91 protein-coding genes and 2 pseudogenes (1 of these 93 cut by a window edge) are annotated in these 100,588 nt (G+C 70.5%); 46 read left to right on the plus strand and 47 right to left on the minus strand.

Annotated features, from left to right (window positions below; translation table 11 throughout):
* Positions 1–493, minus strand: partial view of a S8 family serine peptidase gene (locus tag FHR82_RS05810; RefSeq protein WP_184809133.1) — the 5' end (the start) only. 2,663 nt of this gene lie to the left of the window's left edge; 493 of the gene's 3,156 nt are visible here — the first part of the coding sequence; it begins with the start codon at positions 491–493; its stop codon lies beyond the left edge, outside the window.
* Positions 494–666: 173 nt separating this feature from the next.
* On the opposite strand from FHR82_RS05810, the gene FHR82_RS05815 reads away from it, so the two are divergent.
* Entirely contained in the window at positions 667–4,647 is a 3,981-nt protein-coding gene (locus FHR82_RS05815; protein WP_184809134.1) for a galactose-binding domain-containing protein, read from the plus strand.
* Between the two features lie 24 nt (positions 4,648–4,671).
* Here the strand turns inward: FHR82_RS05815 and FHR82_RS05820 are convergent, their stop codons facing one another.
* Together FHR82_RS05820 and FHR82_RS05825 are read right to left on the minus strand one after the other, a co-directional pair.
* Positions 4,672–5,376: an arginase family protein gene (locus FHR82_RS05820; protein WP_184809135.1), complete on the minus strand. Its 705-nt coding sequence runs from the start codon at positions 5,374–5,376 to the stop codon at positions 4,672–4,674.
* 27 nt (positions 5,377–5,403) lie between these two features.
* The gene (locus tag FHR82_RS05825; protein ID WP_184809136.1) at positions 5,404–7,707 is read right to left on the minus strand and encodes an RCC1 domain-containing protein; all 2,304 of its coding nucleotides are present in this window, start codon (positions 7,705–7,707) and stop codon (positions 5,404–5,406) included.
* Between the two features lie 234 nt (positions 7,708–7,941).
* Here FHR82_RS05825 and FHR82_RS05830 point away from each other — a divergent pair, with 234 nt between their 5' ends.
* Together FHR82_RS05830 and FHR82_RS05835 are read left to right on the plus strand one after the other, a co-directional pair.
* Positions 7,942–9,777, plus strand: coding sequence for an elongation factor G (locus FHR82_RS05830; RefSeq protein ID WP_184809137.1), 1,836 nt, complete (start codon positions 7,942–7,944; stop codon positions 9,775–9,777).
* 183 nt (positions 9,778–9,960) lie between these two features.
* Positions 9,961–10,968 carry a TerC/Alx family metal homeostasis membrane protein gene (locus FHR82_RS05835; RefSeq protein WP_184809138.1) on the plus strand — a complete coding sequence of 336 codons (1,008 nt, stop codon included), beginning with the start codon at positions 9,961–9,963 and terminating at the stop codon, positions 10,966–10,968.
* A gap of 106 nt (positions 10,969–11,074) precedes the next feature.
* On the opposite strand, the gene FHR82_RS05840 is transcribed toward FHR82_RS05835, so the two are convergent.
* Positions 11,075–11,236 carry a hypothetical protein gene (locus tag FHR82_RS05840; RefSeq protein WP_184809139.1) on the minus strand — a complete coding sequence of 54 codons (162 nt, stop codon included), beginning with the start codon at positions 11,234–11,236 and terminating at the stop codon, positions 11,075–11,077.
* A gap of 535 nt (positions 11,237–11,771) precedes the next feature.
* Between FHR82_RS05840 and FHR82_RS05845 the strand changes: the two genes are divergently transcribed.
* Together FHR82_RS05845 and bla are read left to right on the plus strand one after the other, a co-directional pair.
* The gene (locus tag FHR82_RS05845) at positions 11,772–12,932 is read left to right on the plus strand and encodes a pyridoxal phosphate-dependent aminotransferase (protein WP_311770896.1); all 1,161 of its coding nucleotides are present in this window, start codon (positions 11,772–11,774) and stop codon (positions 12,930–12,932) included.
* Positions 12,933–12,941: 9 nt separating this feature from the next.
* Positions 12,942–13,871, plus strand: coding sequence for a class A beta-lactamase (bla, locus tag FHR82_RS05850; protein ID WP_221463517.1), 930 nt, complete (start codon positions 12,942–12,944; stop codon positions 13,869–13,871).
* A 102-nt stretch (positions 13,872–13,973) separates the two neighbouring features.
* Here the strand turns inward: bla and FHR82_RS05855 are convergent, their stop codons facing one another.
* Positions 13,974–15,188 (minus strand): threonine synthase, encoded by a 1,215-nt coding sequence (locus FHR82_RS05855; protein ID WP_225943937.1) that lies wholly within the window; start codon positions 15,186–15,188, stop codon positions 13,974–13,976.
* A gap of 319 nt (positions 15,189–15,507) precedes the next feature.
* Here FHR82_RS05855 and FHR82_RS05860 point away from each other — a divergent pair, with 319 nt between their 5' ends.
* From FHR82_RS05860 to FHR82_RS45140, 6 genes are all read left to right on the plus strand, one after another.
* Positions 15,508–16,143 (plus strand): GntR family transcriptional regulator, encoded by a 636-nt coding sequence (locus tag FHR82_RS05860; RefSeq protein WP_184809142.1) that lies wholly within the window; start codon positions 15,508–15,510, stop codon positions 16,141–16,143.
* A gap of 699 nt (positions 16,144–16,842) precedes the next feature.
* Entirely contained in the window at positions 16,843–20,070 is a 3,228-nt protein-coding gene (locus FHR82_RS05865; protein ID WP_184809143.1) for a DUF2961 domain-containing protein, read from the plus strand.
* A 19-nt stretch (positions 20,071–20,089) separates the two neighbouring features.
* On the plus strand, positions 20,090–21,628 hold the full coding sequence (locus FHR82_RS05870) for a VCBS repeat domain-containing M23 family metallopeptidase (protein ID WP_184809144.1): 1,539 nt from the start codon (positions 20,090–20,092) through the stop codon (positions 21,626–21,628).
* 31 nt (positions 21,629–21,659) lie between these two features.
* Positions 21,660–23,150, plus strand: a complete 1,491-nt coding sequence (locus FHR82_RS05875; RefSeq protein ID WP_221463298.1) for an FG-GAP repeat domain-containing protein — start codon at positions 21,660–21,662, stop codon at positions 23,148–23,150.
* An 11-nt stretch (positions 23,151–23,161) separates the two neighbouring features.
* Positions 23,162–25,198: an N-acetylmuramoyl-L-alanine amidase gene (locus tag FHR82_RS05880; RefSeq protein ID WP_184809145.1), complete on the plus strand. Its 2,037-nt coding sequence runs from the start codon at positions 23,162–23,164 to the stop codon at positions 25,196–25,198.
* 12 nt (positions 25,199–25,210) lie between these two features.
* Positions 25,211–27,085 (plus strand): FG-GAP-like repeat-containing protein, encoded by a 1,875-nt coding sequence (locus FHR82_RS45140; protein ID WP_221463299.1) that lies wholly within the window; start codon positions 25,211–25,213, stop codon positions 27,083–27,085.
* Positions 27,086–27,138: 53 nt separating this feature from the next.
* Here FHR82_RS45140 and FHR82_RS05890 read toward each other — a convergent pair whose 3' ends face one another.
* From FHR82_RS05890 to pcaH, 8 genes are all read right to left on the minus strand, one after another.
* Positions 27,139–27,429, minus strand: a complete 291-nt coding sequence (locus tag FHR82_RS05890; RefSeq protein ID WP_184809146.1) for a hypothetical protein — start codon at positions 27,427–27,429, stop codon at positions 27,139–27,141.
* Positions 27,430–27,529: 100 nt separating this feature from the next.
* Positions 27,530–27,724, minus strand: a complete 195-nt coding sequence (locus FHR82_RS05895) for a helix-hairpin-helix domain-containing protein (protein WP_184809353.1) — start codon at positions 27,722–27,724, stop codon at positions 27,530–27,532.
* A 10-nt stretch (positions 27,725–27,734) separates the two neighbouring features.
* On the minus strand, positions 27,735–28,967 hold the full coding sequence (locus FHR82_RS05900; protein WP_184809147.1) for an NYN domain-containing protein: 1,233 nt from the start codon (positions 28,965–28,967) through the stop codon (positions 27,735–27,737).
* Between the two features lie 56 nt (positions 28,968–29,023).
* Positions 29,024–29,668: a 3-oxoacid CoA-transferase subunit B gene (locus FHR82_RS05905; protein WP_184809148.1), complete on the minus strand. Its 645-nt coding sequence runs from the start codon at positions 29,666–29,668 to the stop codon at positions 29,024–29,026.
* Entirely contained in the window at positions 29,665–30,360 is a 696-nt protein-coding gene (locus tag FHR82_RS05910; RefSeq protein ID WP_184809149.1) for a 3-oxoacid CoA-transferase subunit A, read from the minus strand. Before FHR82_RS05910 ends, FHR82_RS05905 begins: the two co-directional genes overlap by 4 nt.
* The gene (locus tag FHR82_RS05915; RefSeq protein WP_184809150.1) at positions 30,357–31,526 is read right to left on the minus strand and encodes a thiolase family protein; all 1,170 of its coding nucleotides are present in this window, start codon (positions 31,524–31,526) and stop codon (positions 30,357–30,359) included. Before FHR82_RS05915 ends, FHR82_RS05910 begins: the two co-directional genes overlap by 4 nt.
* Positions 31,523–32,074 (minus strand): protocatechuate 3,4-dioxygenase subunit alpha, encoded by a 552-nt coding sequence (gene pcaG / locus FHR82_RS05920; RefSeq protein ID WP_184809151.1) that lies wholly within the window; start codon positions 32,072–32,074, stop codon positions 31,523–31,525. The genes FHR82_RS05915 and pcaG overlap by 4 nt, the downstream gene beginning before the upstream one ends.
* The gene (gene pcaH / locus FHR82_RS05925; protein ID WP_184809152.1) at positions 32,071–32,841 is read right to left on the minus strand and encodes a protocatechuate 3,4-dioxygenase subunit beta; all 771 of its coding nucleotides are present in this window, start codon (positions 32,839–32,841) and stop codon (positions 32,071–32,073) included. Before pcaH ends, pcaG begins: the two co-directional genes overlap by 4 nt.
* A gap of 71 nt (positions 32,842–32,912) precedes the next feature.
* On the opposite strand from pcaH, the gene FHR82_RS05930 reads away from it, so the two are divergent.
* Positions 32,913–33,689, plus strand: coding sequence for an IclR family transcriptional regulator (locus FHR82_RS05930; protein ID WP_184809153.1), 777 nt, complete (start codon positions 32,913–32,915; stop codon positions 33,687–33,689).
* Between the two features lie 52 nt (positions 33,690–33,741).
* A complete protein-coding gene (locus tag FHR82_RS05935; RefSeq protein ID WP_184809154.1) occupies positions 33,742–34,899 on the plus strand; it encodes a 4-hydroxybenzoate 3-monooxygenase in 1,158 nt (385 codons plus the stop codon).
* An 87-nt stretch (positions 34,900–34,986) separates the two neighbouring features.
* Here FHR82_RS05935 and FHR82_RS05940 read toward each other — a convergent pair whose 3' ends face one another.
* The gene (locus FHR82_RS05940) at positions 34,987–35,814 is read right to left on the minus strand and encodes an ATP-grasp domain-containing protein (protein ID WP_311770898.1); all 828 of its coding nucleotides are present in this window, start codon (positions 35,812–35,814) and stop codon (positions 34,987–34,989) included.
* 64 nt (positions 35,815–35,878) lie between these two features.
* On the opposite strand from FHR82_RS05940, the gene FHR82_RS05945 reads away from it, so the two are divergent.
* Entirely contained in the window at positions 35,879–36,937 is a 1,059-nt protein-coding gene (locus FHR82_RS05945) for an FUSC family protein (protein WP_184809156.1), read from the plus strand.
* 324 nt (positions 36,938–37,261) lie between these two features.
* On the opposite strand, the gene FHR82_RS05950 is transcribed toward FHR82_RS05945, so the two are convergent.
* Entirely contained in the window at positions 37,262–37,699 is a 438-nt protein-coding gene (locus FHR82_RS05950; protein ID WP_184809157.1) for a MarR family winged helix-turn-helix transcriptional regulator, read from the minus strand.
* Between the two features lie 77 nt (positions 37,700–37,776).
* On the opposite strand from FHR82_RS05950, the gene FHR82_RS05955 reads away from it, so the two are divergent.
* Complete coding sequence (locus tag FHR82_RS05955) at positions 37,777–38,433, plus strand: maleylpyruvate isomerase family mycothiol-dependent enzyme (protein ID WP_184809158.1); 657 nt, start codon at positions 37,777–37,779, stop codon at positions 38,431–38,433.
* A gap of 225 nt (positions 38,434–38,658) precedes the next feature.
* A complete protein-coding gene (locus FHR82_RS05960) occupies positions 38,659–39,288 on the plus strand; it encodes a tetratricopeptide repeat protein (protein ID WP_221463300.1) in 630 nt (209 codons plus the stop codon).
* On the opposite strand, the gene FHR82_RS45680 is transcribed toward FHR82_RS05960, so the two are convergent.
* Positions 39,285–39,422: an alpha/beta fold hydrolase gene (locus FHR82_RS45680; protein WP_225945322.1), complete on the minus strand. Its 138-nt coding sequence runs from the start codon at positions 39,420–39,422 to the stop codon at positions 39,285–39,287. The genes FHR82_RS05960 and FHR82_RS45680 overlap by 4 nt on opposite strands.
* Before the next feature lie 108 nt (positions 39,423–39,530).
* Here FHR82_RS45680 and FHR82_RS47930 point away from each other — a divergent pair, with 108 nt between their 5' ends.
* Positions 39,531–39,797 (plus strand): hypothetical protein, encoded by a 267-nt coding sequence (locus FHR82_RS47930; RefSeq protein WP_376706387.1) that lies wholly within the window; start codon positions 39,531–39,533, stop codon positions 39,795–39,797.
* Here FHR82_RS47930 and FHR82_RS47935 read toward each other — a convergent pair.
* Positions 39,734–40,075, minus strand: a pseudogene (locus FHR82_RS47935) (alpha/beta fold hydrolase); the annotation flags it as partial. The gene FHR82_RS47930 and the pseudogene FHR82_RS47935 overlap by 64 nt on opposite strands.
* A gap of 33 nt (positions 40,076–40,108) precedes the next feature.
* Here FHR82_RS47935 and FHR82_RS05970 point away from each other — a divergent pair.
* The 12 genes from FHR82_RS05970 to FHR82_RS06030 all read left to right on the plus strand — a co-directional run bounded on the left by FHR82_RS05970 (position 40,109) and on the right by FHR82_RS06030 (position 51,502).
* Complete coding sequence (locus tag FHR82_RS05970; protein ID WP_184809160.1) at positions 40,109–40,540, plus strand: MmcQ/YjbR family DNA-binding protein; 432 nt, start codon at positions 40,109–40,111, stop codon at positions 40,538–40,540.
* A gap of 102 nt (positions 40,541–40,642) precedes the next feature.
* Positions 40,643–41,098 (plus strand): nitroreductase family deazaflavin-dependent oxidoreductase, encoded by a 456-nt coding sequence (locus tag FHR82_RS05975; protein WP_184809161.1) that lies wholly within the window; start codon positions 40,643–40,645, stop codon positions 41,096–41,098.
* A gap of 222 nt (positions 41,099–41,320) precedes the next feature.
* Positions 41,321–42,043, plus strand: a complete 723-nt coding sequence (locus tag FHR82_RS05980; protein WP_184809162.1) for a hypothetical protein — start codon at positions 41,321–41,323, stop codon at positions 42,041–42,043.
* Positions 42,044–42,128: 85 nt separating this feature from the next.
* Positions 42,129–42,815: a DUF6529 family protein gene (locus tag FHR82_RS05985; protein WP_221463301.1), complete on the plus strand. Its 687-nt coding sequence runs from the start codon at positions 42,129–42,131 to the stop codon at positions 42,813–42,815.
* The gene (locus FHR82_RS45690) at positions 42,815–43,603 is read left to right on the plus strand and encodes a Rieske (2Fe-2S) protein (protein WP_225943935.1); all 789 of its coding nucleotides are present in this window, start codon (positions 42,815–42,817) and stop codon (positions 43,601–43,603) included. The genes FHR82_RS05985 and FHR82_RS45690 overlap by 1 nt, the downstream gene beginning before the upstream one ends.
* A 100-nt stretch (positions 43,604–43,703) precedes the next feature.
* Entirely contained in the window at positions 43,704–44,246 is a 543-nt protein-coding gene (locus FHR82_RS06000; RefSeq protein WP_221463522.1) for a sigma-70 family RNA polymerase sigma factor, read from the plus strand.
* Positions 44,243–44,941, plus strand: a complete 699-nt coding sequence (locus FHR82_RS06005) for an anti-sigma factor family protein (RefSeq protein ID WP_184809163.1) — start codon at positions 44,243–44,245, stop codon at positions 44,939–44,941. Before FHR82_RS06000 ends, FHR82_RS06005 begins: the two co-directional genes overlap by 4 nt.
* Before the next feature lie 20 nt (positions 44,942–44,961).
* Complete coding sequence (locus FHR82_RS06010) at positions 44,962–45,123, plus strand: hypothetical protein (protein ID WP_184809164.1); 162 nt, start codon at positions 44,962–44,964, stop codon at positions 45,121–45,123.
* A gap of 378 nt (positions 45,124–45,501) precedes the next feature.
* Entirely contained in the window at positions 45,502–46,227 is a 726-nt protein-coding gene (locus FHR82_RS06015; RefSeq protein ID WP_184809165.1) for a DUF4142 domain-containing protein, read from the plus strand.
* Positions 46,224–47,063 (plus strand): ferric reductase-like transmembrane domain-containing protein, encoded by an 840-nt coding sequence (locus tag FHR82_RS06020; RefSeq protein WP_184809166.1) that lies wholly within the window; start codon positions 46,224–46,226, stop codon positions 47,061–47,063. Before FHR82_RS06015 ends, FHR82_RS06020 begins: the two co-directional genes overlap by 4 nt.
* Complete coding sequence (locus FHR82_RS45695) at positions 47,060–49,975, plus strand: FAD-dependent oxidoreductase (RefSeq protein ID WP_225943934.1); 2,916 nt, start codon at positions 47,060–47,062, stop codon at positions 49,973–49,975. Before FHR82_RS06020 ends, FHR82_RS45695 begins: the two co-directional genes overlap by 4 nt.
* 225 nt (positions 49,976–50,200) lie before the next feature.
* Positions 50,201–51,502: an acyl-CoA dehydrogenase family protein gene (locus tag FHR82_RS06030; protein WP_311770899.1), complete on the plus strand. Its 1,302-nt coding sequence runs from the start codon at positions 50,201–50,203 to the stop codon at positions 51,500–51,502.
* 60 nt (positions 51,503–51,562) lie between these two features.
* On the opposite strand, the gene FHR82_RS06035 is transcribed toward FHR82_RS06030, so the two are convergent.
* From FHR82_RS06035 to FHR82_RS06060, 6 genes are all read right to left on the minus strand, one after another.
* A complete protein-coding gene (locus FHR82_RS06035; RefSeq protein ID WP_184809167.1) occupies positions 51,563–52,138 on the minus strand; it encodes a GAF domain-containing protein in 576 nt (191 codons plus the stop codon).
* The gene (locus FHR82_RS06040) at positions 52,135–52,743 is read right to left on the minus strand and encodes a GTP-binding protein (protein ID WP_184809168.1); all 609 of its coding nucleotides are present in this window, start codon (positions 52,741–52,743) and stop codon (positions 52,135–52,137) included. The genes FHR82_RS06035 and FHR82_RS06040 overlap by 4 nt, the downstream gene beginning before the upstream one ends.
* Positions 52,721–53,095: a DUF742 domain-containing protein gene (locus FHR82_RS06045; RefSeq protein WP_184809169.1), complete on the minus strand. Its 375-nt coding sequence runs from the start codon at positions 53,093–53,095 to the stop codon at positions 52,721–52,723. Before FHR82_RS06045 ends, FHR82_RS06040 begins: the two co-directional genes overlap by 23 nt.
* Before the next feature lie 2 nt (positions 53,096–53,097).
* Positions 53,098–53,532: a roadblock/LC7 domain-containing protein gene (locus FHR82_RS06050; RefSeq protein ID WP_184809170.1), complete on the minus strand. Its 435-nt coding sequence runs from the start codon at positions 53,530–53,532 to the stop codon at positions 53,098–53,100.
* Positions 53,517–55,310 (minus strand): sensor histidine kinase, encoded by a 1,794-nt coding sequence (locus FHR82_RS06055; protein WP_184809171.1) that lies wholly within the window; start codon positions 55,308–55,310, stop codon positions 53,517–53,519. The genes FHR82_RS06050 and FHR82_RS06055 overlap by 16 nt, the downstream gene beginning before the upstream one ends.
* A gap of 151 nt (positions 55,311–55,461) precedes the next feature.
* Entirely contained in the window at positions 55,462–56,622 is a 1,161-nt protein-coding gene (locus FHR82_RS06060; RefSeq protein ID WP_184809172.1) for a J domain-containing protein, read from the minus strand.
* A 234-nt stretch (positions 56,623–56,856) separates the two neighbouring features.
* Here FHR82_RS06060 and FHR82_RS06065 point away from each other — a divergent pair, with 234 nt between their 5' ends.
* Together FHR82_RS06065 and FHR82_RS06070 are read left to right on the plus strand one after the other, a co-directional pair.
* On the plus strand, positions 56,857–57,225 hold the full coding sequence (locus FHR82_RS06065; RefSeq protein ID WP_184809173.1) for a DUF427 domain-containing protein: 369 nt from the start codon (positions 56,857–56,859) through the stop codon (positions 57,223–57,225).
* A gap of 372 nt (positions 57,226–57,597) precedes the next feature.
* Positions 57,598–58,230, plus strand: a complete 633-nt coding sequence (locus tag FHR82_RS06070) for a DUF4230 domain-containing protein (RefSeq protein ID WP_311770900.1) — start codon at positions 57,598–57,600, stop codon at positions 58,228–58,230.
* On the opposite strand, the gene FHR82_RS06075 is transcribed toward FHR82_RS06070, so the two are convergent.
* Positions 58,227–59,447 carry a YncE family protein gene (locus tag FHR82_RS06075; RefSeq protein ID WP_184809174.1) on the minus strand — a complete coding sequence of 407 codons (1,221 nt, stop codon included), beginning with the start codon at positions 59,445–59,447 and terminating at the stop codon, positions 58,227–58,229. The genes FHR82_RS06070 and FHR82_RS06075 overlap by 4 nt on opposite strands.
* Positions 59,448–59,534: 87 nt before the next feature.
* Here FHR82_RS06075 and FHR82_RS06080 point away from each other — a divergent pair, with 87 nt between their 5' ends.
* On the plus strand, positions 59,535–60,674 hold the full coding sequence (locus FHR82_RS06080; protein WP_311770901.1) for an RsbRD N-terminal domain-containing protein: 1,140 nt from the start codon (positions 59,535–59,537) through the stop codon (positions 60,672–60,674).
* On the opposite strand, the gene FHR82_RS06085 is transcribed toward FHR82_RS06080, so the two are convergent.
* Positions 60,654–63,335 (minus strand): tetratricopeptide repeat protein, encoded by a 2,682-nt coding sequence (locus FHR82_RS06085; protein WP_184809175.1) that lies wholly within the window; start codon positions 63,333–63,335, stop codon positions 60,654–60,656. The two genes, FHR82_RS06080 and FHR82_RS06085, sit on opposite strands and share 21 nt — an antisense overlap.
* 187 nt (positions 63,336–63,522) lie before the next feature.
* Here FHR82_RS06085 and FHR82_RS06090 point away from each other — a divergent pair, with 187 nt between their 5' ends.
* Entirely contained in the window at positions 63,523–66,045 is a 2,523-nt protein-coding gene (locus FHR82_RS06090; protein WP_184809176.1) for an FAD-dependent oxidoreductase, read from the plus strand.
* On the opposite strand, the gene FHR82_RS06095 is transcribed toward FHR82_RS06090, so the two are convergent.
* Positions 66,008–66,727: an SDR family oxidoreductase gene (locus FHR82_RS06095; protein ID WP_184809177.1), complete on the minus strand. Its 720-nt coding sequence runs from the start codon at positions 66,725–66,727 to the stop codon at positions 66,008–66,010. The two genes, FHR82_RS06090 and FHR82_RS06095, sit on opposite strands and share 38 nt — an antisense overlap.
* 116 nt (positions 66,728–66,843) lie before the next feature.
* Positions 66,844–67,650, minus strand: a complete 807-nt coding sequence (locus FHR82_RS06100; RefSeq protein WP_184809178.1) for a helix-turn-helix transcriptional regulator — start codon at positions 67,648–67,650, stop codon at positions 66,844–66,846.
* A 163-nt stretch (positions 67,651–67,813) separates the two neighbouring features.
* Between FHR82_RS06100 and FHR82_RS45705 the strand changes: the two genes are divergently transcribed.
* Entirely contained in the window at positions 67,814–67,942 is a 129-nt protein-coding gene (locus FHR82_RS45705; RefSeq protein ID WP_260417904.1) for a hypothetical protein, read from the plus strand.
* 4 nt (positions 67,943–67,946) lie between these two features.
* Here FHR82_RS45705 and FHR82_RS06105 read toward each other — a convergent pair whose 3' ends face one another.
* The 10 genes from FHR82_RS06105 to FHR82_RS06150 are packed head-to-tail and all read right to left on the minus strand — an operon-like array spanning position 67,947 to position 77,474.
* A complete protein-coding gene (locus FHR82_RS06105; RefSeq protein ID WP_184809179.1) occupies positions 67,947–68,414 on the minus strand; it encodes a MaoC family dehydratase in 468 nt (155 codons plus the stop codon).
* On the minus strand, positions 68,411–69,886 hold the full coding sequence (locus FHR82_RS06110) for an acyl-CoA synthetase (protein ID WP_184809180.1): 1,476 nt from the start codon (positions 69,884–69,886) through the stop codon (positions 68,411–68,413). The genes FHR82_RS06105 and FHR82_RS06110 overlap by 4 nt, the downstream gene beginning before the upstream one ends.
* Positions 69,879–70,748 carry an amidohydrolase family protein gene (locus tag FHR82_RS06115; protein ID WP_184809181.1) on the minus strand — a complete coding sequence of 290 codons (870 nt, stop codon included), beginning with the start codon at positions 70,746–70,748 and terminating at the stop codon, positions 69,879–69,881. The genes FHR82_RS06110 and FHR82_RS06115 overlap by 8 nt, the downstream gene beginning before the upstream one ends.
* Positions 70,745–71,617 (minus strand): SDR family NAD(P)-dependent oxidoreductase, encoded by an 873-nt coding sequence (locus tag FHR82_RS06120; RefSeq protein WP_184809182.1) that lies wholly within the window; start codon positions 71,615–71,617, stop codon positions 70,745–70,747. The genes FHR82_RS06115 and FHR82_RS06120 overlap by 4 nt, the downstream gene beginning before the upstream one ends.
* Positions 71,608–73,071 (minus strand): alpha/beta hydrolase family protein, encoded by a 1,464-nt coding sequence (locus FHR82_RS06125; RefSeq protein WP_184809183.1) that lies wholly within the window; start codon positions 73,069–73,071, stop codon positions 71,608–71,610. The genes FHR82_RS06120 and FHR82_RS06125 overlap by 10 nt, the downstream gene beginning before the upstream one ends.
* Positions 73,068–74,006: a branched-chain amino acid ABC transporter permease gene (locus FHR82_RS06130; RefSeq protein WP_184809184.1), complete on the minus strand. Its 939-nt coding sequence runs from the start codon at positions 74,004–74,006 to the stop codon at positions 73,068–73,070. The genes FHR82_RS06125 and FHR82_RS06130 overlap by 4 nt, the downstream gene beginning before the upstream one ends.
* Positions 74,003–74,857 carry a branched-chain amino acid ABC transporter permease gene (locus tag FHR82_RS06135; protein WP_184809185.1) on the minus strand — a complete coding sequence of 285 codons (855 nt, stop codon included), beginning with the start codon at positions 74,855–74,857 and terminating at the stop codon, positions 74,003–74,005. Before FHR82_RS06135 ends, FHR82_RS06130 begins: the two co-directional genes overlap by 4 nt.
* Positions 74,850–75,539 (minus strand): ABC transporter ATP-binding protein, encoded by a 690-nt coding sequence (locus FHR82_RS06140; protein WP_184809186.1) that lies wholly within the window; start codon positions 75,537–75,539, stop codon positions 74,850–74,852. The genes FHR82_RS06135 and FHR82_RS06140 overlap by 8 nt, the downstream gene beginning before the upstream one ends.
* Positions 75,536–76,294, minus strand: a complete 759-nt coding sequence (locus FHR82_RS06145) for an ABC transporter ATP-binding protein (protein WP_311770902.1) — start codon at positions 76,292–76,294, stop codon at positions 75,536–75,538. Before FHR82_RS06145 ends, FHR82_RS06140 begins: the two co-directional genes overlap by 4 nt.
* Positions 76,295–76,298: 4 nt before the next feature.
* Entirely contained in the window at positions 76,299–77,474 is a 1,176-nt protein-coding gene (locus FHR82_RS06150; protein WP_184809187.1) for an ABC transporter substrate-binding protein, read from the minus strand.
* A gap of 85 nt (positions 77,475–77,559) precedes the next feature.
* On the opposite strand from FHR82_RS06150, the gene FHR82_RS06155 reads away from it, so the two are divergent.
* Together FHR82_RS06155 and FHR82_RS06160 are read left to right on the plus strand one after the other, a co-directional pair.
* Positions 77,560–78,351, plus strand: coding sequence for a PaaX family transcriptional regulator (locus FHR82_RS06155; protein WP_311770903.1), 792 nt, complete (start codon positions 77,560–77,562; stop codon positions 78,349–78,351).
* Between the two features lie 265 nt (positions 78,352–78,616).
* Positions 78,617–79,702, plus strand: a complete 1,086-nt coding sequence (locus tag FHR82_RS06160) for a Cmx/CmrA family chloramphenicol efflux MFS transporter (RefSeq protein WP_184809349.1) — start codon at positions 78,617–78,619, stop codon at positions 79,700–79,702.
* Here FHR82_RS06160 and FHR82_RS06165 read toward each other — a convergent pair.
* The 6 genes from FHR82_RS06165 to FHR82_RS06190 form a co-directional block, all read right to left on the minus strand.
* Positions 79,674–80,522: an SAM-dependent methyltransferase gene (locus FHR82_RS06165; RefSeq protein ID WP_184809188.1), complete on the minus strand. Its 849-nt coding sequence runs from the start codon at positions 80,520–80,522 to the stop codon at positions 79,674–79,676. The two genes, FHR82_RS06160 and FHR82_RS06165, sit on opposite strands and share 29 nt — an antisense overlap.
* 33 nt (positions 80,523–80,555) lie before the next feature.
* Positions 80,556–81,962 carry a protein kinase family protein gene (locus FHR82_RS06170; protein WP_184809189.1) on the minus strand — a complete coding sequence of 469 codons (1,407 nt, stop codon included), beginning with the start codon at positions 81,960–81,962 and terminating at the stop codon, positions 80,556–80,558.
* Between the two features lie 2 nt (positions 81,963–81,964).
* Positions 81,965–83,554: a serine/threonine-protein kinase gene (locus FHR82_RS06175; protein ID WP_184809190.1), complete on the minus strand. Its 1,590-nt coding sequence runs from the start codon at positions 83,552–83,554 to the stop codon at positions 81,965–81,967.
* Positions 83,555–83,614: 60 nt separating this feature from the next.
* Positions 83,615–83,800 (minus strand): hypothetical protein, encoded by a 186-nt coding sequence (locus tag FHR82_RS06180; RefSeq protein WP_184809191.1) that lies wholly within the window; start codon positions 83,798–83,800, stop codon positions 83,615–83,617.
* Between the two features lie 187 nt (positions 83,801–83,987).
* Positions 83,988–86,282 carry a M20/M25/M40 family metallo-hydrolase gene (locus FHR82_RS06185; protein WP_311770904.1) on the minus strand — a complete coding sequence of 765 codons (2,295 nt, stop codon included), beginning with the start codon at positions 86,280–86,282 and terminating at the stop codon, positions 83,988–83,990.
* Between the two features lie 112 nt (positions 86,283–86,394).
* On the minus strand, positions 86,395–86,904 hold the full coding sequence (locus FHR82_RS06190) for a TetR family transcriptional regulator C-terminal domain-containing protein (protein WP_184809193.1): 510 nt from the start codon (positions 86,902–86,904) through the stop codon (positions 86,395–86,397).
* A 395-nt stretch (positions 86,905–87,299) separates the two neighbouring features.
* Here FHR82_RS06190 and FHR82_RS06195 point away from each other — a divergent pair, with 395 nt between their 5' ends.
* From FHR82_RS06195 to mdlC, 7 genes are all read left to right on the plus strand, one after another.
* Positions 87,300–87,653 (plus strand): hypothetical protein, encoded by a 354-nt coding sequence (locus FHR82_RS06195; RefSeq protein ID WP_184809194.1) that lies wholly within the window; start codon positions 87,300–87,302, stop codon positions 87,651–87,653.
* Positions 87,654–87,874: 221 nt separating this feature from the next.
* A complete protein-coding gene (locus FHR82_RS06200; RefSeq protein WP_184809195.1) occupies positions 87,875–88,228 on the plus strand; it encodes a hypothetical protein in 354 nt (117 codons plus the stop codon).
* A 181-nt stretch (positions 88,229–88,409) separates the two neighbouring features.
* Positions 88,410–88,691, plus strand: a complete 282-nt coding sequence (locus FHR82_RS06205) for a hypothetical protein (RefSeq protein ID WP_184809196.1) — start codon at positions 88,410–88,412, stop codon at positions 88,689–88,691.
* Positions 88,692–88,763: 72 nt separating this feature from the next.
* A complete protein-coding gene (locus FHR82_RS06210) occupies positions 88,764–88,979 on the plus strand; it encodes a hypothetical protein (RefSeq protein WP_184809197.1) in 216 nt (71 codons plus the stop codon).
* Between the two features lie 181 nt (positions 88,980–89,160).
* Positions 89,161–89,883 (plus strand): class I SAM-dependent methyltransferase, encoded by a 723-nt coding sequence (locus FHR82_RS06215; RefSeq protein ID WP_184809198.1) that lies wholly within the window; start codon positions 89,161–89,163, stop codon positions 89,881–89,883.
* A gap of 141 nt (positions 89,884–90,024) precedes the next feature.
* Positions 90,025–91,242, plus strand: a complete 1,218-nt coding sequence (locus tag FHR82_RS06220; protein ID WP_184809199.1) for an acyl-CoA dehydrogenase family protein — start codon at positions 90,025–90,027, stop codon at positions 91,240–91,242.
* A 32-nt stretch (positions 91,243–91,274) separates the two neighbouring features.
* Positions 91,275–92,864 (plus strand): benzoylformate decarboxylase, encoded by a 1,590-nt coding sequence (gene mdlC / locus FHR82_RS06225; protein ID WP_184809200.1) that lies wholly within the window; start codon positions 91,275–91,277, stop codon positions 92,862–92,864.
* Here mdlC and FHR82_RS06230 read toward each other — a convergent pair.
* From FHR82_RS06230 to FHR82_RS06245, 4 genes are all read right to left on the minus strand, one after another.
* Entirely contained in the window at positions 92,858–93,724 is an 867-nt protein-coding gene (locus FHR82_RS06230; protein WP_184809201.1) for an ABC transporter ATP-binding protein, read from the minus strand. The two genes, mdlC and FHR82_RS06230, sit on opposite strands and share 7 nt — an antisense overlap.
* 5 nt (positions 93,725–93,729) lie before the next feature.
* Positions 93,730–94,551, minus strand: a complete 822-nt coding sequence (locus FHR82_RS06235; RefSeq protein WP_184809202.1) for an ABC transporter permease — start codon at positions 94,549–94,551, stop codon at positions 93,730–93,732.
* A 73-nt stretch (positions 94,552–94,624) separates the two neighbouring features.
* Positions 94,625–95,398, minus strand: a complete 774-nt coding sequence (locus FHR82_RS06240; protein WP_184809203.1) for an ABC transporter permease — start codon at positions 95,396–95,398, stop codon at positions 94,625–94,627.
* A gap of 16 nt (positions 95,399–95,414) precedes the next feature.
* Positions 95,415–96,407, minus strand: a complete 993-nt coding sequence (locus FHR82_RS06245; RefSeq protein WP_225943931.1) for an ABC transporter substrate-binding protein — start codon at positions 96,405–96,407, stop codon at positions 95,415–95,417.
* A 769-nt stretch (positions 96,408–97,176) separates the two neighbouring features.
* On the opposite strand from FHR82_RS06245, the gene FHR82_RS06250 reads away from it, so the two are divergent.
* The 3 genes and pseudogenes from FHR82_RS06250 to FHR82_RS06260 all read left to right on the plus strand — a co-directional run.
* Positions 97,177–100,050 carry a sensor histidine kinase gene (locus FHR82_RS06250; RefSeq protein WP_184809205.1) on the plus strand — a complete coding sequence of 958 codons (2,874 nt, stop codon included), beginning with the start codon at positions 97,177–97,179 and terminating at the stop codon, positions 100,048–100,050.
* A complete protein-coding gene (locus FHR82_RS06255; RefSeq protein WP_184809206.1) occupies positions 100,047–100,472 on the plus strand; it encodes a roadblock/LC7 domain-containing protein in 426 nt (141 codons plus the stop codon). Before FHR82_RS06250 ends, FHR82_RS06255 begins: the two co-directional genes overlap by 4 nt.
* Before the next feature lie 23 nt (positions 100,473–100,495).
* Positions 100,496–100,564 (plus strand): annotated as a pseudogene (locus FHR82_RS06260) (DUF742 domain-containing protein); the annotation flags it as partial.
* Positions 100,565–100,588: the final 24 nt, after the last annotated feature.

The raw sequence follows: 100,588 nt of genomic DNA on the forward strand, positions 1-100,588 counted from the left end.
CGAGCCAGATCTTGCTGACGCCGCGGGCACGCGAGAGGTTCTGCCAGGCCGCGCCCTTGGTGGCGGTGTAGGCGTAGCCGCCGACGCTGGGCAGCGCGCGGCCCGCGGTGGCGACCCGGCTCGCGCCCTGGCCGGTGACGATCAGCGGAACGGTGGTGCCGCGGTCGTAGCCGAACTCCTCGAGCGTGGTCACGTCGAACAGCCGCCGGTCGATCCGGCCCGCGTTCACCGCGGCCTGCGCGTCGGCGGGGACGACCGTGAGCTGGTCGCGGTCGCGGTGGACGGCGAACGTCATGCCCTCGCGGCCGGGACCCGGCTTGACCTGGTACGGCTTGCCGTCACGCAGGACGACCTGGTCGCCGGTGACGAGGGTGACGGTGCTGGTCGGTTGCTCCTCCTCGGGTAAGGGATCCGCGTGCGCCGCGGGCGTGGTGGCGAGCACCATCCCGGCCGCGACGAGTCCGATGGCGAGTCTTCGCGAATGCGGTCTCATGCCCTCTTACACACCGGGGGAGACGTACAGGTTGCGTCCGAGTCTTGACTTCACGTAGCGCGTGGGCAACTCTGTGACTTGATCGATGAAAAAATTGAGCAAAGATGCGCAAATATCGATCAACCGCTGCTGTCAGTACTCAGCCACTGGCCCTCAAAGATGAGAGCGACGCAATGAGAGCGAAGCCCCTGCTGTCGTGGCTCACCGCCACGGCCCTCGTCTTCGGCCTGGTCACCGTGACCGGGCCGGCCGTCTCCGCCGAGAAGTCCCCCGACCTCGCACTCGGCAAGCCCGTCACCACCTCCTCCAACCCAGCCGCCTCGGCCGACGTCACCGACGGGGACCAGGACACCTACTGGGAGAGCGCCGGGTCCGGCGACCAGTGGGTCCAGGTCGACCTCGGCAAGGCCGCCCGCCTCGACCACGCCACCCTCAAGCTCCCCGCGGGCTGGTCGTCCAGCACCCAGCTGCTGTCAGTCCAGACCAGCGTCGACGGCGCCGCCTTCGACACCGCGTCCGGCGCGACCACCAGGTCCTTCTCCGCCAAGAGCGACAACACGGTCACCGTCCCGCTCGGCGAGACCCAGGCCCGGTACGTCCGGGTCGGGTTCCCGCAGCGCGGACAGCTCGCGGCGCTCGAGGTGTACGCGGCCGCGCTGTCCACGACGAACCTCGTCGCGGCCGTCCAGTCGGTCTCCGCGAGCACCGGCAACTCGCCGTACGTCGCGTCGAACGCGGCCGACGGCAACCAGGCCAGCTACTGGGAGAGCCAGAACAACGCGTTCCCGCAGTGGATCCAGGCCGATCTCGGCTCCTCGATCGCCACGAACCGGATCGTGCTGAAGCTGCCCGCGAACTGGGAGGCCCGCACGCAGACCCTGGTCGTGCGGCAGAGCACCGACGGGCAGAACTTCTCCGACCTCGTCGCCTCCACCGGGTACCGGTTCGACCCGGCGACCGGCAACACCGTGACGATCAACGTCAACACGGTGACCACGCGGTACGTGCGCCTGCACATCACCGCGAACACCGGCTGGGCCGCCGGTCAGCTGTCGGAGTTCGAGGTCTACGGCCCATCGGGCGGGGACACGCAGGCGCCGACCGCGCCGACGGGGCTCGCGCTCACCCAGCCCGCGAGCGGGCAGATCCGGCTGACGTGGCACGCGTCGACCGACAACGTGGGTGTGGCCGGGTACGACGTGTACGCCAACGGATCGCTGCGGTCCTCTGTGGACTCCTCGACGCGGGTGTTCACCGACGGCCAGCCCGCCAGCGCGACGGTGTCGTACTTCGTGCGGGCGCGGGACGCGGCGGGCAACCAGTCGCCGAACAGCAACACGGTCACCCGCACCGGCACCAGCGCCGGGGTGAACCTGGCGGTGGGCAGGCCGATCACCGCGTCCGGGCACGTGCACACGTTCGTCGCGACCAACGCGAACGACGACTCGGTGAACACCTACTGGGAGGGCAACAGCGGCTACCCGAACACGCTGACCGTGAACCTCGGCGCGAACGCGGCGATCACGTCGGTGGTCGTGAAGCTCAACCCGGACCAGTCGTGGGGGCCGCGCACGCAGACCTTCCAGGTGCTGGGCCGCGACCAGGGCGCCACCGGGTTCACGTCGATCGTGGCGTCGCAGCAGTACAGCTTCAGCCCGGCGTCCGGGAACACGGTCACGATCCCGGTGAGCGCGACGGCCGCGGACCTGCGGCTGCAGTTCACCGCGAACACCGGCGCACCCGCCGGTCAGGTGGCGGAGCTGCAGGTCATCGGCGAGGCGGCCGCGAACCCCGACCTGCAGATCGGCGGGCTCACGTGGTCGCCGGCGTCGCCGTCGGAGAGCAACCCGATCACGCTGTCGGCCACGGTCCGCAACGCAGGTGACCGCCAGTCCCCGGCCACGTCGGTGAACTTCTACCTCGGCAGCACCTCGGTCGGCGTCGCATCCGTCGGCGCGCTCGCCGCCGGGGCCACGGCCACCGTCACCGCGAACATCGGCGGCCGGGACGCGGGCAGCTACACGCCGAACGCGAAGGTCGACGAGAACAACGCGGTCGTCGAGAAGAACGAGACCAACAACTCCTTCTCGAGCCCGACCCCGCTCGTGGTCACCGCGGTGCCGACGTCCGACCTGATCGCGTCGCCGGTCAGCTGGTCGCCGTCCACGCCGCAGAACGGTTCGGTCGTGAACTTCTCGGTGGCGATCCGCAACCAGGGCACGATCGCGTCGGCGAGCGGTGCGCACGGCATCACGCTGACGGTCACCAACGCCACGACCGGCGCGGTGGTCCGGACGCTGACCGGCGCCGCGAACGGCACGATCGCCGCGGGTGCGGCGACGGCACCGGTCGCGCTCGGCACGTGGACCGCCGCGAACGGCCGGTACACGGTGAAGGTGGTGCTCGCGAACGACGCGAACGAGCTGGCCGCCAAGCAGGGCAACAACACCTCGACGCACAACCTCTTCGTCGGCCGCGGCGCGAACATGCCGTACGACATGTACGAGGCGGAGGACGGCGTCACCGGTGGCGGCGCGTCGGTGGTCGGTCCGAACAGGATGGTCGGCGACCTCGCGGGTGAGGCGTCCGGTCGGCGAGCGGTGACGCTGAACGGCAACGGTGCCTACGTCGAGTGGACCACGCGCGCACCGACGAACACGCTCGTGACCCGGGTGTCCATCCCGGACTCCTCGGGTGGCGGTGGGACCAGCTCGACGTTGAACGTCTACGTGAACGGGCAGTTCCACAAGGCGATCAACGTGACGTCGAAGTACGCGTGGCTGTACGGCAACGAGGCAGGCCCGGGCAACTCGCCGGGTGCCGGTGGACCACGGCACATCTACGACGAGGCCAACGTCATGCTGAACTCGTCGATCCCGGCGGGCAGCAAGATCCGGCTGCAGAAGGACGCGGCGAACAGCGGCACGTTCGCGGTCGACTTCGTGAGCCTGGAGCAGGTGTCGCCGATCGCGAACCCGGACCCCGCGCGGTACGCGGTGCCCACCGGGTTCGGGCACCAGGACGTGCAGAACGCGCTGGACCGGGTGCGGATGGACACCACGGGCAACCTCGTCGGGGTGTACCTGCCGCCGGGTGACTACCAGACGTCGTCGAAGTTCCAGGTGTACATGAAGCCGGTCCGCGTCATCGGCGCCGGGCCGTGGTACACGAAGTTCGTCGCACCGTCCACACAGGAGAACACGGACATCGGCTTCCGCGCCGAGGCGTCGGCGAACGGCTCGGTGTTCTCCGGGTTCGCGTACTTCGGCAACTACACGTCGCGCGTCGACGGCCCCGGCAAGGTGTTCGACTTCAACGGCATCTCGGGTTCGACCATCGAGAACATCTGGGTCGAGCACATGGTGTGCCTGTACTGGGGCGCGAACACCGACAACATGACGTTGCGGAACAACCGCATCCGCAACATGTTCGCCGACGGCATCAACATGACCAACGGCAGTTCGGGCAACCTGGTGTCGAACAACGAGTCCCGCGCGACCGGCGACGACTCGTTCGCGTTGTTCAACGCCCAGGACGGCGGCGGCGGTGAGGTCACGGGCAACACGTTCGAGAACCTGACGTCGATGCTGACGTGGCGGGCCGCCGGGTTCGCGGTGTACGGCGGGTACGACAACGTGTTCCGGAACCTGCTGGTGGCGGACACGCTGGTGTACTCGGGGATCACGATCAGCTCGCTGGACTTCGGCATCCCGATGAACGGCTTCGGCGCGTCCCCGCCGACGCGGTTCGAGAACATCTCGGTGGTGCGGGCGGGTGGCCACTTCTGGGGCGCGCAGACGTTCCCGGGAATCTGGGTCTACTCGGCGACGAAGATCTTCCAGGGCATCCGGGTGTCCGACGTGGACATCGTGGACCCGACGTACCACGGGATCATGTTCCAGACCGACTATGTCGGCGGCCAGCCACTGTTCCCGGTGGCGGACACGGTCTTCACGAACGTGTCCATCTCCGGGGCGCGCAAGAGCGGTGACGCCTACAACGACAAGTCGGGCTTCGGCATCTGGGCCAACGAGATGCCGGAGGCGGGCGAGGGCCCGGCCCGAGGTTCGGTGACGTTCAACAACCTGACGCTGTCGAACAACGCGGAGGACATCAGGAACACGACGACCACGTTCACGATCAACAGAAACTGAGTGGTGGCCGGTGCCGCCGGGGTCCTACGGCTTCGGCGGCACCGTCATGTCCGCGACCAGCCCGGGATCGCCGGTGTACCAGGTGCAGGCGAGGTCGAAGGCGACCACGTCCCGGGTCCTCCGGATGTGCTGGACGGCGGCGATGACGTCCTGTGTGGACGGACCATCGGGTGCCGGGAACCGCAGCCCGGGAAGCTCCGCGCTGTCGATGACGTCGACGTCGACGTGGAGGACGACCGGCCCGTCGGGGATGTCGCCGAGATCGTGCACAGTGGACCGATGGATACCAGAGGTGGCGAGGTAGTCGACCTCGGCGGGATCGAGATCCCGCGCGTCGACGAGCACGGCCCTGTCCTCGGCGATCGGCTCGAGCCCGATCCGGTCGGAGAAGATGTCGCGGTGCGCGCCGAGCAGGAGACGCAGCGACAGGCCGCCGAGGTACCCGCTGGTGGAGGTGTCGAGCGTGTGCACGTCCCCGTGCGCGTCGAACCAGACGACGACGGGATCGATCCCGGCCCTCTGCACGCCGGCCACCACACCGGCGGACACGAGACAGTCCCCGGAGACGACGGTGTCGCCGGGTGTGACGGCGTCGGCGACGTGGCGGTAGAGCGTGGTGAGCCGCGTCCAGACGTCACCGTCGGGCAGCACGGGCTCGACGGTGACGTCTGCGGGAACGGGCAGGTCGACGCGCTCGTCGTGGTGGAACGGAACGAGAATCGTGGTCACGCCCAACACCTATCACGCCGGGTGGGATCACACGTGCGGGACCAGTGCGTAGCCGGTGCTCGATCCGCTGCTGATGCCGCTCACCGCGGGCAGTCCCTCCACCCGCACCGGCGACGTCGCCTTCCCGTCGAAGGGCACCGAGGGAACGCCCAGTCCGCCGGAGAAGCCCGCGCCCCACGACCACACCGTGCCGTCCGCGCGCAGGGCGTACCCGCCGTAGAAGCGGCTCACGAGCTGCTCCACGTCGGTGATCGACGCCTGGACCGGCGTCCTGCTGACGCAGTTGAACGGGCCGCAGTCCCCGCCGTCGCCCAGGTCGCCGTTGTAGTCGCCACCCCAGGCCCACACGGTGCCGTCGGACCGGAGTGCGTACCCGTTCTCCCAGGCGCCCGCGATCGAGGTCACGCCGGTCAGCCCGGACACCTGGACCGGCGCCGTCTCCACGCACGGCCCGTCCGGGTCGCACTCCTCGCCGTTGCCGAGCTCGCCGACGCCGTTGGTGCCCCAGGCCCAGACGGTGCCGTCACCGCGCAGGGCGTAGCCGCCCATGGAGCCCCCGGCGATCGCCGTGACACCGGTCAGGCCGGACACCTGGACGGGGACGGTCGAGCCCTCGTCGTAGGTCCCGTCGCCCAGTGATCCCCAGCCCGCGCCCCACGCCCACACGGTGCCGTCCGCGCGGAGGGCGTACCCGTTGGCGTACGACGCGGCGCCCGCGATCGCGACGACGTCGGTCAGCCCGGACACCCGCACCGGGACGTCGGAGTCGGTCTTGGTGCCGTTGCCGAGTTCCCCGCTCCAGTTGCTGCCCCAGGACCAGACCGTGCCGTCGGTCTTCAGCGCGAACGCGTGGCTACCGCCCGCCGCGATCGCGGTCACCCCGGTCAGCCCGACCACCGGCACCGGCAGGCGGGAGCCGCCGGAGGTCGCGTTGGACCAGCCGTTGCCGAGTTGTCCCAGGTAGTTGGCGCCCCACGCCCGGACCGTCCCGTCGGCGAGCAACGCGTAGCTGTTGCCGCCGCCGCCGATGACGGACCGCACGCCCGACAACCCGACCACCGGCGCGGGCACCGCCGAGTCACCGATACCGCCTGCCGTGCCCAACGGGCCCGCACCCCAGGTGTACACACAGTCGGTCGTGCAGGGGTCCTCGTCGACCACGACGAACGCCCCGGCCAGGTCGGCCACCAGGTGGATCTTCCCGGCGTGGTTGTAGAGGCTGAAGCTGTGGTCGGACGCGAACGCGACACCCGCCGCGTTCGCGACGGTCTGACCGGGGGACACGTTCAGTGTCGAGGCGTTCGGGAGGTCGCCGACGGGCTCGGCCGCGGTCACGTAGGTCCGGGCGGTCGCGCCGACACCGGTGACGTTGAGCAGCACGGCCACCGAGGACGCGGGCACCCGACCTTCGAGGTCGGCGGTGAAGCCGCTCGCGGGTCCGATCGGTCCGGTCGTGCCGCCGGTGCCGGTGCGGGTGTCGACCACGCGGGCGGGGGTCAGCGGCACGAACGCGGCGCCGTACTCCGGGGAGTAGAAGCCGGTGACGTCCACGAGGAGGTGGACCGAGCCGACGTGGTTGTAGAGGCTCACCTTCCGGTTCGCACCGACCGCCACCGTGACCAGGTTGGGCCGGATGTCACCGGCGTCGGTGTTCAGGCTCGACGCGGTCGGCCGGGTCGTACCCGTGGGCCACGCGGTCACGAACGTCGACGCCGTCGGGCTGACGGCGGTCAGGTTGAAGGTCACGGCGGTCGCCGAGGCGGGGATCCGGCCGGTCAGGTCGACCGTCCGGGTCGCGCCCGCGCCCAGCGGCCCGCCCGTCGTGCGGGTGTCCAGCGCCCGGTCGGGGGACAGCGCCGTGAACCCGGCGGTCCCGTCCGTGCCGTAGTGCCCGGCGAGGTCGGCGACCAGGTGCACGCTGCCGCTGTTGTTGTAGAGGCTGACCTTCCGGTCCGCGCCCAGCGCGACCGTCACCTGGTTCGCGCGCACGTCCCCGGCGACCAGGTTGAGGTTCGACGCGGTCGGCCGCGCGGCGCCCGCGGGGAAGGCCGTCACGAACGTCGAGGCGGTCGGGGACACGGCCGTCACGTTCAGGACCACGGCGGTCGCGGACGCGGGCACCCGCGCGGTGAGGTCGAGCGTGACGGTCCGCCCCGCACCGACCGCGCCGCCGCCGGTGCGGGTGTCCAGCACCCGGGTCGGCGACTGCGGCGTGAACGCGGACGCGGGCGCGACCGGGTCGGCGGCGGGTGCGGCGGACACCGGGTGGCCCGTGAGCAGGAGACCCGCGGCCAGCACGGAACTCAGGACAGCGGGCAGTAGTCGGCGCATCAGGAAACTCCCCCATGAGACAGGTCCCCCGACCCGGAGGGAGAGTACGTGTGTCCACGGTGGACACACACCGCCGATCGGCCCAGCTGTGCGCGTCCTGTGCGCGATAATCGGTTGCCGCCCTCGGAACACGTCTGGTGTGCTGGCGGGACCTAGATCCCAGGGGGTCCGTCATGCGAGCCGCGTTCATGTCCATCCAGCCAACTGCCGCCCACGCAGAGGACATGAACCTTCTTGCGATCGTTGAACCTCGGGATTCTCGCGCACGTCGACGCCGGTAAGACCAGCCTCACCGAGCGGCTCCTGCTCGACGCCGGTGTCATCCGCGAGCTCGGCAGCGTCGACGCGGGCTCCACCCAGACCGACTCGCTCGACCTCGAGCGCAGGCGCGGGATCACCATCAAGTCCGCCGTCGTCTCGTTCCCGCTGGACGGCGTCACCGTCAACCTCATCGACACCCCCGGCCACCCCGACTTCATCGCCGAGGTGGAACGGGTCCTCACCGTGCTCGACGGGGCCGTCCTCGTCGTCTCCGCCGTCGAGGGGGTCCAGGCGCAGACCCGCGTCCTGCTGCGGACCCTGCGCCGTATGAGGATCCCGACGCTGATCTTCGTCAACAAGACCGACCGGCGCGGCGCGGACTCGGAGAAGGTGCTGCGGGAGATCAACACGCTCGCGCCCGCGGTCCGGCCCGGCGACGTCGAGGCCCTCGCCGAGCACGACGACGACGTGCTCGCCGCCTACCTCGACGGGGCGACAGTGCCAGACCGGCTCGGCGCGAGAACCCGCGACGTCACCGTGCACCCCGTCTTCACTGGCTCCGCCATCACCGGCGACGGAGCAGGCGCGCTCATGGCCGCGCTCACCACGCTCCTGCCCACCCGCCACCCCGTCGACGGCCCCCTGTCCGGCACCGTCTTCAAGGTCGAACGGGGACCGGCGGGGGAGAAGGTCGCCTACGTGCGCCTGTACTCCGGCACGCTCCGGGTGCGGGACCGGCTCGACGCGGGCAAGGTCACGGCCATTCGCGAGGTCTCGCGCGGGGCCGCCGAGGTGTCGGGCGGGCAGATCGCCAGGGTCTGGGGACTGGACGTGCGCATCGGCGACCCGATCGGCGAGGCGCGGTCACCCGAGGACCACCACTTCGCGCCGCCGACGCTCGAGACCGTCGTGACGCCCGTGCGCCGGTCGATGGGCGGGCAGTTGCACGCCGCGCTCACCGAGCTCGCCGAGCAGGACCCGCTCATCGACCTGCGACAGGACGACGAGCTGTCCGTCTCGCTGTATGGCGAGGTCCAGAAGGAGGTCATCGGCGCCACGCTGCTCGACGAGTACGGCATCGAGGTCACCTTCCGCGAGTCCACCACCATCTGCGTCGAGCGGCTCACCGGCACCGGGGCCGCCGTCGAGCTGATCGGGACCGGACCGTTCCTCGCGACCGTCGGGCTGCGGGTCGAGCCGGGGGCACCGGGGTCCGGGATCGGGTTCCGGCTCGGGGTGGAACTGGGCTCGATGCCGTACGCGTTCTTCGCGGCCGTCGAGGAGACGGTGCACGCGGCGCTGCGGCAGGGCCTGCGCGGCTGGCAGGTCACCGACGTGCTCGTCACCATGACGCACTCCGGGTACTGGGCCCGCCAGAGCCACGCCCACGGCACCTTCGACAAGAGCATGTCCAGCACCGCGGGCGACTTCCGCAACCTCACGCCGCTCGTGCTGATGGCCGCGCTCGCGGAGGCGGGCACCACCGTGCTGGAGCCCATGCACCGGTTCCGCCTGACGGTGCCCGGGGATTCCTACCGTGCCGTCATGCCCGTTCTCGCGCGGCACCGCGCCATTCCGCTCACATCCGAGGTCACGGAAAGAACAAATGTGATCGAAGGGGACATTCCGGCGAAAAAAGTGCATTCGCTTGCGCGGAAACTGCCGACGCTCACGCGTGGCGAAGGCGAGTTCGAGAGCGCGTTCGACCACTACCGGGAGGTCGTCGGCGAGCTGCCGGAGCGGCCGAGGTCGGACCACAACCCGCTCAACCGCAAGGAGTACCTGCTGCACGTGGTCCGCAGGGTGTGATCGTCCGCATGTGCCCGATTCCGGCTCGGTGTGCCTTTCTGTGCACCGAGTCGGAATTGGTTCACGTGCACTGCATACAGTATGCTGCTGCATTGTCGCGGAGTTCTCCTCGTCACGAAAAGGCGTCCGGAATGTCCCACGCCGATAAGCTGCCGCGGCGTGGAAAAGGGAGGCGGTCTTTCCATGGATTTCCCCGTGTGGGTCTGGGTCGCGACGCTGGTCGGGCTCACCGCGCTGATCGTCGGTGATCTGGTCGTCGTGGGCAGGCGACCGAGGGAGGTGAGCGTCCGGGAGGCGAGCCTGTGGGTGGCCGCCTGCGTCGGTCTCGCCGTCCTGTTCGGGCTCGCGCTGCTGATCTTCGCCGGATCCACGGCCGGGGCGGAGTTCTTCGCGGGTTACGTCACCGAGTACAGCCTCTCGGTGGACAACCTCTTCGTCTTCGTGATCATCATGGCGAAGTTCGCGGTGCCCAGGCAGCACCAGCACCGCGTGCTGTTCATCGGCATCGTGCTGTCGCTGGTGCTGCGTGGCGTGTGCATCGCGGCGGGCGCCGCCGCGCTCGCCGCGTTCAACTGGATCTTCTACGTCTTCGGCGCCTTCCTGATCTACACCGCGATCAAGGTCGCGAAGGAGGGCAAGGGCGAGGAGGAGCCGGAGGCGCCGGACAACGCGCTGGTCCGCGCGCTCGGCCGCATCCTGCCGACGTCCGACGCCTACGACGGCGGCAAGGTCGTCACCAAGGTCGGCGGGCGCCGCGTGTTCACGCCGATGATCATGGTGGTCAGCGCGCTCGGCATCGCCAACGTGGTGTTCGCGCTCGACTCCATCCCCGCGATCTTCGGGCTGACGACCAACGGCTACATCGTGTTCACGGCGAACGCGCTCGCGCTGCTCGGGCTGCGGCAGCTGTACTTCGTGATCGGCGGGCTGCTGGAGCGGCTCGTGTACCTCAGCTACGGGCTGTCGGTCATCCTCGGGTTCATCGGCGTCAAGCTGATCATCGAGGCGTTGCACGGGTCGCACGTCGAGCGGATCAGCCTGCCGGTGCCGCACATCGGCATCGCGCTGTCCCTCGGCATCATCGTCGTGGTCCTGGTCGTCACCACGATCGCGAGCCTGCTGCGGTCCCGGTCGGTGAGCGCCAAGCAGGAGGCCGAGGTCGAGGAGCCGGAGCTGGCCGGCACGCCGTAACCGGTCCCGGCGGGCCGCCGCGCCGCCCTGAAAGACGCTTTCGGGGCGTTGAGTGTCCCTGAAAGCGTCTTTCGAGACGTCAGTCGTCGTCTCGCCGGTCAGCTGGTCAGTCGACGGTGCTCTTGAAGAAGGCCACGATGGAGTTGAGCCCGTCCCCGATCCAGCCGAGGATCGTCTGCACCCCGTCGCCGAGTGCCGTGGGGTGCACGATCAGCGTGTAGATCAGGACGGCCGCCGCGACGAGCAGCAAGACCTTCTTGGGTTTCATCCGCGCCTCGACTCGCCCTCTTCCGGTCAACGTACGGTTCGTACCATTCTGCTGCCTCGACGGTAGGCGATGGTGCGGGTGGGTGATCAATAGCCCCATCAGGTGACACCGCACCGCGTCCGATAGGGGGACTCGTGAGCAACGGGGACGTGCACCGGATCTCTCGTGCGGCGTTCGACCAGCTCTGCGGTCTGCCGTCAGGTGGGCGGTGTGGACCGCGAGCGTCGTCTTGCCGACACCGGCCATCCCGTCGATCGCGACGATGCCGACGGCGCCGTTCCGGCTGGTGATCACGTCGAGCAGGCAGGTCAGCTCGCGGTGCCTTCCCGTGAAGGTGGAGATGTCGTGGGGGGAGCGTCCTGGCCGCGGCGACGGCTCGCGGCACGGCTCCGTCGCCGCTCGGCGCGGCCGGTTCGGGGTGGTCGTATCGTTCCAGCATCACGAACATCCTCGCACCACTGGTGAACTGCCCACCGGATCCGTACGTATCCAGGGGCAACGGGGCGCGCCCGACGAGCGGAACGGAAGTGATCGTGTGCACAACGGTGTGGACTCGGGGTTGTTCCAGCAGACCGCACACAGCCCGTCGTTCTTCGAGCTGGCCAGGCGGATGGGGGACCACGGCAGGGACCTGGTCGACTTCTGCATCCCGTGCAACCCGTACTTCCCCACGTCGGAGATGTTCGACGAGCTCGCCGCCAACCTGGAGATGATGCTCAAGTTCTACCCCAGCGACGCGGACACGATCACCCGCCAGCTCGCGCGCGTCCTCGGGCTCAACCCGGCGACCCTGGCGATGGCCAACGGGTCGACCGAGCTCATCACGTGGATGGACCACCTGTGGATCCACGAGAGCGTCGCGATCCCGATCCCGACCTTCGGGCGCTGGACCGACCAGCCGATGGAGACCGGCAAGCGGGTCGACATGTTCCCGCTGCGTGAGGTGGACTTCTTCCAGCTCAACGTGGACGAGTACGTGCGGTTCATCCGGTCGCGCGGCTCGCGGGTCGCCGTGCTGTGCAACCCCAACAACCCCGACGGCGGGTACCTGCCGCGCCGCGAGGTGGTGCGGTTCATGGACGAGCTGTCCGACCTCGACCTCGTGGTGATCGACGAGTCGTTCATCGACTTCGTCGAGGCCGAGCCCGCGCCGTCGGTGGCGCTCGAAGCCGCGATCCGGCCGAACGTGGTGGTGCTCAAGAGCCTCGGCAAGAACTTCGGGCTGCACGGCATCCGCTTCGGCTACCTCGTCGCGAACCCCGGGCTGGCGCGGAAGATGCGCGGCATCCTCCCGAAGTGGAACCTGAACTCCCTGGCCGAGACGATGGTGTTCATGCTGGGCGCGCACGCCGCCGAGTACCGTGAAAGCCTGCGGCTGCTCGCCCGCGACCGGTACAGCATGGGCATGCAGCTCGCGCGCGTGCCCGAGCTGTCGGTGTACTCGTCGCAGGCGAACTTCCTCCTCGTGAAGCTCGGCCCCGGCGTGGACGGCACCGCGTTGCGGGACCACCTGATCAGCCGCCACCAGGTGTTCATCCGGGAGTGCGGCAACAAGCTGGGGATGAGCAACCACTTCGTGCGCCTCGTCGTCCGCCCGCAGCAGGACGTGGCCCGCCTGATGGACGGCATCGACGACTTCCTGCAACCCAGCTGGGACGACGAGCTCGCCCGCCGCCGTGACGCGCAGAGCGCATGATCACGTAGCCTGGCCGGTGTGACCTTCACTCGCCGCACTCTCCTTGGGGTGGCGGCGCTTCTGCCGTTGCCCGGGTGTGCGGAACAGGCCACGCCGCCGCGCTCGACGCGGCCACCGTCACCGCCGCCGTCCGGGCCGCCCACGACCACCACCACGGTGGCGCGACACGACCGGCTGGCCGAGCTGGAGACGGCGTACGGTGCGCGCCTCGGCGTGTTCGCCTCGGGCACCGGCGGCACGGTCGAGCACCGCGCGGACGAGCGGTTCGCGTTCTGCTCGTCGTTCAAGGGAATCGCGGCGGCCGCGGTCCTGCACCGCAACCCGACGGCGCACCTGGACACCGTGGTCACCTACACCGAGGCCGACCTCCTGCCGAACGCCACCGTCACACCGCGGCACGTCGCCACCGGCATGACGGTCCGCGACCTCTGTGACGCCGCCGTCCGCCACAGCGACGGCACCGCGGGCAACCTGCTGCTGCGCGACCTCGGCGGTCCCGCCGAGCTGACGGCGTTCGCCCGCGAGCTCGGCGACACGGTCACCAGGATGGACCGCACCGAGCCGCACATCACCGAGGCGACGCCCGGCGATCCGCGCGACACCACGTCACCCCGCGCGTTCGGCCTCGACTACCGGAAGATCGTCGTGGGCGACGTGCTGCCGGGGGACAAACGCGCATTCCTCCGCGACCTGTTGGCGCGCAACGCCACCGAGGCGGGCGCGCGGCGCATCCGCGCGGGTGTGCCGGCGGGGTGGACCGTCGCCGACAAGACCGGTACGGGCGGCTACGGCACGATCGTCGACGTCGGCATCGTGTGGCCGCCGTCCGGTGCGCCGCTCGTCGTGTCGGTCATGTCTAGCAAGCAGGCCGAGGACGCCGAGTACGACCAGGCGATCATCGCCGAGGCGACCGCCTACGTGGTGGCGACGCTCACTTGACCGTGCGCCCGCGGGGCGACGGTGCGCTCACCGGGGATCGCGGTGCCGCGGGTGGGCGGCGCTCCGGTGGCCTGCTGCACGGTGGTGACGAGAAATGTCGTTTCACAGCGGTAGTTCCCCGTCCTTCGCGAGCAGCGGCGGGTCGTCGTAGGTGGCCGTGTGCGGGTACTTCAGGTCGCTGCCGGTGTTGAGCACGACGACCTCCTCCGACCCGTCGAGCCACCCGCTCGACCGCAGCCGCGTCACGGCGACGAGCGTCGCGGCGCCCTCGGGACACATCAGCACACCTTCGGTCGACGCGCATTCCGCTTGTGCGGCGAGCAGTTCCGCGTCGTCGACCGCGACCGCCGTGCCGCCGGTGTCGCGGATCGCCGACAGGATCAGGAAGTCACCGATCGCGCTCGGCACGTTGATGCCGAAGGCCACGGTTTCCGCGTTCTCCCAGGGTTCCGCCGTGTCGGTGCCCTGCTCGAACGCCCGCACGATCGGCGCGACGCCCGACGACTGCACGGCCACCAGGCGCGGCAGCTTGCCGGTGATCCAGCCGAGCGTGAGCAGCTCGTCCAGTGCCTTGCGGATGCCGATCAGCCCGACCCCGCCGCCGGTGGGGTAGACGATCACGTCCGGCATCCGCCAGCCGAGCTGCTCGGCGATCTCCAGTCCCATCGTCTTCTTGCCCTCGATGCGGTAGGGCTCCTTGAGCGTCGAGGTGTTGAACCAGCCGTCGGCCACCGCCTGCGCGGCGAGCTTGCCCGCGTCCCCGATCAGACCGTCCACTATGTACAGCCGCGCGCCGGCCAGCGCGCACTCCATGCGCGTGATCTTCGGCGCGTCCTGCGGCATGACGATGAGCGACTCGAGGCCCGCGCGTGCCGCGTAGGTGGCCCATGCCGCGCCCGCGTTCCCGTTGGTGGGCATGGTGATCCGGTCGATGCCCAGTTCCAGCGCACGCGACACGCCGACCGCGGCGCCGCGTGCCTTGAAGCTGCCGGTCGGGAGGGCGCCTTCGTCCTTCACGAGCAGGTCGGGCACGCCGATGCGGGCGCCGTAGGAGCGCAGCGGCAGGATCGGGGTCATGCCCTCGCCGAGCGACACCACGTGTCTGCGGTCACGGACGGGCAGCAACTCCCGGTAACGCCACAGATCGGGGCGCCGCGCCGCGATGTCCGAGGTGGAGATCGAGATCTGGTCGAGGTCGTACCGGGCGAGCAACGGAGTGCCGCACTCACAGAGGTTCTGCGGCTTGTCGGCGTCGTAGTGAGTGCCGCACCGGCCGCACTCCAGGTGGGACAAGGCGCTGTTCCAGTGCTCCGCCAACGGTCTTCCTTCGATCAGGGCGCGTGGGGGACGACGGGCGGGTCGTCCCCCACGCGGGTGAGCGGTTCGCCAGGGGCGCGCGAACTGCTCGGAAGGTGAGACTCGTCGACGCTGACGGCCCTGCTCACAGTGACCCGAGTGGACTCGGCACTGAACCTGTTCTAGCATCGCGCGCTTCGTCGATGCAATATTAGATCCAATATGTGGATGACAGTGTCGATCTGCCCGCACGTGGCAGAGCCGGGGTGGGTACCGTAATCCGGTCACTGACCAGCGGGGAAGGACGGCGATGTCGCTGCCTAGGAGCACCCTGAGCAGCATGGCGTACGGTGAGTTGCGCCAGGCGATCCTCACCGGGCGACTGCAGCCCGGATCACATGTGACGGTGCGCCCACTCTGCGAGGAGTTCGGCCTGTCGGCGACGCCCGTGAAGGCCGCGCTGACCGCGCTGGAGCGGGAGGGGTTCCTCGTGCTCCACCCGCACCGCGGGTTCTTCGTCCCCGAGGTCGAGCGGGACGACATGCAGGAGCTGTACGAGCTGCGTGAGGTGCTGGACGGGATCGCTGCCCGGCGGGCCGCCGCTCTTGCCTCCCGGGACGAGCTGGTCACGCGGTTGACTTCGCTGCTGTGCGAGCAGACGGCCGCGGTCGAGGGACGGGACCTGTCGGCATATGGCGACCTCGACGTGCTGTTCCACCACGAGATCCTGGAGGCCGCGGGCAACCGGCGGCTGCAGCACGTCGCCGAGAACATGATCGGGCAGCTGCGGCTGGGGCGGGCCACGTCGGCGCGGGTGCCGGGGCGGCCGTCGGCTGCTTTGGTGGAGCACCGGGAGATCGTGGCCGCGATCGCCGCCGGGCAGCAGCAGCAGGCCGAGCGGCTGGCTCGGCGGCACGTGCGGAAGTCCGCCAATGCCTTGGATCGGTTCCTTGATCGGGGCGGGCGAGCATCCTGATGGTGTGGCCTCCGGCCCCCGGTTTCCAGCTTACCGGGGTGGGGTGACAGTTTTCGGTGGTGCGCTCGGGTTCTGTGGATAACCGGGCTCGTTGTGGATAACTCGCGGTCTTTGTCGGTGGTCGTCGTTACGCTGGATTTCGGGGGGCCGACGGCCGCTGTTGATGCTCGTGGATAGTTGTGCCGGGATGTCGGTGGTGGTTTACACGGGTGCTTTGTCCTCGCCGGACGTTTGCCCGACTGGGTTGTCCTCGCCGGACGGGCGTCCTGCCGCACGGGCCTCCTCGCCGGAGGGGCAGGTCTCTGGGATGGCCTCGGGTTGGCAACGGGGTTGGTGTGATCGGGCTTCGCCAGGTCGACGGGATGGCAGACAGCAGACGTTTGTATGGGCTTGCGCCCTTGCGCTTTCGTGACACTCCGAAGGGGTCTTTCTCAGCTCGGGCTGGGGCCCGGCTATGGCAGGAACATGCCACAGTCCGGGTGTCCGGCCGGTGGCGTGACGATCAAGCCAGGCCTGTTGGGCTGGCACGCAACGCGAAGGAGACCCTGCTGTCGGCGGGACGACTTGTGAATGCTTACCGCCATATAGCCTATTGACGTCACTCAGTCACCAACCGGACACTAGGCCCATCCGGGTAAACGATTACCCGTCCGCGTATCGACCGTCCCCTGCCTCTGCGGTTGATCGAAAGGTGCCTCGATGTCGAGACTCGCCGTCCTGCTTTGTGTTGCCCTCGTCGTCCTCGGGCTCGGGGCACCATCCGTCGCCGAGCCCCGGGCTGGGAACGGGGTCGTGGGGTGGGACACCTACCGGCGGTTGGATCTCCTCCCCGACCTCGCCGGGGGCTCGCAGACCAAGCAGTTCTCCAGCTTCGGCCGCAACGGGACCAACGAGGACGGGTTCGTCGGCCGCTACTCCTGCCTGCGCACCAACGGGCCCGGCTGCGTGCTGGCCGAAGACCGGGGGCCAGGCGAGGTCCAGTCGATCTGGTTCACGCGGGACGAGGGGAACGTCACCGCCACCGGGAACATCCGGATCGTGCTCGACGGGGTCACCGTCCTCGACGCGAGCCTGCAGCGGGTCGTCGACGGGGACTTCGGCGCACCCTTCGCGTTTCCTCTGGTCACCAACGCCGACCAGACCTCCGGCGGCGTCACCGTCAAGGTCCCGATGCCGTACCGGGACTCGATGTTGATCACCACCACCAACAACCCGCTCTTCTACCACGTCGGGTACCGGGAGTTCGCCGACGCCGCCGGAGTGACACGGTTCAACCCCGCCGACCCGGCCAACGACGTCATCACCCTGCTGCGCAACGCCGGCCGTCAGGACCCCAAGCCCACCCAGCCCGGCGCCACCACCGTCAGCGCCACCGTGTCGCCAGGGGCGAACAGCAGCGCGACCATCGCCAACCTCACCGGGCCCGCCGCGGTCACCGCTGTGCGGATCCGGATTCCCGACCACCTCGCCACCGAGGCGAACCTCGCCGGCCTGCGGATCCGGGGCACCTTCGACGGACGCTCCACTGTGGACGCGCCACTGGGCGAGTTCTTCGGCGCCGGCCTCGGGGAGCGGGACGTCCGGTCGCTGATGTTCGCCATGGACGCCGCACCCGGTGGGTGGTACAGCGCCTGGTGGATGATGCCCTACGCGACCAGCGCGACCATCGGCATCGCCAACACCACCGGTGCCACCATCAGCGGGATCCAGACCCAGGTCACGCACGCGCCCAACGGCAAGTGGACCACCGAGCTGGCCGCAGGCGGCAACGCCGGGCACTTCACGACCCAGTCGCGGTCGGGCAACACCACCCAGGCCCGCGACTGGCTGCTCGCCGACCAGTCCGGGCGTGGTCGGTTCGTCGGCGTCACACAGACAGTGCGCAATGCCATCGCGGGCGGCAACGAGCGCGGGTACCTCGAAGGCGACGAGCGCGTCCACGTCGACGGCTCCCTCACCCCGCAGTGGCACGGCACCGGCACCGAGGACTACTACGAGTCCGGCTGGTACTTCAACCGCGGTGAGTACTCCGGTGTGTTCACCGGCAACACCGGGCACCGCGTCCGGACCGGGGCCTGCGCCGTCGAGTGCGACTCCATGTACCGGCTGCAGATCGGGGACGCGATCTCGTACTCGACCGGGCTGCGGTTCGGGATCGAGCACGGGCCGCAGAACGACATGCCCGTCGCCGAGAGCAGCACCGCTTTCCTCTACACCAAGCCGCAGCTGGCCAACCGGACCACGGACACGATCATCGTCGGGGACGCCGGTAGCCGGTCCGCGCACTCCTACACCGAGTCCGGCGCCGCCTCGCAGTACGGGCTGACCAGCGTGTACGAGGGCGACGACGACCACATCGGGGTCACCGACCAGGTCCGCTCCACCAGCGGTGCCATCAGCTTCCGGCTCGCTGTGGACCCCGCCAACGTAGGCGTGCGCATCAGGCGCTCCAGTGACCAGAACGCCGCCTACCAGACCGCCGCCGTCTCCGTCGACGGCGCAGGCGCGGGCACCTGGGTGCAGGCGCTCGGCAACCAGTCGCAGCGCTGGCTCGACGACGACTTCACGGTGCCGCCGTCGCTGACCGCCGGGAAGTCGAGCATCACCGTGCGGCTCGTGCCCAGTGGACAGGCGTGGACCGCGAGCCGGTACCAGGCGGTCAACCTCGTCGCGCCGTTCACCGACACCACGCCGCCGAGCGGGGTCGCCACCCCGGCCGTCGGCGGGCGCACGCACGCGGTCGCGTTGAGCTGGCCGCCCGCCACGGACAACGTCGGTGTCGCCGCCTACCGCGTGTACGCCTCCACCAACTCGTCCGTGCCGGTCACCGGCGGCAACCTCGTCGGCACCAGCACCACGCCGAGCTTCCGGCACGGGCCGCTACCCGCGAACACCACCCGGCACTACCGCGTCGTCGCGGTCGACCGGGCCGGTAACGCCGGGGCCGCCTCGGGTGTGGTCAGTGCGACGACCACCACCCCGGTCGGCACCGACGTCAACGGGGACCGGCGCGACGACGCCGTGCTGTTCACGCAGGGGTCGGCGAACGACGTCTTCACCGCGACCTCGACCGGCAGCGCGTTCGGCAGCCGGGCCAAGGGGCACGACTTCTTCTCGGTCACCGGTGAGGTGCCGCTGACCGGCGACTTCAACGGCGACGGCCGCTCGGACGTCGTGACCTTCACCCGAGGCGCCGCCGCCGACGTGTACGTCGCGCTGTCCAACGGGACCGGGTTCTCCGGCACGAGTGTGAAGTGGCACGACTTCTTCGCCGCCGGCACCGAGAAGCCCGCGGTCGGGGACGTCAACGGCGACGGGCGCGACGACATCGTCACGTTCACCTGCGGCAGCGCGGGCGACGTGTACGTGGCGCTGTCGAACGGGTCGGGCTTCGGGCCGGGCGTCAAGTGGTCGGACAGCTTCTGCATCAACGACGAGCGGCCAGCGGTCGGCGACTTCGACGGCGACGGGCGGGACGACGTGGTGACCTTCACCGGCGGCACCCGGGGCGACGCGTACGTGTCGCTGTCCAACGGCGGCGCGTTCGTGCAGGAAGGCTGGCTCTGGCACGACAACTTCGCGGTCGGCGCGGAGCTGGCCGGTGCCGCGGACGTGAACGGGGACGGGCGCGACGACGTCGTCACGTTCACGCGCGGCACGACCGCCGACGTCTTCGTGTCCCTTTCGGACGGTGGCCGGTTCGTGCAGAACGCGTGGCGGTGGCATGACTTCTTCGCCGTCGGCACGGAGCTGCCCGGTCTGGGGGACTTCAACGGAGACGGCCGCGCGGACATCGTGACGTTCACCGGCGGCACCGCCGCGGACGCGTTCGTGGCGACCTCGACCGGGAGCGCCTTCCAGGGCACCACGGTCAAGTGGCACGACGACTTCGGTGCGACCGGCGAGATCCCCCGCCCCACCCTCTGAGCGACAGGGACGAACACTCATGCGCGCCAAGAGAATCATGGCGGCCGTGGCCGCGGTCGCCCTCCTCCCGATCACCGCGGGCATCGCCTCGGCGGCACCGCCGGACGGGCCCTCCGCGCCCTGGGCGGACGACACCCCGAAGGCGAGCCGCATGGCCGCCGGGCCGCGGCCCGACTTCCGGGCGCCGTGGCCGTGCGGGCAGCAACGGCAGTACTACCACCACTCCAGTGAGGTCGTGAACGCGCTCGACTTCAACCTCGCGGGCGGCGAGGACCTCGGCACCCCGGCGCTCGCCAGCGCGGCGGGCACGGTCGTCGACGTGGTGTCGGGCACCACCGGTTACGGCAACCACGTGCGCGTCGACCACGGCGGCGGCTGGACCTCGATGGTCGCGCACCTGTCGGCGTTCAGCGTGAGCCGGGGCCAGTACGTGGTCGCTGGTGCCGAGCTGGGCAAGGTCGGCAGCACCGGCAACTCGACCGGCCCGCACCTGCACTACGAGCAGGAGGCGGACGGGGCGAACCAGCCGATCGTCATCGACGGCGTCCCGCTCCGCTACAGCTCGTCGATCTCCTACCACACCAGCGGGAACTGCGGTGGCGGCGCGACCACGATGTTCGGCGGCTCGCCCACCGACTTCAACGGCGACGGCCGCGACGACATCGTCACGTTCAACCAGGGCAGCCTCGCCGACGTGTACGTGGCGCTGTCCACCGGCACCGGGTTCACCGGCACGTCCGTGAAGTGGCACGACTTCTTCGCACCCGGTGGTGAGACGCCGCTGACCGGCGACTTCAACGGCGACGGCCGCGACGACGTCGTCACCTTCACCCACGGCACGCTGAACGACGTCTACGTCGCGCTGTCGAACGGGTCGAGCTTCGGGGCCGGGGTGAAGTGGCACGACTTCTTCGGGCTCGGCGGGGAGATCCCGGCGGTCGGGGACGTGAACGGGGACGGCCGCGACGACATCGTCACGTTCACGCGCGGCACCCTCGGGGACGTGTACGTGGCGCTGTCGACCGGCACGTCGTTCGCCGCGTCGGCGAAGTGGCACGACTTCTTCGCGCTCGGCGGCGAGTTCCCCGCGGTCGGGGACTTCGACGGCGACGGCCGCGACGACATCGTCACGTTCACCCGCGGCACCGCCGGGGACGTGTTCGTCGCGCTGTCCAACGGGTCCGCGTTCACCGGCACCACCGTGAAGTGGCACGACTTCTTCGCGCTCGGCGCCGAGCAGCCCCGCGTCGGCGACTTCGACGGCGACGGGAAGGCCGACATCGCGACCTTCACGAACAACGCGGCCGCGGACGTGTTCGTGGCGACCTCGACCGGCGCCGGGTTCAGCGGCACCACGGTCAAGTGGCACGACTTCTTCGGTCTCGCCGGGGAGTTCCCGTACGCGGGTGACTTCGACGGCGACGGCGCCACCGACGTCGTGACGTTCACGCTCGGCTCCCTCAATGACGTGTACGTGGCGCTGTCGAACCGGACGGCCTTCGGGCCGGGCGTGAAGTGGCACGACTTCTTCGGCCTGAACGGCGAACGAGTCCTCTGAGAGAAAACCCTGCAGAGATGAAGGATTCGCGATGATGAGTTGGAGACGCGGCGCGCTCGTGAGCGCTGCCGTGCTGGCCATGACCGGGATGGGGCTCCCCGCAGCGGCCGCACCGGTCACCGATCCGGCTGCCCCCGGCGACCACGTGCCGCTGTCGGTGGAACCGCTGGCGTGCTCGAGCATCCCGGCCAACCACGACCCGAACGTGATCAGGGTCGTCTACCAGGTCGGGCTCGACCGCAGCGTGTCGCCGAAGGTCATGCTGGCCGCGTTCGAGGCGGGCTGGGTCGAGTCGCACATGAACAACCTCAACTGCGGCGACAAGGACTCGCTCGGCGTGTTCCAGCAGCGGCCCAGCCAGGGCTGGGGCACGCCGGAACAGATCATGAACGTGTCGTACGCGGCCACGCAGTTCTTCGTCCAGGCGCAGCGCAACGAGCCGCTGTACCCGAACTACACGGCAGGCCTGCTCGCGCAGAGCGTGCAGCGGTCGTGCTGCCCAGAGCGCTACGACCAGGCCGAGGGCAAGGCCCGCGCGATGATGGACGAGGCGCGCGGTCTCGTCGGCGGTGCGAAGGCGTTCACCGGCTCGCCGACGGACTTCAACGGTGACGGCCGCGACGACATCGTCGCGTTCAACCAGGGCACCCTGGGCGACGTGTACGTGTCGCTGTCCAACGGCGCGGCGTTCACGGGCACCTCGGTGAAGTGGCACGAGTTCTTCGCCCCCGCCGGTGAGACGCCGCTGACGGGTGACTTCAACGGGGACGGCAAGGACGATGTCGTCACGTTCACCCACGGGTCGCTGAACGACGTGTACGTGGCGCTGTCGAACGGGTCGTCGTTCGGGGCGGGGGTGAAGTGGCACGACTGGTTCGCGCTCGGCGGCGAGGTGCCCGCGGTCGGTGACGTGAACGGGGACGGCCGCGACGACATCATCACGTTCACGCGCAACAACCTCGCGGATGTCTATGTCGCCTTGTCGACCGGCACCTCGTTCGCCGCGTCCGCGAAGTGGCACGACTACTTCGGGCTCGCCGGTGAGGTCCCGGGCGTCGGCGACGTGAACGGGGACGGCAAGGCGGACCTCGTGGTGTTCACCAACAACGCGGCGGCCGACGTGTACGTGGCGACCTCCACCGGCACCGGGTTCTCCGGTACGTCCGTGAAGTGGCACGAGTTCTTCTCGATCGGCGGCGAGTCGCCGCGCATCGGTGACTTCAACGGTGACGGCAGGGCCGACATCGCGACGTTCACCAACAACGCGGCGGGTGACGTGTACGTCGCGACCTCGACGGGGACCGCGTTCGCGGGCACCACCGTGAAGTGGAACGACTTCTTCGCGCTGGCGGGCGAGTTCCCGTACACCGGCGACTTCGACGGCGATGGCAAGGACGACATCGTCACGTTCACGAAGGGCACGCTCAACGACGTGTACGTCGGCGTGTCGACCGGCAGCGGCTTCGCGGGCGGCGCGAAGTGGCACGACTTCTTCGGCCTCAACGGCGAGATCACCCTGTGAAGGAGTGCGAGATGAGACGACGCTTGGCGGCACTCGGCACCGCGCTGACTGTCGCGGTAGGACTGATGAGCGCCCCGACCGCGGCCGCGGCGCCGGAGCAGGGCCCGGTCGGCAGGGCGTTCGCCGCGGCGGCGAGCGAGTTCGACGTGCCCCGCGACCTGCTCGTGGCCGTCGGCTACGGCGAGACCCACCTCGACGGGCACGGCGGCGAACCCAGCCAGGACAACGGGTACGGCGTCATGCACCTGGTCAGCAACCCGGTTCGGCAGACGCTCGAGCTGGCGGCGGAGCTGACCGGCGAGTCCTCGGCCGCGCTGAAGAAGGACACGGCCGCCAACATCCGCGGCGGCGCGGCCGTGCTGCGGTCGATGGCCGACAAGGCCGGGCTGTCGGCGGACGAGCGGAACCGCATCGCCGCCTGGTACCCGGTCGTCGCGCGGTACGGCGGCTCAGGCGACGACGCGGTCGCGCGACTGTACGCGGACACCGTCTACGAGTTGCTGGCCGACGGCATGCAGGTCCGCACGCCCGACGGTGAACCGGTCGTGGTCAAGCCGTACCCCCGCGCGCCGGAACGCGGCCGGTTCGAGCAGGTGCGCGAGGACGGCGTGTCCGCGCAGGGCCTGGACTACCCGAACTCGCGGTGGGTGCCCGCGCACGGCGCCAACTACAGCGCAGGCCGGTCGTCGGCGATCAACCTGATCGTCGTCCACGTGACGCAGGGGTCCTACGCGGGCACGATCAGCTGGTTCCAGAACCCGGCGTCCGGCGTCAGCGCGCACTACGTCGTGCGGTCGTCCGACGGCGAGGTCACGCAGATGGTGCGCGACGGCGACACCGCATACCACGTGCGGTCCGCCAACTCGCGTGCCCTCGGCATCGAGCACGAAGGTTTCGTGGACAACCCGTCCTGGTTCACCGACTCGATGTACCGGTCTTCGGCCGCGCTCACGAAGTGGCTGTGCGAGCGGCACGGGCTGCCGAAGACGCGCCAGTTCATCCAGGGCCACAACCAGATCCCCGGCAACGACCACACCGACCCCGGCCCGCACTGGAACTGGGACTACTACATGAGCCTCGTCGGCAGCGGCGGCTCGGCCGGTGTCCACACGGGATCGTCGACGGACTTCAACGGTGACGGCCGCGACGACATCGTCGCGTTCAACCAGGGCACGCTGGGCGACGTGTACGTGGCGCTGTCGAACGGCGCCGGGTTCGCGGGCACGTCGGTGAAGTGGCACGAGTTCTTCGCCCCCGGCGGTGAGACGCCGCTGACGGGTGACTTCAACGGGGATGGGAAGGACGATGTCGTCACGTTCACCCACGGGTCGCTGAACGACGTGTACGTGGCGCTGTCGAACGGGTCGTCGTTCGGGGCGGGGGTGAAGTGGCACGACTGGTTCGCGCTCGGCGGCGAGGTGCCCGCGGTTGGTGACGTGAACGGGGACGGCCGCGACGACATCATCACGTTCACGCGCAACAACCTCGCGGATGTCTATGTCGCCTTGTCGACCGGTACGTCGTTCGTGGCGTCGGCGAAGTGGCACGACTACTTCGGGCTCGCCGGTGAGGTCCCGGGCGTCGGCGACGTGAACGGGGACGGCAAGGACGACATCGTGGTGTTCAACCAGGGCACCCTCGCCGACGTGTACGTCGCCACCTCGACCGGCACCGGCTTCTCCGGCACGTCGGTGAAGTGGCACGACTACTTCTCCGTCGCCGGTGAGGCGCCGAGGATCGGAGACGTCAACGGGGACGGCAAGGACGACATCGTGACGTTCACGCTGAACGCGGCCGCGGACGTGTACGTCGCGACCTCGACCGGCACCGGGTTCACCGGCACCACGGTGAAGTGGAACGACTTCTTCGGGCTCGGGGCTGAGTTCCCGTACACGGGTGACGCGACCGGTGACGGCAAGGACGACATCCTCACCTTCACCAAGGGCTCGCTGAACGACGTGTTCGTCGGCGCGTCCACCGGCACCGCCTTCGCGGGCGGCGTCAAGTGGCACGAGTTCTTCGGTCTCAACGGTGAAGTGACCCTGTAGGAGGAGGACGTGATGGGCAAGGGGCTGCGCCTGCTGGCGCTCGTGCTCGTGCTGACCGGGCTCGTGGCGGCGCCCGCGGGTGCGGCCCCGGCGCCACCGACGGTGTCGGCGGGCAACTTCATCCGCGTCTACGACCCGTCGGTCGGGGAGTCGGCGCAGTGGTACTACAACGACCACACGCTCGTCCGGGACGTGGTCACCGGCACCTGGCACGTGTACGCGATCACGCACGCCGAGCCGGCGAACCCGTTGGACGAGAAGAACTTCGGGCACGCGACCGCGCCGTCGCCGAACGGGCCGTGGACCAAGCGGCCGTTCGCGCTGACGGCCGACCCGGCGCTCGGCGAGAGCCACATCTGGGCGCCGCACGTCATCCACCACAACGGCGTCTACTACATGTACTACGCGGCCGGGACCCCGGACCACGCCGCGTACCGCATGCACCTCGCGACCTCGACCGACCTGAACACCTGGACCCGCAGCGCGGCGAACCCGCTGTTCACCGACGGGTTCGACGCCCGCGACCCGATGGTCACGCGGGTCGGGCCGACGTGGGTCATGTACTACACGGCGAACAGCACCCCGACCGGCGGCAACCACCAGGTCGCGTACCGGACGTCGACGGACCTCGTGCACTGGAGCGGCAAGCAGGTCGCGTTCTCCCACCCGGCGTCCGGGACGTTCGGCGGTCCGACGGAGTCGCCGTTCGTGATCTTCCGCGGCGGCTGGTGGTACCTGTCGATCTGCTGCGACGCCGGGTACAAGGACACGCGCGTGTACCGCAGCCGGGACCCGTTCCGCTTCTCGGTGAACGACCTGGCGGGCCGGATCGACGCGCACGCGGCGGAGATCGTGACGGAGCCGTCCGGCGCGACGTGGGTGACCGGCGCCGGGTGGGGGCAGGGCGGACTGCACGTGGCGCCGCTGTCGGTCAACTCGTCGTACGCAAACGTTTTCGTGGGTGGTGGCGGCGCGGACTTCAACGGCGACGGCCGCGACGACGTGGTGACGTTCACGCACGACCCGCTGGCGGACGTCTATGTCGCCCTGTCCTCCGGGTCCGGTTTCACGGGCACGTCGGCGAAGTGGCACGACTGGTTCGCGTTGTCGGGCGAGACCCCGCTGACCGGTGACGTCAACGGGGACGGCAAGGACGACATCGTGACGTTCACGCACGGTTCGCTCGCGGACGTCCACGTCGCCCTGTCGACCGGGTCCGCGTTCGCGGGCGCGGCCAAGTGGCACGACTTCTTCGCCATCGACGGCGAGGTGCCCGCGGTCGGTGACGTGAACGGGGACGGTCGCGACGACATCATCACGTTCACGCGCAACAACCTCGCGGATGTCTATGTCGCCTTGTCGACCGGCACGTCGTTCGCGGCGTCGGCGAAGTGGCACGACTTCTTCGGCATCGCGGGCGAGTCACCGGGCGTGGCGGACGTGAACGGCGACGGGCGCGACGACATCGTGACGTTCACGCACGGCTCGTCGGCGGACGTGTACGTGGCGCTCTCGAACGGTTCGTCGTTCGGTGCGTCGGCCAAGTGGCACGACTCGTTCGCGGCGGGCCTCACGGACCCCCGGCTGGGTGACGTGAACGGCGACGGCAAGGCGGACGTCGTCCAGTTCAGCCGCGAGGGCGTGGTCCACGTGGCACTGTCGTCCGGTACGTCGTTCGGCACTTCGCGGAAGTGGCACGACTTCTTCGCGCCACAGGGCGAGTTCCCGTACGTGGGCGACTACGACGGCGACGGCCGCACGGACATCGTGACGTTCACGAAGCTGCCGGGCGCGGACACGTACGTCGCGCTGTCGACCGGCACGGCCTTCGGCCCGGGCCCGAAGTGGCACGACTACTTCGGCCTCCCCGGCGAAACCACGCTGTAGGACGACGGCCACCGCGGGCTGGGCGACAGCCCGCGGTGGCCGAGCTCCGTGGCTCAGCCGACGCAGATGACCAGCAGGCAGCTCTCCACGTGGACGGCGTCGATGACCGGGCCGAACCCGCTGCCGGTGGTGCTCCGGAATTCCAGCGTGGCGGACGTGCTGGTGGCGAGGAAATGCGTGTGTTTCTTGACGTATCCCATGTCTGTGAACGTCTTCCCCGTGATGTCGAACGCGAAGTTCTGGATCACGTTGCCGTTCGCGAGCACCTGGCCGGTTTGATCGCCGGGCCCGAGGCCGGGTTTCCCGCCAGGTAGTACGTCACCCGGTGCGTCGCGGGCGGACATGTCTGTGTTGCTCGGCTTTTCGGGGATTCGACGTGCGGAAACGGCCCAGCACGTGCCGGGAATTCCGGAAAGTATTACCCGGAAGTGGGGCCGGGTGGGCTCATTGGGTGAAAGAAAGGCCGCGCGCGGCCAGTTCCTCTTCCAGGATCCGGATCGCCTTGGGGCCGACGCCGTGAATCTTCAGGAGTTCCTTCGATGTCATCGTGGTCAACTGCTCGTAGCGGGTGTAGCCGTTCAGCGCCAGCTCGCGCGGTGCCACCTTGCCCATGCGCTGGGGGAACTCGGTCTCGTCCACGCCGACGAATCTAGGCCACCACGCCGGGCTGGAGCCACCCTCGGATCTCCGCGCGTTCGCCGTCGGACAGGACCATCGGCACGTCCGCGGCGAGTGCGAGCACGTTCTCCGCGAACGCCTCCGCCAGTTTCCCGGCGTCGAGGCCGGGGTGTGGCCAGGCGATCCCCTGGTGCCGCAGGCCCACCACCACGAAGTGCACCGCGGGCCGGGACACCGGACGGCCGAGCTCCGCGCACCGGTCCCGCGCCCTGCGTTCCGCCTCGGCCTGGTCGCCGTCACCGTCGGAGTCGCCGACCTCGGCGAGCACACCGAACAGCGTCGCGTACGTCTCCGGGGACAGCATGGGCGCGTCGACCAGCCTGCTGACCCGGTCCACCACCTCGGACATGTTCAGCGCGGCCTGTGCGCTCGCCGTGTGCCGCGTCGGGTCGTACAGCCAGCCAGGCGACCGCCTGCTGTCGACGCGCAGGTGCTCGTCGGTCATCTGCGCGATGAACTTGCCGAAACTCCCGCTGCCCGCCCAGTTCGTGGTGTCGACCGACAGACCGACGGTCTTGCGGACCTCGTGCGCCACCCGTGCCATCACGACCGGCTCCGCCGCCGACGACACCAGGTCCCGCACCACCTGCCGCATCCGCGTCCGCAGCTCGTCCAGTTCGATGGGGACCGGTGCGGGTGACTCGTCCTCCACCGCCAGGCCCAGCGCCTCGTCGAGGAACACCGAGTCGGGGATCGCGAAGTCGCACGCCGCCTGCAACGCCGCCGCGGCCGGTCCGCTGACCAGCATGGCGGTGCGGCGGTCGTGCTCCCGTAATCGCAGCAGGACGGGCGTGAAGTCGGCGTCGACCGACAGGACGATGAACTCGTCGTACCGCTCCGGGTGCGTGAGCGTGTCGAGGATGTCCAGCACCATGTGGATGTCGGCGCTGTTCTTGCCCATCGTGGTCAGCGCGGGGCAGTCGACGACCCGGAACCCGGCGCGCGTGAAGTACGGCCGGTACTGCCCGGACCGCGCGGGCTCGAGGTAACAGATGCGCCGCAGCAGCTTGCGCGGCTGGTCGTCGAGGTCCACCACGAGCGGGCCCAGCGTCCGCTCCATCCACTGCACCCACCGGGCGGGCTGGGTCGCGAACCGCCGCCCCGCCTCCGGGCTGGACTCGCACAGCCCGCGGTGCACGTTCTCGAAGTCGACGAAGAGCGCGGCCCTGCGGTGGCCGTCGGCCGCGAGCTGGTTGGCGTGCACGCATACACCCCCGTTGTGACCCCGATGCACTACGAATCGTCGTCACACGAGTGGTGTTACAGCCCCAGTTCGTCGCGGAGGTCGGGCTCCTCGATGCCGTGCGTCTCCCGGATCTCGACACCGTTGCCGCCGAGTGCGAACACGCCGTAGTCGGTGTACACGCGGCTCACGCATCGCAGACCGGTCAACGGGTACGTGCACGACGGCACCAGCTTCGGCACGCCGGCTTCGGTGAAGAGCGTCATCATCACGTACACCTGCTTGGCGCCGATCGCGAGGTCCATCGCGCCGCCCACCGCGGGGATCGCGCCGGGTTTGCCGGTGTGCCAGTTCGCGAGGTCGCCGTCGAAGGAGACCTGGAACGCGCCGAGCACGCACACGTCGAGGTGCCCGCCGCGCATCATGGCGAACGAGTCGGCGTGGTGGAAGTACGACGCGCCAGGGGTTTCCGTGACCGGGACCTTGCCCGCGTTGATCAGGTCGTGGTCCACCTCGTCGTCCTGGGCGGCCCGTCCCATGCCGAGCATGCCGTTCTCGGTGTGCAGGATGACGCCCGCGTCCGGCGCCAGGTAGTCCGCCACCAGCGTCGGCTGCCCGATGCCGAGGTTCACGTACGAGCCGGGCGGGATGTCGGCGGCGACCAGCTTCGCGATGCCAGCGCGGTCGAGACGACCCGGTGTCCGACGGTTCGCTCCGCTCACGCCCCCGCCCCTTCCTCCGCGAGTACGGCGGGCGACGGGCACGCCACCACCCGGTCCACGAAGATCCCGGGCGTCACCACCACTTCCGGGTCGAGTGAACCGGGTTCGGTCACCGACAGCACCTGCGCGACGGTCAGCTTCGCGGCCGTCGCCATGACGGGCCCGAAGTTGCGGGCGGTCTTGCGGTACACCAGGTTCCCGAGCGCGTCCGCCTGCCGCGCCTTGATCAACGCGACGTCGCCGTGGATCGGGAACTCCAGCACGTAGTCCCGGCCGTCGATGGTCCGCGTTTCCTTGCCCTCGGCGAGCGGGGTGCCGACACCGGTGGGGCAGTAGAACGCGCCGATCCCCGCGCCCGCGGCCCGCAGCCGCTCCGCGAGGTTGCCCTGCGGCACCACTTCCAGCTCGATCCGCCCCGACCGGTACAGCTCGTCGAACACGTACGAGTCCTTCTGCCGGGGGAAGGAACACACGATCCGCCGCACCCGGCCCGCGGCGAGCAGCGCGGCGAGCCCGTGCGACCCGTTGCCCGCGTTGTTCGACACGATCGTCAGGTCCGTGGCCCCGTTCCGCAGCAACGCGTCGATCAGCTCGACCGGCTGACCGGCCGTGCCGAACCCGCCGACGAGCACCGTCGCCCCGTCGGTGACCCCGGCGACGGCCTCGTCGGCGGACTCACAGATGGTGGTCACGCCACGTTCTCCAACACCACCGCTAGCCCCTGGCCGACCCCGATGCAGATCGCGGCGACACCCCAGCGGTGGCCGTCGGTCCGCATGACCTTCGCGAGCGTGCCCAGGATCCGGCCGCCCGACGCGCCGAGCGGGTGCCCCAGCGCGATCGCGCCGCCGCGCGTGTTCACGATGTCCGGGTCGATCTTCCACGCGTCCACGCACGCGAGCGACTGCACCGCGAACGCCTCGTTCAACTCCACCGCACCCACGTCCGACCAGGTGATCCCGGCCCGCTCCAGCGCCTTGTTCGCCGCCGCCACCGGCGCGTACCCGAACCGCCGCGGCTCCAGCGCGTACGCGGCCCGCCCGGCGACGCGCGCGACCGGGTCGCGGCCGAGGTCCGCCGACTCGGCCGCCACCAACACGGCCGACGCGCCGTCCGACAGCGGCGACGCGTTGCCCGCGGTGATCGTCCCGTCGGTGCGGAACGAGGGCTTCAGCTTCGCGAGCTTGTCCGCCGACGTGTCGGCGCGGATGCCCTCGTCCCTGGTCAGCTCGCCGGCGGGGACGGTGATGTCGTCGTAGAACCCGGCCTCCCACGCGGCGTGCGCGAGCCGGTGCGACCGCTCCGCGAACGCGTCCTGCCGCTCGCGGGAGATGCCGAACTCCTCCTGCAGCCGCTCGTTGCACTCGCCGAGGGAGACCGTCCACTCCTTCGGCATGTTCTTGTTCACCAGCCGCCAGCCCAGCGTGGTCGACACCGCCGTCACGTCCCGCGCCGGGAACGCCCGGTCCGGCTTGGGCAGCACCCACGGCGCGCGGGTCATCGACTCGACGCCACCAGCCACGACGACGGTCGCGTCACCGGTCTCGATCTGCCGCGACGCCGACATGACCGCGTCCAGGCTGGAGCCGCACAGCCGGTTGACGGTCGAACCGGGCACGGTCACCGGCCAGCCCGCGAGGAGCACGGCCATCCGGCCGACGTTGCGGTTGTCCTCGCCGGCGCCGTTGGCGAGGCCCAGCGTCACCTCGTCGACGGCGGCCGGGTCCAGGCCGGGTGTGCGGTCGGCGATGGCCCGCAGGACGGTCGCGGCCAGGTCGTCCGGCCGCTCCTTCGCCAGCCCACCGTCGAACTTGCCGAAGGGCGTCCGCACCGCGTCGTAAACGAAAGCTCCGCTCATGAATGTCCAGGGTAGGTAATGAACACCGTCTCCCGATCGCCCTGAAGTGTGACGTCGAACCGAAGTCCGCCCGCGTCCTTCTCCGCGACCAGCGTCTCGCGGCGGTCGGGCGGCAGCGACAACAGGAACGGATCGGCCGCGCCAGGCAGGTAGACCCGGGTGAACAGCCGGTTCATCAGGCCGCGCGCGAACACGGTCATCGCGATGAACGGGGCGCCCGGCATGACTGTGGTGAACGAGTACTCGCCCACGTTGTTCGTGCTCGCCCGGCCCCAGCCGGTGAAGGTGTGGCCGTCGCGGTGCAGCGACCCGGCCTTCCTCGGCACGTCGCCGGTGCGGTCGGCCTGCCAGATCTCCAGCAGCGCGTCCGGCACCGGCGCGCCTGCTCCGTCCAGGACCACGCCGTGCAGGCGGATCGCGTCCGGGTGGCCCTTCGGCACCAGGTCCGGGCCGCCCTCGTAGGGCAGCGCGTACCCGTAGAACGGGCCGATCGTCTGGCCCGGCGTCGGGCGGCTGACCGGGTGATTCGTTCCGGAAGCCCCGATCATGCCGACTCGCTCCACGTGCGGTGGCCGCCGGTCAGCACGATGTCCCAGCGGTAGCCGGTGGCGACCTCGGGCAGCGTGACGTCGTGGTCGTAGGTCGCGACCAGCCGGTCGCGGGCCGCCGGGTCGACGATCGACTGGTAGATCGGGTCGAGCCCGAACAGCGGGTCGCCCGGGAAGTACATCTGCGTCACCATCCGCTGGGTGAACTCGCTGCCGAACAGCGAGAAGTGGATGTGGGCAGGCCGCCACGCGTTCACGTGGTTGCGCCACGGGTAAGGACCCGGCTTGATCGTCGTGAACCGGTAGGTGCCGTCCGGCCCGGTGAGGCAGCGGCCCACCCCGGTGAAGTTCGGGTCCAGCGGCGCGGGGTGCTGGTCGCGCTGGTGCAGGTAGCGGCCCGCCGAGTTGGCCTGCCAGATCTCCACCAGCTGGTTCGCGACAGGCTTGCCGTCGCCGTCGGTGACCCGCCCGGTCACGACGATGCGCTCGCCGATCGGCTCACCGAGGTGCTGGATCGTCAGGTCGGCCTCGAGCGGGTCGACGTCCTGCGGCCCGAACACGGGCGCGAACAGCTCGACCGCCTCGGGATCGGCCTGGTACGGGGACTTCGTCGGATGGCGCAGGATGCTGCTGCGGTAGGGCGCGTAGTCCAGCCGCGGCTGGGTCTCCTCGCCCGTACGCGTCGCGGCGATCGCCGCGATCTCGGCACCGATCTCCGCCTGCGTCGTCGCCGCGGCGTCCGATGACGCACGAACTGCTTCGGTCACGACGACAACGTTAGGCCGGACGGCCGTGTGGGTGCGAGACTTCTGTTCCACTGAGCGGAAGGACGATCTAGGTGTCGGGCAACAGCGCACGACCGGGCACCACCGTCGCGTCGCGCGTGCTGGCCGTGCTCGGCGCGTTCGACGACGAGCACCGGGCCATGACGCTCACGGTGCTCGCCAGGCGCGCGGACCTGCCGATGGCGACCGCGTTCCGGCTCGTCGGCGAGCTGGTCGAGTGGGGAGCGCTGGTGCGGCGGGACTCGGGTGAGTATGTGATCGGACGGCGCCTGTGGGACCTCGGGCTGCTGGCGCCGGTGCAGTCCGGGCTGCGGCAGATCGCGTCGCCGTTCCTGCACGACCTGTACGCGGCCACACTCGCGACCGTGCACCTCGCGGTGCGCGACGGCACCTCGGTGCTCTACCTCGACCGGCGGGCCGGGCACGTGTCGGTGCCGGTGGTCAGCGACGTCGGGTCGCGGCTGCCCATGCACGCGACCGGCGTCGGCAAGGTGCTGCTCGCGCACGCGCCCGACGACGTGCGGGCCTGGGTGTTCCGCAACCTCACCCGCGTCACCGCGTACACGGTCACCCAGCCGGGGCGGCTGCGGACCGAGCTGCGGCGCGTGCACCGCGACGGCTACGCGCAGACCACCGAGGAGATGAGCCTCGGCGCGTGCTCGGTGGCCGTGCCGATCACCGCGCCGGACGGTCCCGTGGTGGCGGCACTCGGCATCGTCGTGCCGAGGCTCGGCCGCGACCGCCCCCGGCTCGTCGCCGCGCTGCAGGTGGCGGCCCAGGGCGTCGGCCGCAGCATCGACCTGACCCGGACTTCTCTGGACTTCCACTGAGCGGAAGTCCGCGTTGTTGTGTGCACCCCGGCGTCGGGTATTGACTGAGTGCATGCGAACCCAGGTCGCCATCATCGGCGCGGGCCCGGCGGGGCTGCTGCTGTCCCACCTGCTCAGGGCGGGCGGCGTGGAGTCGGTCGTGGTCGAGACACGCACCCGTGACTACGTCGAGTCCCGCATCCGCGCCGGCATCCTGGAGCACTCGACGGTGGAGCTGCTGAGATCGGCGGGCCTCGGCGACCGGATCGCCCGCGAGGGCGACGAGCACCGCGGGATCCACCTGCAGTGGCCGGGGGAACGCCACCACCTCGACTTCGTGGACCTGGTCGGGCGCAGCGTGTGGGTGTACGGGCAGACCGAGGTGCAGAAGGACCTCGGCCGCGCCGGTGACCGGGCAGGCCAGCAGATCATCTACGACGTGCGGGACACGGCCGTGCACGACCCGGCCGACCCGTACGTGACGTTCACGGTGGACGACCGGCCGGCGCGGGTGGACGCGGACGTGGTCGTCGGCTGCGACGGCTCGTTCGGGCCGACCCGCGACGTGGTGCCGGGCCAGACCTGGCAACGGACCTATGACTACTCCTGGCTCGGGGTCCTCGCGGACGTGGCGCCGTCGACCGACGAGCTGATCTACGCCTGGCACCCGGACGGGTTCGCGCTCAACTCGATGCGCTCGCCGACGGTCACCCGGCTGTACCTGCAGGTTCCGTCCGGCACCGACCTCGCGGAGTGGCCGGACGAGCGGATCTGGGACGCGCTGTCCGACCGGCTCGGGCACGGGCAGGACGGCTGGAAGCTCGCCAGGGGGCCCATCACCGACAAGAGCGTGCTGCCGATGCGCAGCAACGTGGCGGCCCCGATGCGCCGCGACCGGGTGTTCCTCGCGGGCGACGCCGCCCACATCGTGCCGCCGACCGGTGCGAAGGGGCTGAACCTGGCGTTCGCCGACGTGGCGCTGCTGGCACCCGCGCTGGTGGCGTTGCTGCGGGAGAAGGACCCTCGGCTCGCCGACGAGTACTCCGACCGCGCGCTGCGCCGCGTCTGGCGGTGCACGCACTTCTCGTGGTGGATGACCACGATGCTGCACTCGACGGACGACCCGTTCGACCGGCAGCTGCAGCTGTCGCAGCTGCGGTGGGTGACGTCGAGCGAGGCGGGCGCGCGGGGCCTGGCGGAGAACTACGCGGGGCTGCCGATCGGGTTCTGACTCACACGAATGCGACCACGAGGAGAACGGCGACCACCAGCGCGACGAGAACGGTTCGCATAACCCCACATGTAACCCTGATAGGGGTTATTCTGCAAGCAGCTTGACGAGCTGCTCCGGTGGAGTGGTGCCCGGGCGGTCGCTGACCTGGCCCTCCCCGAGTTCGACCACGCGCAGGCGGCCGTCGGCGTGGCGGGCCAGGTCGACCGTGACGAACGGCAGCGCCAGCGCCCGCACCAGCGGCGTCAGCTCGGCCAGGTCCACCTCCGCCGGTCGCGCGTCCGGGGTGTCCGGGTGCGCGGTGATCAGGCGGCACGCGCCGGCCACCCACCACGTGCGGATCTCCGCGCCGGAGAACGTCTCGAACCGGCGCAGCACGAACCCGCCCGTGAAGTCCTCCGCCCGCAGCTCGAGGAAACGGCTCGCGACCCGCCATGCCGCGTCACCGTCCGCGAGTGACGGGATGTACACGGTCTCGTCCCAGTGGTGCTTCATCGACTTCGTGTAGTCGCGCAGCACCGCGGGCCCGTCACCGAGGCGCTGCCGCGCGGCGTCGAACGCGGTGCGGGAGGAGTCCTCGGTCCACTCGGCGGCCGGGGTCAGCGGTGCGAGCGCGGCGTGCCAGCCGGGCAGCTCGTGAGCGGTGCGGTACTGGTCCGTGGTCGTGCGCAGGGTGGCGCCGCGGGCCGACAGCGCCCGTTCGAAGGCCGCGTAGTCGGCCGATCGGAGCATCCAGCCGCGGTAGAAGGCTGTGCCCTCCGGCACACCGCGCACGGCCCGCGCCGGGTCGCGCGGCACGGCGTCGTGGTCGATCAGCGCGTACGGGATGCCCAGGTCACGGGCCGCTTCGGCCTCCGGCGCGAAGTGGTCGTCGACCCGGCGCGGCCGGAACGGATCGCAAGGGAACAGGAGCACGTGCCCATCGTCGCGGACCGCGCAACGCGAATATCCCCTGTGGCCGCGAGGAAACCAGGGCGGCATGCGGCTCACGGCGAGACAGCGCGAAGGATTCCTCCAGGCGGGCAAGGCGGCGGTCGCGGCGGCCATCGCCTATCTCGTGGCACGGCAGGTGCACGCGCCGCAGTCGTTCATGGCGCCGTACGCGGCCGTGTTCATGATGTCCGAGACGGTGTACCGGTCGTTCGCGGAGGCCGTGCGGACCGTCGCGACCCTGGTCCTTGGCGTGCTGCTCGCCTTCGTGACGATCACCGTCATCCCGAACGTGGCCATCGCGCTACCCGTCGCCGTCTTCGTGGGCGCCGCGATGGGGCAGTGGCACCGGCTCGGCGACAGCGGCATCTGGATCGGCGTGACCGCGCTGCTGATGCTGGCGTACGGCACCGCGGGCAACGCGGACTACCTGCAGTACCGGGTGATCGAGGGGGTGCTGGGCGCGGTGATCGGGCTCGCGGTGAACATGTTCGTCCTGCCACCACTGCACCTGCGCGCGGGCCGCCAGGCCGTCGAGGACGTGGCAGCCGAGCTGGAGGACCTGCTGCACGCCGTAGCCGACGGCCTCCGCCGCGACTGGGACGATGGCCACGCCCGCCTGTGGCAGCGCCGCGCGCGGCAGCTCGAGGACGTCGTGCGCGGTGCGGAGCACGCACGCGGGCGTGGGCGCGAGAGCACCAGGTACAACCCGCGCTGGCTGCTGCGCCGAGGCCGGGAGACCGACGACGGGACCCAGAGCCTCGGCAGCCTGTACGAGGTCGCGCGGCAGGTGCAGCACATCACGGAGGCACTCCACGCCGCCGCGGCGGGCAACGCACCGGTCGCAGGCGAGTGGTTCACCGGCTCGTACGCCGAGTTGCTCGACGCCCTGGCCGCGGCCGTCTCCACCCACCACGACGCCGAAACCACGAGGGCGTCACCCTGCAGCGTGGCCGAGGCGCGCGACCGCAGCCGATCCCGGCGCCGGGAACTGGTGGAGCGCGGCGAGCTGGCCAAGGACGGGGTGCGCCTGGACTGGAGCACCCAGGCCACGCTGCTGCTGGCAGTGGAACGAGCATGCGACGCGGTCCTCGACGGTCACAGTTAGTGCGGTGTCCACCAGCGTTTGCCGGGTCCTGCGGCGGATCCGGCCAAGCCGACGGTGATCGTCGTACCGGGGAGGGGTGGTATGCCGTGAAAGCGCCTTTCACGGCACAACGGGATGGCAGGCAGACCGACCCATGCCAGAGAACCGAAGATGCCAACTGGGTAGCCATCCCAGAGACCTGCCCCTCCGGCGAGGAGCCGCCGGAGGCGAACCCGTCCGGCAAGAAGCCGCCGGCAAACCCGCCCGGCGAGAACGCCCGTCCGACGACGACACCCGTCCGGCGAGGACAAAACCACGAACCCACCCGGCCAACGCAAGTGGACACTAGGCGTAGGGATCGGTGATCTCCCGCAGCTTGCCGAGGATCTGCCGCAGCTGGGCCAGGTGGCGTTTGCCGAGGTGCGTCGCCCACTCGGCCTCGACCTCGGCCACGGCCGCGGCGGCGATGGGAAGAGCGTCCGCACCGCGTCCGGAGATGCGCACGAGACGTGCCCGCTTGTCGGTCGGGTCCGGTACGCGCTCGACCCAGCCCGCCTTCTCCAGCTGGTCGACGAGGAACCCGGCGGTCTGCTTGGTCACCTGCGCCTGCTCGGCGAGGTCCGTCAACCGCGTCCCGCCGGGCCCGATGCGCTGGACGATCTTCATCTGCGCGGTGGTGATGTCGCGGTAGCCCGCGTCGTGGAGTGCCTGGACGACCCGGTTCTCCAGCGACCGGTACGGGATGTAGAGCAGCAGCCCGGTGTTGAGCTGGTCCTCCGTCACGGAGCCCCCTTGACGTTGGTCAGAGAATCTGACTTAATTTGGTCAGCGCATCTGACTAATGCTAACGGGAGGTTCCCATGGACCGTGAGCAGCGCTGGCGGGCGATAGAACAGGAACGGCTGAAGCTGGCTTCCCTGCTCGACACCCTGACCGCCGAAGAATGGGACCGTCCTTCCCTGTGCGAAGGCTGGCGTGTGCGCGATGTGGCCGCACATGTGTCGCTGGCGCCGCAACCGCCGGGCGTGCTGGACATGCTCGTGTGGGCCGTCCGCGCACGCGGCCGCTTTCACCGCCTGAACCACGACATCTCGGTGGCCCACGCTGATGCGCGGCCGGTCGCCGGGCTGGTCGCGGACCTGCGGGCGCACGCGGCCTCCCGTCGGTTGCCGCCGTTCACCAACAGCCGCAACATCCTCTACGACACGCTGGTACACGCCCAGGACATCGCGATCCCGTTGCAGCGGCCGCATCCCATGCCGGTGGCCGCCGCTGCCGATGGTGCGACCCGGGTGTGGTCGATGGGGTGGCCGTTCTGGGCTCGGCGGCGGCTGGCGGGCTACCGGTTGGTGGCCACTGACGTGGAGTGGCAGGCCGGCGGTGGCGTGCGGGAGGTCAGCGGGCCCATCGAGGCGTTGCTGCTTCTGCTCACCGGGCGCACCGCTGCGCTGCATCGACTCGGCGGTCCTGGCGCCTGTGCGTTGACCGCGGAACTCGGCGAGCGTCGCCGAGCTTGACGGTCGCGGCCCGCATCGCCGCGATGTGGACCAACACGGTTCGTGGCGCCACGCAGCCAACCCAGGTGTGCGCTTCGAACGCTGCCACGCTGCCGCGCTTCGCACGGTGTCGCGCTGCGCCGTTGCCGCTCGGAGCCTGGGCGTCGAGCCGCCCTGTCTCCCTCGTCGATCTCCTTTCTGTCGCTACACTCCGGCCGCCACTACGGGCGCATGGACGGGGTCGGCATGGACGAGAGGCTCATCCGGGCGAACGAGCTGTACGAGCGGGCCGTGTTCGGTGGTGACGATGCCGCTCTCGTGGCCGCCGACCGGGAGCTCGACGCGATCGACGCCGATCTCGCGCTTGCCAGGGGCAAGGTCGTGCACGCGCGGTTCCTGGCACGCAGGGTCGAGGATCCGGCTGAGCTTCCGCTCTTCGAGCGGGCCGTCGGTCTCTACCACCGGGTCGGCGACGAGCGCGGCGAAGCCGAGGCCCTGTTCTGGGTCGCCACCTACCACCAGGTCGTCCGCGACGACCACGACACCGTCGTGCCCGTGCTCGGGCGGGCGCGTGCGCTCGCCACCCAGGCAGGCGACGACCTCACCCTGTCCTACATCCTGCGGCACCTCGGGTTCGTCGAGCAGGCCGCCGGGCGGGTCCCGGCAGCACGGGAGCTGTTCGTCGAGTCGACCGAACTGCGGCGCAAGATCGGGTTCCAGGCCGGGGTCGCGGCCAACCTCGTCGGGCTCGCCCACCTCGCCGACGATCCCGGGGAGGCGCGGGCGCACCTCGACGAGGCGGTCGCCGTCGCACGTGAGTGCGGGGCGGACGCCGTGCTCGGGTGGGTCGCGGAGGCCAGGGCGAAGCTCGGTTAGGTTTCGGCCGCCACCCGCTCCAGCCACTCCGACACCAGGGCGTCGAACAGCGCCGGCTGCTCGAACTGCAGGTTGTGACCCGCCACGTCGAGCACCGCGAACGTCGCCCTCGGTAGTGGGGTAAGAGCGCCCACTGGTCGTTGTAGCCCACCACGTCGTCCTGTCGGCCTGCCAGGATCAGCGCGGGACGGCGGAACTCCTCGCCACCCTCCGGGTCGTCGGACAGCAGCCACCGCCGCCGGATGCGGGCCAAGGCCTCCTCGTCGGCCACCGCCAGCCCTGGCTCGATCTCGTCGGTGAACCGGCGCAGTGTCTCCGGGGAGGACACCACCGCGATCGACGAGAACTCCTCGTTCTCCGGCAGTCCCGGCGCATGCCGCAGCACCTGTCGTGGCGGTACGTCCCTCGTCGAGTGCTCCACCGCCACGCCGATCGGGCAGATCAGGGCCAGCCCCAGCACCCGCGGCCCCAGCGCCCGCGCGAGCCCGCGTGCCAGGTACCCGCCGTAGGACTCACCCACCAACAGGAACGGCTCCGTGCCGATGGTGTCCGACACGAACTCGCGCACCGCCGACAGCACGTCGTCCGACGACGCGACCGACGGCGGGGCAGGGGACCCGCCCATGCCCGGCAGGTCCGGGTACAGCCGCCGGTACCCCGGTTTTCGCTCGAACACCGGCTCCAGGCAACCGAGCATCAGCCGGTGGTCCGGGGTCCAGCCGTGCAGTGCGAGAACAGGGGTGCCGGTGCCGATGTCGACGTGGTTCAGGTTCATGGCGGGCATCATGCAGCAGAGCACCGACAATTCTGGGAGAAGCCGATGCCGGACAGCCCCGACGTGCCGGACGACGTCCTCGAGCGCCTCCGCGCGCTGTGCACGGCGCTCCCCGGCGTCTACGAGGAACAGGCCTGGGTCGGCACCCGCTGGCTGGTCCGCAAGAAGACCTTCGCCCACGTCCTCGGCATCAGTGACGAGTACCCGCCCGCCTACACCCGCGAAGTCCCGTACGTCGGCGACGCCACCGTCCTCACCTTCCGCGCCGACGGCGACGAGCTCGCCGCGCTGGTCGGCACCGGGCACCCGTTCTACAAGCCGAGCTGGCACCCGCAGGTCGTCGGCATGGTGGTCGAACCGGACGCGGACTGGGACGAGATCGCCGAGCTGCTCACCGAGAGCTACTGCCTGCGGGCGCCGAAGAAGCTGGCGGCACAGGTTTCCCGGCCGGGTCCCGCAGAAGGCGGACCGGGCTGAACCCCGACGGCACCGGGCACGCGAGCATCAGCAGGCGCGCTGCGCCGGACCGGTCAGGAATCGAGAAGCACCCTCGCCGCGACCGCACCTAGCGTGACGGCCATGGCAGAGAAGAAGAAGCGCAAGCCCGGTACACCAGGGGCGTTCTCGCGGTGGACGCAGCAGAAGGCCAACGCCCGCATGACACGCAAGGTCCGCGGTGGCAGAGGTCAGTTCATGGGCATGGACGTGCTGATCCTGAACACCGTCGGCAGGCGGTCGGGGCAGCCGAGGGAGACCCCCGTCGCGTGGTTCGCCGACGGGGAGGGCGCCCGGCTGATCGTCGCGTCCGGCGGCGGGAGCCTGAACCCGGACTGGCACGCGAACCTGATGGCGCACCCCGGCCGGGCGACCATCGAACTGCCCGGCCAGGAGCCCGTCCCGGTGACGCCGCACCAGCTCGCCGACGCCGAGCGGGAGGAGGCGTGGGCGCGGATCACCGCCGCCCAGCCCCGGCTCGCGAAGTACCAGGCCAAGTCCGACCGGCAGTACCCGGTCATCCGCCTCACCACACGGTGACCTGCACGAGGACCGCCGCGGGCGCGCCGAAGTAGCGCGACCAGAAGAAGCGCCGCGCCGCGTCAAGGTGGAGCGGTTGCGCCGCCGCCGGGATGCCGCAACCGCTTGATCGCCCCAAATCCTGCCCGAAAAGACCGACTGAACCGAGCCACCGACCGGTACGTGTATCCCCTGAGCGGGTTGGTGGCTCATTGTCGGCATACGCAAGGACAGGAGAAGGTCATGGCGCAGCGTGGTCCGCTGGTCACCGCCGCCGTCGTGGTGGCTGGTCTCGTGGGTCTCATGGCGGCCAACGCGTCGGGTGGTCTCGTCACCGCGGGCAACACGACGCCCGGTCAGGAGAACGTCGCGGCGACGGAGACCACGCAGCCACCGGTCACCACCGAGCCGCCCGCGCCGCCGGTGACGACGACCGAGCCGCCCGCGCCACCCGCGTCGACGACGACCGACCTCCCGGCACCGCCGGAGCCCGAGTTCCCGGCCGAGGCGGTCTTCGCCGGCCGCGCCGCGGACAGCCCGATGGCGATCGCGGTCGCGGTCAAGGGCGACGAGGCCGCCGCGTACCTCTGCGACGGCGCGAACGTCGAGACCTGGCTGAAGGGCACGGCCGTGGAGGGCACGGTCGACCTGAAGTCCAAGGACGGCGCCAACACGCTGACCGCGGAGCTGACCGGCGAGAACCTCAACGGCACCATCACGATCGCGGGCCAGCCGCTGCAGTTCAGCCTCGCGCCCGCGCAGGCGCCCGCCGGCCTGTACCGCGGTGAGGGCGACACGACCACGCTCGGCTGGATCATCCTGCCCGACGGCACCCAGGTCGGCATCGCCCGTTCCGCGTCCGGCAACGCGCCGGCACCCGCCCTCGACCCGGCCAAGGGAGCCGTGACGGTCCGTGGCGAGCGGGTCGGTGCCGAGAAGGTCTCCGGCGAGACCACGTTCGGCTGATCTTCCACCCGGTTCCGCGGGGGAACCGAGCACGCGACAGAGGGTGCCGGGTCGGCCGAGTCCCGGCAGCACGAAGGAGACTCCGATGACCACGCGACCGCCTGAGCCGCCCGACTTCGGACCGACCGGACCACCCCTTGACTCCGACCTCACCCAGCCGGTGCCAGGGCACTGGCTCAACGAGACCGCGACCAACGTCGCGCCGGTGACGTTCGAGGAAGAGGACATCTACGCCGAGCCCGTGAACATCCGCGGTGTCGTGGTCGCGCTGGGCATCGGCGCGCTCGTCGCCGTCGTCATGGGTGTGTACGGCAGCACGCACGAACCCACCGGCGAGGCGCTGAACCTCGCGGGCTTCTCCGACGGCCTGCACGCCAAGGTGTGGCTGGGTTCCGTCGCGTTCGCGCTCGCGCTCGTGCAGGTCCTGTCGGCGATGGCGATCTGGGGCAGACTGCCCGGGTTCACCGCGGGCCGCGGCACCGCGGTGGTGCACCGCTGGTCCGGCCGCCTCGCGGTGATCGTGTCGCTGCCGGTCGCCGCGCACTGCCTCTACGCCCTGGGGTTCCAGTCCTTCGACACCCGGGTGCTGCTGCACTCGTTGCTGGGCTGCTTCTTCTACGGCCTGTTCGTCTGCAAGATGGTCGTCCTCACCAAGTCCCGCACGCCAGGCTGGGCGCTGCCCGTCATCGGCGCGGCCGTGTTCACCGCCCTCGTCGGCCTGTGGGTGACGTCGTCCCTGTGGTTCTTCTCCGAGTTCGGGGTGAGTTTGTAATGAGTCACGAGATCCCCCGCCGCGCCGCGGTGGGGTTCGCTGTCGTGGGCGCCGCCTGCGCGGCCTGCACCCGGTACGGCGCGTCCAGCCCGCAACCCGAGGCGCAGACCGTCACCCCCGGCGCGCCGCCCCAGGTGCTCGGCAAAGCCATCGACATCCCCGTCAACGGCGGTGTCGTGTACCGCGACGAGAAGATCGTGGTGACACAGCCAGCCAAGGGCGAGTTCAAGGGTTACTCCGCGGTGTGCACCCACCAGGGCTGCGTCGTCAACGACGTCGCCGCGGGCACCATCAACTGCGACTGCCACGGCAGCAAGTTCGGGCTGGACGGGTCGGTCACCACCGGCCCGGCGACACAGCCCCTGCCGCCGGTCGAGGTCACCGTGAACGAGAGCGGCGACATTGTCATGGGTGCGGCCGCCCCGGACACGACAGCGCCGGGTACGACGGACCCGGGCACGACAGAGCCACCAGCGCCACCGGAAGAGCCACCGGCCGACGCGCCGGAGGGCCTCGCGTCGACCGGGGACATCCCGGTCGGCGGTGGCACGGTGTTCCAGGCCGAGCAGGTCGTGATCACGCAGCCGTCGCCGGGGGAGTTCCGCGCGTACTCCGCGGTGTGCACCCACCAGGGCTGCATCGTCAACGACGTCAACGGTGGCACCATCAACTGCAACTGCCACGGGAGCAAGTTCGGCCTCGACGGATCGGTGTCACAGGGGCCCGCCTCCGCACCGCTGCCGGCCGTTGCCGTTAAGGTGACCGGAGATCAGATCTCGTTGGCATGAACCGAACCCGGTTCACAACCGTGTTCCAGTCGTGAGCGAAGTCGCAACAGGTACCCTGCTCATCGACCGGCCACTGGGGCAGGTGATGGCGGCCGTGGCAATGATCGGCAGACGTTCTCGGCGCGCGCGTGCCGCGAACCCGGCCGAGGACCTCATCAAGTCCCTCTACGCCGAACACGGCCGAAGCCTCCTCGACTACGCGACCAGGCTGACCGGCGACCGCGCCGCGGCCGAGGACGTCGTGCAGGAGACGCTGCTGCGGGCGTGGAAGCACGCCGACGCGCTGCAGTCCGGCGTCGGCTCCGTGCGGGGCTGGCTGCTGACAGTCGCCCGCAACCTCGTGACCGACCGCGCCCGCGCCCGCGCCGCCCGGCCGACCGAGGTCAACCAGCCGATCGACGTGCCTGCCGCCCAGCGCGACCACGCCGACGCGGTCGTCGACACCATGACTGTCATGGGGGCGCTGGAGGGCCTGTCGCCGGAGCACCGGGCCGTGCTCGTCGAGGTGTACTACCGCGGCCGGACGGTCAACGAGACCGCCACCGTGCTCGGCATCGCGCCCGGTACGGTGAAATCGAGGACATATCACGCGGTCCGCGCACTGCGGGCGACGCTGGGGCATTCGGGGGAGGTGCGTCAATGAGCGGTCCCGTGCACGACCGGGCTCAGCTCGGCGCCTACGCGCTCGGCGCACTCGACCCGGTCGAGGCACGTCAGGTGCACCAGCACCTGGCCACCTGCATGGACTGTCAGCGCGAGGTCAACGAGCTGATGATGATCCGGCGCGCACTGGACCAGGTGCCACCGGAGGCGTTCATCGACGGCCCGCCAGAGGACGGCGACCTCCTGCTGCGCCGCACCATCCGCCAGGTCCGCGTCGCGGCCCCGCCCCGCCGCCGCATGTCGGCCGGCCTCGCGGTCGCGGCCGCCGTCGCGGTGGCCGTGGCACTCGGCGGCGGCATCCTGCTGGGCCGCGAGACCGTCTCCGACCCGCCGGTCGCCCAGCAGCCCCCGACGTCCACGCTGCCGTCGAACGCCCGCCTCGCGGAGGCCACCGACTCGCAGACCGGCACCACGATGAACGTCGCGCTGGAACCTCGGAAGGGCTGGGTCTGGGTCAACGCCAACGTCAAGGGCCTGGCGGAGGGCCTCCGCTGCGAGATGTACGTGGTCACGAACGACGGCGACGACATCCTGGCAGGCGGCTGGCTGGTGTCCAAGGACGGCTCGACGAACGGCACCGACCTCGAGGGCACCGCCCTGATCCCGCCGGACCAGGTGAAGGCCATCGAGATCCGCACCCAGGACGGCCAGACGATGGTCTCCGTCCCGCTCTGATCCCAGCCAGGTCGCTCGCCGTGGCCGGGTCCTCCCGGTCGAGCCGCCTGATCACCGCGACCCGCGAGGCCGTCAGCTCGTGGGTGTCCGCGACCTCCCTGACCCGCCTGCGCAGCCATCCGGCGAGAACCCGCAGGTCACGGGCCCGCTCCACCATGCTGATCAGCATGACGCCCCGGTAACTCTCCAGGGGGAACTGTGCCGTTCACCCCGACAAGGCAGCCGATGTGACCCACGCCACACATCTCCAGGTGGGTGATCTGAACGCTGCCGCCGTTACCAAACGTATATACGGGTAGCACCTGCAACGAGGCGTGCCCGCAACAAAAATCTTGACGCGGCTTAATCGTTCTGATATCTACTGCAGAGGAGTTCATCCATGAGGATGCCGAGCTCTAGAGTTGCCGGACTCGCTGTACTGGCAACGATCTCCGCGCTCCTCCTCGGTGGCTGCCAGCTGCGCGAAGGTGCCGGCAGCGAGTACGGCGACCCACAAGGCATGTGGAAAACGGCCGGGCTACACGAAATGGGAAAAAACTGAATCGCGGGTGACCTGAACCATGCGACGCAGAATTGTTCGCTGGTCCGTTGCCGCGTTCCTCGTGCTCCTCGGCGCCGCCTGCCCGGCGGTCGGCGTCGCGATGGCGAGCGCGAGCCAGGCGCAGCCCGACCAGCAACGTGCCCAGCAGGCCCTGTCCGACCTCGACCGCGAGTTCCTCACGGTGATCAACTTCGCCAACCTGTGGGAGATCCCCATGGGCAAGCTCGCCACCGAGCGAGGCAACTCCCAGGCCGTCCGCGACACCGGCGCCGTCCTGGCCGCCGACCACACCAAGCTCGACACCGTCGTGAACCAGCTCGCGGACCAGTTCGGCGTCCGGCTGTCCGACCAGCCGTCGTCGTCGACGCAGGGGTGGATGGACGAGATCTCGAGCAAGAACGGCGAGGACTTCGACAACGCGTTCGCCGACCGGCTCCGCGCCGCGCACGGCACGGTGTTCGGTCTGATCGCCGAGGTCCGCTCCGGCACCCGCAACCCCGTGATCCGCGACTTCGCCACCCAGGCCAACGAGATCGTGATGAAGCACATGACCCTGCTCGAGGGCACCGGTCATGTCAGCGCACAGCACGGCATGTTCGCCGAGGCAGCGGCCCGTCAGCCCAGTTATCCGGAGAACACGTTGACACGTGGCGACCTACTGCTCGCCGGCCTCGTCGCCGTCCTGATGGCGGCGGCCACCATCGGAATCGTGCGGACCTTCAGCGCACCGGGGTCCACCGAATGATCGCGATCGCACTGCCCCAGCACGACATCGGCGTCCGCGAGGTCGCCGCCCTGTCGGCCAGAGCCTCCTACGTCTTCATGTGCCTGACGTTGTGCTGGGGCGTGCTGACCGCCACCGGCTGGATCAAGAGGCTCACCGGGCACCAGGCCATCCGCTCCGCGCACATGATTTTCGCGACCTTCACGCTCGCGACCGGCATCTCGCACGCGATCGTGTTCCTGCTGCTGCGCGAACAGGGCCTGGACGTCGTCGGCATCGCGGTGCCGTTCTCCGGCACGGCCCGGCACGCGCTCGGCATCCTCGGCCTCGAGCTCATGGTCGCGATCACGATCACCACCGGCATGCGGCGGTTCATCCGCTACCGCAACTGGCTGCGGTTCCACCAGCTCGCCTACATCGCGGTCGGCATGGTGGTCGTGCACTCGTGGTTCGGCGCCATCCACAACGGCCACCTCGCACTGCTCTGGCTCGGCGGCATCACGGTGCTGACCCCGGCCGTCACACTCACGGCACTCCGGTTCCTCCCACCGAAGATGCTGATCCGCGCGGGGCTGCTCGCAGCCGCCCCCGCCACCACCGGTACCCAGCTGGCGGTCGTCGAGCCACCGCCGCCAGGCCCGCGCGTCGGGCGGAAGGTACAGGTGAGCGTCGACAACCAGCGGTGCAAGCGGTACGGCATCTGCCAGGCCGAGTCGCCGCAGTTGTTCCAGCTCATGGAGGACGGACGACTGCGCTACGTCCGTGACCCCGACACCGACAGCCGCGCCCAGGCGCAGGCGGCGGCACGGTCCTGCCCGATGCAGGCCATCCAGTTGCAGGAGGTACGCACCCGATGAACCGGGACGAACGGATCGTCGTGGTCGGCGCGGGCCTGACCGGCCTTCGCGCCGCGGAACGACTCCGTGAGCTCAAGTTCGAGGGCGAGATCATGCTCCTCGGTGACGAGAAGCAGCCGCCGTACCACCGGCCGGCACTGTCCAAGCAGCTGCTCATGGGCTCGCTGCGGTCGAGCGACCTCACGCTGCCCGCGTACGAGGACCTCAACGCGAAGTGGCGGTTCGGCACGCAGGTCCGGCAACTGGTGCCGCACAACAAGGTCCTGCACCTGCCCGGCGGCGAGGAGCTGACCTACGACGGTCTCGTCATCGCGACCGGCGTGGAGGCCAAGCGCCCCAACGACCTGCCGTACTACGACCCGAGGGTGCTCGTGCTGCGCACCATGGCCGACGGGATGGAGCTGGAGCGCGTCATCGGCTCCACCAAGGGCCGCGTCGCGGTCGTCGGCGGCGGGTTCACCGGCTGCGAGATCGCCGCGAGCCTGCGCCACCTCTCCCGCGAGGTCACGCTCATCGGCCGCCAGGACACCCTGCTGGGCAACGTCCTCGGGCCCGAGCTCGGCCAGTGGCTGACCAACCTCCACCGCGACCACGGCGTCGACCTGGCGCTGGGCAACTCGGTGCAGGAGTGGGCGCCGGGGCCGGAGGGCATCGGGCTGCGGCTGACCGACGGCACCACCCTGCTCGCGTCCTGCGTCGTGGTCGCGGCGGGCACCGTGCCGCTGACCGGCTGGTTGCGTGGTTCCGGTCTGCCGCTGGACAACGGCGTGGTCTGCGAGCCGACCTGCCACGTCGTCGGCGCCGAGGACGTGGCCGCCGCCGGTGACGTCGCGCAGTGGCCCAACCTGCGGTTCGACAACGTGCCGAGGCGCGTGGAGCACTGGCTGAACGCGATCGAGATGGGCCGTGCCGCCGCGGAGAGCCTGCTCGCCGGGCGCACGGCCGCGGAGCCGTTCACGCCGATGCCGCGGTTCTGGACCGAGCAGTACGGCGTGCGCATCCAGGCGGCCGGGATGCCCAAGCTGGGCAAGGACATCATCACGCTCGGCACGCCCGACGAGGGCACCGGGACGGTCTACGGGTACTCCAAGGAAGGCCGTCTGTTCGGGGTGGTCGGCCTGGACTGCCCGTCGTCCGTGCTGGCCTGGACCGACAGCGTGAGCAGGCAGAACCCCGCGCCCAGGCCCCGCACGCCTGCCGAGCCCGCGCCCGCGGTGTCCGTGGGTGGCGGCGCCGTGAAGCGCGGCAAGGGGCGGCATGCGTTGCCCCCCAAGGACAAGCAGCCGCAGCGCGCGGAGAAGCGCGAGCACGAGATCGCGTTCGTCGAGGAGCCGCCGGGCCAGGTCGGCGTCGGCGCAGGTGCGGTGCCGACCGGTCGGCCGAAGAACGTCGTCGACTCGTTCAGCCGCATGCTGCCGGTGAAGGTCCGCCCGCCGCGTGGCGGCGCGGTCCCGCCGCCCGGCACCCCAAACCCGCCGCCACCCGGTACGCCCGTGCCGCCGCCGCCCGGCGTCCCGATCCCGCCGCCGCCCGCCGCGCGTGCGAACGGCGCTCCGGTGCTGCCGCCACCCGGTACGCCGGTCCCACCGCCCGTGCCCGGTGTGCCTGTGAACGGTGCGCCGGTGTCGCCGCCGGTGAACGGCAGGCCGGTGGCGCCCTTCGGTGGCGCGCCGCGCAACGGTCACCCCGCGCTGGGGCCGGCGCCGAGCGGCCGGTTCCCGGTACCGCAGGAGGCCGACCGGGTCGCACCCCCGCAGTTCCGCGCCGCACCCGGTCTCCCCGAGCCGCTGGCGGGCAGGCTGACCGAGGGCGACTCGCTCGCGATCGACGTGACCGGGCAGATGGCCCTCCTCGACGCGAACGGGCACGTCCGCCCGCCGGAGTTCCACGACCCGATGGCCACGTCCGCCACCATGATCGAGGGCATGCCACCCGCCACCCCGGACGGCCCGATCCCGCCTGCCCGCCGCGGCCCGAGCAGCTCCTACGGCGCGCTGCCGCCCGCCCGCCGCGGGTCGGACGGCTCGTTCGCGAAGGGCCCGGCCGACCCCTTCGACGGGCCGCGCGCGCGTGATGCGCAGGACTCCCGCGGCGGGATGCCCCCGGCCCGCCGTGGCGGGCCGGGCTCGCGCGGTGCCCTGCCGCCGGCGCGCGGCGCCGAGGATTCGTTCGGTGGCATGCCGCCCGCGCGTCGTGGCGGTGAGGACTCCTTTGGTGCCATGCCGCCTGCTCGTCGTGGCGGTGAGGATTCGTTCGGTGCCATGCCGCCCGCGCGTCGTGGTGCGAAGGATTCCTTCGGCGGGCTGCCGCCGGCCCGCCGTGGCGCGCAGGACTCTCCCTCGGGGCGTGCTCGCCGGAGCGCCGAGGACTCGTTCGGCTCGATGCCGCCCGCGCGGCGGGGTGCGACCGACTCGTTCGACACCCTGCCGCCCGTCCGGCGCGGCTCCGGTGGCTCGCGTGGCGACCTGCCCCCGGCCCGGCGTGACGCGACGCGGACCCGGCAGGGCGCCGACAGCGGCTTCGGTGGCGGGGCGCGTGGCCCCGAGGACCCGTTCGCCGCTCTGGCCGAGTCACTCGATCGGACGCCTCCGGTCGAGCGAAGCGTCGACGAGACCGTCGTCGAGGGCATGCCCCCGCGCAGGCCCGCCAAGAACGGGCCGACCAACGGTGGGCGTGCCGCGCGGCGCCGGGCTGAGGAGCGCCTGTCCAACAGCATGGATCCCGCGCTGAGCAGCATTCGCCTCGTGCCCGCGCTGCCGAGCATGGACGACTCGTTCGACCGGCTTCCCAAGCACAGCAGGCCCGATGACGACTACCTGGTCCGGCAGCGCTTCGGGCCGGAGGACTCCTACGACAGCATGCCTGCCGTCGAGCGTCCTGTTCGGTCTTCCGGGAGGCGGCGGCACGCCTGACCTCCACTTCCCCGGCCGCGTGCCGCCCTACGGAACAGGGTGGCACGCGGTCTGTCCTTTGAGGATGATCACCGTCCGCGAGAAAGATCACTCTTCGTGATCGCGCGTTATCCTCATCACCATTTGGGAGGTACCGCTCAGGGTGTAGTAGTGGCAAAGTTGTGCACCGCACACAACTTAAAGGGAGTTCGTGTTGATCTGTGACGAAACGCCGGCGGTCGTCCAGTGACCACCGCAACCCGAACGACCAGCTATTTCACCACACGGCAGCATGAACGGCTGCGCGACCAGGTCCGTGACTTCGCCGAGGTGAAGGTCGCGCCGCGAGTCGGTGACATGGAGGCGGCCAAGTCCGTCCACGTGGAGCTGTCCCGTCTCATCGCCCAGCAAGGCTGGCTCGGCGTCACGATCGACCCCAGATATGGGGGAATGGGCCTCGGGCACCTCGCCAAGACGATCATCATCGAGGAGTTGTCGCGGGTCAGCGGTGCCATGGGCGCAATGGTCCAGGCCTCTCAGCTCGGGGTCGCGAAAATCGTCCACTTCGGCAATGAGCAGCAGAAACGGCGCTGGCTGCCGATGGTTAGCGACGGCCGTTGCATGCCGACGATCGCCGTGACGGAACCCGAATCCGGCGGGCACGTCCTCGGCATGTCCGCTACCGCCGAACGGGTGGGAAACGAGTATTTCCTCAACGGCAGAAAAGTGTTCGTCGGGAACAGTCATGTCGGTGATCTGCACGGCGTGGTAATGCGCACCGGACCGGGGTCCCGTGGACTGTCCGCGTTCCTCGTCGACTCGTCGGCGCCGGGGTTGTCACTCGGCCGCCACCAGCCGGCCATGGGACTGCACGGGTTCAGCTTCGGTGAGCTGATCTTCGAGAACTGCCGGGTACCGGCGGAAAACCTGCTGGGCTCCGAAGGGGACGGCCTCGCCGTGGCCTACTCCTCGAGTGTCCTGTATGGACGGCCGAACCTGACCGCGGTGTCGCTCGGCATCCATCGCGCGATCGTCGAGCAGACCCTCGAGTTCGCCACGCGGCACGGGCGGTACGGCAAGTCGCTCGCCGATCTCCCGACTGTCAGACAGAAACTGGGGCAGATGCAGTCCCAGCTGATGACCGCGCGGCTCGCCGCCTACCACGCCGCGCACCTGCTCGACGAGGGCATGCCCTGCGACGCGGAGCTGATCAGCGCGAAGCTGCTCAACGTCGAGTCCTCTTTGGACAGCGCGCGCACGGCGATGGAGGTGCACGCGGCGCACGGGCTGTACCCCGACAGCAACATCGAGCGCTTCCTGCGCGATGCCAACCACATCTACGCGCCGGCGGGCACGTCGGACATCCAGCGGATCCGCCTGGCCGAGGTGGCGCTCGGCACCTACCGGGAACAGTGGTCGGCGCGGTTCTCCGAGCAGCTGCGCGCGAGCAGCGGGCTGCTGAACGGGGTGGCCCGCGCCGCCGACGAACCCATCACCCACGACAGCGAGGACTCGGAAACGGTCCCGTCCCGCTGGTGGCGGCGCTGAGGCCCTGAAGGGCGCCTCCGGACGCTCGACGTCCAGAAGGGACCCTCCAGGGCACCGGGGTCAGCGCAGTTGCTGCTCGCGGCGGTGGATCAGGTCCATGACCTCCGCCGCCATCGACTTGATCATCTCCAGGCCGGGCCGCCCCCAGCTGCTCTCTTCCGTGTTCACCACGCAGATCGTGCCCAGCGCGGTGCCCGTGCGGTCGATCAGCGGTGCGCCCATGTAGGCACGCACACCGATCGAGTTCACGACCGGGTTCACCGCGAAGCGCGGGTACGCGCACACGTCGTCGAGCACCAGAGCCTTGCGCCGCACCACGACGTGCGGGCAGTAGCCGTGTTCGCGTGACATCGTCCTGCCCGGCGTCGCACGGGACGCGGACGACGCCGCCTCCAGCGCGTCGGCCTTCGCACTGTCCGGTCCGTACAGCCCGGCGAAGTACTGCTCCTCGTCACCGACGAAGTTGACCATCGCGTACGGCGCGTTCGCCGCGGAGGCGAGGCGCGCGGCGAACTTGTCGAACTCCGAGTCCGGCCGGTCACCGAGGCCGAGCTGCGCCAGCCGGGCGAGGCGCTGCGGGATGTCGGGGTCGTGCGGCGCCGTCAGCAGTCGCGGGTCGAGGATGTCGTGGTTCATGACTGGTGACTCCGAATCATCGGGGGATTGGCGGCACGGAACTTCGCCAGAACGGATTCGAGCAGGGTGATCAGCACGAGGCTCGCCGAGTGGGCCTTGCGAGCGTCGCACCGGACGAGCGGCACGTGCGGCTTCAACGCCAGCGCCTGCCGCACCTCCTCGTCCTGGTAGCGGTACCCGTTGTCGAACTCGTTGAGCGCCACCAGGAACTTGATGCCACGCCGCTCGAAGAACTCGACCGCGCCGAAGCAGTCGGCGAGCCTGCGGGTGTCGGCGAGCACCACCGCGCCGAGCGCGCCCCGGGACAGCTCGTCCCACATGAACCAGAAACGGTCCTGGCCCGGCGTGCCGAACAGGTACAGCACGAGGTTCTTGTCGGTGAAGGAAAGGCGGCCGAAGTCCATGGCGACCGTCGTGGTCGACTTGCTCTCGACCCCGGCCACGCTGTCGGTCGCGATGCTGGCCGCGGTCAGTGTCTCCTCTGTGGTCAGTGGCTCGATCTCGCTCACCGCGCCGACGAACGTCGTCTTGCCGACGCCGAAACCGCCCGCGACGAGGATCTTGACCTGGATGGGGAACAGCTCAGACGAACCGTCGGAGGCCATCAATCACCGCCTCCAGAATGGCTGGGTCGTTGGAGTAGGACTCGCTCGGCGCGAACTTCGCGATCACCGCGCCCAGCTCGATCAGGTCGGACAGGACGACCTTGGTGACGGTGACCGGCCTGCGCAGCAGCGCCGCCACCTCGGCGACCGAGGTGGGTGACGCGCACAGCTCCAGCGCTTTCGAGTGCTCGACACCCAGCTGGCTCTTGCCGACCATGCCGCGGCCGGTGGCCCGTACCAGCGACATCAGGTCGAGCGGTGTGCTCGGTTGGGTCCGTCCGTTGGTCATGGCGTACGGGCGTACGCCGAACAGGTCGGGGTCGTCGGCCTGAACCTCGTCCGGACCTCTCATCGTCAACGGGTTCCATTGCCCTGGTGCGCAGCCTGGTGTGTGACGTGGTAGCGCGACGGGGTCGTGAGCACCGCGGGCACCTGCGTGCACAGCCGCTGCATCTCGTAGCTGAGGATGCCCGCGTCGACCTCCCTGGCGGCGAGCACCGCGAGCACGCTGCCCGCGCTCGCCGCCGTGACGAACAGGATGATCTCGTTGAGCTCGGTGATCACCTGCCGGACGCCGGCACCACTGGGGTCGTCGCCGGAGAACTTCTTGCCGACCTGGTTGGCCAGCGAGCACATGCTGCTGGCGAGGGCCGCGAGCCGGTCCGCCCCGTCGATGTCGAGGCCGTACCAGTACTTCGGGATGCCGTCGACCGACAGCAACAGCGCGCTGTGCGTGTCGGGTACCGCCTCAACCAGCCGGCGGAGCAGCCAGTTCAGGTCGTCGGCCATGTCGTGGAGTCTCCTCTGTTCGTGCCTTCACGGTTCTGCTCGGCGAGCCAGTGGTCCCGGCCAGCCTGGACGGTCTTCATGAGGTTGGTGTTGTGGCCCGGCACGGGCTTGGTCATCTGCGGCGGCTCGAGCAGCTCCTCCCGCAGGTGGCTGCCCCTGCGCTGCGGCAGCGGCGGTGGCGCCTCGCCGGAGGCGGCCGCCGGGACGGTCAGCGGGACACCGCCCGAGACGGCACCCGGGTCGGCGAGCTTGGCGGCGTCCTCGGCGGAGATCCCGCCCGTGCCGCCGCTGCGCAGGTCGTCGTAGGACCGGCCGGGCGAGCGCGTCGGCAGCTTCGGCAGCTCGGGCGCCGCGTCGGCGACCGTCTCGGCGGGCGTCTGGCGGGGGCTCTGCGGCCGGATCGGCCCGAGTCCGGGGGACGCGGTGGCGCCGACGGCCGCGACGGGCACGGGCACGGGTGCGGGCACCGACGCGGGCGCCGGTTCCGGCCTCGGCATCGGTGACGGCTTCGGTGTCTGCGCGGGGGCCTGCTGCCGTACCGGCGGGAGCGACGGCGACGAGGCGTCCGCGGCGCTCAGCTGCTCGGTACGGCGCTTCTGCAGCACCGACTGGGGTGCGGCGCGGTGCCTGGCGTCCTCCGCGGGCTCCGGCTCGCTCAGCAGCTGTGGCGGGATGACCACGGCCGCCGCGATGCCGCCGAAGATGTTGGACTGCAGGCGGACGCGGATGTCGTGGCGGCGCGCCAGCTCGCGGACCACCGCGAGGCCGATGCGGCCGTCCTCGAGCAGCTCCGAGATGTCGATGCGGGTCGAGCCGTCGAGCAGGTGGTTGATGCGCTCGATGTCCTCGTAGGACATGCCGAGGCCGCGGTCCTGCACCTCGATCGCGAGGCCCGCGGTCACCTTCTGCGCGCGGACCTCGACCTTCGGGCCGTCCGGCGAGGTGAAGCGGGTCGCGTTCTCCAGCAGCTCCGCGAGGAGGTGGATGATCTCGGCGACCGCGTGGCCGTGGATCTCCACGTCCTCGACCGGCACGATCGCGATCTGCCGGTAGTGCTCGGCCTCGGACACCGCGGCGAGCAGCAGCGCGTACACGCTGACCGGCTTGGTCGACCTGCGCTGCGGTGACTCACCGCCCAGCACGGCCAGGTTCTCGCCCTGCCGCCTGGCCAGCGTGAACAGGTGGTCGATCTCGTAGAGGCCGTCGAGGAGCTCCGGGTCCTCGTTGTCCTGCTCCAGCTCGTCGATCCGCTTGATCGCGCGGTTGATGAGGGACTGCAGGCGCCGCGCCAGCTTGACGAACACCTCGCGCCGCTGGCCGGGGTCGTCGGTGATGACGATCTGGTTCTCGCCGGGTCGCGTCCACAGCGGTGCGGGTTCCGGTGCGCGCGTGACCACCTCGACGGGGCGCTGCTCCGGCGCCAGGGCGGGTGCCTGCTGTTGGTGCTGCTGCGGCGGTGGTGCCTGCATCGGCGCCCGTGGTTGGGCGGGTCTGCGGGCCAGCGGTGTGACCTTGCGGACCGCGGACATCGCCGCGAGGAACGCCACGAGCACCGCGACCACACACCCGGCGACGACGCTGACCGACACGGTCAGCGCGTCGGTGGTGTCGGTCGCGACCATCAGCACACCGGCGCCGCCGCCGAGCACGACGACGGTCAGCAGGAACAACCCGATGTACAGGAGTCTGGTCTGCAGGCGCTCGATGCCGTCCGCGTAGGCGGTCTGCATGTCGTTCTCCACCCTGATTCCCCAGGGCGGGGTAGGCGTCTCAGACATCGGGTCCTTCCTGTCGCGAGGAGGAGGCAGCACGAACCGACGCGTGTCGAGCCGGAAATCGGAGCAGAGCCTACCGCAAACGGACTAGTGAACTTTGGCCCTGTGCTGGGAATTTCGCGTTACCACACCGGCCGGCGCGCATGTGCGCAGTTCAGCCCGGTGACACCACCTGTCGAAGCAACGTAGCGAGAATTCCCCGGTCCACAGTGGACGGTTCAGCGGCGAGCCAGCCGCCGAGTTCGCGGACGAACCGCTCCGGTGTGTGCCCGAGGCCGTCGCCCACGGTGATAGTCCCTGCTCGTCCGGGGTAGATGAGCAGTGCGCCACGGATCTCCGCGTCGGGCAGCAGTGCGCGGTAGGCGGCGAGCCGTTCCGGCAGGTGGACACTGCCGCCGCGGAACGGGTGCCCGTTGCGCAGCACGGTCCCCGTGCCGTCCACGTCGTAGTGTCCGGGCAGCCACGACTTCGACTCGATGAGTACCAGCCGGTGCCCGCACAGCACCGCGTGGTGGAGGTCGGCGAACACGGAACCCTCTTCCGCGGCGAGGCCGTGGCAGATCCGCACGCCGGGAATCCGGGTCAAATACCGCGACAGCAGGTCCGCTGTCAACCGTTCCGCGACCTCGTCCTCCTCCGTGCCCGGCGAACCGAACACCGTCCGGTTGCCGAACTCGGCGGTGAACTCCCGGTCGATCCGTTGTGCGGCAAGGTATCTTCGTCCACATTCGACGGTCGCCGCGCCGCCGACCAGCACGGACAAGATCAACAACCAGGCGGGTGCGCCGAGGAGAGCCGTTGCCAGCACGAGGAAAACGGCCGCGCCCGCCACCGCCAGCATGACCGTCCGACTCGGACCGTCACGAGGTTCGAGCCGGACGTGCCGCTCCCGGCGCACCTCGTCCCACCAGGGGATCGTCTCGGGTTCGATGACGGGCAGGGTGGGTGCGTGCGGCGCGGCCTGCCGAGGTCTCCGCGTCCGGACCGGCGGTGGCTCGTCTTCTGGTTCGTATTCTGGCTCGTGGTCGTTGCTCGGGTGGTCGTTGCTCGGGTGGTCGTTGCTCGGGTGGTCGTTGCTCGGGTAGTCGCTGCCCCGGTGGTCGTTGCCCGGGTAGTCGTCGCCCCGGTCGTAGCCGGCGCGCCGCTCGGGATCGGCGAGGGTGTCGTACGCCTCGCGCAGGAGCCGGAACGCGCCCGCGGTGCCGCCCGCGTCGGGGTGCATGGCCTTGGCGAGTGCCCGGTACGCGGACCTGATCTCGGAGGTCGACGCGTCGCGCGGCACGCCGAGCAGCTCGTAGTAGTCGATCCCGCGCACTGGTCCGCCTCCCCGGATTCACAAGTGTTGGTCCCGACCAGCGACACCGTCGGACCGCAGGCGGTTGGTGGCTGAGTGCCGTCCCGTTCCCCTGAGGTAACTGCGCGGCACAAGATTAAGGCCAGCCCGGAACGGGTGAAAACGAGGTGGTCCGGCGTCACCGGATCGGTGGAACGCGGGAACAACCCGGGCCCGCCGGGGATTGAACGAGTAGTACTCGACGAAAGGCGACCCATGTCCCGCGAGATGAAGACGCCAGGCCCCGACCACCCGATCACCGTCGAGAAGAACCCGGCGCGCGTGACGGTACGGGTCGGCGACCAGGTCGTGGCCGACACCACGGCGGCGCTCGTGCTCCAGGAGTCGAACTACCCGGCGGTGCAGTACATCCCGCTGGCGGACGTCGACCCGGCCCACATCAGGGCCACCGACACCACCACGTACTGCCCGTTCAAGGGTGACGCGTCCTACTACACGCTGGTCACCAAGGACGGCGAGCACACCGACGCCGTCTGGACCTACCGCACCCCGTACCCGGCGGTCGCCGAGATCGCCGACCACGTGGCCTTCTACCCGAACAAGGTGGAGATCACCCAGAGCTGAGCCGCGGCCACGCCAGCGTGCGCTGTGCGTGGCCGAGCACGGAGACGTGGCCTTCCCCCGGCACGAGCGCCCGCTCGGCGCCGGGGCTCTGGCCTGCCCGCCACGACGCGTGGGCCGCCGGGATCGTGCGGTCGTCGGCGCCGCGGCGTCACGGTTCGGACGAGACGACGATCCGCCATCCCGGGGACGGTCGTAGGACACCCAGCGCAACCCTGGTTCGAAAGTGGCTCCGGGGGTAGTCCCGTGTTGGGAGTTCCGTGGTGCCAGAGAACGACGAGGTCGCCCCGCCCGGCGTCGTACGTGTGCAACGCCGGGCGTCGGCGAGACGCAGGTCGGCCTCCGTCACGAAGGCACTTCAGACGGGAGGTCGTCGTGACGGACAGTCCACTGTGGAAGCTGGGCCGGGTCGTGCTGGTCGTGGTCGTCGTGGTGGCCGCGCTGATGTGGCTGGTCGCCCAGGTGCCCGCCCTGAACCCGTTCACGACCGAGACCAAGGACCGCACCGGTCCCGCGCTGCTCCAGTCGGTCCGCGACCTGAGCCAGTACCACGCCGCGGAGGGTGACTTCCAGGTCGTCGTCGACGTCGAGCACGACGTCGCGTGGGTGCCCGGCTTCATCGCCGGGAGCCGGGCGCTGTTCGTCGCGCACGGCTCCGTCAGCGCCTACATCGACTTCGGCACGCTGTCGGACGAGGCGCTCACGGTCGACGAGGAGCGCAAAACCGTCGAGGTCCGCCTCCCCGACCCGAAACTCGCGAAGCCGAACATCGACCAGGAGCACACCTACCTGTACTCGCAGGACCGCGGCGCCTGGGACCGGGTCAAGTCTCTGTTCGAGGAGTCCGACCAGCGCGAGTTCTACGTGCTCGCCGAGAAGCGGATCGGCGACGCCGCCAAGGAGGCCGGGCTGACCGTCCGCGCGGAACGCAACACCCGCCAGATGCTGACCGGCATGTTCACGTCGCTGGGCTACAAGCCCCGGTTCCCGGCCGACGACAACGCCTAGCGGGTCCCGGTCCAGCCCGCCGGGATGTGACCGAGGCGCACGCGTTGCGGGTGGTCGCCCACCGGCACCGACGCGACCTTGCGGCCCGTCGCGAAGTCGATGGACGTGACGCGGTCCGAGCCGCTCTCGGACACCACGCACGCGCTGCCGTCGCCGGACACCGTGGCCCAGTACGGTTTCGACGCCGTGACCAGCGGGCCCTCCCGCAGCGACGCCCGGTCGACGACCGTCGCGTAGTCGTCCATCGTCCCGGCGACGCACAGCTTCGTGCCCGCCGGGTTGATGGACAGGCCGTGGTGGCGCGAGTCGTTGATCCAGGTGGTGCGGTCCTCGCTGGTCGCGGGGTTCTTCGGCAGCACCTTGTCGCGCGTGATGCGGTCGGTCGCCACGTCGTACTCCAGGAACCCGTTGTAGAACGACACCTGGAAGTACAGCTTCGACTCGTCCGGTGTGAACACCGCGGGCCGCACGGCGTCGGACAGGTCGCCGCGGCCGAACGCGTCGAGCCGCTGCCGCATGTCGACCACCCGGACCTGCTGGAACGTGGTGGCGTCGGCGATCGTGATGCGCCGGTCGCCCTTCGTCCAGTCCTGCGACGGGTCGTCGAACGCGGTGTTGACCTCACCGATGGAGGAGTTCCACACGTACCGGCCGCCGTCGGTGAACACGTTCTCGTGCGGCTTGTCGCCGGTGCGGAACGAACCCAGCTGGCGGCCGGTCACGATGTCGAGCACGTGCACGGTGTTCGACGTGGACGCGGACACGGCGACCTTCGTGCCGTCCGGCGACACCGCCATGTGGTCGGAGCGGAAGCCCGACACGGGGAAGCGCCAGTTCACGCCGCCGTCGGCGAGGTCGATCGACACCACGTCCGCGAAGCTCGGCCGCGACACGACGACCGCGGAGCCGTCCGGTGTCGTGTACATGTCGTCGACGAACTGGTCGTGGCCCTCGCCGACGGTCTCGCGGATGCCGAGGAAGTAGGCGAGCCGCACCGGGTTCAGGTAGATCTCCCAGAGCCGCGCGTCCCTGTCGGGGATGACGTTGATCCGGCCGATCCTGGTGAGGTCCGGCGTCGACGCCACCACGTCGGCCGTGCCCTCCCAGTTGTTGCCGACGATCAGCACCTCCCGGAGCGGGACCGCGTGTGCGGACGGTGCGAACGCGGTGATCGACACGGCGGCGAGTGCGGCCGCGAACAGGGGACGCCACGTCATCGGAGCCTCCGAGCAGGGTGTTACCGTTCGGTAGCTCACAGCAAACCAGCGCGCCATGGGACCGCGGTAGGCGTTGACCGCCAACACGTGCCGCGCCGGTTGTGGCTCGCGCACAAGGCGGTGGCTCGGAGGATGGGCGAGGACGCGCTCGCGGTCGTGTTGACGGCGCTGGCCGCCGACCCGGCCCTCGTCGACGAGGTGGTCACCGCGGCGCGCGAGGCGTCACCGGAGGTCGCGCGGCTGCCCGAGTCGGAGAACCGTCGCCACATCGCGGTCGTGGTCGCCGCCGCCATCGCCGCGGTCGAGGACCCGGCCGAACCGGGCGACGAGGTGTTCGCGGCCGCCGAGGCGCTGGGCGCGGACCGTGCCGCACAAGGGATTCCCCTCGAGGCACTGCTGCGCGGCGTGCACGCGGGACGCACCAGGGCCGTGGACATCGCGGTGACCCACGCCCGCGAAGCCGGGGTCCCGCCCCAGGAGATGCTCGACGCGCTCGTGCGGTTCAACAGGCACGCCGGTGCCCTTGAACGGCACGTGATCAGCGGTCACCACCGCGCCGAGCTGACCGCCAGGGACGCGCACACGCACGTGCTGCGCAGGCTGCTGCACGGCGCCGACCTGGCCGACGAGGAGATCGCGAGGGCCGGCCTGCGCCCGGACGGCCGGTACCACTGCGTGCTCACCGACGTGGCCGACCCGGTCCGCGCCAGGACCCTCGAACCCCGCCTGGCTGCCTCGGGCGGCGTCTTCGGCCTGGTGGAAGGGCGGCTGGCCGGGCTGTCCGCCCGTGCGCCGGTGCTGGACGACGTGGCGGACCTGGTGATCGTCGCCCCGGCCGCCGCGCTGTCCGAGGTCCGCACCCGGTACGACCTGTGCCTGACCGCGGGCCGCGCCGTCCCCGGTCTGCGGGGTGTCCACCAGCTGACCGACCTGGCGGGCGAGACCGCACTGGCGGCACAGCCGGTACTGGCCGGTCTCCTGGCCACGGAGTACCTGGGTGCCCTCGACCGCACGGATCCCTTCCACCGGCAGCTGGCGAGCACCGGCATCGCGTACCTCGACCACGGCCAGCGCCTCGACCAGACCGCGGAGGCACTGCACGTCCACCCGAACACGGTCCGGTACCGGCTGGTGAAGCTGGGCGAACTGACCGGCACCCGCCCGGCCCCGACCACCGTGCCGGAGACGCTGCGCTGGTGGTGGGCGCTACACACCTGGCTCGGCTGACCGCGCCACCGCCGCGATCCTGGTGAGGAGACCCGGCCGGTGCAGCGCCTTGCGGAAGTGGTCCTGCCGGTCGTCGAGCGACGCCCCTTCCAGGTCGTCGTCGAAGAGGTCGGCGAGCGCGGTCCACAGCCGGTGCCGTTCGAGGCAGAGCCTGCCGATCGTCCTCGCCGACGAGGTCGTGGGGTCGAAACTCGCGACGAGCACCGACCGCCTGACCGGCATGCTCCACACCGCGCCCATGGCGTTGGGGCAGGTCGCGTCGCCCTTCGGCCTGCGGTCGAGCTGGTGGAGCGCGGCCGCGAGGACGGCCATGCGGTCGTTGCAGGTCGCGATGTACTCCTCCGCGAGCCGGTCGACCATCGCGATCGAGTCGTTCATCGCGGTGCGCAGGTCGCGCAGCGCCACCTCGCCGACCGCGTTGGCGTAGCGCGTGTAGAGCCCTTCCTGGCTGAACGTCGGCAGCCCCACCCCACCGCCGTGGAGTTCCTCGGCGAGGAAGAGGTCCGCGTCGTGCCTGGTGCGCCAGTCCCGGTGGCTCACCGAGAGCCGGGCGATCTGGCGCCAGGCGCCGCACTCGAGCGCGTGCCACGCCTCGAGGTCCGCCGGTGTGCCGCCACCGGCCGTCGCCCGGTTCGCCCACAGCTCCGCCATCCGGCGCGCCGTCCCGGCGATCAGCCCGACCTGGTAGGACACCAGCTCCCACACGTGCGTCCGCAGTGGCCGCAGCGGCACGGGCCGGGTGGGGGAGAAGGTGACCATCTCGAAGTTGCGGAACTCCGGGGTGCCGCGGAGCGTCGCGAGGTCGGGGTCCTCGTACAGCAGCCACGACCGCCGCTGCGCGAGGTAGCCGCTGTGGCTGCCTGCCGCCGCGCGGTGGAGGTGGCTGATCGCGAGCTTGCGGAACGGGATCCGCGAGTCGTCGTTCGCGCGGGCCGCCGGCTCGAGGAGCGGCACCGCGCAGATGCACGCCACGTTGTAGTGCTCGTGCCAGCTCGCCCTGCCGAACCGGGGGATCAGGGCGTCGATGGACCGGCGCAGGCGCTTCTCGGTGGCGGGCCAGGTGCCTTCGGTGAGGAGACCGGAGAGCCACGGCGGGGCGGGTGCCTTCTTCCAGACCCGTTGGTACCGGATGGGCGCCCCGGCGCCCGCCTGTGCCATGGCGCGCCGGAACACGGCCCAGATCAGCGAGACCTGCAGGCCGCGCAGGGTGACGATGGCCGACGAGTCCCGTTGCGCGAACCGGCGGATCCAGCGCGAGTAGCGCGGGTAGTCGGTGATCAGGCGTTCGAACTCGTACTGGCTGAGCGTGCACAGGTACTGGCGCAGGACGGCCGCGCGGTGTTCGCGTTCCGTCCGCGACAGGGCGCTCAGCCCGTCGGTGGCCAGCACCATGTCGCGCGTGAGCTCGTCGGTGAACGGCAGGCTGTCCTTCCTGATGTGGTCGCGCAGGGTGTACCGGTCGAGCCTGCGCTGGGCCAGGTCCCGCAGGTACCCGCGCTGCCGCTGGCGCGCGTTCCAGTGCGGCTCGTGCCCGCACTCGTTCTCCCGGAGCCACCACTGGTCGGCGATGCGGTCGCCGTGGCCGAGCATGAGTGCGTGCCGGAACCGGGCGACGAGCAGCGCCACACCCTGGTGGCGGTGGGCGCGGGACCGTTCCTCGCCGAAGTCGGCACCGTTCCACCACCTCGCGAGACCTTCGTTGCCCCGGCTGCAGATGGTGATCACGTCGTCGTAGGTGACGAGCGCGTCGAGGTGCATGTTCATCCGTTCCTGCAGCTGCGCGATCTCCAGCCGGATGTACACGTTGGCCGGGTCCAGCCGCAGCGCGCGGTAGAACTCGGCCAGTGCCTGGTCGAACCGGCGCTCGGCCTGGAACTGGTGCGCGCGCTGGTAGGCGTCGAAGAGCTCGCTGGGGAAGGCGTAGCCCCACCAGCTCGCCCACTGCGGGCGGCGCTTGCAGATCCTGCTGCGCGGGAAGATCTGCGCCGCGACGGAGTTCGCCGCCCGTTCCAGGACCCGGTCCCAGGTGGTGTCCTCGATGATGAGGGGCGCCGCCGCGAACTTGGGCAGCCGCATCAGCTCGACGACCAGTTTCGGCCGGTCCGCGGTCGCGACGGTGCCGGTGACCCGGTACGCGGCGGGCGGTCGCAGCAGCCGCAGCGCGCGGGCGGCGATCTTCCACCAGCTCGCCGTGGCCGCGTCGCCCACGTTCTCCACGACCTGGAGGAAGTCGTACGAGCCCGCGGCGCCGGGCAGTGCCGCCGGGCTGTAGATGCGTGACTCGGTGAGCTTGCGGGTGAACCCCGCGGTCAGCTCCCGCGCGGAGGGCGCCGCGCCGTCGCGGTCGTCGGCGAACTCGCTGACGTCCACGTGCAGGCCACGCGACGCGCTGCCCTCGATCCTGGCGCGCCCGAAGGAGTACATCGCGAGCAACGCGGTCAGCACGAGCAGCGCGGGTTGCACGACCACCCAGGTGACCGTCGTGGACACCGCGGTGGGCGCGGCAGGCGCCGGGCGGTCCGACACCAGCAGGTAGGGGCCGACGATGAGGGCCGCGCTCGCGAGCACGCACCCCGCGAGGCTGAGCCACCACAGCCACGGCCGGGCCTTGGGCAGGTCGGCGGTGGTCGCCCGCGATGCCGGGTCGCCGTTCCTGGGCATCGGATCCCCCTGTCTTCGTTCCCGGGGGATCGGGCGGACGGCAGCGGTCGTTAGCGGCGTAGTCGGGTTGTCCAGGATCTGTCCTGGCGGCGTCTTCGCTCGCGCAACTTTTGTTCCAGTTGGGCAGACTTTCGTTGCTACTGTTCAAAAGATTGCGTGTCCGGCAGTGGTGGCGGAAGGCGGATCCATGGATCTCGAGATCTCCCGGCGAGCCGCTCTGGCGGGTGCCGGCGCGGCGGCGCTGTTCCTGGCCACCAGCGGCACCGCGGAAGCGGCACCGAAAGCACCCGGCCTCAAGTACTACTACCCCGTTCCGTCAGCGCCAGGCGAGGTCCGCGCCGACATCTGTGTCTACGGCGGCACGTCAGCCGGGGTCACCGCCGCCGTCAGGGCCGCGCGGCACGGCCGGTCCGTCGCGCTCGTCGTGTTCGGGCGGCACCTCGGGGGGCTCACCTCCTCCGGGCTCGGCGCCACCGACTCCGGGCGCATCGAGGCGATCGGGGGCCTGTCGCGGGAGTTCTACCGGCGGGTCGGTGCGCGCTACGGCAGACCGGAGTCGTTCGGGTTCGAACCGCATGTCGCCGAGAGCGTGTTCGACGACTGGGCCGCCGAGGAGGGCGTCCAGGTCTTCCGCGAACACCGTCTGTCCGGAGTGGACAGAGCGGGCAACCGGATCACCGCGCTGCGGACCGAGAACGGCAAGGTGTTCCGCGCGTCGGTCTACATCGACGCCTCCTACGAAGGCGACCTCCTCGCGGCGGCCGGGGTCAGCTACACCGTCGGCCGCGAGGGCAACGCGAAGTACGGCGAGACTCTCAACGGCGTGCAGGTCCGTTCCGGGCACCAGTTCCAGCGAAGCATCGACCCGTACCGCACGCCGGGTGACCCCACGAGCGGTCTCCTGCCGGGGGTGCAGGGCGAGCCGGTCGGCGACACCGGAGCCGGGGACCAGCGCATCCAGGCGTTCAACTTCCGCGTCTGCCTCACCAAGGCCGCGAACCGGCGGCCTTTCCCGCGCCCGCCCGGTTACGACCCCGCGCGGTACGAGCTGCTCCGCCGCTACCTCGCCGCGGGCGTCTGGGACGCCATGCGCCTCAACACCCCCATGCCGAACGGGAAGACCGACCTCAACAACAACGGCGCGGTCAGCACCGACAACATCGGCCGCAACCACCGCTGGCCCGACGGCGACCACCACGAACGGGAGCGGATCTTCCAGGACCACGTGACCTACCAGCAGGGCCTGCTGTACTACCTCGCGAACGACCCGGCCGTGCCATCGGCGATCCGGGCCGAGGTCAGCGCGTGGGGCCTGCCCGCGGACGAGTTCGGCCAGACCGGTGGCTGGCCGCACGAGCTGTACATCCGCGAGGGCCGCCGCATGGTCGCCGACTACGTGGTGACCGAGCACGACTGCCGCTGGGCCCGCACGGCACCGGACCCGGTCGGGCTCGCCTCGTACACGATGGACTCGCACAACTGCGCGCGTGTCGTGATCAACGGCCTGGCCCGCAACGAAGGCGACGTGCAGGTCGCGCCCGCCGGGCCGTACGGCATCTCCTACCGCGCGATCGTGCCGCGGCGGGGTGAGTGCGCGAACCTCGTGGTGCCGGTGGCGTTGTCCGCCTCGCACATCGCCTTCGGCTCGGCCCGCATGGAGCCGGTGTTCATGCTGCTCGGCCACGCGGCGGCGAGCGCGGCGCACCTCGCGCTCGCCGGCGGCCGCGCCGTGCAGGACGTCGACTATCCCACCCTGCGGCGCGCGCTGATCGCCGACGGCATGGTCCTGACCTGGCCGCCGAACCAGGGACCGGTCACCATCGACGCTCCCGGCGCGCCCACCGCGGGCACGCCGTTCCCGGTGACCGCGGCCGTCGCGAACCGCGAAGGTGTCGCGGTCACCGACGTCACGCTGTCCCTTGCCGCACCGGCGGGCTGGACCGCGACACCCGGCGACCGGACCACGCCTGCGCTGGCCGCCGGTGCCACGTTCGCGGCGGACTGGACGGTGACCGCCGCCGTGCCCGCGCAACTGCTCGAACCGGTGCGCCTCGCCGCCACCGCCACGTACACCGTCGGCGGGCAGGCGCTCACCTTCGAGCAGGCCAGGACGGTCACGGTGGCGGAGCCGGTCGCCGCGCCACTGCGGACCGCCGCGACCACCGAGGCGTACTTCGGCCAGCGCGGCGACCAGCTCGCGGTCCTCGCCGGCGGGCGGGACATGTGGACCGGCATCGACGAGTACGGCGCGATCTTCCACCCCGGCGTGCCGGCGACGGCCGCGGCGGTGACCCTGGTGTCCCAGGCCGCGACCGACCCGAACGCCCGCGCGGGCCTGGTGTTCCGCAACGACCTGCGCACCCGCTCGACCGGGTACGTCGCCCTGGTCGCCAAGCCCGCCAACGGTTTCCTGCTGCTGTGGGACGCCGACGAGGACGGCACGCTCGACTCGGTGGCCCGGCTCGAACTCAACCCGACCCCGTACCCGGCGCGCCTGCGGCTGCTGCGGTCCGGCACCACGTTCACCGGCGAGGTCAGCACCGACGGCGGCACGACATGGCGCCGCGTCGGCACGGCGAACGTGCCTTCCTCGGCACCGGCGCAGGACGTGGGTGTGGTCGCGTGTGCCCACGCGACCACACCGGGCCGAGCCCTGTTCACCGGCCTGTCGGTCAGCGCTGCCGGGCGGGGCGGATCACCAGCTCGTTGACGTCCACGCTCGGCGGCTGGTCGATCGCGTACGCGATGGCGTCGGCGATCGCGGACGGCGGGATGGGCTCCGCCCGGTAGGTGCGCATCATCTCCTGCGCGCCCGCCTCGGTGATCGTGTCCGCCAGCTCCGAATCGACGACACCCGGCGAGACGGTCGTGACCCGGATGCTCGGGTCGGCCTCCTGCCGCAGCCCCTCGGTGATCGCCCATGCGGCGTACTTGGTCGCGCAGTACACGGCACCGGTCGGCACGACCTCGTGCGCGCCGATCGACGCGACCGTCACGAAGTGGCCGCCGTCCTGCCGCTGGAACACCGGCAGCGCGGCGGCGATCCCGTACAGCAGGCCGCGGATGTTCACGTCGACCATGCGGTCCCACTCGTCGACGAGCAGCGAGTCCAGGCGGGACAGCGGCATCACGCCTGCGTTGTTCACGATGACGTCGACCCGGCCGTGCCGTGCGACCGCACCGTCGACGAACGCGGCCACGTCGTCGCGGTCGGTGACGTCCAGCCGCACCGCGTCGACGGTCCCGCCGTCCGCGCGGATCTTGTCGGCCAGCTCGGTGAGCCGGTCCTCCCGGCGCGCACCGATCACGACGCGATGCCCGTCGGCGGCGAGCCGCACCGCGGTGGCCTGGCCGATGCCGCTGCTGGCCCCGGTGACGAGGACGACCTTCATGTCAGTTCTCCTTCGTATGTGGGTGGAAAGGGTGACCTCGCACCCCGCGCGAGGGGTGTCGAGGGCAGGAGGTATCGCGCCACGTGCTTGCACGTGGCGTCGTGGTGTGCGACGGGTCAGGCGGTCAGGCTGCCCAGCAGGGACAGCGCCTCCGCCGACGGGCTGCCAGGTTCCGCGTGGTAGACGACCAGCTGCTGACCTGGTGCGCCGTTCACGGTGAACGCCTCGTACGACAGCGTCAGCTCACCGACGAGCGGGTGCCGGAACCGCTTGGTCTCACGTGTCTTCTGCCTGATCTCGTGGCGGGCCCACAGCCTGCCGAAGTCCGCGCTCCTGACCGACAGCTCACCGACGGTCTCGATCAGCCGGGCGTCGTCCTGGTGCAGGCCCGCCGCGGCCCGCAGCCCGCCGACGGTGTTGGCGGCGACGCGCTCCCACTCGGGGTAGAAGTCGCGTGCGTCGGGGTCGAGGAAGACCAGCCGGACCAGGTCGTCGCTGTACGTGTGGCCGGCGAACAGTGCCGTCCCGAGGTCGTTGGCCGCCAGCACCTGGAGGCACCGGCCCAGCACCAGCGCCGGGGTGGCGGTCCACGCCGCCATCATCCCCATCAGCGCGGGGCTGACCTGCTCGCGCCGCCGGCGCCGCGCCCTCGGTCGCGGCCGGGTCAGTTCGTGCAGGTAGGCGGTGGCCTCCTCGTCCAGGGCCAACGCGTGCGCGAGCGCGTCCACCACCTGCGCCGAGGGGTGCCGCTCCCGGCCCTGCTCCAGGCGCACGTAGTAGTCGCTGCTCACGCCCGCGAGCAGGGCGACCTCCTCGCGCCGCAGCCCGCTCACCCGGCGCCGGGTGCCCGGTGCCAGGTCGACGTCCTCCGGCCGCACCAGCTCGCGCCGGGCCCGCAGGAACGCACCGATCGCGTTGTCCATGTCTCCGAGGCTAGCCGCGGGACCAGCGGAAAGGGTGGCCGTGCGACACCCAGGAAACCTGCTCCCCCTGCTGAGGGATTATCGGCCGAATAGTGGGTACCCCGCGTCACGATCACGCGTGTGCGGACTGGCACCGGTGAGGAGTCCGAAATGGAGGGGCGAGATGACGCAGACACCGGTGACCGAGGACCAGGGCACGCCCATCTTCGACGCGCTCGCCGAGGAGGTCGGGTTCGAGGTGGTCGGCGGGTTCGACCCGAACGCCGAGCCCGACACCACCGGCGACGGGTGAGGCCTCAGGCGTAGTACCGGTACAGCGCCTGCGCCACCACCGCCGGCTTCGCGGAGCGTGCGCCGCCTTCCAGGTCGACCGTGAAGTCCACGGTGGTCTGGGCGCTGTCGTCGGTGAGCCGGTCCACCGCGGCCAGGTGCGCGGTCAGCCGCACCCTGGCGCCGACCGGCACCGGTGCGGGGAAGCGCACCTTGTTCAGCCCGTAGTTCACCCGGGTGCGGATGCCCTGGAGGTCCAGCAGGCCCGACCACAGCGGGATGATCAGCGAGAGCGTGAGGTAGCCGTGCGCGATCGTGCCGCCGAACGGGCCCGCCGCGGCCCGCTCGGGGTCGGTGTGGATCCACTGGTGGTCGCCCGTGGCGTCGGCGAACGTGGTCACCTGGTCCTGCGTCACCTCGTGCCAGGCGGTGGGGCCGAGCGTGGTGCCCGCGAGCGCCGCCAGTTCGTCGAGCCCGTGCACGGTGGTGGTCACCGGTCCTCCCCGTAGGTCGTGCGCAGCGCGCTCTTCAGCAGCTTCCCCGACGCGGTGCGCGGCAGCGTCTCCGCGAACACGACCGACTTCGGGATCTTGTACCGGGCGATCCGGCCGTCGAGGAACGCGAGCAGCTCGGCCGGTTCGACCGCGTGCCGCGCGACGACGATCGCGCGCCCGACCTCGCCCCACTTCTCGTCCGGCACCCCGATCACCGCGCAGTCCCGCACCGCCGGGTGCCGGTGCAGCGCGTCCTCGACCTCGGCCGGGTACACGTTCTCGCCACCCGAGATGAGCACGTCCTTGATGCGGTCCCGGATGTAGAGGTAGCCGTCCTCGTCGGACACCGCGACGTCACCGGTGCGCAGCCACCCGTCCGGCGTCAGCACCGCCGCGGTCTCCGCCGGTTTGCCCCAGTAGCCGGTCATGACGTTCGGGCCGTGCAGCACCACCTCGCCAGGCACCCCCGGCGCCACGTCCTCGCCGTCTACGTCGAGGACGCGCACGTCGGTGAAGAAGCACGGCGTGCCCGCCGACCCGACCTTGCGCGTGCTCTCCCCGGCGCGCAGGAACAACGCGCTCGGCGACGACTCGGTGAGCCCGTAGCCCTGCAGGAACACCAGCCCGCGTTCCTGGTAGGTGGTGATCACCTGCGCGGGGACGGGTGCGCCGCCGCAGATCATCGTGCGCACCGACGACAGGTCCGCGTCCGTCCACTCCGGCACGCCGGCCACGGCCTGGAACATCGCGGGCACGCCGAACAGGTAGGTCACCCGCCGCCGCGCGATCGTCGCCAGCGTGCGCACCGGGTCGAACGAGTCCAGCACCACCGTGCCGCCCTTGACCAGCGTCGGCAGCACGGTCTGGTTGAGCGCGGCGACGTGGAACACGGGCGCGTTCACGAGCGTCACCTCGTCACCGGCGAGGTCGACGTCGATGAGCACGTTCATCGTGTTCCAGTGCAGGTTGGCGTGCGAGAGCGCCGCGCCCTTCGGCCGCCCGGTGGTGCCCGAGGTGTACATGATCACCGCGATGTCGTCCGGTTCGACGGGCTCGTCGAGGGGCTCGGTGGCCGCCGCCGCCAGCAGTTCCTCGTAGGCGGCCCGGTCGAGCACGTGCGGCACGTCCGGCGCGAGGTCGTGCGACGGGGCGCGCACGAGCACCGAAGCGCCGCAGTCCCGCAGGATGTACTCGAGTTCCGGCGCGGCGAGCCGGGTGTTGAGCGGCACGAAGATCGCGCCGAGCATGCAGGCGCCGAACATGGTCTCGAGGAACGGCGGTTCGTTCGGCCCGAGGTAGGCGACCCGGTCGCCGCTGCCGATCCCGAGCCCGGCGAGCGCGTGCGCCACCCGCGTGGCGCGTTCGCACAGCTCGCGGTAAGTCTGCTCGCGGTCGCCGTGAACGACCGCGACCCGGTCCGGCGACATCCGCGCCCGCCGCGCGGGCCACGAGCCGATGCCCTGGTTACGCATCAGCGAGCCGCAACAGCCGGACGGCGTTGTCCCTGAGGATCATGGGGCGCACCTCCGGCTTGATCTCGAGGGTGTCGAAGTCGGCGAGCCAGCGGTCGGGCGTGAGCACGGGGAAGTCCGACCCGAACAGCACCTTGTCCCGCAACAACGTGTTGGCGTACCGCACCAGCTGGGGCGGGAAGTACTTCGGCGACCACCCCGACAGGTCGATGTGGACGGTCGGCTTGTGGGTGGCGACCGCGAGCGCCTCGTCCTGCCACGGGAACGACGGGTGCGCGAGGATGATCGGCAGTTCCGGGAAGTCCACGGCCACGTCGTCGACGAGCAGCGGGTTCGCGTACTTCAGCCGGATCCCGCCACCACCGGGCAGTCCGGCGCCGATCCCGGTCTGTCCACTGTGGAACAACGCGATGGTGCCGTGCTCGGCGAGCACCTCGTAGAGCGGGTACGCGACGGGGTCGTTGGGGTGGAACGCCTGCAGGCCGGGGTGGAACTTGAACCCGCGCACCCCGTACTTCTCGATCAGGGCACGGGCCTGCCGGACGGCGGCCTTGCCGCGCCAGGGATCCACGCTGGCGAACGGGATCAGGACGTCCGGGTGCTCGGCGCAGGCCGCGGCGATCTCCTCGCTCGCGATCGGTGGGTGCCCGGTGGCGGATCCGGCGTCCACGGTGAACACGACCGCCGCCATCCGCCGTTCCCGGTAGTACGCGGCGATCTCGGCGACGGTCTTGGTCCGCTCGGCCACCTTGAAGTAGGCGGCCGAGCCGCTCATCAGGTGCTGCGGCAAGGAGAGGTGCCCGTCCGCGCCGACCTCGACGTGCACGTGGACGTCGACGGCCACCAGTTCGTCGACGTTCATGTACGCGTCCCGAGGGTGGACGCCCAGGCCGCGCCGATGTCGTCGGCCCCCCACCCGCCGTCCCGGAACGCGACGGCCGCCTCCTCGGGATGTGTCCACAGCGACAGCCGGTCGCCGCCGATCCCGATGGCCTGCCCGGTGATGCCGTCGGACTCGGCGGAGGCGAGGAACACGACGAGCCCGGCCGCGTCGTCCGGCACCCCGAACCCTTCCCCGGCGCGGAGCCAGGCGGGCAGTGGTGTCCTGTCCCGCTGCCAGGCCTCGACGTGCGGCGCGAACGCGGGGATGGTCGCGGTCATGGCGGTGGCGGCCACCGGGATCACCGCGTTCACCGTGATGTTCGCCCTGGCGCACTCCATCGCCCACGTGCGGGCCATGGCCACGATCCCGGCCTTGGCGGCGGAGTAGTTGGTCTGCCCGACGTTCCCGCGCTGCCCGGCAGGCGAGCCGATGACGATGATCCGCCCGCCGTCCCCCTGCTCCCGCAGGTGCCGCACCGCGGCGCGCACACACGTGAAGGTCCCTCGGAGGTGCACGTCGACCACGGTGTCGAACTCGTCGTCGGACATGCGCCAGAGCATCCGGTCCCGCAACACCCCGGCGTTGGTGACGAGCACGTCGAGCCGCCCGTACTCGGCGACGCCCCGCGCGACGAGCCGCTCCGCCATCGAGGCGGGCCCGACCGCGCCGGCCTCGGCCACGGCCTTGCCCCCGGACCCGCCGATCTGCGCGACGGCCCCGGCGGCGGCGGAGGCATCGGCGTCGTTGATGACGACCGCCGCCCCGGCCGCGGCCAGCGCCGACGCGTACGCGAACCCGAGCCCCCGCCCGGCACCGGTCACCACAGCCACCCGCCCGGTCAGATCCACGGTGTCTCCCTACGGTTGTCCACAACCCCGCCACACGCGGGCCGAAACTGTCGGTGCTCCCCGGTAGTCTGGATTTCGGGGGTCCCCCGGTCGCGCGAATGGGACTTTCGCTCGGGGTCGCGGCCGCGAGCGCTTCTCGACGCCGTCCTCCGCCGGTACGCTGGAATTCGGGGGGCCGTGGCCCGCGCCAGGTCGAACGGCCGCGGATACGGCGCTGGCCGGTACCGCGCGTACGCGTGCGCACCCTCGGGATCGAACCCGGCCGCCGCCGCGTTCAGCGCAGACGGCCCGGTGTCCGGCCACCGCCCCGAGTCGGCCCGTCGCTCGACCGCCGCCAGCGCGGCGAGCATCTCCCCGTCGGTGAACGTGCAGTGCCCGGCCCGGTCGACGAACGCCTGCCGCAGCGACCGGTCCCGGCCCGCGGCGTGCACGGCGTCCGCGTAGGCCCGCTCCACCTGGACCGGCACCAGCGCGTCACCGGTCGTGTGGATCGTGAGCAACGGCGTCGCCGGCCGGCCAGTGAACGTCAGGTTGCGCGCGACATACCGCACCGCACCCGGTGCCGCGGAGATCCTCGGCGCCCGGTTCAGCAGCGCGAGGTCGTCGGTGAGTGACAGCCCGGCCGCGTCGTACAGCGCTTCGACCTCCGCCCGGTTCGCCGACCGCGCGAACACGCGCGCGTAGTCGACTCCCGTGTTCCACGAGGGGTTCCCGCCCGCCCACGTCTCCATCTCCTGTCGCCACGACAGTCCCACGTAGACGGTGCCGCGCAGCGCATCGAGGTGACCCGGCCGTGGCAGGTTGTGCAGCGCAGCGGCGAGCGCGGTCCGCGCCCGGCCTCGCGGTGTGGCCTGCGCCGCGTCCAGTGCGGCCGTCAGGGTGGCGACGGAAGCGAGCGCCGTCGCCTGATCCGGGAGGTGCACCAACGGCACCGCGGGATCGGAGAAGAACGTCCGCACCGCGAACACCGGGTCGAGCGTGTTGTTCCAGTTCGCGATCCCGCCCTGCTCCAGCCCGCACATGGCGAGCGCGCCCGCGAACCGCGGTCCGTGCCGCTCGGCCAGCCCGGTGGTGATCATCCCGCCGAGCGACGTGCCCCACGCGATGGCCCGGCGGGGCTTGCCGAACCGGTCGGCGAACGTGTCCAGGGTCGCCAGCTGGTCCGGCAGGGCGTGTTCGAGCACCCACCCCGTGTCCCGGTACGACGACCCGGCCAACGCGTAACCCCGTGCCAGCAACGCGGACCGCACCGCGGCGTTCGGCGCGTTCTGCGCGGGGTTGGGCGCGCCGTCCGGGGTGTACCCGTGGCTGTACAGCAGAACCGTGCGGTTCCAGTCGGCGGGCACGTCCAGCACGTAGGTCGCGCCGCCCGGCAGCGTGCCCTCCACGTGGGACGGTGCCTCGGCAGGCGACAGCAACCCGGCCACCAGCGTAGCCGCGAGCAGTACCTTCACGTCCGCTCCTTCCCGCGCAGCGCGGGCACGATCCCGCGCGGCAGCCACAGCACGACGACCACCAGCAGCAACCCGTACACGGCGTAGGACAGCACGCTCGGCGCGTAGCTCGGCATGCCGGGGCTCGTGGCCAGCTCGTTGAGCGCCTGCACCAGCAACACGATCGCCACCGCGCCGACCACCCCGCCCGCCAGGGTGCCGAGCCCGCCGACCACGGCCATCACCACGTACTCGATCGACAGCAGCACCGGGAACGACCCCGGCCCCAGGTACCCCAGGTAGAACGCGTAGATCCCGCCCGCCAGCCCCGCGAACGCGGCCGACAGCGTGAACACCGCCAGCCGGTACCGCCCGACCGGCACCCCGCTGGCCGCCGCCGCGACCTCCGACGTGGCGAGTGCCCGCAGCCCGCGCCCGGGCCGCGACCGCACCAGGTTGTGCGCCACCACGAGCACCACCGCGAGCCCGGCCCACACCAGGTACGCGTACTGGATGTCCTCGGCCAGCTCGAACCCGCCGACCGACAGCCGGGGGATCCCCTGCAGCCCGATCGCCCCACCGGCCCATGTGGACTGTGCGAGCACCGACAGCAGGATCAGCTGCATCGCGAGCGTCGCGAACGCGAGGTAGTGGCCCCGCAGCCGCAGCACCCCGGCACCCACCACCGCGGCGAACGCGGCGGCGACCACCGGCGCGGCGAGGAGCCCGAGCACCGGCGCGGTGCCGTGCACGCTCAGCAGCCCGGCCGTGTACGCGCCGATCGCGTAGAACGACGCCTGGCCGAGGGAGATCTGCCCGGCCTGCCCCATGAGCAGCGACAGCCCGACGGTCACCATGGCGGCGAGCCCGGCCAGGACGTAGATGCCGAGCTGCTTCCCGTCGAGGAAGACGGGCAGCGCGAGCGTGACGACGGCAGCCGCGATCAGCACCTTCATACCGGTTCCTCCACCGGGCCCCGGGTTTGCCGCTGCGCCGCGCGCCAGATCATCACGACGATCATCAGCCCGAGCGCGACGTCCGTCTGGTGCGCGGCGTTCCCGTAGCCCGCGACCAGTGCCTGCGTCACCCCGAGCAGCAGCCCGCCCGCGAGCGTCACCGCCGGTCGGGTGAGCCCGCCGAGGATCGCGGCCGCGAAGCCGTTCACGATCAGCGTCACGTCCGCGTCGAACGTGATCTGCTGCACCGGCGTCACCAGCACCCCCGCCAGCCCGCCGAGCGCGCCGCCGATCGCGAACGCCAGCCATCCCATCCGCCGCACGTCGATCCCGATCACCTTCGCGGCGTACGGGTTCGACGCGCACGCGGTCAGCGCCTTGCCGGTGCCGGTGCGGGTGAAGAACAACGCCATGCCCGCGAACACCGGCAGCGTCACCCCGATGACCAGCAGGTAGTGGGACTGCACGCGGGCGTCGCCGATCGTGACCGCGCCGGGCAGGCCGGCGAACGACCGCGGCTGGTCACCCCACACCAGCACCTCGACCGCGTAGGCGAACACCGACAGCCCGAGCGTGACGATCAGCGCGGACCGTGGATCCGTTGCCAGCGCGACCATGCCGACCAGCAGCCCGACGACCGCCGCGACCGCCACGGCCGCGAGTTCGCCGAGGCCGTGGGGGAGCGCGGTCAGGAACGAGGCCGCGCACATGGCACCGACGACCGCGAACGCGCCCTGCGCGAAGTTCACCACCCGCGTCACCCGGTACACGGCCACGAGCCCGCTGCCGACGAGCGCGTACCCGCAGCCGGTGCCGAGCCCGGTGACGAGGTAGCCGGGGAGGTCAGTCATGCACACCGCCCAGGTATGCGGCCGACACGCGGTCGTCGGCGGCCAGCTCCTCCGACGGTCCTTCCGCGACGATCCGGCCCGCCTCCAGCACGTACGCGCGGGAACACAAATCCAGCGCCAGCCGCGCGTTCTGCTCGATCAACAGCACCGCGAGGCCACGCGTCTCGTTCAGCTCCCGCAGGTGCCGCACCAGGTCCGCCACCACGAGCGGCGCGAGACCCAGCGACAGCTCGTCGACCGCGAGCACGTCCGGGCGGCTCATCAGCGCCCGCCCGACCGCGACCATCTGCTGTTCGCCGCCGGACAGCGTGCCTGCGCGCCGGTGCCGCAGCTCGGCCAGGCGCGGCAGGATCGCGTGCACCGGCCCGGTGTCGCGCAGCTTGTACCGCCGTCCGCCGAGCCGCAGGTTGTCCTCGACGGTGAGGTCGCCGAACACCTGCCTGCCCTCCGGCACGTGCGCGAGCCGCCCGCGCACCGCGACCGTTCCCGCCGAGGGCTTCAGTACGCCGGACAGCGTGTTGACCACAGTGGACTTCCCGGCGCCGTTCGGCCCGATCAACGCGACCATCTCCGCGGGACCGACCGTGAGGCTGACCTGGTCCAGCGCGGTGGCGGGCCCGTACCGGACCACGAGGTCACGCACCTCGACCGTGCCGTCATCCGCTCCGCGGGCTCCGCTCATGCGGTCGCCCCCAGGTAGGCGGCCACGACCCGGTCGTCGGCGCGGATCTGCGCCGGGGTGCCCTCGGCGATGACCTGGCCGAGGTCGAGCACGGTGACCCGGTCGGCGAGCCGCGTCACGAACGCGACGTCGTGCTCGACCAGCAGCATCGTGATCCCCTCGCCGCGCAGCTCACCCAGCAGGTCCGCGAGCCGCGCCCGTTCTCCCGCGCGCAGCCCGGACGCCGGCTCGTCGAGCAGCAGCAGCCTCGGCCGCCCGCACAGCGCCCGCGCGACCTGCACGACCCGCTGCTGGCCGAGCGGCAACGCGCCCGCGTCGCGGTCGGCCCAGTCCTCGAGTCCCGCTCTGGCAAGGGATTCCCGCGCACGGTCGCGGATCTCGCGCTCCTCGCGGCGATGCCGGGGCAACCGGGCGATCGCGGCGCCGAACCCGGTGCGCGTGCCCGCGTGCGCACCGACCATCACGTTCTCCAGCACGGTCATCCCGGTGAACACCCGCGCGCCCTGGAACACCACGGCGATCCCGGCGGCGGCCCTGCGGTGCGGCGGCAGCCGGTCGATCCGGGTCCCGTCGTAGGTGACGGTGCCCGCGTCGGCGCGGAGCTGCCCGCCGATCAGCGCGAACAGGGTCGACTTGCCGGCACCGTTCGGTCCGATGACGGCCCGCAGCTCGCCGTGCGCGACGTCGAGGTCGACGTCGCGCACGGCGAACACCCCGTCGAACGAGCGACGCAGCCCGTTCGCCCGCAGGATCACGGGGTCACCCCGCCAGCTCGGCCAGCTGCGTGCCCGACCACTCGGTGGGCCGGAACGCGCCCTGGGTGACGGTGTTGACGGAGATGAACTCCGGGCCCAGCCCGGCGTGGTCGTCCTTGCCGTACGCGTACTCGCCGTTGGGGGTCACCAGCCGCAGGCTTTCGAGCGCGCCCCGGATCGCGCCCGGTTCGGTGCTGCCCGCCTTCTCGATGGCGGCGACCAGCAGCTGCACCGCGCTCCAGCCGTCCTGCGCGAACTGCGGCGGCGGGTAGCCGTACTCGTCGCTGAACGCGGTGGTCAGCTCGTCGATCGCGTCTTTCTGCGCACCGGCGGGGAGATCGGGCCCGACCACGCCGATCGAACTGGCGACGACCACGCCCTCGGCGGCCGCGCCGACCGGGTCGAGGAACAGCTTGCTGGCCTGCGCACCGGTCATCACCAGCGGGATGTCGAGCCCCGCGGTGGCGTACTGCTTCGTGAGCGCGACCGCGGGTGCCCCGGTCGCCCACACGACCAGTGCCTGCGCCTTCGCGCCGCGGACGTGCCCGAACACGGACCCGAACTCGGTGGCGTCGGTCTGGAACTCCTCGTCGGCGACGATGTCGATGCCGTAGCGGGAAGCGTTGTCCCGCATGCCCTTGTGGCCCGCGACGGCGTAGGAGCTGCGCGTGTCGTGCGCGACGGCCACAGTGGACACCCCGGTCGCGTCCAGGTACTGGAGGATCCGCTCGGCGTAGGTGCCGGAGGTGGCGGGCACGACGAACACGTACGGGTGCACGGGTTCGACCTGTTCGTCGGCGGGCGTGAGCGACAGGTAGGGGAGTTCTTCCCGGTCCACCAGGGGGATCGTGGCGAGCGCGGAGTTCGAGAACGGCGACCCGATGACCGCGGCCACCTCGTCGCCCCGCAGGTCGTTGAACGCGAGCACGGACTGATCCGGCTGGCTCTTGTCGTCCTTCACGACGACCTCGAGCTGCCGCCCGAGCACCCCGCCCTCCCGGTTGACCTTGGCGACGGCGAGCTCGACGGACTTCTTGTTCTCGCTGCCGAGCGGCGAGTAGTTGCCGGTGAGGGAGACGATCTGGCCGACCTGGATGGGCCCGCTGGTCGTCGCGGAGTCGTCGCCACAAGCGGCGGAAAGGAGGAGAAAGGCTGACAGGACAGGGAGAAGTCGACGCACGGTACCTCCTCGTACGCGATGCGAGCCGCCCCCAAAGTTAGGCGTTTGAGTTGCAGTCGTCAAGAAACTGCCTAACATTGCGGCTGTGTCACCGCGCCCCCAGTCCCTGATGCTCACGCTGCTGGGCGACCACCTCTACGGCCGCGACCTGTGCGTCTTCTCGGGCAGCGTGATCGAGGTGCTCGGCAGGGTGGGCGTCTCGGAACACGCGACCAGGTCGACCCTGACCCGCATGGTCAACAAGGGCCTGCTGTACCGCCAGAAGGAGGGCAGGCGCATGTACTTCGGCCTGACCCCCCTGGCCGCGAACGTGCTCCGCGACGGCCACACCCGGATCTGGCGCACCGGAGCCGTCAACGAGGACTGGGACGGCACGTGGACCCTGCTGGGCTTCTCGTTGCCAGAGGCATGGCAACGCCAGCGCCACGACCTGCGCGCCAAACTGGCGTGGGCGGGTTTCGGGCCGTTGCAAGGTGGCCTGTGGATTGCCCCTGGCCACGTCCAGGTGGACGACATCGTGGCGTCGCTGGGCCTGTCCGCCCACGTGCGGATCTTCCGCGCCACGGTCGACTCGGACGTGGCCCAACTCGTCGAGGACGCGTACGACCTGACCCCGATCGCGGACAGCTACCGCGAGTTCCTGACCCACTGGACGGACCCGCAACCGTACGAGCACGACCCGCTGGCCGCCCACCTGTCGATCGTCACGGAGTGGCTGCGGATCATCCGCAAGGACCCCCGCCTCCCGGTCCGCCACCTCCCGGAGGACTGGCCGGCCATCGCAGCACAGAAGTCCTTCCACGACATAGAAAGCGTCCTGGCGACCCCGGCGGCGGAACTCGCGAAGGAACTGCTGGACACCCGCCCGGCTGGTTGACGACCCGCACGTGCTCTCACCGGCGGTCGAGGCCGGTGCGGTATGCCCGATGTGGTCCATGGTGAACCTCGGCCGCCGTAATCGGGTGGATCCCGGCGCTCCCGGGCGATACCGTGCCGCCCGTGATGAGCCCCGAGTCGGACAGAGCGGAGCCGCCGGTCGTTCGGCGGCGTTGCGGCTGACTTCTCGCCCGTGGCTTCGGGTGGGCTGACGCGCCGGCGACCGGACCTGGATTCCCTCGTCCGTTCTCTCGTTGGAGCGCTCGTTGTTGTTCGTCTACATCCTTGGCCTTGCCGTGTTCGCGCAAGGTACCTCCGAGTTCATGCTGTCCGGGCTCGTGCCGGACATCGCCCTCGAACTGGCCGTGCCCGTCGGGGCGGCCGCGACCCTCACGTCCGCCTACGCCGTCGGGATGGTTGCCGGGGCGCCCGTCATGGCGGCGCTCAGCGCTCGCTGGCCCCGTCGCCGGGCACTCGTCACCTTCCTCGTCGTGTTCGTTGCCATGCACGTCGTCGGCGCGGTGACCAGCGACTTCACCGTTCTCTTCGGCACGCGGGTCGTCGCCGCGGTCGCCAACGCCGGGTTCCTCGCCGTTGCCATGACCGTGGTGGGGGCGCGTGGGGCGGCCGTCCTCATCGGTGGCGTGACGCTGTCGTGCGTGGTCGGGGTGCCGGCCGGGGCGCTGCTCGGTCAGTTCTACGGCTGGCGCGCGGCGTTCTGGGCCGTCGCCGCGCTTTCCCTGCCCGCGCTCGCCTTCGTGGTCCGGGCCGCGCCGGCCGAACCCGCCGGGGTGCGGGACGTCGACGTCCGGCGGGAGTTCCGCGAGCTGCGGTCGCGGCCGTTGCGGCGCACGCTCCTGCTCGGTGCGCTGGTCAACGGCGCCACGTTCGCGACCTTCGCCTACCTCGCGGTCATCGCGACCGACGTCGCCGGGCTGCCGGACGGCGCGGTGCCCGGGTTGCTGGCCGCGTTCGGGCTGGGTGCGTTCCTCGGGGTCACCGCGCGGATGCCCGACCGGTGGCTCACCGCCGGGTTGTTCGTCCTGCCCGCCGGATGGCTGGTGCTCGTGCTCCTCAGCACCCATCCCGTGCCGTTCTTCGTGGCCACCGCGGTGCAGGGTGCGTTGTCGTTCGGTGTCGGGTCGGTGCTCATCACCCGCGTGCTTCGGCTCGCGCCCGGCGCGCCGTCACTGGGCGGGGCGTTCGCGACGGTCGCGTTGAACGTGGGTGCGGTGCTCGGGCCGGCCGTGGCGGGAGCGGTCACCGAGGCGACCGGCGACCACCGGCACGCCGTGTGGTTGAGCGTGGCCGCGGCCCTCGTCGCTACGGCTTGCGCCCCACGCCACCGATGATGCACTGAGCCGCGCCACTGAGACCCCCGAGCCGGGGCCCGTCCGGCCACCACGCGTCACACACGGAAAGGCCGGGCGGGTCCTGTGCGTTGGGGGCGACCAGTTCCAGGCCCGCCAGCATCGCCGCGATCTCGTCGCGGGTGCGGAACCGGCCCGCGCCTATCGGACCGTTGACCAGGATGTGCTCGATGCGCTTGGCGATCGGCGTCAGCTCCGGGGTTTCCGGGTCGACGAAGTGGGAGAACACCACGTAGCTGCCGGACGGGAGCGCGTCGACGTACTCGCGCATGATCGCCGGCGCCTTGGTGTCGTCGGTGACGTGGTGCAGGGTCCCGACCTGCAGCAGCACGAGCGGCTCCGAGAAGTCGAGCACGCTGCGCACGATCTCGTTCTCGAGCACCTGCCGGGGCTCGAAGATGTCGGCCCCGACCATGCGGACGCGGACGTTGTCCTCCAGCAGGGCACGCCCGTGCGCGAGCACGACGGGGTCGTTGTCGACGTACACGACCCGCGCCTCGTCGTTGTGCCGCTGCACGATCTGGTGCGTGTTCTCGGCGGTCGGCAGCCCGGAGCCGCAGTCGAGGAACTGTGGGATGTTCGTCTGCGTGAGGAACCGGCACGCGCGGTTCAGGAAACCGCGGTTGCCGCGCGCGATGTCCACCGCCTCCGGCACGGCCGCGCTGATCTTGGCCATGATCTGCCGGTCGACGTCGTAGACGTCCTTGCCGCCCAGGAACCCGCCGTACACGCGGGCGATGCTCGGCCGCGTCGGATCAACGCCGACCGGCACCTGGCTCGGAGATGTCGCATGCGTTGCCATCGGGGAACCAGCGTAATCGTCTGGCACCCGCCGCTATGGCTGACTCACTCGATCGGGCGAGAGCGAGCGGGCGACGATGCTGCCCGCGAGACAACCGAGCGGCACACCGGCGATGTCGAGGGGCACGACGCCCGCGACGACCACCCCGTACCAGCCGAAATAGAGCCCGACGGTCACCGTCAGGCCCACCGCCACCAGGCTCACGACGACCAGGAGGCCCACGGCGATGTTGCCGCGGAACAGCTTGCTTCCCAGCCACCACCCGACGCCCGCGGCGACGAAGCCGGGAATGAACGCACCCTCGTAGAGGTCACCCGGAGTAGGGGCCGCGACGAGCGTGACCTCCAGACCGGCGAACGTCAGACCCCACAGCACGACGGGCAACAGCGTCACGCCGGTCAGCACGGCCCACGGCACCACGTTCCCGCGTGGCCGCGCGATGAGCAGCACGAACCACGTGCACCAGACCGCGAAGGCGAACCCGCTGAGCAGCCACGCGACACGGGCGGCGCCGGCGATGAACCGGCTGCTCTGCGCGACGACCGTGGCGTGGTCGGGGAGCGGTGACGGGTCGAGGTCCTGGTGGAACACCAGCCACGACATCACCCAGCCGACGAACACGGTCACCGCCGACACGAGGACCGCGTCGAAGACCCTGGTCAGCGGCCGCCGCGGCGCCGGCGGCCCGACGGGCGGTGGACCGTCCCCCGGCTCGGCGGGTGCCGGCCGCCAGCCGGTCCCGGTGATCAGGTCGACGATCCGGTCGCTCTCCTCGACCGCCAGCTCGCGGACCGCCGCGGGCCACGGCCGCCCCGACGGCGGGAGCGGGCCGATGGCCTCGCGCAACGAGGCAGGGGACGGCTCACCCGCCGCGCACGCCGACACGACGTCGGTGAGGTCCGCGCCGCCTGCCGCCACGACGAGGTCGCCGAGCGTGCGGAAGTCGTCGGCCGAGGTGTGGTTGCCCGCCGCGCGTGCGATCCCGGAGTCGACGAGCAGCGGGCCGATGTCGGTGAGCAGCACGGTGTCCGGTGTGAGGTTGCCGTGGACGAGACCCCGGTCGTGCAGTTCCTCGAGCGCCGTCACCAGCCCGTCGGCGAGCCGGAGCAGCGACGCCGTGGGCAGCGGCCCGGTCCGTGTGATCGCGGTACGCAGGCTGACGCGGGGGATGAAGCCGGTGGCGACCCACGGCGGCGACGCGTCGGCGTCCCCGTCGACGACGTGGACGGTGTGGACACCGGGTGCCGCGTTCTGGATGTCGGCGCGCAGCCGGGCGCGGAACTGGGCGTCCACCAGGCCGTCGTCGACGAGCGTGAGCGCGGCGAGCCGACCGTCGATGGCGGTGCCCAGTATGACCCGGCCGGTGTCGTCGGTACGCAGCTCCACGAGCAGCCGGTACGGCCCGACCTCGTGCGCGTCGGATTCCCCCAGTGCGCGCACCGCTACGCCGGGTTGCTGGAGAGGACCGCCGACGCGTCGATCAGCCAGGCGCCGTTCTGGTTGACGAGCGTGTAGCGGTGGCGCTCACGCTTACGGCTGCCGTTGGTGAAGTTGTAGAGGACCGTGACCTCGACGGTCGTGGGCCCGGTGACGGCGATCTCCGACGCGCTCACGGCGCTGATGCTGCCCCACCAGCGTTCGTAGCTCGATCGTCCGGTCTTGTTCTGGTACCTCGCGCTGAGCCGGTTCCACCCGTCGTCGCGGCTGCCGGGCATCATCGCGTAGTAGGAGGAGATCGCGGCGCCGGGGTCCGCGGGCGGCTGCGGCGCCGTGGTCGTCGTCGTGGTGGTGGTCGTGGTGGTGGTCGTCGTCGTCGGCGGCGCGGTCGTCTCGTCCTCGCTGTCGGAGGTCGGCGGCTCGGTGGTGGGCTCGGGCTTCGACGAGGTGGTCTCCGCGGCCGGGGCCGCGTTGTCCGGGGAGTCGCCGCGGTTGACGAGGGTGGTCACCAGAGCGGCCGCCACCGCCACGACGACGAGGACGGCCGCGAAGAGGACGGCGCGGCCGCGTCTGTTCCCGCGTTCGGGCGGCGCGGCGGCAGGCAGGGGCCCGGCGGGGGGTGCCTGGAACGCGGCGTTCGGCACGGCATTGGGCGGTGCGGCATCGTGCGGTGCGACGTTGTGCGGTGCGGCGGTGTGCGGTGCGGCCGTGTTGTTCGCGACGGTGTCGTTCGCGGCGGTGTTGTCCGCGGACGGCGCGGGAACCGGGGCGGGCGCGACGATGGTGGGTGCCATCTCGTAGGTGAGCCCGGCCAGCGCGTCGCGTGCCTGCACCATGGTCGGCCGCTGCTCGGGGTCGGGGTTGAGCAGCCACAACAGCAGGTCGGACAGCGGCCCGGCCTTCGTCGGCGGCGTGATCACACCGGACGCGATCCGGTACAGCTGCGCCATCGGGTTGCTGTCTTTCCCGGACGGCGGCACCCCCTCGACGGCGGTGTAGAGCGTGGCGCCGAGCGAGTACACGTCGGACGCGTACGTGGCGGGGTTCCCCTTCGCCACCTCAGGCGCGAGATACGCGGGCGTACCGGCGAACGTGCTGGTCAACGTGCCCGCGATGTCCTCGGTGACCCGGGCGATCCCGAAGTCGGTGATCTTGACGGTGCCGTCCTCGCCCACCAGGACGTTTCCGGGCTTGACGTCCCGGTGCACCACCCCGGACTCGTGTGCGGCGGCCAGCCCGTCGGCGGCCTCGGCACCGATCCGCGCCACCTCGTCGGGCGCGAGCGTGCCGAGCCCGGCCAAGCTCGTGGACGGCAGGTACTCCATGATCAGGTACGGCTGCCCGCCGTCCTGCACCACGTCGAACACGGTGATCAGCTGCGGATGCTGCAACCGCGCCGCGATCCGCCCCTCCCGCATGGTGCGGCGGATCATCTCCTCGCCCTGGGAGGACGTCAGCTCGGCAGGCACCATCACCTGCTTGACCGCGACCTTGCGGTGCAGCCGTTCGTCATAGGCCTGCCAGACGACCCCCATGCCGCCACTGCCGAGCCGTTCGGCCAGCCGATACCGGCCCGCGATGATCTGCTCGTTCATTGCTCCCCGTCTCGCCCCATACCCCCTATGGATAGCACGAGGCCACAGGGCAGTTGCCGACTACATGCGCGGGGCGGGCACGTCAGGGAACGCCTCTGCCGCGCTCAATCCGAGCGCGTCGAGCAACCCGGCACAGTCGTCAGCGTCTCGAGCCACTGACGCGACCGTGATCACGGCACGCCTGCGCTGGTCCGCGGACAAGTCGACAGCGGTGAGCTGGTAATCGATGACGTCCTTCGTAGGCATGCCCGATCTGTACCCGCCCACGCCCCGCGCCAAACCGTGCCACAGACCCCCGCGCCGCGGTGCGCCGGGTGCACGTGACGTTCCCCGCATCCGCGAACGAGGTGCGTTCGGCCGCGCCGGTCCGGCACCGGTCACATATCGGGTCTGTCCCTTGAGTCTGGATCGTTTCGTGGGTGGCTGACGGTCGTCACAGGCGATACGTGTGGGCCACCGCTGTCACGTCACCGTCCTCCCTGGTGCTTGCCGTTGTCGTGTCGGGGCGTGGGGCCGTGTCGGGGAGTGCCGGGATCCCCGGCGTTTCGTCCATCGCTGTCAGTCGGGTGCTGGTGGTTGTGATGGTGATCGTGGCTCCTTCCGGCGGGAGGTCGCGGAAGCGGAGTTCTGAGGGCCACGTGTTCTCCCGTGTGCCCGTGACCGCTGTCCTCACCCGGGTGCCGTCTGCCAGCCGGACGCTTGCCTCGGTCATCGGGGCGTTCAGCCGCAACGTGATCGACCGGGCGTCGCGCCGCGAGCGGACGTGGAACGTGACCTCGTCGTCCTCCTTGACCACGTCGGTGATCTCCGGACCTTCCGCGTCGATCGCCGGGGCAGGTCCGGTCCACAGCGGCCCTCGTTGGTAGCCCTCCGGCAAGGCGTCCGTGTTCCTGCTGGTGACGTAGTTCGCCGTCCAGTCGCTCGGGCTCGGTTCTCCGCTGACCCAGGTGGCCTTCCCGATGTCGGCGTTCAGCACGTACGCCAGGTGCGTCGGTGCCGGGTGCGTCGCGTCCGGGGTGTCGACCGCCAGGCCTGCCGCCACCAGCACGGCGCTCGCCACCAGCGCCGTGGCCGGGACCGCCGACGTGGTGCGGCGGCGCGTCCCGAGCTCCGGCAGCAACAGCTCCACGGCCGGGAGCAGCAGCAGACCGAACAGCACGGTGAACACCGCGCCCACACCGGCAAGCGACAGCCCCACGGCGCCGAACACCTCGTAGGCGAAGTACGGCAGCAGCCCGCTTCCCACCACCAGACCGACGGCCAGCGCGACCACGGACCACAGTGGATGCCGCACCAGCAGCGCGACTCCCGCCCCCAGCGCCGCCAGCAGTGCCGGTGCCGTGAACAGGAACGACGCGCCCGGTGCGTACGCGGCACACACCACGCCGAGCAGCGCGTGCCACGTCATGCCGCCGATCGCCAGCGCGACCGGGCCTGACCGCCCACGCAGCAGCAGGTACCACGCCAGCAGCGCCGCCACCGCCGCCAGCATCACCGCCACGTTGAACAGCGTCGGACGGTGCAGCAGCCCACCCGCCGCGTCGTAGGACGGCCGCACCCACGTCAGCACCGTCCACGCCAGTTGCCCGAGCCCGAACGCGACAGCAAGGGGCACCACCGCCGACCCCGCGGCCAGCGCGACCCTGCCGACGCTCGTCAGCCCACGACGGACCGCGAGCCACGTCAGCAGGGCCACGAGTAACAGCGCCACCACCGCCAGCGGCCACACCAACCCGTTGGGGTAGCTCACCTTCAGGCCCAGCACGTCGAAGTAGGTGTTGTCGTGGTCCGTCGTCAGCGTGCGCAGGTCGGCGCCACCCAGGGTCCTGGTCAGCGCCAGCATGTTCTCGCCGTGGTGTTGCAGGCTGCCCCGGTCGAGGTTGGCGATCGAGTCGCCCGCCGTGTGGTAGCGGGCCGCGCCCTCGATGAAGGCGAAGTTCAGGCCGCTGAACCCGGCGTCCGCGAACACCGTGAAGTCGGTGTTGTTCGGCAGCACCCGGTACACCTCGACCATCGACGAGTCCCCACGCGGGTTCGGCACCGTGTCGTTGAACAGGTCCACGAGCCGCGCGTTGTCCCGCGACGTCTCGAACATCAGCGACGGGCCGCTGACGCCGCGTGCCTCGAAGTTCAGCACCACGCCGCCCCGGCTCCCCAGCGGGTGCTCCCGCACGAAGGCCTCGGCACCGAGCAGACCGTTCTCCTCGCCGTCGGTGATCAGCAGCACGACGTCGTTGCGCAACCGGGCGTCGCCCAGCGCCCGCACCGTTTCGAGCATGGCGGCCACCGCCGCGCCGTCGTCGGCCGCGCCGGGACCCATCGCCGCCGAGTCGTGGTGCGCCGCCAGCACCACCGTGCCCGACGGGTCGGTGCCCGGCAGCCTCGCGATGACGTTGTCGACCCGCCCGAACGTGGCCAGCCCGTCGGCGGGGTGGACACCGACCGCGTGCTGCACCTGCACCGACAGGCCCGCCGCACGTAACTCGTCCGCCAGGTAGCGCTCGGTGCGTGCGTTCGCGGAGCTGCCCAGCGGTCGTGGCTCACGCGCGAACTGCTCCAGGTGCCGCATCGCCCGCTCGGCACTGAACGCCGCCGACGGCGCCGATGCCGGTTCCGGTGACACGCCGCGTTGGAGCAGCGCGGTGCCGGTGATCACTCCTGCCACCACCAGGAGGACCACCAACCCCGCCACGGTGCGGCGGGGTGTGTCGAGGAGATTGGTGTTCACGGAGGCGACAGTATGCGGCGGCGAAGGGGAGCGTAATGATGTTGACCGCAAGGATTTGCTGAGGTTGTCCGCAGTACGGGGACTGGGGATGTCCCGCCGCGCCTCAGGGAGGTCAGCCGAGCTCGGGTGCGGTCCCGGTGGACACCGCGCGTAGCCGAGCGAGCAGGATGCCGCGGGCTCGCTCGTACACCGAGGCATCGTCGTGCAGCAGCGCGTCCTCGCCCGCGGCGCGGGAGACGGCGTCCAGTTCGAAGGCCAGGTCGCCCGCGGTGACCTGGGCGGAGATCTTCCCGAGCCGGATCGCGTCGGCGATGGTGGTCTCGTAGAGGTTCCGCCAGTCGCGCCGTGCCGCGGCGACGGCGTCACGTACCCGGCCGGGCCGCGCGTCGAACTCCGCGGTGGCGGAGATGAAGAAGCAACCACCAGCGAAGACCGGCTTTGCGACGTAGTCCAGCCACTCGTCGCACAGCGCCCACACGCGGCGGATGCCGGCCGGTGCCTTCCTCGCGGGCTTCACCACCTCGCTGACGAACACCGCATGCCCGACCTGTTCGGAACCGCGTTGCTCGGCTGTGGTCTTGGCGGTCTGGCGCTCGGCATCACGCAGGGCCCGTCCTGGCACTGGAGCTCCCCGCAGACGATCGGCGCACTCGGCGGTGGGGTGGCGGCCCTGTCATTCGCCCTGTTCCGATCCACTCGCCATCCGGTGCCCGCGGTGGAGATCTCCCTGTGGCGCAACCGCACCTTCGCCGTGGCCAACGTCGTTTCCGCGCTGTATGGCGCCGCCCCGTCTCGTCAGCTGACCCGCAAGCCCGACGCCATCTCCTTCGTCGAGGCCGCGGCACTGCCTCTCTCCGGCCGGCGCGAACACCGAACTCACGTTCGGCAGAGGCCCGTGGGGCGACTACCAGGACTCGATAGACAGACGAGAGCTGTCACCCCGGCTCGTCGCGGCACTTCGACGGCCTGCCGTACTGGAAGTTCGAATGGACCCTTGGGAACTGTTAGGTTTCCTCAATGAACGAGGGTCTTGTACCAAGCCTGGTGAAGTTCATGCGTTCACTCGCTGTACTCGGACTTCCTGCCGAGAGCCAGGTTCAGTGGCTCAATTCACTTGGGCTCCCTGGCAACGCGTACGAGGCCGACGAACTGGCTCACGAGTTCGGCGACGGAGTGCTGTTGGTGCGGCAGCTCGTGGACCACGGATGGATATCGGAAATCGCAGCCGACAAGATCCAGGAATTGGATGATTTCCTGGGAGAAATGAGCGGTCCCGAACACGCCGAGATCTGGAAGGTATCCGCGCTCGGACAAGCCAGCGAGTGGGCCAAGGTGCGAGATATGGCTGTGAATATCCTGTTGCTGCTGTGACCTGGTCCGCGCCCGTCGGATCGCAGACGGTCTGCGGCCGAAGAGGCTGGCCGCAGTGGGGTTGGTGGACATTCGTGGTCGGCGGCTCAGCTCTCGGCAGGGACCAGTCGAAGCGAGACCGAGCCGGGGCGGGAACCTGCTCGTGGACTGAAGCTGCCATCGGACGTTCTGCTCGGGCGGCCGGCCCTACGATGCGGGCACGGCCATCTTCGGAGGGAACCATGGGCTATCAGGAACGACGGGTCGAACTGATCGCCAAACGAGCTGCACCACACCTGGAGGCCGGCGAGCAGATCCAGACGGGTTTCGTCGCGCAGAGCGGTTCCGGGATCTTCAACGTGCGGGTGTGGACGTTTGTGGTCACCGACCGCGCAATCCTGGTCGTGGGCCGCGGCGGCGCGCAGCGCTACCGCCGCGGCTTCCTCTTCGGCGAACCGACCGGGATGTACCACACGATCGAGCTGGACCGCACGTACAAAGTGCACCGGCAGTACTACGCGGAGATCACCGCCGCCGATGAAGCACTGCGTGACATGCTGGCCCGCGGAAACCCGCCGGAGAGCGAGCAGCGCTGAACCCGGCTCGCTCGATCGCGTCACCGTAGCGCGAGGAACCAGTTGCCCTCGTACTCGCGATCGACGGTCTCCTGTGACTGGACGACGGTTCGCAGGCCGGTGAGTTCCGCAGTGGGAGAAGCTGCAGAGCTGTCTGTTCGACGTCTTCGTGCGGCATTCCATATCTCTCGACCGGGGACGGTTGGCACACGAGTTCCCGCTGGCCCCCTACGACATCGACCTCGACGACTACGCGGCGAAGAGCTGGCTCTCGTTCTCCCGGGGATCTGGTGCCGACCTGGCGCTGGTGCGGCTCGTCACCCATGACAGTCCCTTCGACACCGTCGAAGGTGTGGAGGTCGATCCGGCGACTTTTGCGCGTGGTCAACGGTTCGAGGTTCCTCTTGGTGACACGACCTTCGCCTACGTCAGGCGAACCCCGGGCGAAACTGTCCGCGTCGATCGAATCGCCGCGGTGGAATGAGTCGACCTGTCAGCGTGCGCAGGGCGGGGCTGGCCTTACTCTCCTGGTGGGACAAGGAGAAATGGGATTCAGGTGACACCAACGGACGACGCGATCGGCTCGCACTACTCGAACATCGGTCGCCCATGGATGGACGGCGCGACCGCGAGTCACCTTCTGGTGTCTCTGCCCTACGTCCGGCCGAGGCCCCCCGGGGGCGAACTCCAGGACGGCCCGGACCAGCTGGTCACCAAGCGCGGCGACAGCGTGTCGTTACCGGTGATCACCGCCAGGGTCGCTGTCCGGTGATCCGTTGCTGGTTCCGCGGTCCATCGCAGCGTCTACGACGAGGTCATCCGGCGCCCACCCAGTGGAAATGAGAAACTGTGCCAGACGCGGACGCCTCCGTCCCGTACGATCCCGGGGCATGTCGGAGACGCTCAACTGGACCTCGTACGTGGACACGGATTCATCGGCCGAGCACAACCGGTTGATCCTGCTGCAGCACGTTTTCGACGGCGACAGCGAGGAACTGCTCGACCGGGTGGGCATCCAGCCAGGCTGGGCGTGCCTCGAGGTCGGTGCCGGTGCGGGGTCGGTCGCGCGAATCCTCGCCGACCGGGCCGGCGCGGCCAACGTCGTCGCGACCGACATGAGCACCGCGCTCCTCGCTCCACTCGCCGAGAGCGGTGTGCGGGTGATTCGCCACGACGTGACCACTGACGATGCGCCGGGCGAGTTCGACCTGATCCACACCCGGTTCGTACTGGAGCACGTGACACGGCGGGACCTGGCGCTGCTCCGGATGGTGTCCTGGCTCAAGCCGGGCGGCGTCCTCGTGGTCGAATCCGCCACGCCGTTGCCGGAGTCGTCCAGCGATCCGGCTGTCGGCCGGGCGCTCGCAGCGATGGCCGGACATCTGAGTCGATCGGTCGGCACCGACCCCACCTGGGCACGCACTCTTCCGCTACCGCTGGAAGCGGCCGGTCTCGTCGACTGCACCGCCGAAGGCCACGTCATCCCGGCGCGCGGCGGCTCAGCGTTCGCGCGTTGGATGATCGAGACGCACCGGCTGGTCGAACACGACGCGGTAGCGAGTGGCGCGGTCACCGCCGCGGAACTCGCGAACGCGTATGCCGCCTATGCCGATCCGGCTTTCGTCGACTACACCTGGCTGACCGTCCGAGCCATCGGCTATCGCGCACCGCGCTGACCTGAGAAGCACAGTCGCATCGAGATGGATGCGCGCTCCGCGTCTCCAGGCGGCCGCGGCCGATCCTCAGGTCTGACAGTCACGGTCTGCAGGATGGGGCACGGATTACGGTGACTGGTTGACCGGCGGTAGCTTGATCGGGTGAACTTGTGCCTCACTCCACGCCAGCAAGAACTCGTCGACATCGCCGGGAAGCTCGCGGATACCTTCGCTGAGCGCGCGCCCGAGCACGACCGGGACAACACGTTCCCGGTGGAGAACTATGACGATCTGCGGGCCGCCGGTTTCCTGCGGCTCACCGTTCCCACCGAGTTGGGCGGGCAGGGTGCCTCGCTGGAGGAGCTGGTGCCGGTCCTCGAGCGCCTGGCCATGGGCGACGGGTCGACCGCGCTTGCCGTCGCGATGCACATCTCGCCGATCGGTCAGTGGGCCAGCGTGTGGCGGCGTACGAAGAACCCGCGGTTGGCTGAGCTGCTTCGCGAGGCAGCCGAGGACAGGCTGATCTGGGCCTCGATCACCAGCGAACCTGGTATGCGCAACGACATGACTGACGCGCGGACCGCGGCGGTCAAGGTCGACGGCGGCTTCCTGCTCACCGGCCGCAAGGCCTACGCGACCAACTCCGCGGTGGCTACGCACTGCTCGACCACTGCTCGGTGGGAGGACGCGCCGGGCGGGCCGCGGCTGGTGCTGTGCCGGGTGGCGCTGGACGGGCCGGGTGTCACCATCCACAAGACCTGGGACACCATGGGGATGCGGGGCACCCAGTCCAACGACGTCGCCTACGACGACGTGTTCGTGGCCGACGAGGATGTCGTGCACTCGCTGCCGGTCGGGCACCTCGACGCGCGGGTGCTGGAAACCGTGTGGTCGTGGGCGATGGGGGCCTTCGCCGCCGTGTACACCGGGATCGCAGCAGGGGCGCTCGACTGGGCCGTCACCCAGCTCGCGAGGCGTGGCAAGGGCAACGACCCGCTGGTGCAGGACACCATCGGCGAGTGCCAGATCCTCGTGGAGTCCTGCCGGGCGCTCACCTACCGGCACGCCCAGGAGGTCACCTCGCGTCGCCTGTTCGAGGTGGGCGTGCAGGAGGGCATCGCCCGCTGTGCGCTGGTGAAGTACGTGGCCAGCAACAACGCCACCCTGGTGCTGCGGCGCCTGGTCGACGTGCTCGGCGGCGCGAGCTTCTCCCGCAAGCTGCCGTACGAACGCATGTGGCGTGACGCCCAGGCGGGCACGTTCATGCCGATGGGCAACCAGGCCGCCCGCAAGATCATCGGTGCCAGTGCGCTGGGTGTCGCGATCGCCCCGGTCATCGACTTCGACGAGACGGGGCCCGACTCGAGGGCGAAGCAGTGACAAAGGCAGTGACAAAGGCAGTGACAAAGGCAGTGACAGAAACAGTGACGACGGTCCGGGATGCGACGAGGGACGTGCTCCGCTCGCTCGGTCTGACCACGATCTTCGGCAACCCGGGCACCACCGAGATCGGGTTCCTGCGCGGTTTTCCCAACGACTTCCGTTACGTGCTGGGGTTGCAGGAGTCGGTCGTGGTGGCCATGGCCGACGGGTACGCGCACGCGTCGGGCCGGGCGGTGCTGGTCAACCTGCACTCGGCGGGCGGCGTCGGGCACGGGCTGGGACACCTGTTCACCGCCTACCGCAACAACACCCCGATGATCGTGCTGGCCGGACAGCAGGTCCGTTCCCTGATGCCCAGCGAGCCGTTCCTCGGTGCGCTGGACGCCACCACGTTCCCTCGCCCGTACGTGAAATGGGCGGTCGAACCCGCGCGCCCGCAGGACGTGCCGGGCGCGATCGCCCAGGCGCACCGGGTCGCCACCCAGCCGCCGTACGGGCCGGTGTTCGTGTCGGTCCCGGTCGACGACTGGGACATCGCATGCGATCCGCAGCCCGAGCGCCCGCCGGTGCCCGGTTTCGGGCCGGACCCGGACGCGATCGCCGGTCTGGTCGCCGCGTTGAACGCCGCGGAGCGCCCGGCGCTGGTGGTGGGGCCAGGAGTGGACGCGGAGGGCGCGATCCAGGACGCGGTGGCGTTCGCGGAGCGGGTCAGGGCCACCGTGTGGACCAGCCCGATGGCCTGGCGCAGCTGCTTCCCGGAGGATCACCCGCAGTTTGCCGGGTTCCTGCCGCCCGAGGAACGGGGCACCACAGAAGCGTTGCAGGGACACGACGTGGTGGTCGTGCTCGGCGCGCCCGCGTTCCTGTACCACGTCTACCGGGGCGCCAGCGATCTCGCGCTGCCGCCGCTGTACCTGGTCAGCGACGACGAGCAGGTGCTGGCCAGGGCCCGGGTCGGCGTGGGGATCCGTTCCGGTGTGAGGGCGGCGATCCGTGCGGTCACCGGAGGACTGGCCGAGCCGATCCGCCCGGTGCCCGCGGGCCGCACCCGCAGGCCGCGACCACCGGAGACCACACCGATCACCGCGGAGTGGGTGTTCGCGAACCTCGCCGACGAACTCGACGAGAACGTGCTGCTGGTCGAGGAGATCCCGAGCCACCTGCTGGTCCGGCGGGAGTACCTGCCGGTGCGGGCGTCCCGCACCGGCCTCCTGAGCACCGGCGGCGGCGCGCTGGGCTACGGGCTACCCGCGGCGGTCGGCGCCGCGATCGGCGCGCCGGACCGGAAAGTGGTGGCGGTGCTGGGCGACGGGTCGAGCATGTACTCGATCCAGGGTCTGTGGACCGCCGCGCGTGAGCACCTGCCGGTGACCTTCGTGGTCATCGACAACGCCAAGTACGCGGCGGTCGAGATCCTCTCCGGCCCGGAGAGCGACAAGCTGCCCGGTGTGGAACTCGGCGGCATCGACTTCGTCGCGCTCGCCGAGGGCATGGGCTGCCACACCCACCAGGTCACCCACCCACACGAACTGAAGCCCGCGCTGACCCAGGCTCTGGCCGACGACCGACCCACCCTGGTCCACGTCCGGGTGGACCCCACACCGACGGTGCTCTACTGACCGGAGCGCGTCGACTGCTGCTCCTTCTCGGCGCGCTCGGCCGCCAGGAACTTCTCGGCGGCCGAGGAGGGCTCCGGTTCACCGACTGCCGGTGCCCGGTCGTGCAGCAGGCGTGCGATCTCGGTGCGCAGCTTGACGAACTCGGGCGAGCTGCGGGTGGTGATCTGGTCGCGTTGCGCGGGCAGGTCGACTGGGAGGTCGGCGACGATCGAGGCCGGTGACTTCGACAGCACCAGCACCCGGTCGCCCAGGTACACGCTCTCGTCGATGTCATGTGTGACAAGGAGAACCGTGCTGCCGTGTTCGCGGCGCACGCGTAGCAGCAGGTCCTCGAGGTCGGCCCGGGTCTGTGCGTCCACGGAGGCGAACGGTTCGTCCATCAGCAACAGCGCCGGCTGGCAGGCCAGTGCGCGGGCGATCGAGACCCGCTGCTGCATGCCGCCGGAGAGCTGCCACGGGTACTTGCTCGCCGACGCCTCCAGGCCCACCCAGCTCAGCGCCTCCTGTGCCCGGCGCCGCCGCTCGGTGCGACCGCGCACGCGGGTTCGCAGCGCGAACTCCACGTTGCCGCGCACGGAAAGCCACGGGAACAACGAGCGGCTGTAGTCCTGGAACACCACCGCGAGATCGTCCGGCACGCCGCGCACCACGTCACCGTGCAGGCTGATCTCGCCCTCGGTCGGCCTGATCAGCCCGGCGATGCAGCGCAGCAGGGTGGACTTGCCGCACCCGGACGGGCCGACAATGCACGCCAGCTCGTCCTGGTGGACGGTGAAGGTCAGGTCCTCCACGGCCACGTGCGCTCCGGGGCCGGTGCCGTAGCGGTGCGCCAGCTCGCGCACCTCCAGCATGGTCGGCATAGTTCTCATCCTCCGGCTTTGGCTGTCCGCCTGGCGTTCGCCACGGCTGAGCGGGTCGGCTGCCAGCGCAGGGCCCGGCGCTCGACGGCGAGCATGGCGAGGTTCAGGACGTAGCCGATGATGCCCAAAAGCATGATCCACGCCCACATGGTCAGGAAGTCGAACTGGCTCTGCGCTTCGACGAGGTTGGCCCCGATGCCCACGGTGTCGCCGACCATCTCGGACACCACCATGAGGATCACCGCGATCGCCAGGCTGAGCCGCAGGCCGGCGAAGATCTTCGGCAGCGCCGCGGGCATCACCACCATCGCGACCCACTGGACGCGAGAGGCGCGGAACGCCCGTGCCGTGTCGGTCTTCACCGTGTCCACCGAGCGTACGCCGTCGACGGTGTTCATCAGGATGGGCCAGATGCATCCGAACACGATCAGCGCGATCTTCATGTCATCGTTGAGGCCGATGAGCACGATGAACACCGGCAGCAGCGCGGGGGAGGGCAGCGACCGGAAGAACGCGAACAGTGGTCCGACGTACTGCATGCCGGTGCGTGAACGGCCCAGCGCGGTGCCGAGCACCACGCCCATGGCCGCGGCCAGTGCCCAGCCGCCGACCACCCGCGCGAGGCTGGGGAGGATGTCGTCGGTGACCGCGGCGGTCAGGCCGAATCCGCCGTCCTCGGTGACGAACCACAGGTTCCAGGCGTGGTGCGCGATCTGCCACGGGGTGGGGAAGTAGACGTTCTGCGCGGAAGCCGTGAGCAGTTGCCAGACCACCACGGCGACCGCGAACACGATCCAGCGCTGGGCGAGACCCATCACCCGGCTCATGACTCCCCCTCGCAGGCTCCGGAGAGCCGCTCGCGGTCGGCCTGTGCCCGATGGTTCGCTCCGCAAGCTCCGCTCACGTCAGCGCCTCCACGCGGGTGGTGTCGCTCCAGTGGAACAGGCGCCTGCCGGTCCGCTCGAGGCCCTCGTTGACCAGGTACCCGATGATGCCGATGACGATGGTGCCCGCCAGTACCTCGTCCATGCCGTTGACGGTGGTGTAGACGTCGATGATGAAGGCGCCGACGCCGATCTCACTGCCGGCCAGGTACTCGGTGGACACCGTGACGATCAGCGCGATTGCCGCCGAGAGCCGGATTCCGGTGAACGCGAACGGCGCCACGTGCGGCAGCGCGACCGTGGCCAGCACCCGTGTCCGCCGGTGGCCCAACGACCGTGCGGTGTCCAGCAGGAGCGGGTCGATGTCGTCGAGCGCGTAGATGATGTTGAACAGGATCGGCCAGACCGCGGCGAGCACCGCCAGCGTGATCTTCGCTTCCGGTCCGGAGCCGATGGTGATGATGATCAGCGGGATCAGGGCCACCGGCGGGATCGGCCGGATGAACTCGATCAGTGCCCTGGTGGATGAGCGCAGCCAGGGCAGACTGCCCAGCAGTAGCCCCGCGGGCACGGCGATGGCGATGGCGATCAGGAGAGCGATGAGCCATGCGAGCACCGTCGCGATCACGTCGCGGAGGAAGGAAGCCTGGCCGAGCAGTTCCACCAGCCGCACCGACACCTCGCTCGGTGGCGGCAGGGAGGTCCTGGTGACCATGCCGGACTGGCTGACTCCCTCCCACAGCAGGAGGAAGCCGGCCAGCCCGATCAGATTTCGGATGACGGGTCGCAACGCTTCGGTCAGACGCTCAGGTCAGCGGTGCGGTCGGGACGATCATCTTCGACACGTCGAGTTCCTCGGTGATGACGGCGAAGTCCTTCATCAGGTCCGGCACCCGCTGGATTCGCGTGGCGTCCAGCTTCGACTGGAACGTCAGCAGGGTGGCGACCTTCGCGATGTTCTCGTCGACGCCGGAGAACTTGACCAGCAGCGGCTCGACCAGCGTCCGGTCGGAGAGCGCCAGGTCGGTGCCCTTCTGCATCGCGCGCTGGAACGCGGCGATCGTGTTCGGGTTCTTCTTCACGAAGTCGCCGGTCGAACCCCAGCCCGCGACCGGCATGTCGGCGGTCGGGCCGGTGGCGGTGTCGAAGATGGGCAGGGCGCCCGCCACGGTCTGCGTCTGGCTGAGGAACGGCTCTGTCACGAAAGCGGCGTCCACGTTGCCTGCCTTGAGCGCGTCCGCGGTCGCCGGGAACGGCGTCTTGACCCACTGGATGCTCTTGTAGTCCACGCCCTTCGTCTTCAGCGTGGACATGGTGAGCAGGTCGGAGATGGTGCCGGTGGCGGTGACCGCGACCCGCTTGCCCGCCATGTCCTGGACGGTCTTGACCGACGAGTTCGGCAGTGCGACGACCATGCAGCTGTTCGGGCCTGCCGACGCCGCGTCGGCGACGATCTTGACGCCGCCCTTGGCCTGACCCGCCTTCCTGCTCTCGGCGAGGAAGAAGGGGGTGTAGCTCGAGTACGAGATGTCGGCCTCGCCCGAGATGAGCTTGTTGACCGACTCACCGCCGGAGGGCGCGTCGACGAACTTGACTTCCAGACCCTCGTCCTCGAAGAAGCCCTCCTGCATCGCCAGGTGGAACGGCGCGAGGTCGGTGGTCTTCATGATCGAGATGTTGAGGGTGGTCGTCTCCAGCTTGCCGTTGCCGCCGGACTGCGGTTCGGACTCCTCGTCAGAACCACCGAGCAGACTGCACCCGGACAGCGCCGTGACCAGCGTCAATGCTGTAGCGACCAAGGGAAGACGAGAGCGGAGACCGCTCCCGGTACGGCCTGTGGGCATGTGGAGCCTCTCCTCATGGGTGAGGTGGTGAAAGGTGATGTCGGTGGTGCCCCCGTACACCAGGCGGCCACTCTAGAGACCTCCGTTCCCGAGTGACAATCTGTGTTCGCTCTCGGCTGTTCGGGTGATGACGCTTCCGGAACGGGTGGCAGCATGCACGCGTTCGTCTGCGCACCGTGGTCGCCTGATTGCGCGCGGACGCCGTCTACCTGCGCACTCTCGTCACGACCAGCGATCCGGCGACTACATATGGGGGGAGTCTGCCCCCCATTCGTGACCCCTCCAGATCTGTACCGATCGCGAAAGATCGTTGTCTGGGTGTGACCTTTCCAACTCTGATGTTCGACGCATTCCTCCGAAGGACTTACGCGCGGCGATGCAGTCCGCTACTGTCTGTGCCCACACTGAGGTCATGATCGTCGAAGCAGTCAATGAGGCGCACGTCAGCAGGCACTTTTCCGGTGGTGGGAGTCGGAGGGTGGCTGCGCACGGCCGCGCCGCGGCATTGGGCGCGGGACCGATGGAGACCTCACTGGGGAACACGCCCGTTCCAGCGGGCGGACCATCGGCTTGACAATCAGGGAGAGTGCTGGTAGTGCCCGAGCCGACTGCTGACGTCCCACGCCGCCGCGGCGGCAACGTCGGCGACAACTCTGTCCGGCGTGCCGCGTCCGCTGGCCCTCCTCCTCCGCCGTCCGCGCACAAGGGCGGGTCGGTCCTTCGCATGCGGAACTGGCGGCTGCGCACGAAGGTCATCGCCGTCATCGTGGTCCCGACCCTGACCGCGCTCGCGCTCGGCGGACTGCGCGCGGCGGGCGACCTGGACCGTGCCGCGGAGTTCCGGCAGACGGTCAGCCAGGTCGACCTGGCCAGGAACGTGACCCTCGTGGTGCACGAGATGCAGAAGGAGCGCGACCTCGCGGTGGCGTGGGCCGCGAACCGCGACAACGCGCGCACGCCGCTCGACGCCCAGATCGGCATCGTCGACCGGGCGGTCACCTCGGCTCAGGAGGTGGCGAGCGCGCTGGACACGGATGACGAGTCAGCCAAGGAGCGGTACAACATCGGCCTGCAGCGCCTCTCCGCGCTGGGGGCGATCCGGGAGACCACCCAGAACACCGCCTACCCCGACGCCTCGGTCTTCAACGCGTACTCGCGCGTGCTGGTCGACGTCGTGCGCCTGGGTCGCGAGATCAACACCGCGGTCACCGACCGGGACCTGCTGCGTGAGGGCACCGTCATCCAGTCGCTGTCCGAAGCCAAGGAGAGCGTCTCCCAGGAGAACGCGATCCTGCAGATCGCGGCGGTGCACGACAGCTACCCCGCCGACCTCCTCTCCCGTATCCGGGACACGCAGGCCGCCGCGGCAGGCGCGCTGGAGGACTACCGCGCCAACGCTTCGCTCGACCAGCTCCAGCTGTTCAACGACACGGTCTCCGGCAGTGAGGTGGACGATCGGCAGCGGATCAAGGCGCAGGCCATCTCTGCCGCCGAGCGCTCCACGGCCGACGTGCCGCTGCCCTTGCTGATCAATGCCGCGGACCTGAGCAACGCCGGTGCCGCCACGGTCGAGCGCATGCGCACGGTGGAGATCGCGTTGCTCGACCAGTTGCGCGGCGAGGCCGACGAGCTGGCCAACGCCGCCGTCACGTCCGCGTGGCGGGACGCGGCGCTCGTGGTGGTCGCACTCCTGCTTGCGTTCGGCCTCATGGTGATCGTCACCCGGTCGCTGCTGACCCCGTTGCGCGTGCTGCGCCGTGAGGCGCTAGAGGTCGCCAACCGGAAGCTGCCCGCCTCGGTACAGCGGATCCTCGCCGACCCGAACCCGGCCGAGGCCGCGAAGCACGCGGTCGAGCCGATGCCGGTGTTCACGAGGGAGGAGACCGGTCAGCTGGCCCGCTCGTTCGACGCGGTGCAGGAGCAGGCGGTCCTGATGGCGACCGAGCAGGCGCTCCTGCGCGAGAACATCAACTCGATCTTCGTCAACCTGTCCCGCCGGTCGCAGACCCTGCTCGAACGCCAGTTGTCGCTGATCGACCGCCTGGAGCAGGACGAGCAGGACCCCGACCAACTGGCCTCGCTGTTCGAGCTGGACCACCTCGCCACCCGTATGCGGCGGAACTCGGAAAGCCTCCTGGTGCTCTCCGGCACTGGCCTTTCGCGGCAGCTGTCGCGGCCGGTGCCCGCCTCCGACGTGGTCGGTGCCTCGGTGTCCGAGGTCGAGCACTACGTCCGCGTCGAGGTGGCTTCCGCACCGGAAGTCGCGGTCCAGGGTCGCGCGGTCTCCGACCTCGTGCACGTCGTCGCGGAGCTGCTGGACAACGCGACCTTCTTCTCGGAGCCGGAGAAGAAGGTGATCGTCCGGATGTCGATGACGCGCAAGCAGGAACTGGCCATCCAGATCACCGACAAAGGCGTCGGCATGTCGGAGCAGGAGATCGCGGCGGCCAACGCCCGGCTCGCCGACCCGCCGGACCTGGACGTCGCGGTGACCAGGCGAATGGGGCTGTACGTGGTCGCGCGCCTGGCCAAGCGGCACAACATCACCGTGCGGCTGCGTGACAACGAGGACATCGAGGGCGGTCTGGTCGCCCGAATCGTGGTCCCGGCCGATCTGATCCAGCCGCTGGGCGCGCCAGCGCGCTCGCTGTCGGCCACCGCGACGACGTCCTCGCTGCGGCCCACGGCCATGGAGTCGTCGCTGGGCACCGGCTCGAGCCTGCCGAGCCTGCCGAGCGCCCCGGTCCCGGCCCGCAGCAGCGGCATAGCCGGTGCGTTCGCCGGCGGCATACCGAGGAGACTGCGGCCGGACGGCAACTTCAGCAGGGACACGACACGTCGGGACCGCAGCCCCGAGCAGGCAACCGGCCAGTCGGCCAACGCCCTGACCCACGACCGGATCGACGTCGCCCCCGCGTCCAGCGGCGCCACGCCGGACCTCGACGGACGCCCCAGCGGTCCAGGCGATCCGGCCACCTCGGGCGAGTACGCGACGGGCCTGTTCGGCCCGCCGCTGCCCGAACCGAGCCCTGCCGTGGCCAACGACCGACCGCCGCTGGCCACCGGCCGCCCGACCATCGACCACCACGAGGACGCGCCGACCGAACGCCTGCCGATCTACGAGGCTGTGCTCTCGCAGTGGTTCGAGGCCGCGGACTCCGGCGTGCACCCGCTCCCGCCGGACCAACCGCCGACCGGGAGCACGACAGGGATGCAGGGTGCCGCCAACGGCTCGGCCTCTGCCCCAGAAGGGCGGCCAGAGCCGGTGTGGACCTCACCTGGTGACGAAGGCTGGCAGGCGGCCGAGGCACTGCTCAGCACCGGTGCGGAGAAGCGGACCACCAACGCGGGGCTGCCGAAGCGAAAGCCCAAGGAACACCTCATGCCGGGGTCGGCGGCGCCACGCAACCAAGAGCAGACCACGACCACCGGAGTGCCGGCAGCTCCGCCGGTGCCACCTCGCTCGCCGGACGCCATCCGCGGTCGCATGTCGAGCTTCCAGCAGGGTGTGCGGCGTGGTCGGCACACACTCATCGATGCCCACTCCGGCGACACGTCCGGTGCCGAGGTCAACCGCCCAGATGAGGAGCAGGAGTGACGACTCCATCCACAGATCAGCCCGGCAGCTTCGGTTGGCTCATCACGGATTTCGTGCGTCGAGTACCCGGCGTGGCGCACGCCGTTGCCGTGTCGGCGGACGGGCTGCTGCTCGCCGCCTCCCATGGCCTGCCGAGGGACCGCGCCGAGCAGCTCTCGGCGGTGTCCTCCGGCCTGGTCAGCCTCACGCACGGGGCGGCGAGGTGTTTCGAGGCCGGTAGCGTGAGCCAGACCGTGGTCGAGATGGACCGCGGGTACCTGTTCCTGATGTCCATTTCGGACGGCTCGTGCCTGTCGGTGCTGGCCGCGCCGAACTCCGACATCGGTCTCATCGTCTACGAGATGACCTTGCTGGTCGAACGGGTCGGCCAGCAGATGACTCCCGAGTTGCGTGCGCAGCTGCAAGGCGCACGCCGCGGATGACCGTGTTCACCGCGACGGCGCGCATGGTCGTCGGCGACCGGCCGTCGATCGAATTCATGGAAAGGGTGCTCAGTGGTCTCCGCAGGCTCTAGTCCCCTCGGCCCGCGCGGCGCGTC

Source organism: Actinophytocola algeriensis, from assembly GCF_014203735.1.
GTDB lineage: Bacteria > Actinomycetota > Actinomycetes > Mycobacteriales > Pseudonocardiaceae > Actinophytocola > Actinophytocola algeriensis.

What these genes read in the sequence shown, in the direction of transcription:
- FHR82_RS05815 (WP_184809134.1), top strand. Translation starts at nt 667, where the DNA reads ATGAGAGCGAAGCCCCTGCTGTCGTGGCTCACCGCCACGGCCCTCGTC.
- FHR82_RS05825 (WP_184809136.1), bottom strand. Translation starts at nt 7,707, where the DNA reads ATGCGCCGACTACTGCCCGCTGTCCTGAGTTCCGTGCTGGCCGCGGGT.
- FHR82_RS05835 (WP_184809138.1), top strand. Translation starts at nt 9,961, where the DNA reads ATGGATTTCCCCGTGTGGGTCTGGGTCGCGACGCTGGTCGGGCTCACC.
- FHR82_RS05840 (WP_184809139.1), bottom strand. Translation starts at nt 11,236, where the DNA reads ATGAAACCCAAGAAGGTCTTGCTGCTCGTCGCGGCGGCCGTCCTGATC.
- FHR82_RS05860 (WP_184809142.1), top strand. Translation starts at nt 15,508, where the DNA reads ATGGCGTACGGTGAGTTGCGCCAGGCGATCCTCACCGGGCGACTGCAG.
- FHR82_RS05865 (WP_184809143.1), top strand. Translation starts at nt 16,843, where the DNA reads ATGTCGAGACTCGCCGTCCTGCTTTGTGTTGCCCTCGTCGTCCTCGGG.
- FHR82_RS05870 (WP_184809144.1), top strand. Translation starts at nt 20,090, where the DNA reads ATGCGCGCCAAGAGAATCATGGCGGCCGTGGCCGCGGTCGCCCTCCTC.
- FHR82_RS05875 (WP_221463298.1), top strand. Translation starts at nt 21,660, where the DNA reads ATGATGAGTTGGAGACGCGGCGCGCTCGTGAGCGCTGCCGTGCTGGCC.
- FHR82_RS05880 (WP_184809145.1), top strand. Translation starts at nt 23,162, where the DNA reads ATGAGACGACGCTTGGCGGCACTCGGCACCGCGCTGACTGTCGCGGTA.
- FHR82_RS45140 (WP_221463299.1), top strand. Translation starts at nt 25,211, where the DNA reads ATGGGCAAGGGGCTGCGCCTGCTGGCGCTCGTGCTCGTGCTGACCGGG.
- FHR82_RS05890 (WP_184809146.1), bottom strand. Translation starts at nt 27,429, where the DNA reads ATGTCCGCCCGCGACGCACCGGGTGACGTACTACCTGGCGGGAAACCC.
- FHR82_RS05915 (WP_184809150.1), bottom strand. Translation starts at nt 31,526, where the DNA reads ATGAGCGGAGCTTTCGTTTACGACGCGGTGCGGACGCCCTTCGGCAAG.
- pcaG (WP_184809151.1), bottom strand. Translation starts at nt 32,074, where the DNA reads ATGATCGGGGCTTCCGGAACGAATCACCCGGTCAGCCGCCCGACGCCG.
- FHR82_RS05935 (WP_184809154.1), top strand. Translation starts at nt 33,742, where the DNA reads ATGCGAACCCAGGTCGCCATCATCGGCGCGGGCCCGGCGGGGCTGCTG.
- FHR82_RS05945 (WP_184809156.1), top strand. Translation starts at nt 35,879, where the DNA reads ATGCGGCTCACGGCGAGACAGCGCGAAGGATTCCTCCAGGCGGGCAAG.
- FHR82_RS05955 (WP_184809158.1), top strand. Translation starts at nt 37,777, where the DNA reads ATGGACCGTGAGCAGCGCTGGCGGGCGATAGAACAGGAACGGCTGAAG.
- FHR82_RS05960 (WP_221463300.1), top strand. Translation starts at nt 38,659, where the DNA reads ATGGACGAGAGGCTCATCCGGGCGAACGAGCTGTACGAGCGGGCCGTG.
- FHR82_RS47930 (WP_376706387.1), top strand. Translation starts at nt 39,531, where the DNA reads ATGCGGGCCAAGGCCTCCTCGTCGGCCACCGCCAGCCCTGGCTCGATC.
- FHR82_RS05970 (WP_184809160.1), top strand. Translation starts at nt 40,109, where the DNA reads ATGCCGGACAGCCCCGACGTGCCGGACGACGTCCTCGAGCGCCTCCGC.
- FHR82_RS05975 (WP_184809161.1), top strand. Translation starts at nt 40,643, where the DNA reads ATGGCAGAGAAGAAGAAGCGCAAGCCCGGTACACCAGGGGCGTTCTCG.
- FHR82_RS05980 (WP_184809162.1), top strand. Translation starts at nt 41,321, where the DNA reads ATGGCGCAGCGTGGTCCGCTGGTCACCGCCGCCGTCGTGGTGGCTGGT.
- FHR82_RS05985 (WP_221463301.1), top strand. Translation starts at nt 42,129, where the DNA reads ATGACCACGCGACCGCCTGAGCCGCCCGACTTCGGACCGACCGGACCA.
- FHR82_RS45690 (WP_225943935.1), top strand. Translation starts at nt 42,815, where the DNA reads ATGAGTCACGAGATCCCCCGCCGCGCCGCGGTGGGGTTCGCTGTCGTG.
- FHR82_RS06000 (WP_221463522.1), top strand. Translation starts at nt 43,704, where the DNA reads ATGATCGGCAGACGTTCTCGGCGCGCGCGTGCCGCGAACCCGGCCGAG.
- FHR82_RS06005 (WP_184809163.1), top strand. Translation starts at nt 44,243, where the DNA reads ATGAGCGGTCCCGTGCACGACCGGGCTCAGCTCGGCGCCTACGCGCTC.
- FHR82_RS06015 (WP_184809165.1), top strand. Translation starts at nt 45,502, where the DNA reads ATGCGACGCAGAATTGTTCGCTGGTCCGTTGCCGCGTTCCTCGTGCTC.
- FHR82_RS06020 (WP_184809166.1), top strand. Translation starts at nt 46,224, where the DNA reads ATGATCGCGATCGCACTGCCCCAGCACGACATCGGCGTCCGCGAGGTC.
- FHR82_RS45695 (WP_225943934.1), top strand. Translation starts at nt 47,060, where the DNA reads ATGAACCGGGACGAACGGATCGTCGTGGTCGGCGCGGGCCTGACCGGC.
- FHR82_RS06035 (WP_184809167.1), bottom strand. Translation starts at nt 52,138, where the DNA reads ATGAACCACGACATCCTCGACCCGCGACTGCTGACGGCGCCGCACGAC.
- FHR82_RS06040 (WP_184809168.1), bottom strand. Translation starts at nt 52,743, where the DNA reads ATGGCCTCCGACGGTTCGTCTGAGCTGTTCCCCATCCAGGTCAAGATC.
- FHR82_RS06045 (WP_184809169.1), bottom strand. Translation starts at nt 53,095, where the DNA reads ATGAGAGGTCCGGACGAGGTTCAGGCCGACGACCCCGACCTGTTCGGC.
- FHR82_RS06050 (WP_184809170.1), bottom strand. Translation starts at nt 53,532, where the DNA reads ATGGCCGACGACCTGAACTGGCTGCTCCGCCGGCTGGTTGAGGCGGTA.
- FHR82_RS06055 (WP_184809171.1), bottom strand. Translation starts at nt 55,310, where the DNA reads ATGTCTGAGACGCCTACCCCGCCCTGGGGAATCAGGGTGGAGAACGAC.
- FHR82_RS06065 (WP_184809173.1), top strand. Translation starts at nt 56,857, where the DNA reads ATGTCCCGCGAGATGAAGACGCCAGGCCCCGACCACCCGATCACCGTC.
- FHR82_RS06075 (WP_184809174.1), bottom strand. Translation starts at nt 59,447, where the DNA reads ATGACGTGGCGTCCCCTGTTCGCGGCCGCACTCGCCGCCGTGTCGATC.
- FHR82_RS06085 (WP_184809175.1), bottom strand. Translation starts at nt 63,335, where the DNA reads ATGCCCAGGAACGGCGACCCGGCATCGCGGGCGACCACCGCCGACCTG.
- FHR82_RS06090 (WP_184809176.1), top strand. Translation starts at nt 63,523, where the DNA reads ATGGATCTCGAGATCTCCCGGCGAGCCGCTCTGGCGGGTGCCGGCGCG.
- FHR82_RS06095 (WP_184809177.1), bottom strand. Translation starts at nt 66,727, where the DNA reads ATGAAGGTCGTCCTCGTCACCGGGGCCAGCAGCGGCATCGGCCAGGCC.
- FHR82_RS06100 (WP_184809178.1), bottom strand. Translation starts at nt 67,650, where the DNA reads ATGGACAACGCGATCGGTGCGTTCCTGCGGGCCCGGCGCGAGCTGGTG.
- FHR82_RS45705 (WP_260417904.1), top strand. Translation starts at nt 67,814, where the DNA reads ATGACGCAGACACCGGTGACCGAGGACCAGGGCACGCCCATCTTCGAC.
- FHR82_RS06110 (WP_184809180.1), bottom strand. Translation starts at nt 69,886, where the DNA reads ATGCGTAACCAGGGCATCGGCTCGTGGCCCGCGCGGCGGGCGCGGATG.
- FHR82_RS06115 (WP_184809181.1), bottom strand. Translation starts at nt 70,748, where the DNA reads ATGAACGTCGACGAACTGGTGGCCGTCGACGTCCACGTGCACGTCGAG.
- FHR82_RS06130 (WP_184809184.1), bottom strand. Translation starts at nt 74,006, where the DNA reads ATGAAGGTGCTGATCGCGGCTGCCGTCGTCACGCTCGCGCTGCCCGTC.
- FHR82_RS06135 (WP_184809185.1), bottom strand. Translation starts at nt 74,857, where the DNA reads ATGACTGACCTCCCCGGCTACCTCGTCACCGGGCTCGGCACCGGCTGC.
- FHR82_RS06140 (WP_184809186.1), bottom strand. Translation starts at nt 75,539, where the DNA reads ATGAGCGGAGCCCGCGGAGCGGATGACGGCACGGTCGAGGTGCGTGAC.
- FHR82_RS06165 (WP_184809188.1), bottom strand. Translation starts at nt 80,522, where the DNA reads ATGGCAACGCATGCGACATCTCCGAGCCAGGTGCCGGTCGGCGTTGAT.
- FHR82_RS06175 (WP_184809190.1), bottom strand. Translation starts at nt 83,554, where the DNA reads ATGAACGAGCAGATCATCGCGGGCCGGTATCGGCTGGCCGAACGGCTC.
- FHR82_RS06180 (WP_184809191.1), bottom strand. Translation starts at nt 83,800, where the DNA reads ATGCCTACGAAGGACGTCATCGATTACCAGCTCACCGCTGTCGACTTG.
- FHR82_RS06195 (WP_184809194.1), top strand. Translation starts at nt 87,300, where the DNA reads ATGAACGAGGGTCTTGTACCAAGCCTGGTGAAGTTCATGCGTTCACTC.
- FHR82_RS06200 (WP_184809195.1), top strand. Translation starts at nt 87,875, where the DNA reads ATGGGCTATCAGGAACGACGGGTCGAACTGATCGCCAAACGAGCTGCA.
- FHR82_RS06230 (WP_184809201.1), bottom strand. Translation starts at nt 93,724, where the DNA reads ATGCCGACCATGCTGGAGGTGCGCGAGCTGGCGCACCGCTACGGCACC.
- FHR82_RS06235 (WP_184809202.1), bottom strand. Translation starts at nt 94,551, where the DNA reads ATGAGCCGGGTGATGGGTCTCGCCCAGCGCTGGATCGTGTTCGCGGTC.
- FHR82_RS06250 (WP_184809205.1), top strand. Translation starts at nt 97,177, where the DNA reads ATGCGGAACTGGCGGCTGCGCACGAAGGTCATCGCCGTCATCGTGGTC.